The sequence below is a fragment of the Arthrobacter sp. LFS091 genome (assembly GCF_047977885.1).
In the GTDB taxonomy this organism is placed as follows: Bacteria; Actinomycetota; Actinomycetes; order Actinomycetales; family Micrococcaceae; genus Arthrobacter.
Genome location: NZ_JBFPFP010000010.1, coordinates 1 through 115,343, shown reverse-complemented (window position 1 = coordinate 115,343; position 115,343 = coordinate 1). Strand labels below are relative to the sequence as shown.

General features: G+C 63.0%; 101 protein-coding genes and 1 tRNA gene (1 of these 102 running past the window's edge). 35 read left to right on the top strand and 67 right to left on the bottom strand.

Annotation, left to right across the window (positions count from 1 at the left end):
- Positions 1–963: the 3' portion of an MFS transporter gene (locus ACNQOP_RS18515; RefSeq protein WP_416405392.1), read on the top strand. Its footprint begins 246 nt before the window's first position; the window shows 963 of its 1,209 coding nt (coding positions 247–1,209); the start codon falls outside the window, past its left edge; the stop codon is at positions 961–963.
- Here ACNQOP_RS18515 and ACNQOP_RS18510 read toward each other — a convergent pair.
- The gene (locus tag ACNQOP_RS18510) at positions 960–3,068 is read right to left on the bottom strand and encodes a DNA gyrase/topoisomerase IV subunit B (RefSeq protein ID WP_235520477.1); all 2,109 of its coding nucleotides are present in this window, start codon (positions 3,066–3,068) and stop codon (positions 960–962) included. The two genes, ACNQOP_RS18515 and ACNQOP_RS18510, sit on opposite strands and share 4 nt — an antisense overlap.
- 256 nt (positions 3,069–3,324) lie before the next feature.
- Between ACNQOP_RS18510 and ACNQOP_RS18505 the strand changes: the two genes are divergently transcribed.
- Positions 3,325–3,546: a DUF7455 domain-containing protein gene (locus tag ACNQOP_RS18505; RefSeq protein ID WP_018778705.1), complete on the top strand. Its 222-nt coding sequence runs from the start codon at positions 3,325–3,327 to the stop codon at positions 3,544–3,546.
- A gap of 173 nt (positions 3,547–3,719) precedes the next feature.
- On the opposite strand, the gene ACNQOP_RS18500 is transcribed toward ACNQOP_RS18505, so the two are convergent.
- From ACNQOP_RS18500 to ACNQOP_RS18485, 4 genes are all read right to left on the bottom strand, one after another.
- Positions 3,720–5,024 carry an RNA polymerase sigma factor gene (locus ACNQOP_RS18500; protein WP_235520476.1) on the bottom strand — a complete coding sequence of 435 codons (1,305 nt, stop codon included), beginning with the start codon at positions 5,022–5,024 and terminating at the stop codon, positions 3,720–3,722.
- Positions 5,025–5,268: 244 nt separating this feature from the next.
- Complete coding sequence (locus tag ACNQOP_RS18495) at positions 5,269–6,519, bottom strand: DUF4192 domain-containing protein (RefSeq protein ID WP_416405391.1); 1,251 nt, start codon at positions 6,517–6,519, stop codon at positions 5,269–5,271.
- A 78-nt stretch (positions 6,520–6,597) separates the two neighbouring features.
- A complete protein-coding gene (locus ACNQOP_RS18490) occupies positions 6,598–7,959 on the bottom strand; it encodes an MFS transporter (protein WP_257368408.1) in 1,362 nt (453 codons plus the stop codon).
- 35 nt (positions 7,960–7,994) lie between these two features.
- On the bottom strand, positions 7,995–8,933 hold the full coding sequence (locus tag ACNQOP_RS18485; protein WP_416405390.1) for a proteasome assembly chaperone family protein: 939 nt from the start codon (positions 8,931–8,933) through the stop codon (positions 7,995–7,997).
- 350 nt (positions 8,934–9,283) lie between these two features.
- On the opposite strand from ACNQOP_RS18485, the gene ACNQOP_RS18480 reads away from it, so the two are divergent.
- The 4 genes from ACNQOP_RS18480 to ACNQOP_RS18465 all read left to right on the top strand — a co-directional run bounded on the left by ACNQOP_RS18480 (position 9,284) and on the right by ACNQOP_RS18465 (position 14,831).
- Complete coding sequence (locus ACNQOP_RS18480; RefSeq protein ID WP_416405389.1) at positions 9,284–10,807, top strand: leucyl aminopeptidase; 1,524 nt, start codon at positions 9,284–9,286, stop codon at positions 10,805–10,807.
- Between the two features lie 294 nt (positions 10,808–11,101).
- Positions 11,102–12,484, top strand: a complete 1,383-nt coding sequence (gene lpdA, locus ACNQOP_RS18475; RefSeq protein WP_235520471.1) for a dihydrolipoyl dehydrogenase — start codon at positions 11,102–11,104, stop codon at positions 12,482–12,484.
- Between the two features lie 113 nt (positions 12,485–12,597).
- On the top strand, positions 12,598–14,346 hold the full coding sequence (sucB, locus tag ACNQOP_RS18470) for a 2-oxoglutarate dehydrogenase, E2 component, dihydrolipoamide succinyltransferase (RefSeq protein ID WP_416405388.1): 1,749 nt from the start codon (positions 12,598–12,600) through the stop codon (positions 14,344–14,346).
- 131 nt (positions 14,347–14,477) lie between these two features.
- Entirely contained in the window at positions 14,478–14,831 is a 354-nt protein-coding gene (locus ACNQOP_RS18465) for a hypothetical protein (protein WP_235520469.1), read from the top strand.
- Between the two features lie 130 nt (positions 14,832–14,961).
- On the opposite strand, the gene ACNQOP_RS18460 is transcribed toward ACNQOP_RS18465, so the two are convergent.
- Positions 14,962–15,345 carry a VOC family protein gene (locus ACNQOP_RS18460; RefSeq protein ID WP_416405387.1) on the bottom strand — a complete coding sequence of 128 codons (384 nt, stop codon included), beginning with the start codon at positions 15,343–15,345 and terminating at the stop codon, positions 14,962–14,964.
- Positions 15,346–15,477: 132 nt separating this feature from the next.
- On the opposite strand from ACNQOP_RS18460, the gene ACNQOP_RS18455 reads away from it, so the two are divergent.
- Complete coding sequence (locus ACNQOP_RS18455; protein WP_416405386.1) at positions 15,478–15,906, top strand: OsmC family protein; 429 nt, start codon at positions 15,478–15,480, stop codon at positions 15,904–15,906.
- Positions 15,907–15,990: 84 nt separating this feature from the next.
- On the opposite strand, the gene ACNQOP_RS18450 is transcribed toward ACNQOP_RS18455, so the two are convergent.
- Complete coding sequence (locus ACNQOP_RS18450; protein ID WP_416405385.1) at positions 15,991–19,503, bottom strand: S41 family peptidase; 3,513 nt, start codon at positions 19,501–19,503, stop codon at positions 15,991–15,993.
- 85 nt (positions 19,504–19,588) lie between these two features.
- Between ACNQOP_RS18450 and ACNQOP_RS18445 the strand changes: the two genes are divergently transcribed.
- Positions 19,589–20,488 (top strand): TIGR01777 family oxidoreductase, encoded by a 900-nt coding sequence (locus ACNQOP_RS18445; protein WP_416405384.1) that lies wholly within the window; start codon positions 19,589–19,591, stop codon positions 20,486–20,488.
- A gap of 14 nt (positions 20,489–20,502) precedes the next feature.
- On the opposite strand, the gene ACNQOP_RS18440 is transcribed toward ACNQOP_RS18445, so the two are convergent.
- Positions 20,503–22,071 carry a serine/threonine protein kinase gene (locus tag ACNQOP_RS18440; RefSeq protein WP_416405418.1) on the bottom strand — a complete coding sequence of 523 codons (1,569 nt, stop codon included), beginning with the start codon at positions 22,069–22,071 and terminating at the stop codon, positions 20,503–20,505.
- A 113-nt stretch (positions 22,072–22,184) separates the two neighbouring features.
- Between ACNQOP_RS18440 and lipB the strand changes: the two genes are divergently transcribed.
- The gene (gene lipB, locus ACNQOP_RS18435; protein ID WP_416405383.1) at positions 22,185–22,916 is read left to right on the top strand and encodes a lipoyl(octanoyl) transferase LipB; all 732 of its coding nucleotides are present in this window, start codon (positions 22,185–22,187) and stop codon (positions 22,914–22,916) included.
- Positions 22,913–23,920: a lipoyl synthase gene (gene lipA, locus ACNQOP_RS18430; RefSeq protein ID WP_178995563.1), complete on the top strand. Its 1,008-nt coding sequence runs from the start codon at positions 22,913–22,915 to the stop codon at positions 23,918–23,920. Before lipB ends, lipA begins: the two co-directional genes overlap by 4 nt.
- A gap of 44 nt (positions 23,921–23,964) precedes the next feature.
- On the opposite strand, the gene ACNQOP_RS18425 is transcribed toward lipA, so the two are convergent.
- The 3 genes from ACNQOP_RS18425 to ACNQOP_RS18415 are packed head-to-tail and all read right to left on the bottom strand — an operon-like array spanning position 23,965 to position 28,710.
- On the bottom strand, positions 23,965–24,822 hold the full coding sequence (locus ACNQOP_RS18425) for an acyltransferase (protein WP_284987268.1): 858 nt from the start codon (positions 24,820–24,822) through the stop codon (positions 23,965–23,967).
- On the bottom strand, positions 24,806–26,647 hold the full coding sequence (locus ACNQOP_RS18420; RefSeq protein ID WP_416405382.1) for a hypothetical protein: 1,842 nt from the start codon (positions 26,645–26,647) through the stop codon (positions 24,806–24,808). The genes ACNQOP_RS18425 and ACNQOP_RS18420 overlap by 17 nt, the downstream gene beginning before the upstream one ends.
- A 35-nt stretch (positions 26,648–26,682) precedes the next feature.
- The gene (locus ACNQOP_RS18415; protein WP_284987266.1) at positions 26,683–28,710 is read right to left on the bottom strand and encodes a CDP-glycerol glycerophosphotransferase family protein; all 2,028 of its coding nucleotides are present in this window, start codon (positions 28,708–28,710) and stop codon (positions 26,683–26,685) included.
- A gap of 219 nt (positions 28,711–28,929) precedes the next feature.
- Between ACNQOP_RS18415 and ACNQOP_RS18410 the strand changes: the two genes are divergently transcribed.
- Positions 28,930–29,691 (top strand): DUF4191 domain-containing protein, encoded by a 762-nt coding sequence (locus ACNQOP_RS18410; RefSeq protein WP_235520462.1) that lies wholly within the window; start codon positions 28,930–28,932, stop codon positions 29,689–29,691.
- A gap of 94 nt (positions 29,692–29,785) precedes the next feature.
- Here the strand turns inward: ACNQOP_RS18410 and ACNQOP_RS18405 are convergent, their stop codons facing one another.
- On the bottom strand, positions 29,786–30,223 hold the full coding sequence (locus ACNQOP_RS18405) for an RDD family protein (protein ID WP_416405381.1): 438 nt from the start codon (positions 30,221–30,223) through the stop codon (positions 29,786–29,788).
- 301 nt (positions 30,224–30,524) lie between these two features.
- Here ACNQOP_RS18405 and glnA (ACNQOP_RS18400) point away from each other — a divergent pair, with 301 nt between their 5' ends.
- A complete protein-coding gene (gene glnA, locus ACNQOP_RS18400; protein ID WP_211711292.1) occupies positions 30,525–31,949 on the top strand; it encodes a type I glutamate--ammonia ligase in 1,425 nt (474 codons plus the stop codon).
- A gap of 561 nt (positions 31,950–32,510) precedes the next feature.
- Here the strand turns inward: glnA (ACNQOP_RS18400) and ACNQOP_RS18395 are convergent.
- From ACNQOP_RS18395 to ACNQOP_RS18380, 4 genes are all read right to left on the bottom strand, one after another.
- Positions 32,511–32,792 (bottom strand): hypothetical protein, encoded by a 282-nt coding sequence (locus ACNQOP_RS18395; protein ID WP_026547649.1) that lies wholly within the window; start codon positions 32,790–32,792, stop codon positions 32,511–32,513.
- A gap of 191 nt (positions 32,793–32,983) precedes the next feature.
- Positions 32,984–33,334 (bottom strand): hypothetical protein, encoded by a 351-nt coding sequence (locus ACNQOP_RS18390; RefSeq protein ID WP_235520459.1) that lies wholly within the window; start codon positions 33,332–33,334, stop codon positions 32,984–32,986.
- Between the two features lie 563 nt (positions 33,335–33,897).
- Entirely contained in the window at positions 33,898–34,113 is a 216-nt protein-coding gene (locus tag ACNQOP_RS18385; protein WP_416405380.1) for an AsnC family protein, read from the bottom strand.
- A 55-nt stretch (positions 34,114–34,168) separates the two neighbouring features.
- Positions 34,169–34,738 (bottom strand): GNAT family N-acetyltransferase, encoded by a 570-nt coding sequence (locus ACNQOP_RS18380; RefSeq protein ID WP_235520457.1) that lies wholly within the window; start codon positions 34,736–34,738, stop codon positions 34,169–34,171.
- Positions 34,739–34,798: 60 nt separating this feature from the next.
- On the opposite strand from ACNQOP_RS18380, the gene ACNQOP_RS18375 reads away from it, so the two are divergent.
- Positions 34,799–36,277, top strand: coding sequence for an arylsulfatase (locus ACNQOP_RS18375; RefSeq protein WP_416405379.1), 1,479 nt, complete (start codon positions 34,799–34,801; stop codon positions 36,275–36,277).
- 14 nt (positions 36,278–36,291) lie between these two features.
- Here the strand turns inward: ACNQOP_RS18375 and ACNQOP_RS18370 are convergent, their stop codons facing one another.
- Positions 36,292–39,303, bottom strand: coding sequence for a bifunctional [glutamine synthetase] adenylyltransferase/[glutamine synthetase]-adenylyl-L-tyrosine phosphorylase (locus ACNQOP_RS18370; protein WP_257371335.1), 3,012 nt, complete (start codon positions 39,301–39,303; stop codon positions 36,292–36,294).
- 9 nt (positions 39,304–39,312) lie between these two features.
- Positions 39,313–40,653, bottom strand: a complete 1,341-nt coding sequence (glnA, locus tag ACNQOP_RS18365) for a type I glutamate--ammonia ligase (protein WP_090825698.1) — start codon at positions 40,651–40,653, stop codon at positions 39,313–39,315.
- A gap of 192 nt (positions 40,654–40,845) precedes the next feature.
- Between glnA (ACNQOP_RS18365) and panB the strand changes: the two genes are divergently transcribed.
- Entirely contained in the window at positions 40,846–41,751 is a 906-nt protein-coding gene (panB, locus tag ACNQOP_RS18360; RefSeq protein ID WP_284987259.1) for a 3-methyl-2-oxobutanoate hydroxymethyltransferase, read from the top strand.
- On the opposite strand, the gene ACNQOP_RS18355 is transcribed toward panB, so the two are convergent.
- Positions 41,748–41,912 (bottom strand): SPOR domain-containing protein, encoded by a 165-nt coding sequence (locus ACNQOP_RS18355; protein WP_235520453.1) that lies wholly within the window; start codon positions 41,910–41,912, stop codon positions 41,748–41,750. The genes panB and ACNQOP_RS18355 overlap by 4 nt on opposite strands.
- 108 nt (positions 41,913–42,020) lie before the next feature.
- Between ACNQOP_RS18355 and map the strand changes: the two genes are divergently transcribed.
- The 3 genes from map (at position 42,021) to ACNQOP_RS18340 (ending at position 44,544) form a co-directional block, all read left to right on the top strand.
- Entirely contained in the window at positions 42,021–42,899 is an 879-nt protein-coding gene (gene map, locus ACNQOP_RS18350) for a type I methionyl aminopeptidase (protein ID WP_235520452.1), read from the top strand.
- A gap of 73 nt (positions 42,900–42,972) precedes the next feature.
- The gene (gene ppgK / locus ACNQOP_RS18345) at positions 42,973–43,776 is read left to right on the top strand and encodes a polyphosphate--glucose phosphotransferase (RefSeq protein WP_416405378.1); all 804 of its coding nucleotides are present in this window, start codon (positions 42,973–42,975) and stop codon (positions 43,774–43,776) included.
- A gap of 6 nt (positions 43,777–43,782) precedes the next feature.
- A complete protein-coding gene (locus tag ACNQOP_RS18340) occupies positions 43,783–44,544 on the top strand; it encodes an SDR family oxidoreductase (protein WP_416405377.1) in 762 nt (253 codons plus the stop codon).
- A gap of 78 nt (positions 44,545–44,622) precedes the next feature.
- On the opposite strand, the gene nrdR is transcribed toward ACNQOP_RS18340, so the two are convergent.
- The 3 genes from nrdR to ACNQOP_RS18325 form a co-directional block, all read right to left on the bottom strand.
- Complete coding sequence (nrdR, locus tag ACNQOP_RS18335) at positions 44,623–45,126, bottom strand: transcriptional regulator NrdR (RefSeq protein ID WP_235520449.1); 504 nt, start codon at positions 45,124–45,126, stop codon at positions 44,623–44,625.
- Between the two features lie 169 nt (positions 45,127–45,295).
- Positions 45,296–46,657: a histidinol dehydrogenase gene (gene hisD / locus ACNQOP_RS18330; RefSeq protein ID WP_416405376.1), complete on the bottom strand. Its 1,362-nt coding sequence runs from the start codon at positions 46,655–46,657 to the stop codon at positions 45,296–45,298.
- A gap of 4 nt (positions 46,658–46,661) precedes the next feature.
- Entirely contained in the window at positions 46,662–47,198 is a 537-nt protein-coding gene (locus tag ACNQOP_RS18325; RefSeq protein WP_416405375.1) for a hypothetical protein, read from the bottom strand.
- 108 nt (positions 47,199–47,306) lie between these two features.
- On the opposite strand from ACNQOP_RS18325, the gene ACNQOP_RS18320 reads away from it, so the two are divergent.
- Positions 47,307–47,807 (top strand): flavin reductase family protein, encoded by a 501-nt coding sequence (locus tag ACNQOP_RS18320; RefSeq protein ID WP_257371329.1) that lies wholly within the window; start codon positions 47,307–47,309, stop codon positions 47,805–47,807.
- A 20-nt stretch (positions 47,808–47,827) separates the two neighbouring features.
- Here ACNQOP_RS18320 and dnaE read toward each other — a convergent pair whose 3' ends face one another.
- The 24 genes from dnaE to ACNQOP_RS18200 all read right to left on the bottom strand — a co-directional run bounded on the left by dnaE (position 47,828) and on the right by ACNQOP_RS18200 (position 75,215).
- Positions 47,828–51,385 carry a DNA polymerase III subunit alpha gene (dnaE, locus tag ACNQOP_RS18315; protein WP_284987256.1) on the bottom strand — a complete coding sequence of 1,186 codons (3,558 nt, stop codon included), beginning with the start codon at positions 51,383–51,385 and terminating at the stop codon, positions 47,828–47,830.
- Positions 51,386–51,444: 59 nt separating this feature from the next.
- A complete protein-coding gene (locus ACNQOP_RS18310; RefSeq protein ID WP_416405374.1) occupies positions 51,445–52,371 on the bottom strand; it encodes an RluA family pseudouridine synthase in 927 nt (308 codons plus the stop codon).
- Complete coding sequence (gene lspA / locus ACNQOP_RS18305; RefSeq protein WP_416405417.1) at positions 52,364–52,972, bottom strand: signal peptidase II; 609 nt, start codon at positions 52,970–52,972, stop codon at positions 52,364–52,366. The genes ACNQOP_RS18310 and lspA overlap by 8 nt, the downstream gene beginning before the upstream one ends.
- Before the next feature lie 98 nt (positions 52,973–53,070).
- On the bottom strand, positions 53,071–53,766 hold the full coding sequence (locus ACNQOP_RS18300) for a DivIVA domain-containing protein (protein WP_235520443.1): 696 nt from the start codon (positions 53,764–53,766) through the stop codon (positions 53,071–53,073).
- A 159-nt stretch (positions 53,767–53,925) separates the two neighbouring features.
- Entirely contained in the window at positions 53,926–54,213 is a 288-nt protein-coding gene (locus ACNQOP_RS18295) for a YggT family protein (RefSeq protein ID WP_235520442.1), read from the bottom strand.
- A gap of 130 nt (positions 54,214–54,343) precedes the next feature.
- Positions 54,344–54,880: a cell division protein SepF gene (locus tag ACNQOP_RS18290; RefSeq protein ID WP_235520441.1), complete on the bottom strand. Its 537-nt coding sequence runs from the start codon at positions 54,878–54,880 to the stop codon at positions 54,344–54,346.
- 85 nt (positions 54,881–54,965) lie between these two features.
- Positions 54,966–55,694: a YggS family pyridoxal phosphate-dependent enzyme gene (locus ACNQOP_RS18285; RefSeq protein WP_257371326.1), complete on the bottom strand. Its 729-nt coding sequence runs from the start codon at positions 55,692–55,694 to the stop codon at positions 54,966–54,968.
- Positions 55,687–56,400 (bottom strand): polyphenol oxidase family protein, encoded by a 714-nt coding sequence (locus ACNQOP_RS18280; RefSeq protein WP_284987254.1) that lies wholly within the window; start codon positions 56,398–56,400, stop codon positions 55,687–55,689. Before ACNQOP_RS18280 ends, ACNQOP_RS18285 begins: the two co-directional genes overlap by 8 nt.
- A 26-nt stretch (positions 56,401–56,426) precedes the next feature.
- On the bottom strand, positions 56,427–57,647 hold the full coding sequence (gene ftsZ, locus ACNQOP_RS18275; protein ID WP_235520438.1) for a cell division protein FtsZ: 1,221 nt from the start codon (positions 57,645–57,647) through the stop codon (positions 56,427–56,429).
- Between the two features lie 217 nt (positions 57,648–57,864).
- Positions 57,865–58,722, bottom strand: a complete 858-nt coding sequence (locus ACNQOP_RS18270) for an FtsQ-type POTRA domain-containing protein (RefSeq protein ID WP_416405373.1) — start codon at positions 58,720–58,722, stop codon at positions 57,865–57,867.
- Positions 58,715–60,085 carry a UDP-N-acetylmuramate--L-alanine ligase gene (murC, locus tag ACNQOP_RS18265; RefSeq protein WP_416405372.1) on the bottom strand — a complete coding sequence of 457 codons (1,371 nt, stop codon included), beginning with the start codon at positions 60,083–60,085 and terminating at the stop codon, positions 58,715–58,717. Before murC ends, ACNQOP_RS18270 begins: the two co-directional genes overlap by 8 nt.
- Positions 60,082–61,200, bottom strand: a complete 1,119-nt coding sequence (murG, locus tag ACNQOP_RS18260) for an undecaprenyldiphospho-muramoylpentapeptide beta-N-acetylglucosaminyltransferase (RefSeq protein ID WP_416405371.1) — start codon at positions 61,198–61,200, stop codon at positions 60,082–60,084. The genes murC and murG overlap by 4 nt, the downstream gene beginning before the upstream one ends.
- A 6-nt stretch (positions 61,201–61,206) precedes the next feature.
- Positions 61,207–62,508 (bottom strand): putative lipid II flippase FtsW, encoded by a 1,302-nt coding sequence (ftsW, locus tag ACNQOP_RS18255; protein WP_416405370.1) that lies wholly within the window; start codon positions 62,506–62,508, stop codon positions 61,207–61,209.
- Positions 62,509–62,510: 2 nt separating this feature from the next.
- A complete protein-coding gene (gene murD, locus ACNQOP_RS18250) occupies positions 62,511–64,112 on the bottom strand; it encodes a UDP-N-acetylmuramoyl-L-alanine--D-glutamate ligase (protein ID WP_416405369.1) in 1,602 nt (533 codons plus the stop codon).
- Positions 64,094–65,203, bottom strand: a complete 1,110-nt coding sequence (gene mraY, locus ACNQOP_RS18245) for a phospho-N-acetylmuramoyl-pentapeptide-transferase (protein ID WP_211711319.1) — start codon at positions 65,201–65,203, stop codon at positions 64,094–64,096. Before mraY ends, murD begins: the two co-directional genes overlap by 19 nt.
- Positions 65,200–66,690 (bottom strand): UDP-N-acetylmuramoyl-tripeptide--D-alanyl-D-alanine ligase, encoded by a 1,491-nt coding sequence (locus tag ACNQOP_RS18240; RefSeq protein ID WP_416405368.1) that lies wholly within the window; start codon positions 66,688–66,690, stop codon positions 65,200–65,202. Before ACNQOP_RS18240 ends, mraY begins: the two co-directional genes overlap by 4 nt.
- Before the next feature lie 6 nt (positions 66,691–66,696).
- Positions 66,697–68,328 carry a UDP-N-acetylmuramoyl-L-alanyl-D-glutamate--2,6-diaminopimelate ligase gene (locus tag ACNQOP_RS18235; RefSeq protein ID WP_416405367.1) on the bottom strand — a complete coding sequence of 544 codons (1,632 nt, stop codon included), beginning with the start codon at positions 68,326–68,328 and terminating at the stop codon, positions 66,697–66,699.
- A gap of 102 nt (positions 68,329–68,430) precedes the next feature.
- Positions 68,431–70,227: a peptidoglycan D,D-transpeptidase FtsI family protein gene (locus ACNQOP_RS18230; protein WP_235520429.1), complete on the bottom strand. Its 1,797-nt coding sequence runs from the start codon at positions 70,225–70,227 to the stop codon at positions 68,431–68,433.
- 42 nt (positions 70,228–70,269) lie between these two features.
- Complete coding sequence (locus ACNQOP_RS18225) at positions 70,270–70,926, bottom strand: hypothetical protein (RefSeq protein WP_235520428.1); 657 nt, start codon at positions 70,924–70,926, stop codon at positions 70,270–70,272.
- Positions 70,923–71,921 (bottom strand): 16S rRNA (cytosine(1402)-N(4))-methyltransferase RsmH, encoded by a 999-nt coding sequence (gene rsmH / locus ACNQOP_RS18220; RefSeq protein WP_349471780.1) that lies wholly within the window; start codon positions 71,919–71,921, stop codon positions 70,923–70,925. The genes ACNQOP_RS18225 and rsmH overlap by 4 nt, the downstream gene beginning before the upstream one ends.
- Positions 71,922–72,087: 166 nt before the next feature.
- On the bottom strand, positions 72,088–72,519 hold the full coding sequence (mraZ, locus tag ACNQOP_RS18215) for a division/cell wall cluster transcriptional repressor MraZ (RefSeq protein WP_211711325.1): 432 nt from the start codon (positions 72,517–72,519) through the stop codon (positions 72,088–72,090).
- Between the two features lie 467 nt (positions 72,520–72,986).
- The gene (locus tag ACNQOP_RS18210) at positions 72,987–73,355 is read right to left on the bottom strand and encodes a DUF3040 domain-containing protein (RefSeq protein WP_257371316.1); all 369 of its coding nucleotides are present in this window, start codon (positions 73,353–73,355) and stop codon (positions 72,987–72,989) included.
- A 238-nt stretch (positions 73,356–73,593) separates the two neighbouring features.
- Positions 73,594–74,856, bottom strand: a complete 1,263-nt coding sequence (gene dinB / locus ACNQOP_RS18205) for a DNA polymerase IV (RefSeq protein ID WP_416405366.1) — start codon at positions 74,854–74,856, stop codon at positions 73,594–73,596.
- A 92-nt stretch (positions 74,857–74,948) separates the two neighbouring features.
- The gene (locus ACNQOP_RS18200; protein WP_416405365.1) at positions 74,949–75,215 is read right to left on the bottom strand and encodes a hypothetical protein; all 267 of its coding nucleotides are present in this window, start codon (positions 75,213–75,215) and stop codon (positions 74,949–74,951) included.
- On the opposite strand from ACNQOP_RS18200, the gene ACNQOP_RS18195 reads away from it, so the two are divergent.
- Positions 75,214–75,504, top strand: a complete 291-nt coding sequence (locus ACNQOP_RS18195) for a hypothetical protein (RefSeq protein WP_257371313.1) — start codon at positions 75,214–75,216, stop codon at positions 75,502–75,504. The two genes, ACNQOP_RS18200 and ACNQOP_RS18195, sit on opposite strands and share 2 nt — an antisense overlap.
- The gene (locus tag ACNQOP_RS18190; protein ID WP_416405364.1) at positions 75,501–76,595 is read left to right on the top strand and encodes a polyprenyl synthetase family protein; all 1,095 of its coding nucleotides are present in this window, start codon (positions 75,501–75,503) and stop codon (positions 76,593–76,595) included. The genes ACNQOP_RS18195 and ACNQOP_RS18190 overlap by 4 nt, the downstream gene beginning before the upstream one ends.
- A gap of 117 nt (positions 76,596–76,712) precedes the next feature.
- Here the strand turns inward: ACNQOP_RS18190 and ACNQOP_RS18185 are convergent, their stop codons facing one another.
- A complete protein-coding gene (locus ACNQOP_RS18185) occupies positions 76,713–77,066 on the bottom strand; it encodes an Rv2175c family DNA-binding protein (protein ID WP_235520422.1) in 354 nt (117 codons plus the stop codon).
- Positions 77,067–77,321: 255 nt separating this feature from the next.
- On the opposite strand from ACNQOP_RS18185, the gene ACNQOP_RS18180 reads away from it, so the two are divergent.
- Both ACNQOP_RS18180 and pknB read left to right on the top strand, forming a co-directional pair.
- The gene (locus ACNQOP_RS18180; RefSeq protein ID WP_416405363.1) at positions 77,322–78,680 is read left to right on the top strand and encodes a LysM peptidoglycan-binding domain-containing protein; all 1,359 of its coding nucleotides are present in this window, start codon (positions 77,322–77,324) and stop codon (positions 78,678–78,680) included.
- 78 nt (positions 78,681–78,758) lie between these two features.
- Positions 78,759–80,810, top strand: coding sequence for a Stk1 family PASTA domain-containing Ser/Thr kinase (gene pknB / locus ACNQOP_RS18175; protein ID WP_416405362.1), 2,052 nt, complete (start codon positions 78,759–78,761; stop codon positions 80,808–80,810).
- A 71-nt stretch (positions 80,811–80,881) separates the two neighbouring features.
- Here the strand turns inward: pknB and ACNQOP_RS18170 are convergent, their stop codons facing one another.
- Both ACNQOP_RS18170 and ACNQOP_RS18165 read right to left on the bottom strand, forming a co-directional pair.
- Complete coding sequence (locus ACNQOP_RS18170) at positions 80,882–82,285, bottom strand: class II 3-deoxy-7-phosphoheptulonate synthase (protein ID WP_257371308.1); 1,404 nt, start codon at positions 82,283–82,285, stop codon at positions 80,882–80,884.
- Positions 82,286–82,351: 66 nt separating this feature from the next.
- Positions 82,352–83,143, bottom strand: a complete 792-nt coding sequence (locus ACNQOP_RS18165) for a lysophospholipid acyltransferase family protein (protein ID WP_257371307.1) — start codon at positions 83,141–83,143, stop codon at positions 82,352–82,354.
- Positions 83,144–83,252: 109 nt separating this feature from the next.
- On the opposite strand from ACNQOP_RS18165, the gene ACNQOP_RS18160 reads away from it, so the two are divergent.
- From ACNQOP_RS18160 to ACNQOP_RS18150, 3 genes are read left to right on the top strand one after another with little or no spacing between them, the layout of a single operon-like run.
- Positions 83,253–84,041: an alpha/beta hydrolase gene (locus tag ACNQOP_RS18160; RefSeq protein WP_284987304.1), complete on the top strand. Its 789-nt coding sequence runs from the start codon at positions 83,253–83,255 to the stop codon at positions 84,039–84,041.
- Positions 84,038–84,841 (top strand): alpha/beta hydrolase, encoded by an 804-nt coding sequence (locus tag ACNQOP_RS18155; protein WP_235520416.1) that lies wholly within the window; start codon positions 84,038–84,040, stop codon positions 84,839–84,841. Before ACNQOP_RS18160 ends, ACNQOP_RS18155 begins: the two co-directional genes overlap by 4 nt.
- Positions 84,828–85,382, top strand: a complete 555-nt coding sequence (locus tag ACNQOP_RS18150) for a hypothetical protein (protein WP_416405361.1) — start codon at positions 84,828–84,830, stop codon at positions 85,380–85,382. Before ACNQOP_RS18155 ends, ACNQOP_RS18150 begins: the two co-directional genes overlap by 14 nt.
- A 46-nt stretch (positions 85,383–85,428) precedes the next feature.
- On the opposite strand, the gene ACNQOP_RS18145 is transcribed toward ACNQOP_RS18150, so the two are convergent.
- The gene (locus ACNQOP_RS18145; RefSeq protein ID WP_284987244.1) at positions 85,429–86,487 is read right to left on the bottom strand and encodes an ROK family protein; all 1,059 of its coding nucleotides are present in this window, start codon (positions 86,485–86,487) and stop codon (positions 85,429–85,431) included.
- Positions 86,488–86,673: 186 nt separating this feature from the next.
- Between ACNQOP_RS18145 and ACNQOP_RS18140 the strand changes: the two genes are divergently transcribed.
- The gene (locus ACNQOP_RS18140) at positions 86,674–88,485 is read left to right on the top strand and encodes an AMP-dependent synthetase/ligase (RefSeq protein WP_416405360.1); all 1,812 of its coding nucleotides are present in this window, start codon (positions 86,674–86,676) and stop codon (positions 88,483–88,485) included.
- 84 nt (positions 88,486–88,569) lie between these two features.
- Here ACNQOP_RS18140 and ACNQOP_RS18135 read toward each other — a convergent pair whose 3' ends face one another.
- The gene (locus ACNQOP_RS18135) at positions 88,570–91,965 is read right to left on the bottom strand and encodes a pyruvate carboxylase (protein ID WP_284987242.1); all 3,396 of its coding nucleotides are present in this window, start codon (positions 91,963–91,965) and stop codon (positions 88,570–88,572) included.
- 302 nt (positions 91,966–92,267) lie between these two features.
- Between ACNQOP_RS18135 and ACNQOP_RS18130 the strand changes: the two genes are divergently transcribed.
- Positions 92,268–93,077, top strand: coding sequence for a ParA family protein (locus tag ACNQOP_RS18130; RefSeq protein ID WP_284987241.1), 810 nt, complete (start codon positions 92,268–92,270; stop codon positions 93,075–93,077).
- Positions 93,078–93,166: 89 nt separating this feature from the next.
- On the opposite strand, the gene ACNQOP_RS18125 is transcribed toward ACNQOP_RS18130, so the two are convergent.
- From ACNQOP_RS18125 to gcvH, 5 genes are all read right to left on the bottom strand, one after another.
- Positions 93,167–93,760: a MerR family transcriptional regulator gene (locus ACNQOP_RS18125; protein ID WP_011774391.1), complete on the bottom strand. Its 594-nt coding sequence runs from the start codon at positions 93,758–93,760 to the stop codon at positions 93,167–93,169.
- A gap of 236 nt (positions 93,761–93,996) precedes the next feature.
- Positions 93,997–94,500: a bifunctional nuclease family protein gene (locus ACNQOP_RS18120; protein WP_231339091.1), complete on the bottom strand. Its 504-nt coding sequence runs from the start codon at positions 94,498–94,500 to the stop codon at positions 93,997–93,999.
- Positions 94,500–95,216 carry a MerR family transcriptional regulator gene (locus tag ACNQOP_RS18115; protein ID WP_257371341.1) on the bottom strand — a complete coding sequence of 239 codons (717 nt, stop codon included), beginning with the start codon at positions 95,214–95,216 and terminating at the stop codon, positions 94,500–94,502. Before ACNQOP_RS18115 ends, ACNQOP_RS18120 begins: the two co-directional genes overlap by 1 nt.
- A gap of 20 nt (positions 95,217–95,236) precedes the next feature.
- Positions 95,237–95,713 (bottom strand): FHA domain-containing protein, encoded by a 477-nt coding sequence (locus ACNQOP_RS18110; RefSeq protein ID WP_235520410.1) that lies wholly within the window; start codon positions 95,711–95,713, stop codon positions 95,237–95,239.
- Between the two features lie 133 nt (positions 95,714–95,846).
- Positions 95,847–96,233: a glycine cleavage system protein GcvH gene (gcvH, locus tag ACNQOP_RS18105; RefSeq protein ID WP_211711344.1), complete on the bottom strand. Its 387-nt coding sequence runs from the start codon at positions 96,231–96,233 to the stop codon at positions 95,847–95,849.
- A 117-nt stretch (positions 96,234–96,350) separates the two neighbouring features.
- Here gcvH and ACNQOP_RS18100 point away from each other — a divergent pair, with 117 nt between their 5' ends.
- The gene (locus ACNQOP_RS18100) at positions 96,351–96,509 is read left to right on the top strand and encodes a hypothetical protein (RefSeq protein ID WP_284987240.1); all 159 of its coding nucleotides are present in this window, start codon (positions 96,351–96,353) and stop codon (positions 96,507–96,509) included.
- An 80-nt stretch (positions 96,510–96,589) separates the two neighbouring features.
- Here the strand turns inward: ACNQOP_RS18100 and ACNQOP_RS18095 are convergent, their stop codons facing one another.
- Positions 96,590–97,798 (bottom strand): MFS transporter, encoded by a 1,209-nt coding sequence (locus ACNQOP_RS18095; protein WP_416405359.1) that lies wholly within the window; start codon positions 97,796–97,798, stop codon positions 96,590–96,592.
- A 174-nt stretch (positions 97,799–97,972) separates the two neighbouring features.
- Here ACNQOP_RS18095 and ACNQOP_RS18090 point away from each other — a divergent pair, with 174 nt between their 5' ends.
- Complete coding sequence (locus ACNQOP_RS18090; protein ID WP_257371301.1) at positions 97,973–98,419, top strand: MarR family winged helix-turn-helix transcriptional regulator; 447 nt, start codon at positions 97,973–97,975, stop codon at positions 98,417–98,419.
- A gap of 127 nt (positions 98,420–98,546) precedes the next feature.
- On the opposite strand, the gene ACNQOP_RS18085 is transcribed toward ACNQOP_RS18090, so the two are convergent.
- The 10 genes from ACNQOP_RS18085 to ACNQOP_RS18040 form a co-directional block, all read right to left on the bottom strand.
- A tRNA-Pro gene (locus ACNQOP_RS18085) sits at positions 98,547–98,623 on the bottom strand.
- A gap of 141 nt (positions 98,624–98,764) precedes the next feature.
- On the bottom strand, positions 98,765–100,315 hold the full coding sequence (der, locus tag ACNQOP_RS18080; RefSeq protein ID WP_235520406.1) for a ribosome biogenesis GTPase Der: 1,551 nt from the start codon (positions 100,313–100,315) through the stop codon (positions 98,765–98,767).
- Positions 100,316–100,325: 10 nt separating this feature from the next.
- Positions 100,326–101,060: a lysophospholipid acyltransferase family protein gene (locus ACNQOP_RS18075; protein ID WP_416405358.1), complete on the bottom strand. Its 735-nt coding sequence runs from the start codon at positions 101,058–101,060 to the stop codon at positions 100,326–100,328.
- Complete coding sequence (gene cmk / locus ACNQOP_RS18070; RefSeq protein WP_257371299.1) at positions 101,050–101,763, bottom strand: (d)CMP kinase; 714 nt, start codon at positions 101,761–101,763, stop codon at positions 101,050–101,052. Before cmk ends, ACNQOP_RS18075 begins: the two co-directional genes overlap by 11 nt.
- Positions 101,763–102,869, bottom strand: a complete 1,107-nt coding sequence (locus ACNQOP_RS18065) for a prephenate dehydrogenase (RefSeq protein WP_416405357.1) — start codon at positions 102,867–102,869, stop codon at positions 101,763–101,765. Before ACNQOP_RS18065 ends, cmk begins: the two co-directional genes overlap by 1 nt.
- A gap of 3 nt (positions 102,870–102,872) precedes the next feature.
- Positions 102,873–104,084 carry a pseudouridine synthase gene (locus ACNQOP_RS18060; protein ID WP_416405356.1) on the bottom strand — a complete coding sequence of 404 codons (1,212 nt, stop codon included), beginning with the start codon at positions 104,082–104,084 and terminating at the stop codon, positions 102,873–102,875.
- A gap of 149 nt (positions 104,085–104,233) precedes the next feature.
- Entirely contained in the window at positions 104,234–104,890 is a 657-nt protein-coding gene (scpB, locus tag ACNQOP_RS18055) for an SMC-Scp complex subunit ScpB (protein ID WP_235520402.1), read from the bottom strand.
- Complete coding sequence (locus ACNQOP_RS18050) at positions 104,883–105,800, bottom strand: segregation and condensation protein A (RefSeq protein ID WP_416405355.1); 918 nt, start codon at positions 105,798–105,800, stop codon at positions 104,883–104,885. Before ACNQOP_RS18050 ends, scpB begins: the two co-directional genes overlap by 8 nt.
- Positions 105,801–105,827: 27 nt before the next feature.
- Positions 105,828–106,727 carry a ParA family protein gene (locus tag ACNQOP_RS18045; RefSeq protein WP_235520400.1) on the bottom strand — a complete coding sequence of 300 codons (900 nt, stop codon included), beginning with the start codon at positions 106,725–106,727 and terminating at the stop codon, positions 105,828–105,830.
- A gap of 252 nt (positions 106,728–106,979) precedes the next feature.
- Positions 106,980–108,326 (bottom strand): cation:dicarboxylate symporter family transporter, encoded by a 1,347-nt coding sequence (locus ACNQOP_RS18040; RefSeq protein ID WP_416405354.1) that lies wholly within the window; start codon positions 108,324–108,326, stop codon positions 106,980–106,982.
- 139 nt (positions 108,327–108,465) lie between these two features.
- Here ACNQOP_RS18040 and ACNQOP_RS18035 point away from each other — a divergent pair, with 139 nt between their 5' ends.
- From ACNQOP_RS18035 to ACNQOP_RS18010, 6 genes are all read left to right on the top strand, one after another.
- Complete coding sequence (locus tag ACNQOP_RS18035; protein ID WP_416405353.1) at positions 108,466–110,112, top strand: ATP-binding protein; 1,647 nt, start codon at positions 108,466–108,468, stop codon at positions 110,110–110,112.
- Positions 110,109–110,822 (top strand): response regulator, encoded by a 714-nt coding sequence (locus ACNQOP_RS18030; protein WP_235520397.1) that lies wholly within the window; start codon positions 110,109–110,111, stop codon positions 110,820–110,822. Before ACNQOP_RS18035 ends, ACNQOP_RS18030 begins: the two co-directional genes overlap by 4 nt.
- 72 nt (positions 110,823–110,894) lie before the next feature.
- Positions 110,895–111,536 (top strand): GntR family transcriptional regulator, encoded by a 642-nt coding sequence (locus tag ACNQOP_RS18025; protein WP_257371292.1) that lies wholly within the window; start codon positions 110,895–110,897, stop codon positions 111,534–111,536.
- Between the two features lie 26 nt (positions 111,537–111,562).
- Positions 111,563–113,083, top strand: coding sequence for an MmgE/PrpD family protein (locus tag ACNQOP_RS18020; RefSeq protein WP_416405352.1), 1,521 nt, complete (start codon positions 111,563–111,565; stop codon positions 113,081–113,083).
- Positions 113,084–113,989: a methylisocitrate lyase gene (gene prpB, locus ACNQOP_RS18015; RefSeq protein WP_416405351.1), complete on the top strand. Its 906-nt coding sequence runs from the start codon at positions 113,084–113,086 to the stop codon at positions 113,987–113,989.
- A gap of 70 nt (positions 113,990–114,059) precedes the next feature.
- A complete protein-coding gene (locus ACNQOP_RS18010) occupies positions 114,060–115,199 on the top strand; it encodes a bifunctional 2-methylcitrate synthase/citrate synthase (RefSeq protein ID WP_284987231.1) in 1,140 nt (379 codons plus the stop codon).
- Positions 115,200–115,343 lie beyond the last annotated feature (144 nt).

Here is a 115,343-nt window from a genome sequence, read left to right as displayed (position 1 = left end):
ATCGTGGGCGGTCTGGTTGCTTTCTCCGCCGCTTCCCTTATTGGCCTCTGGGCAGATCAACCGGCAATGCTTGCCGCAGCCCGCCTGGGACAGGGAATGGCAGCGTCGGCGTTCTCCCCCGCATCATCCGCTGGCGTTGCCCGGCTGGCCGGGGGAAAGACCGGTCGCTACTTTGGCCGCTACGGCTCGTGGAAAGGACAGGGCTATGCCATAGGGCCACTCCTGGGGGCCCTGGCCATCGTGGCCGGCGGCTTCGCCTTGCTGTTCCTTGTCCTGTCGGCCCTTGGCCTGGTGGTGGCAGCGTGGGCTGCATTCTCCGTTCCACCGCTGGCACCGCTTCCCCGGCCCAGGTACACCATCGTCGATGTGTGGCGCCAAAGCACGGAGCGCTCGTTCCTGGGACCAACGCTGGTCCTTGCCGCCGCGACGGGAGCCCTGGGTGCCGCCGTCGGATTCCTCCCGGCTCTTGCTGCCCGCGAAGGCCTAGGCACAACCGGCAGTGTTGCCGTGGTGACGGTGCTCGCCGTTGCTTCATCCCTGGTGCAGCCACGCATCGGCAGCCTGCGGGACCGGGGCCGGCTTGCCGATAGGCCCGGCATGATGGCCGGACTGGCTGCCATTGCCGTCGGCACGCTCGTAGCCGCGCTCCTTCCCGGCGCCGGCTGGACTTACGGCGCCGCTGTCCTGATCGGGCTCGGAATAGGCGTCGCGACGCCGCTGGCTTTCGCCCATCTCGCCGACTCGACCCCTCCGGAGCGCCTGGGCCGGACCATGGGGTCGGCGGAGCTCGGACGCGAGCTTGGCGACGCAGGCGGCCCGTTGCTGGTGGGCGGAGTTGCCGTCGCCGCCGGGCTGCCATGGGGACTGTGTGCGTTGGCCCTGGCCGTGGGAGCAACAGCACTGTCGGCCCCCGCGGGCCGCACCGCAAAGGACAACACCGCGCCGACTACGCCCAGCGCCTAAGCGTCGATACGTTCCCTGTCGAGTGTCGCTGCCCCGGCAATAATGAACTCCTTGCGCGGCGCAACGTCCGAACCCATCAAGAGGTCGAACACTTCTTCTGCCCGCTGCGCGCTGTCGATGCCTACCTTCCGGAGGGTCCTGTGCCGCGGATCCATGGTGGTCTCGGCCAGTTGTTGAGCATCCATTTCACCAAGGCCCTTGTACCGCTGGATGGGCTCTTTGTAGCGCTTGCCCTCCTTGGCGAGGTTGTTGAGGAGCACGTGAAGCTCGGCCTCGGAGTAGGTGTAGATCATCTCGTTGGCCTTCTGGCCCGGGTTGATGACCTCAACCCGGTGCAATGGCGGGACGGCGGCAAATACCCGGCCGGCTTCAACCATGGGACGCATGTAGCGGAAAAACAGCGTCAGCAGGAGGGTGCGGATGTGCGCGCCATCGACGTCGGCGTCGGTCATGAGTATGACCTTGCCATACCTGGCAGCGTCAATATCGAAACTGCGGCCCGAGCCTGCCCCCACCACCTGGATCAGTGCCGCGCACTCGGCATTGGAGAGCATGTCCCCCACCGAGGCCTTTTGCACGTTGAGGATTTTGCCTCGAATCGGAAGCAGCGCCTGGAAGTCGGATGAGCGCGCAAGCTTGGCTGTACCCAGCGCGGAGTCGCCCTCAACGATGAACAGTTCCGAGCGGGCAACGTCGTCGGTGCGGCAATCCGCGAGCTTCGTGGGCATTGACGAGGTTTCCAGGGCGTTCTTGCGACGCTGGGTTTCCTTATGGACACGGGCCGAGATGCGTGACTTCATCTCGCTGACCATCTTCTCCAGAAGGAGCGCCGACTGGGCCTTGTCGTTGCGGTTGGCCGAATTCAGCCGGGAAGTGATTTCCTTTTCAACGACCTTCGCCACAATCGCCCTGACCGCGGAGGTGCCGAGAATTTCCTTGGTCTGCCCCTCGAACTGGGGCTCCGCCAGGCGTACCGTCAACACGGCGGTCAGCCCGGCGAGGATGTCATCTTTCTCGATCTTGTCGTTGCCGGCTTTGAGCTTGCGGGCATTCGTCTCCACAGCCTTGCGGAAGGTCTTCAGCAGGGCAGCCTCAAACCCCGACTGGTGGGTTCCGCCTTTGGGGGTGGCGATGATGTTAACGAAGCTGCGCATGGTGGTCTCGTACCCGATACCCCAGCGCAGGGCAATATCCACCTCGCAGTCGCGCTCGACTTCCGCGATCTTGCTGTGGCCGTTTTCGTCCAGGACGGGCACGGTTTCCTTGAACTTTCCTGAACCATGAAGGCGCCAGACGTCAGTCACACCGGAATCGGCTGCAAGGAATTCGACAAACTCGGAGATCCCACCGTCGTGGTGGAATACCTCTTCGTGGGCACCGTTCTCGCCCGGCGTCCCGGCCAGCTTTCGTTCATCACGGACCGTAATTTTCAGGCCCGGAACCAGGAAAGACGTCTGGCGGGCACGCGCCGCCAGGTCGTCATAGGAGAACTTTGCGTCAGGAGTAAAAATCTGGCGGTCTGCCCAATACCGGATGCGGGTACCGGTCACGCCACGCTTGGCCTTGCCCACGACGTCCAGCACGGACTTCTCCACAAAGGGCTCAAACGGGGCGTCGGGCCCGGGCTTGGAACCTGGGTCCACGAACCGGCCGGGCTCGCCGCGGCGGAACGACATCTGGTAGGTCTTGCTCCCCCGGTCCACCTGGACGTCCAGCCGGCTCGACAAGGCGTTGACCACTGACGCACCCACGCCATGCAGGCCACCGGAAGCAGTGTACGAACCGCCGCCGAACTTGCCACCTGCGTGCAGTTTGGTAAAGACAACCTCGACGCCGGAGAGTCCGGTTTTTGGCTCGACGTCCACGGGGATGCCACGGCCGTCGTCGTGAATTTCGACAGAATTGTCGGCATGCAGGATCACCTTGATGTCGTGTCCGAAACCTGCCAACGCCTCGTCTACCGAGTTGTCAATGATCTCCCACAAACAGTGCATGAGGCCGCGGGAGTCGGTGGACCCGATGTACATGCCCGGACGCTTTCGAACGGCTTCCAGGCCTTCAAGGACAGACAGGTGCCGGGCGTTGTATTCAGAACTCGGTGCCACTCGCGGTGTGCTCCTTCAGAGGTATATCTCAGGGTGTTTCCCAGCCGTGATATCGCTGGTAATTCAAGGCAAACACTGCCAATACTAGGCTAGCTGCGGCCACCGACAGGTACGGGTTGCCACTCCCGGGCCAGGGCAACCCGGAAGGTTACGTTACGCACATGTGATACGCGGACAGCGAAAGTGACCCATCCTTGCCATGGATCTGCGTCGAATGCTGGTTATATGGATGTACAGAACTACTAAGGAGGCCGACATGACAACAGCAGTTGCAGACCGCACGCTGAACGCAGCTGACCGGTGCGATCGTTGCGGAGCCCAGGCGTATGTCCGCGTTGTACTCGAGTCCTCCGGTGGTGAGCTTCTTTTCTGCGGCCACCACGCACGTGCAGTTGAAGCTACGCTTCGGCCCATGACTTCGGACTGGCACGATGAGACCGAGCGCCTCAATGAGAAGGCTCCCGTCCCCGTCGACTAAGGCAGGGCACACCGGCAAAGTCCGGAAAACCGTTTGAGCGCACAGGGCTCCTCCCGATCGGGAGGAGCCCTTTTGCGTTGTCCCCGCCATGTTCAGACGCCAGGTGTGTTGCGGACAAGAAAGCGGCCCAGCCGGAGATCCGACTGGGCCGCCCACTGGGTGCCTCGAACTGTTTAGTCCAGGTAGTCCCGGAGGACCTGTGAACGGGAGGGGTGCCGCAACTTGGACATGGTCTTCGATTCGATCTGACGGATACGCTCGCGCGTCACTCCATAGACCTTGCCGATTTCGTCTAAAGTCTTCGGCTGGCCGTCGGTCAGGCCGAAGCGCATAGCCACGACGCCGGCTTCACGCTCGGACAGGGTGTCCAGGACGGAATGCAGCTGCTCCTGGAGGAGGGTAAAGCTGACCGCGTCCGCGGGAACAACAGCTTCCGAGTCCTCGATCAGGTCACCGAACTCCGAGTCGCCGTCCTCACCCAACGGGGTGTGCAGGGAAATAGGCTCACGGCCGTACTTCTGGACTTCGACGACCTTCTCGGGCGTCATGTCCAGCTCCAACGCCAATTCTTCCGGCGTAGGTTCGCGGCCGAGGTCCTGGAGCATCTGCCGCTGGACACGGGCCAGCTTGTTGATGACTTCCACCATGTGCACCGGGATACGGATGGTGCGGGCCTGGTCAGCCATCGCGCGGGTGATGGCCTGGCGGATCCACCAGGTGGCGTAGGTGGAGAACTTGAAGCCCTTGGTGTAGTCGAACTTCTCCACGGCGCGGATGAGGCCCAGGTTGCCTTCCTGGATCAGGTCGAGGAAGAGCATGCCACGCCCGGTGTAGCGCTTGGCCAGCGAAACAACGAGCCGCAGGTTGGCCTCAAGGAGGTGGTTCTTGGCGCGCTTGCCGTCGTGGATCACGAATTCCAGTTCGCGCTTGAGCTTCGGGTCCATGGATCCGTCGTCAGCGTTGATCTTTTCTTCGGCGAAGAGTCCGGCTTCAATGCGGAGGGCGAGGTCGACTTCCTGCTCGGCATTCAGCAGGGCGACCTTACCGATCTGCTTCAGGTAGTCCTTGACGGGGTCGGCCGTAGCGCCGGCCGACATGACCTGCTGCACGGGAGCATCGTCATCATCGGCATCAGAGTAAACGAACCCGGAACCGGACGGAGCTGCCTTTTCCTTGGGGGCAGCGGCATCCTCTGCGTCGTCATCTCCGACTTCAACCTCTTCCGCTGCAGCGGGATCGAAGTCTTCGTCTTCGGCGTTGGCGTCCTCGGCGTCTGAGGACTGGTTCGCGGCTTCAGCGGCGGCCTTCGCGCCGGGCTTGGGTCCGCGCTTCTTGGGTGCAGGCTTGTCAGAGCCAACCTCTGAGGCTTTGTTGGCAGCACGCGTAGCGGCGCGCTTTGCCGATGTGGCCGCCTTCTTTTCCTCAGCGGACAGTTCGGCCAGGTCGGCGGGTTCCTTCTCGACGGAAGACGGGGTCACAGAAAACCTTTCTAGCGGCGGTCTGTGGAATCACCATACGGGCAACACCACTATGACCCTGTCAAGTCCGCGATCAATTTCAAATGTGATCGCCGCCTGCAGAGTCCTTATGTAGAACTCCCGACGACGCTGTTATGTTCCCGATCTCCGGGACACTTCAGGCATTCGAACGCGGACCCAACCGGGTCTCGGCATCCATTGTCTCACGATTTTGGAAAACCCACGCCTGATAAATGGTCAAGCACTACACAGAAAGGTCACGCCGCCCCCGCCAGGCCGATTCAGGGCGTCGCGCCCACTCGCAAATGGCACCCTGCGCCAGAACGTCACTGAGCAGTTCTGCCAACCGGTAGCCGGGACACGCTGACTCTGCGAGCTCCAGGCTGGCATGGGCTATTGAGCCCCTGCCTTTGCACCAGGAAATCCAGCCTTGGATGGTCAAGGCTGCCGCAGCCACGGCACCGTTTTCCTCTTCGACGCACAGAGTCGACATAACCTGTTGCAGGGCGTGGAGCTGAGGCCAAAGGGGCACCTCTGGCCGCATTCCCAGAAGCACGTCGCCGTAGGTGTACACGTCCACCGCGCTCCACGACCCGGCCGACGACGCTTCGGACGCAACGGCTGGCACCCCCACCTCGCACGGATCGAAGACGGGGTCTTCCCCGCCTTCATCATCAAAGAACCCGTATGCCGCGGCTCCGGACTTTGCCGACTCCATTCCGGCGGCTGCCATGACGATGACAGCGTCCCGCCATGCCGGGACCTTCAGTGTCATCCGCAGGAATCCTACGAGCGCGGCATCCTGTCCCGGGTGTAACGGAGCGCGTTCCCCCCTGGTCGTGATGACGTGCTGCCAAACGGCCAGGACCGCGTCCAAGCACCGCTCGCTGCGCCACAGGCTGAGCATCCGCTCACCGTAGTGCGTTTCCGCCTCGAGAACTCCCGCATCAAGGCTCCCGGGCCGGGCGAGGGACGACGTGCCTGGGCCCGCTCCCGGTGGTGGACCGACCATACTCCCCTGGTACACCAACTCTGCGCTCAGCCTGCTGTCCCTAATGCTGTCGACGGAGCGGCCGGGCACCGGGCAACAACCTATATCAGTGCAGTAAGCACTGCGCCAATAGTCCTTTCCCACCAACCACGCGTCCCGAACAGATAAATCCACCTCGTCCAGGCATTGACGCAGCTCCTCGAGTAGCGGAACCATGGTGCGGACCACGGCACCGTCTGCCCAACCGGAATCGGAGTAGAGGGCCAGGAGAACGCCATCCGCTTCTTCGTCAGCGATCAGGTAGCTGCGGACCCGGTCGGCGAAACCGGCAAGCACCTGCGGCGCATGTCGGGCGGGAAGATCGACGCGCAGTGTCGCGCCGAGAACCTTCCCCTGCATGGTGATCGCTACGAGGCTGTCTTCAGGCCAGTAGCCCAACATATGCGGAATGTAGCCGAGGACGTCTTCGGGTTGGCGGATGCTCAGGATCTTGTTTGTTGTCATGGCTCCAGCCTGCGCAGGCCGCGTCGGCACCACCAGAAACCATTCGCCGTATGTGGAAAAGCTGCGGTCGTTCTTCCCCTAGGCGCCGTTCGGCCCGTTGCCCACGGCCCGCTGGTTGCGACGACGCTCTATCCGTTCCCGGCGCTGCTTGGCGAGCGTAGCCACCAAGGGAGGCACGTGGATTCCCTGGGCAGCCATCTGCCGGCGGACCTTGCGCCGTGTCATCAGGATCAGGACCGTTCCAAGCCCAAGGAGCACGAACTGAACGCTGAGGGCAATGCGGAAGGACGCCAGGCCGTACAACTCACCACCGGAGAAGCCACTTGCATTGAGCAGGTCCAGGACAAGGCCAATGAGGTAGATCGCGACGAGCGCCGCGATGAAGCCCCCGACGTTGACGATCCCTGTAGCCGTGCCGATCCGATGGGAAGGGTTGAAGGTGCGGGCGAAGTCGAATCCAATCATGGATCCAGGGCCACCAATGGCCAGCACAACCACGAGGATCACCAGGAGCCATAGGGGGGCCCGTTCAGGCAGGGCCAGGACCGCAGCCCAGGCCAGGGCCGTCGCGAGCGTGATCAGCAGGACCAGCGCAGATCGTCGCATGGGATGCTTGGCGACGAAGCGTCCGAAGCCTGGACCTGCCACGATGGCCGTACCCACGAAGAGCGCCATCAACGCCGAAACCGTGCCAGCGTCCAGGCCTTGGGCGGAGAGCAGGAATGGGTAGCCCCAGGTCATCGCAAAGAGGTTTCCACTGAATTGCACGGTGAAGTGGCTCCAGAGCCCGAGCCGGGTGCCGGGCTGCTTCCAGGCACGCGACAGCGAGACACCGGTAGCCCGGAGCCCTTGACCTTCCGCCCGCGGCGGGTGCCCTGGAGGCGCGTCCCGCAGTAGTGCAAGCACCAGGACGACGGCGAGCACCGACATTGCGGCCAGCGTCAGGAACGCCGGCGTCCAACCGGCGGAATGCAGGAGCAGCGCGAAGGGAACGACGCTGAAGAGTTGTCCCAGTTGGCCGCACATCCCAGTGAGCTGGGTAACCAGCGGCACCTTGGCCGGGGCGAACCATAAGGGGACCAGGCGGATCACGGAGATGAAGGTCATGGCATCGCCTGCCCCTACCAGGACCCGACCCAGGACCCCGCCGGGAACACTCTCAGCGAAAGCCAACTGCAACTGTCCCAAGCCCATGAGGACGGCACCACCGGCCACCATGGCACGGGAACCGAAGCGGTCCACCAGGACACCCACCGGGATCTGCAGGCCGGCGTAAACCAGCAACTGCAGCACGGTGAAGAATGAGATCGCAGCAGCACTGGCGTCAAAACGTTCGGTGGCTTCCAGGCCTGCGACACCAAAGGATGTACGCTGCGCGACGGCCACCAGGTAGGCGAACACGCCGATTGTCCAGATGAGCCAGGCGCGGGGAGCATTCACCCCCCAATTATGCCTCCCGCGACTTCAAAGCTGATTTATTGCGGCGAGTCTTTACGGGCCAGGTATGCCTCCACGGCCGCACCGATGTCCTCGGCGTTGGGCAGCTCGTCATTCTCGTCGGCCAGCAACGAACGGCGCACAATGCCTTCGGATTTCTCGTCGTACCGGGTCTCCAGGTTGGCGACCACGGCTTGAACCTCTTCGGAGGCCTGGATCTGCTCGGCGATCTGGCGGCCCACTTCGCGTCCCGCTTCACGAAGCCGGTCGGTGGGCAGCATCAAGGATGTTGCGGCACCCAGGTACTCCAACCCTGCCACGGCGGCTGGCGGGTACTCGGCTTCGGCAAGGTAATGCGGGACGTGGATGACGTAGCCTGCCACGTTTCGCTCCGCTTCAGTGAGCCGAAGCTCAAGGATGTGGCCAATGGCGGCGGGCACCTCGACGGTGGGCTTCCAGCTGGAGATGCCATCGATCAGTTCGGGCCGGTTTCCGTGCACCGTGACACCAACCGGCCGCGTGTGCGGTACCGGCATGGGGATGGAATGAATCCACGTCACCAGGTTCACGTCCAGCTTCTCGACGATTCCGACGACGGCCCGGGAGAATCGCTCCCACTGGAGGTCCGGTTCAAAACCGGCCAGCAGGAGGAAGGGCTGGCCGAGGCCGTCGTTCAGCTTGTACAAGCCCAGCTTCGGGGCCTGGTAGTCCTCGAGGTGGTCTTCGACGAAGCTGATGTGCGGCCGCCGCGAACGGTAGTCGATGAGCTGGTCGGCGTCGAACATGGCAACGACCTGGACGTCGTCTCCGTCCAATAGCTCGGCGTTGATCTGCCGGACCACGTGACCGGCATCGGCGAAGCCCGTGAAGCCCATGACCATGTCCAGGCCCCGGAGTTCAGGACTGTGGAACGTCTCGATGTTGCTCGCATAGAGCGACTCGGGGTCCAGGAGGGAGCCGGATATCCGTTCAAACACGGCATGTTCCTTTCACGAAGACAAACTTCACGACAACGACAAATTTCAGGGTGGCCAGCGGTTGCCGGAGGTTGGAACCAGGGACTCCACCCGCCCGGCAGCGGCACTCTTCTCTAGTTGTACAACGCACTGCTTCGACCGGGCATTCCTGCCCCCGTTGTGCTGCAGCTCTCATTTAATTGCTGCCCAAAGCACCCGAGAGACTACGATCGAAACGGACCGGCGCCTTTGCGGCGCCGGTCCTGAACTCCAAGGCCGCCGTCGCAAGATGACGTGGGGCGACAACCGGGGCAGGCCGCCAAACATGCGGCCCCGCCATGCAATGCAGAGAGAAGTGAGGACAGATCCTCGTGGTCAAGACTACTGACATCATCCTGGGCATCATCGCCAAAGACCTGAAAAAGTCCCCCAGCGACGCCCTTGTGCTTGGCGTTGCGCAGGGAACGGACGGGCCCGTCCTGCTGTCGAACCCGTTGAGCGCGAAGGCGGCCGAATCGGTAGCCGGCTCCCTTAAGCTGCTGGGGATCACGGGCGCGGCGGATCAGGTTCACCGGCTCCCGGGGCTGACGGAAACGGGTTCAGAGATTCTGGTCCTGGCGGGCGTGGGCAAACTGCTCGACGGCGGCAGCCTCACCGAAGAGGCTCTGCGCCGCGCAGCAGGATCTGCCGTCCGACAGCTCGCAGGCGTCTCATCGGTAACCCTCGCATTCCCGACGACCACCGTCGCCGACGTCGCAGCAGTCGCCGAAGGTGCGGCCCTGGGCGCCTACTCCTACACGGAGCACCGCTCCAGCAAGGACGGCCTGAAGGCTCCGGTCGCCAAAGCCCTGATTTTCTCGGATGTAGACGCCAAGGACGCACAGCCCGCATTGGACAGGGCAATCGTCCTGGCACGCGCAGTCAATGCCACCCGGACGCTGGTCAACCAGCCGCCCAGCCACTTGTACCCCGAGTCGTTTGCCGAGTCCGCCAAGGACCTCGCCAAGGGCCTCCCTGTGAAGGTAACGGTCTGGGACGAGAAACGACTCGAAAAGGAAGGTTTCGGGGGCATCATGGGCGTCGGCAAGGGTTCAACCCGCCAGCCCCGCCTGGTCAAGGTCGAATATGCCCCTGCCAAGGCCACCAAGAAGATCGCCCTCGTCGGCAAGGGCATCACGTTCGATACCGGCGGCATCTCGATTAAGCCGGCCCTCGGAATGGGTGACATGAAGAGCGACATGGCCGGTGCCGCCGTCGTACTTAACGCAGTCCTGGCCATCGCCTCGCTTGGCCTTCCCATCAAGGCGACCGCGTGGCTCTGCATTGCCGAGAACATGCCGTCCGGTGCCGCGCAGCGGCCCGCCGACGTGCTGACGGTCTACGGCGGCAAGACGGTCGAAGTCCTAAACACTGACGCCGAGGGCCGCCTCGTTATGGCAGACGGCATCGTCGCGGCCAGCTTGGAGAAGCCGGACGCCATCATTGACGTTGCCACCCTCACGGGCGCCCAACTGATTGCTTTGGGCCTGCGTACAGCCGGGGTCATGGGCTCCGACTCCGTCACTGCTGCCCTGAAGTCAGCCGCGGACAGGGCCGGCGAGCTGGTGTGGCCGATGCCCCTGCCCGAAGAACTGCGCCCGAGCCTCGACTCGCAGGTTGCGGACCTGGCCAACATCGGTGAGCGCAACGGTGGCATGATGACCGCTGCGGTCTTCCTGCGCGAGTTCGTGGGCAAGAACGGCGACGGCCAGCAGATCCCGTGGGCCCACGTGGACATTGCCGGGCCGTCGTTCAACAACGGCAGCCCGTACGGCTACACCCCCAAGCAGGGCACCGGCTGCACCGTGCGGACCTTGGTTGCCTACGCCGAGGACCTCCTGGCGGTATCCGCCTAGCATCATTCCCTGCCCTCCAAGGGCGTGCGGGCCCCTGCGCATCCATGCAACGGGGCCCGCACAACCCCGGAATTATGCGGCGTGTAGGGCTGTGTCACAAGTGAACGTGAGTCTCGACACAAGCGCACCACAAACGCCCGCGGAGGGTGGAGCATGGGTAGGTGGTTCGCTAAGGTGAACTCGGTAGTCACAAATGCAAGAGAACTTAGGTGCTGGCATAATCACGGCAGAACAAGTTCCAAAGACCAGATGGCACGCAGTCCCGTGTCATCACTCACGCGAGGGAGCGTTTTAGTGGCCGATCAGGCAACTGCGCAAGAATTCGACATCCTGGTACTCGGTGGCGGCAGCGGCGGCTACGCCACTGCCCTGCGGGCCGTGCAGCTTGGGTTCACCGTTGGCCTTGTGGAAAAGGCAAAGCTCGGCGGGACCTGCCTGCACAACGGCTGTATTCCCACCAAGGCCCTCCTGCACTCGGCCGAACTGGCCGACCATGCACGCGATTCCGCCAAGTACGGCGTTAACGTCACGCTGGACAGCATCGACATGCCGGCCGTAAACGCCTACAAGGACGGCATCATTGCCGGAAAGTACAAGGGCCTCCAAGGACTCATCAAGTCCAAGGGCATCACCGTCATCGAAGGTGAAGGCAAGCTCCAGGGCAACAACACCGTCGTCGTGAACGGCACGTCCTACACGGGCAAGAACATCGTCCTTGCCACGGGTTCCTACTCCCGTTCGCTGCCTGGCCTCGAAATCGGCGGCAAGGTCATCACCTCGGACCAGGCCCTCACCATGGATTACATCCCCAAGAGCGCCATCGTCCTGGGCGGCGGTGTCATCGGCGTCGAGTTCGCTTCCGTATGGAAGTCCTTCGGCGTTGACGTCACCATCATCGAAGGCCTTCCCTCCTTGGTTCCCAACGAGGACGCCTCGATCGTGAAGAACCTCGAGCGCGCCTTCAAGAAGCGTGGCATCAAGTTCACCACCGGGATCTTCTTCCAGGGCGTCGAGCAGAACGACGACGGCGTCAAGGTCACCTTGGTCGACGGCCAGACGTTCGAAGCCGATCTCCTGCTCGTAGCAGTCGGCCGCGGTCCTGTGACCGCAAATCTGGGCTACGAAGAAGCCGGCATCACGATCGACCGTGGTTTCGTCATCACCAACGAGCGTCTCCACACCGGCGTTGGCAACATCTACGCCGTGGGCGACATCGTCCCGGGCGTCCAGCTTGCACACCGCGGCTACCAGCAGGGCATCTTTGTCGCCGAGGAAATCGCCGGCCTCAACCCGGCCATCGTCGAGGACATCAACATCCCCAAGGTCACCTACTGCGAGCCTGAAATCGCCACCGTCGGTTACACCGAAAAGGCCGCCAAGGCCAAGTTCGGCGACGACCAGGTGCAGACCCAGGAATACAACCTTGCCGGCAACGGCAAGAGCTCCATCCTTGGTACCGGTGGCATCGTCAAGCTCGTCCGCCAGAAGGACGGCCCCGTAGTTGGCATCCACATGATCGGTTCGCGCATCGGTGAGCAGATCGGTGAGGCCCAGCTGATCGTGAACTGGGAAGCCTACCCGGAGGATGTGGCCCAGTTGGTCCATGCCCACCCCACCCAGAACGAAGCACTGGGCGAAGCCCACCTCGCCCTCGCGGGCAAGCCGCTCCACGGCTAAGTCTTTACCCAAGACAAACGGGTCGGGTGCATGCGGCGGAATCAGCCGGATGCACCCGACCCGGACCAGCAGAATTCATCCGCACAAAGATCAATAAGGAGAACGGGGACGACATGTCTGAATCCGTTAACTTGCCCGCCCTCGGTGAGAGTGTCACCGAAGGAACCGTCACCCGCTGGCTCAAGCAGGTTGGTGACCGGGTGGAGATCGACGAGCCGTTGCTCGAGGTTTCAACCGACAAAGTAGACACCGAAATCCCTTCTCCGATCTCAGGCGTCATCGAAGAAATCCTCGTCGCTGAAGACGAGACGGCCGAAGTTGGCGCCCCCTTGGTCCGCATCGGCGACGGCTCAGGCTCTGCTGCCGACGCCGCGCCGGCCCAGGAGGCTCCGGCTGCGCCCGCAGAGGAAGCACCCGCTGCACCTGCACCCGCGGAAGAGGCTCCCGCAGCACCTGCTGCCGACGCTCCCGCAGCCTCCGGCGGCGAAGGCCACGAAGTAACCCTCCCAGCACTCGGCGAGAGTGTCACCGAAGGAACTGTGACGCGCTGGCTCAAGGCCGTGGGCGACACCGTTGAGGTTGACGAACCGCTCCTCGAGGTTTCCACCGACAAGGTCGACACCGAGATCCCCTCCCCCGTTGCCGGTACCCTTCAGGAGATCCGCGTCAACGAAGACGAGACTGCTGAAGTTGGCTCTGTCCTGGCCGTCATCGGCTCGGGCGCGGCACCTGCGGCGGCTCCGGCCGCGGCACCTGCGCCTGCTGCCGAGAAGCCCGCTGAGGCACCGGCTGCGCCTGCCGCTGCGCCTGCACCTGCTGCCCCCGCGGCTGCACCGGCTCCCGCGGCCCCCGCCGCTGCGCCTGCACCTGCTGCCCCGGCTCCCGCTGCCCCGGCCGCCGCACCCGCCAGTGACGCGTCTGCCTCGGAGTCCGGCTACGTCACTCCCCTGGTCCGCAAGCTTGCCAACCAGCACGGCGTAGACATCACCTCCGTTGCCGGCACCGGCGTCGGTGGCCGCATCCGCAAGCAGGACGTCCTTGCTGCCGCTGAAGCCAAGCAGGCTGCAGCTGCACCGGCAGCCCCGGCGCCCGCTGCAGCGCCTGCTGCCAAGTCGGCTGCGCCGGTCGTGGCTTCGTCCCTGCGTGGCACCACGGAGAAGGCCCCGCGTATCCGCCAGGTCATCGCCCGCCGCATGCGCGAGTCCCTTGAGGTCTCCACCCAGCTGACCCAGGTGCACGAGGTCGACATGACCAAGATCGCCAAGCTCCGCCTCAAGGCAAAGAACTCGTTCCAGGCCCAGAACGGTGTCAAGCTGACCTTCCTGCCGTTCATCGCCAAGGCAGTTGCCGAGGCCCTGAAGCAGCACCCCAAGCTGAACGCTGCGTACGATGAGTCCAAGCAGGAAATCACGTACCACAACGCCGAGCACCTGGCGATCGCCGTCGACACTGACAAGGGCCTCCTGGTCCCCGTCATTTCCGACGCAGGCAACCTCAACCTTGCTGGCCTGGCCGGCAAGATTGCCGACGTCGCGGGCCGTACCCGTGATGGCAAGATCGGTCCGGACGAACTGTCCGGCGGTACGTTCAGCATCACCAACATCGGTTCCGTTGGTGCACTGTTCGACACCCCGATCATCAACCAGCCACAGGTTGGCATCCTGGGCACCGGCGCCATCGTCAAGCGCGCCGTTGTGGTTGCCGATGAGAACGGCGACGACTCGATTGCCATCCGCTCCATGATGTACCTGTCGCTGACGTACGACCACCGTCTGGTGGACGGTGCCGACGCCGGCCGCTTCCTGCAGACCCTCAAGGCCCGCCTTGAGGAAGGTGCTTTCGAAGCGGACCTGGGTCTCTAGGATCACGAACCCGTAAGCACTGCGGAACTGAAAGGGCAGGTTGCCGGATATCCGGCAACCTGCCCTTTTGCTATAACCACCTGCGCGTGGCTTTGCTACGCGACGTAGAACCCTCTGGATAAGCTGGAGCCATGAGTATTCTGTTCAGCATTCTGGTGTTCTTCCACATTGTCGGCGCAGCCATGATCGTGGGTTACTGGATCGCAACCCTCCGGGAGCCCACGGTCCACCCCCGCCAGCGCGACGGCGCGTTCCTCCAGCTCCTGACGGGCATTGCCATGATGGGCGTCCTGCCGATGCTTCCCAACGCCGATCCCAACTACTTCAAGCTGGGCGTCAAGTTCGCCATCGCAGTGGCTGTAGCGGTCCTCGCCGTCATTGGCTCCCGCAAGGTCAAGAACGGCGAACCGGTGTCCACCGGCCTGGCACACAGCGTGGGTGGCCTCGCCCTGGTGAACATCGCCATCGCCACTCTCTGGAACTGAACCGGATTCGATCCGCGGTAGCTTTCCCGTAGAAAGCACTGCCGTCCCGTCCTGCAAGCCTGCAGGGCGGGACGGCTTCTGCGTTAAGAGGTAGGGACGCTGACGGAGCCACGCTGGTTACCCGCGCTGGCTACTCCTGGGCAATGCAGAACTCGTTACCCTCGGGGTCACGCATCACGTCCCAATGGAAATCTGCAATATCGTGGCTCTCGACAAAAGTAGCCCCCAGCGACTCGGCCTTCACCCGCAAAGCCGCGGCGTCGGCGTCGTGCAGGTCCAGGTGGAGGCGACGTCGGCCTTCCGTTGGTGCTGCGACTTGTTGAAAAGCCAACTGCGGCAGGCCAGGCTCCGCGGAGCGCAACCAAATGAATCCCTCATGCTCCGCGGCTATGGGCATCTCCAACAGGTCCGACCAAAAAGCGGCAAGGCGGGAAGGGTCCACCGCGTTAACCATGATCGAAGCTATTCTCGGGGCACGGCGTTGGGCGCCGGATGATTTTTCCTGTGTGTCCATTCGGCCAGTCTAGGGGTCACAATCCACTGTCAGCAGAATGGCCGTGCAGTCCTGCCGCCAAATCCCTAGGATTGATCCCGGTGGCACCGGCCCATGCTGGTTGCCGACTCACAACGACCCCAAGGAGTGGACATGGCAGCAACACGTACCGCACACACGGTTTGGAACGGCACCCTCATCGAAGGCGCCGGCAACACCACGCTGGACAGCTCAGGCCTGGGCACCTTCGATGTCACCTGGAAGGCACGCACCGAGCAGTCCGGCGGCAAGACCAGCCCTGAAGAACTCATCGCCGCAGCCCACTCCGCTTGCTTCTCCATGGCTTTCAGCCACGCCTTGGCCGGAGAGGGATTCACCGCGGAAGAGGTCAACACCAGGGCTGATGTAACTTTCGTCCCGGGTACCGGTATCACCGGAAGCCACCTCACCATGACGGCAAAGGTTCCCGGCCTCTCGGAAGAGGACTTCCGCCGCATCTCCGAAGACGCAAAGACCGGCTGCCCCGTATCCGGCGCTCTGGCAAGCATCGAGATCACCTTGGATGCCACCCTCGCCGCTTAGGCTTCCCCTCAGCATCAGATACATCAAAGAGCCCCGCCGCTTCCTTGCGAAGCGGCGGGGCTCTTCCATGCTCGGGGATGCGCGCTAGCTTTGCGGACGCGACGGCAACGGCGCCGGACGCACCTTCCGGTAACCTTCACGCAGCGGAGGCCGATCGGTGGGCAATTCCTGGATCATTTCCTTGAGCGCCCCGATGCCGTATTCCAGCTGCGGATCCGTACCGGCCGCGTAGGCGTGCGGCGGGAAGAGGACCTCAATGTCAGGCTCCACTCCGCGGTTCTCCACGTCCCACCCGATGCCCCCGTTGAACCACGTGGCGTACCGCGGCTGCGTGACGCCCGTTCCGTCTGCCAAGGCGAACCGGTTGTCAATGCCCACGACGCCGCCCCAGGTCCGGGTGCCGATAACAGGGCCAATGCCGCGCAGCTTCGAGACCTGCGTGATGATGTCGCCATCGGACCCGGCAAATTCGTCGGCAAGGATGATGACCGGTCCCCGCGGGGCGTGGTCCGGGTAGGTCCGGGGCTTTTCACCTCGTGGCATGCTCCATCCCGTCACCTTGCGGCCAACGAGTTCGGCCACCAGCTGAGAGGTGTGGCCGCCACGGTTGCGCCTCACGTCCACGATCAGGCCGTCCAACGCGGTTTCGGTATCAAGGTCCCGGTGGAGTTGCGCCCAGCCATTGGCCATCATGTCCGGGACGTGAAGATAGCCGAACTTACCGTCGGATGCCTCCCGGACGGTCCGCCGGTTGGCTCGGACCCAGTCCTGGTAGCGCAGCCTTTCCTCGTCGCGCACAGGAACCACCGCTACCCGACGCTGGTGTCCGGCTGCTTCGCCGTGGCCAGTGCCGTTCAACAGCGTCAGTTCCACGGTTCGGCCTGCTGCACCTACCAACTGCATTGCTGGAGTCAGCGCAGCGGAAAGTTCGACGCCGTCGATCGCCAAGAGCACGTCGCCCACCTTCGCGTCCGCACCGGGGCGCGTCAGCGGCGAAGTTGCCAGGGGATCGGAGGACTCCCCTGCAAGGATCCTGGTAATCTCCCAGCCCTTCTTGCCGAGCTGCAATTCGGCACCCAGCCTGCCCTGTCCATTCCGTCCGGCCTCCGTGACCGCTGCCGGCTTCACGTAGGCGTGGGACGTGCCGAGCTCACCATGGATCTCCCACAACAGATCGACAAGGTCGTCGTGGGTACCGAGCCGGTCCACGATCGGGCGGTAAAGCTTGTACACCGAATCCCAATCCTGCCCGGCCATGTCTGCGGTCCAGAAGAAATCGCGCTGCAACCGCCAGGCCTCCTCAAATGCCTGGCCCCAGGCAGCAACGGGGTCCAGGATGACGCGGATCCTGTTGAGCTCCACCTTGACCAGCTCGGCGGAATCGTCGTCCACTTTGCTGTCCGCAGGCACTGATGTGACCTGCTTGTCCAGGACATAGACGATGCGGCTCAAGTCCCCCGACAAGCGGTAGCTGTCCACTGCCTTGACGAGGGTGGCCTGCTTACGCTTGCCGAGGTCGTAACGCACCAGGGACGGCGCCGTCTTCTTGTCCTGCAGTGTTCCCTTGCCCTCACCGGTGACACCCGTGAGCTCAGTGTCCAACCACAACAGTGCACCGTCCGCGGCGGAAAGGTCCGAATAGTTGCCCTGCGGAACCGGGACGGTGATAACGCGGTGCGCCAGCCCGTCGGCGTCGACGCGAACGGTGGCGACAGCGCCGTCGTCGGACTTCTCCTGGGTGGGGACCTCATCCTCAAGCGTGTCAATCGAGGGCCCAAACGGCGACGGCGTGTCTGCCGCCAGCGCCACCAGGTACGGCTTGATGGGGCTCGGGAAGGACAAATCAAAGGAGTGGCCGTCGTATACGGGGTCAAAACTCCGGTTGGACAGGAACGCGAGGAACTTTCCGTCCGGCGTAAACCGCGGCGAGGTATCGCAGAAGCGGCCATCCGTGACGTCCACGATTGCGGACTCCTTCCCGCCGGGGCGGGTCATCCTGAGCTTGCTCCGCGACCCGAACGAAGTCACCGGTTCGGACCACGCAAGCCATTCCGAATCGGCAGACCACGACAACTCATCAATGCTCCCCTCTCCGACGCTCACGAGACGTGTCAGCGCCCCGGTGGAGGTATCGGCAACGAAGACGTCACCAAACGATGTGCCTACAGCAAGCCAGCGGCCGTCCGGGCTGGCCTCCAGCGCACTTGTCCGGGTCAGGGCCGGAAATTCGATCCGGAGCTGCGCGGTGTTTTCCGCAGCTGGGGCTGCCGGCGATTCCGTACCGCCCACGGTGTCCGCGGACTGGCCCGCACTGGTGTCATCGCCGGCGTTGCCCGTCGCTCCAACCGTGGCCACCCCGTGGGCGCCCTGTTCGACTCCCGCAGCAACTTTGTCCTGCCCCAGGACGTTAGACGCCGATACGGGCTTCGGCAACGGGTCGGCGTCGTTTGTAGGTTTGGGCTGCTCAACGGCCGCCTTGGGCACTTCGACTGCTGCCGGGAGAGGTGTGGCAATGCGCCTGATGTACAGCGCCTCCACCCCACCGTGGTCTGCGACGTAGGCGATCCGTCCCTCTGTCAGCGGGCGAGGTAAACGGGCACGGACACCGGGAGTAGCCTCAACCACACGCGAGGGACCGTCCTTGTGCCGAAGCCAATGTACGGTGCCGTGCGATTCCACGGCGCTGGCAGTTCCGGTCAGGTTCGGCACAACGTCGCCAAGGTGGGCGGACACTTTCAGGGGCGCCGCGCGGCGTGCCGGGGACGCCGAACCCAGGCTGATGTCCAGCTTTGTGGCCTGGACATCGGCGTCGAGCGACGGAAGAATCCACAACTCTCCGGCGGATTCGAAGACGACCCGCTGGCCATCGGTGCTGGCATGCCGGACATAGAAATCCTCGTGATCGGTGTGCCGCCGCAGTCCTGAACCATCAGGCAAAACCGAGTACAGGTTTCCGTACCCCTCATGGTCTGAGAGGAAGGCAATGCGGCCCTGGATCCACAGAGGGTCCGTCAGGTTGCCTTCAATCTCCGGGAGCAGCCGTTCGAATTCTCCGTTGCCGTCGGCGTCGATCCATAGCTTGCCCGCCGTACCGCCGCGGTACCGCTTCCACCAAGCCGGTTCGCGGGACAGCACGCTGGCCAGTACCACTGGCTTCTCGTCGCCGACCTCGGGCCCAAAAGCAACGGCCTCGACCGGTCCGAAAGGAAGTTCGACGGCGGAGCCGCCGTCCAGCGGAAGGCTGTAGGCGTACGTGTGGCGGCTTTCGGATTGCTGGAACGCACTGGTGACGATGACGTGGCCCGAGGGGGTGAAACCCTTGACCTTGGTGGTGCTGTGCCCGAAGTAGCTGAGCTGCCTGTACCCGCCGCCGTCGACATCCGCCGTCACCACTTCGGGTGACGTTCCGACAACAACCGTCCACACCAGCCGCTGGCCGTCCGGGGTAAACCGCGGGTTCCGTGCAGGCAATTGTTGGGAGGACACCCGCCAGGCGCGGCCGCCGGAAAGGGGCGCGACCCAGATGTCGTCTTCGGCCACGAAGGTGACCAGATCGCCGTGCACATGCGGGAAACGGAGGTAGCTGGAGGAGGTCATTGTTCGATCATAGTCAAGACCCACCCGACGTCCCGGGCATCGGCGGGCGTTTCCCCCGCGTGCCTTCGTCATGGTGAGATGGGTCATGCGAATCGTGATGTCCGGAGCGTCGGGAATGATCGGGACGGCCCTGTCGGAGCAACTGGCCAGCCAGGGCCACGACGTCGTCCGGCTGGTCCGCCGGCCTGCCAGGAATGCAGCGGAGTGGGCCTGGAACCCCGCCGCTGGAGAGCTGGACGAAAAAGTGTTCCAGGGCGTCGATGCCGTGGTGAACCTCTCCGGGGCCGGCATAGGTGACCGCCCGTGGACGAAGAAGCGAATCCAGGTGCTTCGGGATTCACGCCTCCAGCCCACCCGCACCCTGACTGAGGCCATGGGGCGGCTAAGCGAACCGCCATCGGTGTTCATCAGCCAATCCGCGTCCGGCTACTACGGCGCAACGACAGATGGCCCACTCCGGGAGGACTCGGGCCCCGGCGGCGGCGTCCTAGGCCCCCTCTGCGTGGAGTGGGAGCGGACTGCGAGGACCGCGCCGCCGGGCGTGCGCGTAGTAACGCCGAGGACCGGCGTGGTTCTCAGCCTGTCAGGTGGAGCCCTGGGGCCACTGCTCCCCCTCCTGAAGCTCGGACTGGGAGGCCCCTTTGGCAACGGACGCCAATACTGGCCGTGGATCACGCTGGCCGATGAAGCTGCCGCGTTGGCGTACCTTTTGACGGCCGACATCGACGGACCGGTGAATGTCTGCGCTCCCGAAAGCGCTGATGTGAACACCATTGTGTCCCACCTGGCAAAAGCGTTCCACAGGCCGGCGTTCTGCCGGGTACCCCGGCCGGCACTTCGGCTGGTCCTCGGAAAGCTGGCGGACGAACTCGTGCTGGCGAACCAAAGGATGGAGGCCGGACGCCTGGCGGACGCGGGCTTCATCTGGCAGCACCCCTCGCTACCTGAAGCGATGGAATGGCTGACATCGGCAAAGGACTACTAGGGACTTCACCAAGCTCAGCCCGTGGTGCCGGCCAGGATCTCTACGATCTGCCATCGCCCGTCACTACGCTCCAGATGCAGCCGGAGATGCTGTGGCGTCCCCGCCGGTTCTGAACGGACCACCGAACCTGAGGAGCGTCGCTCCTCATAGGCGGATGTAGCGGCTACGAGCCCCACCATTGCGTGGTCGGGCTGAGGGGGTTCCTCGATGGTCACCGCCGTCACGGTTGTGGCGAGTCCGGCAAACACCGTGCCGGCTGTTCGAAGGTGGTCCCCCACTTGGTGGTCGGCGGCTTCGGCCGGTGAACCCGGTGCGTTGATCACAGCCAGCAGCTCCACAGGGCCTTCACGCAACGCCACATCCCGCACGGCCGCCAACGCCGGCACAACGACCGCCAGGTCATCGGACCGAAGCTCCTGTTTGAGGCCCTCCGGGAGCGAAGAGGACTCCGGGATGTCCGTGGGCAGGCCCTCACTGGATACGCGAGCACCATTCCCCACTCCGGACGGCGTCGTCGATGGCTTCCCCTGCGCCCACAAGCCCCACGCAGCGGCGCCGACGAGGACTCCGATCCCGAGAACCACAGCTGCCCGTACATACGCCATATTTTTGCGTGGCTTGGGCGTCCGCCGTGTCCGGGGTGTCCTGCGGGTCGCAGCCTTTGCCGTCGGCCGGAGCGAGGGCAGCTTCCCAAACTTCACGGCACGTTGGTGTGGTTTTCGATCCAGTGCTTGCCGCCGGGTCAGCAATTCCGGAATGACGGACGCGTGCACCGCCCCTGCCAGGTCCACTGCTTCCGGAGCTGCACTGCGGAAAATCGCCGTCGAAAATTCCCTTGCGGATGGACGCATTCGGGGGTCCGGATCCAAAGCGGCCTCCAACGCGCCAGCGATGGACAGGGGAACATCGTCGGCTACAAATGACAAGGGCGGACGGTCAGGTGCCAGGCCGGGGACCGAGCCCGTCAGGCAGAACCATCCGAGAGCCGCAAGAGAATACAAGTCGCGTTCCGGCCGCAATGCCCCTTGGTCGTGGCCGCCGGAAACGACGCCCACAGGGTCGATGAACCCAGGCGTACCCACGTCCAGGCCGTGTTGGGCGTCCCCCACCCTGGACGTGATCCCGAAATCCGCCAGCAGCGGCATTCCTTCGGCCGTGAACAAGACGTTTCCCGGCGCGACGTCCCCGTGCACCAATCCCTGGGAGTGAAGGTAGTCCAAGGCTTGGGCAAGGGGCCCCAGAACAGTCACAACCTCCCCCACCCGGAGCCGGCCCCGTCCGGACAGCAGGTTCGCCAACGAGCCCCCCGCGGCATAGTCCATGACAATTCCTTGGGCTCCATGTCCATCGACCTCGAACTGGACGACGTCGTGGATGCCAACCAAGTGCTTGTGTTTCACCCCAAACAAGATGCCGGCCTCACGGGAAACGCCGCCGTCAATCCCCTGCGCCTCCATGGGACCATGGTCGGCCGCCTTGACGCATTTAATTGCGAACCGCTCTCCGTCTCCGTTTCTCCTCGCCAGCCACACTGTGGAGCTCGCGCCCGTGCCCAGTTGACGGCTGACCCGATACCCCGGCATGTTGGGAGGCTTGTCAGCAGAATTGAGAGTTTCCATGGATAAGGTCTACCGGAGACTCGGAATCGGTGCAGAAGTTATCCACAGGCCCACCTCGTCACTGTCCAATAGCGGCGATGCGACTGAGAGGTTCACCACAAAACCATGGCCAGTCTGCTGCGGGGTCTAAGCTTGAACGCATGACTCTTGAGTTTTCACAACTGGGTCTTGCCCCTGATTTCGTTGACTACATGCAGGGCTGGGACCTGCAGCGCGAAATCCACAACAAGGTTGTTGCGGGCGAGAAGAACAGCACCGTACTGCTTCTGGAGCATGCCGCCGTTTACACGGCCGGCAAGCTCACGGAGGACCACGAGCGTCCCTTTGATGGCACTCCTGTCGTTCCCGTGGACCGGGGTGGCAAATTGACCTGGCACGGGCCGGGACAATTGATCGCCTATCCCATCCTGAAGCTCAAGAACCGTGCCGGAATCCGCGACTACGTTGAGCGCCTTGAGGCCATCATGATCGCCGTGATGAAGGACTACGGCATCAACGCTGTGACCGTCAAAGGCCGGGCCGGGGTGTGGATCCTCGCCGACGAAAAGGGTCCGGACCGCAAGATTGCGGCCATCGGAATCCGAGTACTCGACGGCGTCACCATGCACGGCGTGGCCATCAACTGCAGCAATGACCTGGCACCCTATGCACAGATCATTGCGTGCGGCATCACCGACGCCAGCGTCACCACCATGTCGCTGGAAACAGGCCAGACCATCAATCCGGCCGATATCGTTGACCGCTTCGTTGAAGAATTCAGCAAGCACGAAGAAGCACTCATTTCCACCCCCGAAGGAGCACTCCAGTGACCTTGGCACCTGAAGGCCGTAAGTTGCTGCGCGTTGAGCAGCGTAACTCGGCGGTACCGGTTGAACGTAAGCCTGAGTGGATCAAGGCCAAGGTCCAGATGGGTCCTGAGTTCGTCCAGCTCAAGAACCTGGTGAAGAAGGAAGGCCTGCACACGGTCTGTGAAGAGGCCGGCTGCCCAAACATTTTCGAGTGCTGGGAAGACAAGGAAGCGACGTTCCTGATCGGCGGGTCCGAGTGCACCCGCCGCTGTGATTTCTGCCAGATCGATACCGGCAAACCCTCCCCGGTGGACATGTTCGAACCCACGAAGGTGGCCCGCTCGGTGCAGGCCATGCAGTTGCGGTACGCCACGGTGACCGGTGTGGCCCGTGACGACCTGGCCGATGAGGGTGTGTGGTTGTACGCCGAAACGGTGCGGAAGATCCACGAACTGAACCCGGGCACCGGGGTGGAGTTGCTGATCCCGGACTTCTCCGGCAAGCCCGAGCACATCGCGGCGATCTGTGATTCCAAGCCCGAGGTGTTCGCGCACAACGTCGAGACGGTGCCGAGGATTTTCAAGCGGATCCGGCCGGCGTTCCGGTATGAGCGGTCCCTGGATGTCATCACCCAGGGCCGGGATCTGGGCATGGTGACCAAGTCCAACCTGATCCTGGGCATGGGCGAGACCCGAGAGGAGATTTCCGAGGCCCTGCGTGACCTGCACGCGGCCGGGTGCGACCTGATCACGATCACCCAGTACCTGCGCCCTTCCGAACGGCACCTTCCGGTGGACCGGTGGGTCAAGCCGCAGGAGTTCGTGGACCTGCAGCACGAGGCCGAGGAGATCGGATTCCTCGGCGTCATGTCCGGCCCGCTGGTCCGCTCCTCCTACCGTGCCGGGCGTCTGTGGGCCACCGCGATGCGCAAGAAAGGCTGGGAAATCCCCGCCGCCCTGGCACACATCGAGTCCTCCGGCACCACCCGCCAGGAAGCCTCCACCATCCTCGCAGCCCACAGCTAACCCCCTGCCGCACTGCACGGATAGTGCGGTGCGGCAGTATCGGGCTAACCGAGGTAGAAGCGGTTCTTGCCTTCCAACTGGTCCAGTTGGAAGCACCATGCGGCCCTCCCGATCCCGGACGTGGCTGCGCCCAGTTCATGCTCCAGTTGTTTCGTGTCCATGACGTTTCCATCAGCCGAGTAGATGAACTCGTCCCCGTCGTGGACGTGGCTCTTTGCCGTCCGGGCTTCGTTGAAGGCGTGAACGGACGGTCGGGTCCAGAAAATCCCACCGTTGACAATCTTCCCCGGGACGCCTGCCGCGGTTGAGTTGGAGGGGACGTTCTTGGTGATCAATGCCCGAGCGGCGAGGATACTCCCCGAGCCGACCCGTGCGCCCTTCAGCAAAAGGATGTCTTCGCCCAACCACACGTGGTCTCCGACCCAAATGGATCGACTCGGATTTACGCGTTCGCCGTCCTGCACCGAGTAAATGAGATGGGGATCAGCCGTCCGGAAGGCGACCCGGGATGAGAACATTGCGTCGCTGCCCACAATCACATGTTTGCGTTCAGTGGGTAGCACCCGGGCTTCCGAGGTGAAGGTCGCACCCGGGCCAAGGTAGAACACCGACTCCTCGAAGACAGTGACTATCAGTCTCAGGAATCCGTGCGACCTTCGGAGGTGGATGACTGCGCCGTTGCCCATAAAGCGCAGCCGGCAATTGCGTAGCCGCGTACCATCCTCGACGAAGAGGACATTTCCCGTGCCCGCGAACTCAATGCTTGAACCGATGAACTCCGACCCAGGCGTGTCCTGGAGGTGCACCACGTTGTTCCGGATCGCGGAAACGTCTCCGTACTCCCGGATGATCTGTGTCTTGGGCGCCGGCCCCGCACCGTCGCTCCTACTGTTCTCCTGCACGGGCCAACACCGCCCCGGAATCCTGCAGTTCGACGGTGACGTCCTCCCAGGCCATCGCGGCCAGGGTCTCAAGAACCGCTTTGAGGGAGTCGCCGTGCACCACGACGTGCAGCCGCCGAGCCCCAGTGGCAACCAAGAGCCTTAAGGCGAACAGGTCCGCCAAGTTGCAACCCTCGATCGGTTGGACCTCTACTGAATAGACGGAGCGCTCCCGATGGCCACCATCCAACGGGCTGGCCAGGTCCCCGAGCTCGGTGACGACATGCATTTCCAGGGTGTCGGCACCACGTGCCCGGGAATGCCACCTGTATTTGTAGCGGCCGAAGGATTCCCCTTCCAGCACCACATATTCCTGCACCGTTGAGGCGTCCAAGGACAGCGCGCTGTTGGTGAGTTGCTGTCTGGTAATCCTGCTTCCGGGGTTGACCCGGGCGGGCAACGGTCCCGTCCAGGTTGTGCCGTTGGGTTCGATAGCCAGGACATGTTCCAGCTCCACGATCGGATCGTATGCCGGGAACAAGCTCTGCTCCGACGTCGTGTACTTTACGAAGTCGTATGAGTGCTCTGTCATCAGCTGCAGGAAACGTGTGCGCCCCGCCTGCCCTTGGATGAACCAGTTCGCTCCGGAAACCTTGGACGCCGCCGGGTCCACCCGCACCTGCACCTGCACGTTCCCCGTGTGACGGAACGTCCGAAGCTCTTCGCAGGTGAACTCCTTGTCCGCTCGGCCATGCAGGAATTGTCGAATAAGCCCCAGCATGGCCGGCAATGCAGCACGGGCCACATCCGAATGTTGCCCGTCGATGCGGTACTTCACAAGATGCGGAACGTCGCTCGTCAGTTCGATCAGCGAGTGGTTGCTGGATTCGTCCGAATTTGTATAGAAGTAATGGATTCTGCGCCCTTCGTCGAAGTATTGACGGAGCCGGACTTCCGGCTGCTCCAATTCGCGCAGCACGTCGTGACGGAAAAGGTTGTCCTTGAATGCGGGTTTTGTGAAGTAGTAGGGCAGGTTCATCTGCGGGACTGCCAGGAGCAAAACGGCCTCCGGATATTCCAGGGCGTACTGTATGGCTATGGCACCGCCCTTGGAGGCACCAAAAAACAGCATCCGGTCCCGGTCAATGGCGAAGCTGCTCCTCAAACCTTCAATGGCATCCCGGACCCGTTCGTAGAGCGGCCTGCCCGCGTTGTCGACCATCATGTAAGAGCCTGCCGCCAAGTACCGGTCCTGAAAGCAGACCATCAGGGTGTCGTTCAGGTCATCGTCGGTCAGGTCCTTGAGGTAGCTGACGGCATAGGAGATACGGGTCGTGGAGGGGCCGAAGCCAGGGAAGGTAACGAGCATCTTCGTCGGGTTGGTGGTGTTGCCCCGGAGGGAGTAAAAGACGTCTCCGCGCTGCTCCACGCCGTACTGCTCGTCGTATCTGAGCTGCTGGGGTGTCGTGAAGGCACCTCGCCCGATTTTCAGTTCAAAAGGCACGTCGATATCCAACGTGAAGCGGGAGACATCGTTACAGGTGACCATGATGTTGCGGTATTCGAGGGGAAAGCCGCGGGCCGGAGGTTCGATCGAGTTTCCGTAAACCACGGCACCGTCCTGGCACAGTCGGAATGGTTTTCCGTTCCAACTTTTCCAGTCCGCCAGGGTCAATTTGGCGAAATAGATGCCTTGCGGAAGATTTTCTGAGGCGATCCTGCGGATCCGACCTTCCAGTCCCTTCGCCTTGATGATTCTCCGTACCGGTGAATCCGGCTTTGACGCCAGGAGTGCCCGGGCAAATTCCAGGCCAGCGGGCGAATACGCCGCAGCTTTTCCGGCCATGGTGATGCTCCGTTTGAAACCATGAATCCTCGACATCAGAGACCAAGCATCCTCTCCACGATTTTCCCGTTGATGCGTTTGGCGTCCACGCCTTCGAAAAAACGATCGCGCCGCCGCGTGTACGTTGCGTCCTCAGCTGCGAAGCGCTCATGGATGATGTGGTCGACGATTCCGGCTTGTTCAGTGAACACCGGTCCCAGTCCATCGTCGAGGTAATCCAGGCGGCTTTCATAGGGCTGATCGCGGAAGAAATCCGCTGCATCCCAGTGGTAGTACGCGATGGGGATTCCTATGAAGGCCGCGTCCAGGGCGGCCGAACTGTAGTCGGTGATGACTAATTCCGCGGAGCGGATTGCTTCCCTGTAACTCAGTTCCGAACGCACAATGCGCTCAGAGAACCTGAACTGGCCAGCGCGCTTTTCCACGTTCGGATGTAGTTTGACGTGCAGGATCCTGTCCGTGTCCGCAAGGAAGGACGAAAGTGCGGAATCGGAAAGAAAGGAGTCGATGGTCCGAAAGTAGTCCGACTGGGCGAAGCGTTCGGTAGATGACTGGTGGAGGTTAAAACGCCAGGTCGGCATGAACAGGAGGTGCCGCTGCCCAGCGCTTGCCCTCGCAAGGGACTCGTACCGCGGCAATCCCGAATTCAGCGTCTCCACTGGGGCAAGTTTGCTCATGTAGTCCGCTTCCATGCGGCCCGTGGTCACAAAAACGTCGAAGTACTTGGAGAGCACCCAGTCGGACATGTCATTGAGTTGGATTCCGTGCTGCAGATACACGAACCGTGAGTTGGCAAAGGACTTTCCCCGATACCTGATGCTGTAGATCTGCGATGAAACCACTAGATCGGATACCAGGAACATGTCGTAAAACTCCTTGGTAAAGATTGGGACCAGCTTGAAGCCCTTTGCTTCCAGCCGGGTCCAATCGGGCGACTTGGGACTGATCGCGAAGTAGGCGTTGCGGAATTCCGGATGCTCCCGCTTGAAGTACTCGTACAGGTGCTCGGCGTTGTCGTCCGCTTGTTGGGGGCGATCGAAGAACAAGATGGTTGAGGATGGTCCTATCGGTCGGTTGTAGAAGTTGTAGCTTCCCGGCCGGGCATTCCCGGGACGGAGCCTGCGTTCCAGGTATTGCTTCTCAATGGTCAGGATGTCGTCCTGGAACAGCAGCTCGTAGAGGCGCAGGGAAGGCTCGGCCCTTTCCTCGGGCTTCGCGTTGAAAACCAGATAGGCGTCTTTATGGCTCAGTTGCTTGTAGAACTGCCGGCTTTCCAGGACGTCATCCAGCCAACGAATCCAGGCGGCTTCGAACGGTTGAAGCTGCTCCACCATGCCGACGAGCTCGATGAGCTGGAAATCGCGGATCACGTCCCGGAGATGGCTGAGACTGATCGAGGTGGCCTTTTGGCCACGGATTCCCCTCAGGAACAAGGCAACGTAGCGCAAAAGCTGCAACCGCATTTCCTTGGAGTGAAACGGAATAAGCGGAATCAGGCGCTGGGATTCACTTGGTATCTGTAGCCCGGTGGCTGCCTTCGTATCCGAGGCAACCGAGAAGCCAGTCATAAGTGGCCTGACCTTGGCGATGGACCAATACAGGCGGTAGCTGATGTACAGGGCTGAACGATCGATGTCCTTGAGCGCTTCAAGGGCATCCCCAAGCCTCTTGGTGTTGAACGCAATGCCGAAAACATCGGTTTCGCGGCTGTACTGGTAGGTGTCGTCAATCTTGGTTCCGGCCACATTCTTCGCAATGGCCCCGGTGTACACCACCGGTTCCGCGAGATAGACAGTCCGCGTCCTGAGGTACTCGAACAAAGTCGCCACGTAATTGGCGGAGATGAGATGCGAGGTACGCATGAAGATGACGTACTTGCTCTGTATCTCTGCGCAGAGTCCCGCGATGCTGGCGGTCGTCAAGGGCTCCTGGACATGCCGCACTGCGAAGTCGGATTCAAGCCGAAGCCGGGCAGCCATGAGGCGCCTGTACATAACGGATTCTCGGTCAAGCAGTCCTGTCTCTTCCAGGACAATAGTGAGCAGCGGGGGTGATTCGGGCATCTGATTCCTATGGGGGGTGCTTTCAGCGGCAACGGCTCGCGAAGTTCAAGTGCAGGACGCCGCAGAATCATGACGTGGAATTCGAAAATCGGTGGGCCCGAACGGCGTGGGTACACCCCCGCTCACCAGTACAGGGGTTGATTGATCACCTGAGCCTGGCTGCTAAGTTTCGGTGTAACGTCCTGGGCCTTACCGGATATCACGTAGAATTGAGGCACTATGGCGAACTCCCCTGATTCCAGCAAATCGACCCCATCGGCCGACGCACCCAAGCGTGGGCTGTTCCAGCGCAAGCCCAAGGAAACCAAGGCCAAGAAGCCGAGCCAGCTGAAGCAGATCGCTGAAGTCTTCAAAATGACCCGGCGGAATGATCCCCAGGTTGTTTGGATCATGCTGCTGGCTTTCCTTGCAGTCGTCGCGGTTGCCTTCCTCATCGGCTACCTGCTGGAAAACTGGGTTACCGGCCTTATCATCGGCATTCCTCTGGGGCTGCTCGCCGCCGTCTTCATCCTTTCGCGCCGAGCCGAGAAGGCAGCATTTGCGCAGATCGAGAACCAGCCTGGTGCCTCCGGCGCTGCTTTGGGGACGCTCCGGCGAGGCTGGATCACGCAGGATCAGCCGGTTGCAGTGAACCCGCGCACCCAGGATGCTGTCTTCATGGCCATCGGCCGGCCCGGTATCGTCCTGGTCAGTGAAGGACCGAGCCACCGTGTCAAGCCGCTGGTGGACGCCGAACGCAAGCGCCTTGCACGTATTCTCCCCAACGTCACCATCCGTGTCCTGGAGTCGGGTCGCGGCGAGGGCCAGGTGCCGCTGAACCAGCTGGCCAAGACCATGGGGAAGATGAAGAACGAGCTCACCAAGGTTGAAGTCAACGCCGTCAGCAAGCGGATCAACTCCCTTGGCAACCGTCTGCCCATCCCCAAGGGCATCGACCCCTACAAGGCCCGCCCGGATCGCAAAGCCGCCCGCGGCCGCTGACCCGGCAGGACCCAGCAGAACGAAAAAGCGCGCTTTCCCATTGCGGGGAAGCGCGCTTTTCTTTATGTGTTGTCAAGGTCGGCGGCCGACTCGTCTACCTTCTGATGAGGATAGTGTTCATGGCCTTATCGTGGAGTCCACGCTGGTCCGGGTCGAAGACGACAGCTGGGATAACCAGACAAAGCAGCAGGGTCCTCACCACAGCGGCCAGTGGACCTGCAGGCCCTCCCCCAAGGCGTACGACGTGGATACCCATGATCCTGTGACCGATGCTGTATCCCAGCGTGCCGATCAGAAGGATCTGTTCGATGGCGAAGATGGCGAGAGTCGCCCACTGGTTACCGCCGAACGCGAAATTGCTGATCACCAACGCTATGGTCCAGTCGATGACGATGCCGAAGATGCGGCGCCCGGCACGGGCAATGGAGCCAGGGCCGGACTTGGGCAGGCCGAGCCTTTCGCCTGGATATTTGGAGATGCCGGATGTGTCCGGGCCTGTCAACCACGAACCAATGTCTTTTCGATCTACCACCTATCAAGCCTAACGTCTGGTGTAGGTTGTGCCCGACCGGGACGGGCAGCAAGAACACCTTCCATGTTCGCCCAATGGACCCGCTTGGACCGAACACCCGCAAGCCGACTACCGTTTACACAACAGACGATTCTGTAACCTGCCGGAAACAATACTGACACCCCCGGGAAATCCCATCTCCCTAAGGTGGTATGAGTTGCCAGCCACCATGGCAAGGGGACACTTTTGTGCCGCCTGCCGTCGGTTTGGCTGCACCACGCGGCCTTCCGGGCCTGTTACTTGATATGCATAAGGAGCATAGATGTTCAAGACTGCGGACGAAGTCCTCAAGTTCATCAAAGAAGAAGATGTCAAGTTCGTCGATATCCGCTTCACAGACCTTCCTGGCGTCCAGCAGCACTTCAATGTGCCGGCCAAGAGCGTTGACCTCGACTTCTTCGTCAACGGTCAGCTCTTCGACGGATCTTCCATCCGCGGCTTCCAGGGCATCGCTGAGTCCGACATGCAGCTCATCCCGGATGTAACGTCTGCCTTCGTCGACACCTTCCGCATCGAGAAGACCCTCGCGTTGAACTTCTCCATCGTGAACCCCCGCACCGGCGACCCATACCACCGCGACCCTCGTGGCGTTGCTGAGAAGGCCGAAGCCTACTTGGCATCCACCGGCATCGCCGACACCGCATTCTTCGCTCCCGAAGCCGAGTTCTTCGTCTTCGACAACATCCAGTACGAGTCCTCCCCCCAGGGCAGCTTCTACAAGATCGACTCCGAGGAAGCACACTGGAACACCGGCCGTAAAGAAGAGGGCGGAAACCTCGGCTACAAGACCCCCGTCAAGGGCGGCTACTTCCCCGTTTCCCCCACTGACAAGCAGGCGGACCTCCGCGACGCCATGTGCGTTGAGCTGGACAAGGCCGGCCTTGAGGTTGAGCGCTCCCACCACGAAGTCGGTTCTGCCGGCCAGGCTGAGATCAACTACAAGTTCACCACGCTGACCGCCGCTGCCGATGACCTGCAGAAGTTCAAGTACGTCATCAAGAACACCGCTGACGCTTGGGGCAAGTCCGTCACGTTCATGCCGAAGCCTGTTTTCGGTGACAACGGCTCGGGCATGCACTGCCACCAGTCGCTGTGGAGCAACGGCGATCCGCTGTTCTACGACGAGAAGGGCTACGCAGGCCTCTCCGACACCGCGCGTTGGTACATCGGCGGCCTGCTGAAGCACTCTTCCGCCGTCCTCGCCTTCACCAACCCGACGGTTAACTCCTACCGCCGCCTGGTCAAGGGCTTCGAGGCTCCCGTGAACATGGTTTACTCGCAGGGCAACCGCTCCGCAGGTATCCGTATCCCGATCACGGGCACCAACCCCAAGGCCAAGCGCATCGAGTTCCGCGCTCCGGATCCCTCGTCCAACCCGTACCTGGCATTCGCTGCCCAGCTGATGGCCGGCATCGACGGCATCCGCAACCGCATTGAACCCCCGGCTCCCATCGACAAGGACCTCTACGAGCTCCCCGCCGAGGAAGCCAAGGACATCCCCAAGGCTCCGGGCTCCCTGGAAGAGGCTCTCGAAGCTCTTCGCGAGGACAACGAGTTCCTGCAGGCCGGCGGTGTCTTCACCCAGGACCTCATCGACACGTGGATCGACTACAAGTACGAGAATGAGATTCGCCCGCTGTCGCTGCGCCCGAATCCGTACGAGTTCGAGCTCTACTACGGCGTCTAGCTGGATCATGCGGCTGAAACGGGTATAGTCCGCAGACAGCCCGCAAGAATCAAGACACAGGAAAGGCCGGCCCCAAGTTTCACTACTTGAGGCCGGCCTTTTTGGCGCGATCCTTCTACAGACGGGCGTTCCAAGCTTTAGCTCGGATGGGCGGCTCTTTCGAACGATTAAGCCTTCGTCCCCGGGGAGTACCTTCCCCTGATCCCGCTCGGTTTGATCCTCAACGTTGAGCTCCCAGGCGTCGCCCGGCGAGCAGTGAGCAGTAGCACCAACGCCGTACGACTTGTCAGATGCATCAAGTATCGAACTCAGCCCGAAGTCCAGGGCCTCCCTCTGCGAAGACGGTCGAGTGTGTCGTTGGATTCACGTTGCGTACGGTCATGCCTTGTCCGACATTGTCGTGCTTGGCTCATTCTCAGCGCATGCGGTTATTGACATTCCCATCAAAAGCACAGCTGCCGCGGCCGTGAAGAATTGGCCGCAACGGCCACTACCTGCTCCCCCAATAAAAACTCTACGAACTGGACAAGAAGGACTGCGGAGCCTTCCCACCTTAGACAGCTACGCGCCGCCGCCAGCCGAGAAAATATCCTGCGAAATCTTCTGCAACTGACCCCGCAACTGCTCCAACTCCTCCTTGGCCTTATCCAACGCAGCCTTCGTCTCCGGCCACGTCGAACCACGAAACTCAGCAGCCAACGGACCATCCCACACATTCGGATCCGACAACACACGACCCTGCGCATCCAACGCCGAAATCTGATCCGTAAAACCACCAGTAATAATCGACTGCACCTGACCAATAGCAGCCTTGGCCTGCTCAGTAGACAACACACGCGACATAGAAACCCCCAAAGTGAAAAGTAAACCGGCAGCGGCAACACCACCGGGCTGGACATGCCCGACACTACCAATACCGAACCATTAAATCCAACAACTGGGGAAATTGCTCGCCCCTGGTGCACGCATGCCGCAGAAGAAGGCCGGGACCAGTCTGAAAGGACTGGCCCTGGCCTTCTCCGTATATGCAAGTACTACTCGGACTTTTCGTGCTCACGTTCGCGGATGTTCCGGGTGATTTCGTCGAGTTTGTCCTTGACGAAACTGGCGGCGTCCGTCAAACCTTTTTCAGCGCTGCCGAGCGGGTCCAGCTGCAGGTAGACCTGCTTGTCGATGGGCAGGTCGTATTCGTCCTTCAGATGGGTGCCGCCACCAACGCCATTGAGGGACAGGTAGACCAGCGCCTCGGTCCGGGCGATGCCTGCGATCGTCCCGAAGACAACAGTGAAGTCGTTGGGCTGAAAGCTCACGGACTGACCGACGTGGCGCCGGTCCAGCTCCCCGGCGGTGATCGCCTTTTCGGTAGGACTTCCGTTGTATTCCATGTACTTCCCCTATGCGTCGAGATCAGTGACAGAAGAAGTCTATAAGGTTACTTAGCGTCAGGCATCCCACATCAGTGCTTTGTGGTAGGGGCTTGTCCTGGCTGCTCTGGGGCTGCGCAGTCTGCACAGAACACCCGGTCTGTTTCTTCACCGCAGCACTGGCAGCGATGGAGCAGGGCCGCTGATTCGATCACATAGGCTGTCATAGGGACCATGCTGCCCGCCTGCGCCCCTTCGGGACACGAGTAGTGTGTACTCGTTTTTTCGTTACGGCTGGCCGCGACTACTTGGATTCGAACAACCGGAGCCCCTGGCCTCCCGGCACACTGCCGGCGCCGGCCCCCTCGCCACCAGTGCTTGCCTCGGCGTCGGCAAAGGTTGCGAAACACCGCCGGCAAGCAAATGTCCCGCCCGGACTGTGGCGCGACGCCCAGTGCGGCCCCGCCTGCTTGCAGCGAAAGCAGCACGAGTCGGAGAAGGCAGCCCCCTCAGCATCCAGCATCACTGTCACGGAAGAAGTCTAGGTGACACGGCGGGTCCAGGGACAGGCCACTGAAGCCCGCCTACTGCTTTCCGTACTTCTTGTGCACAGCCTGCTTGCTGACGCCCAGGCAGAGGGCTATCGCTTCCCACGACAACCCCGCTTGCCGGGCAGAACGAACCACCGAGGCCTCGGTACGGCCCACTTCCTTCTGCAACTCCGCCACGGCGTAGAGTGCCTCCGCCGGCCCCATTCCGTCCATCGATCCCACAAGCGTCTTCATTCGATCCACCTCCATGCCGTCAACCATAGTTGACGGAGGCGGAAGTCGTCAATCAACGTTGACGCCCCCGTTAGCCCAATTCCCTGTACATGGTCCGCTGCGGACCGGCGGTGCCCCCGAGGTATTGCCCGGTGTCCACGAAGCCCGCCTTGCCATACGCGGCAAGCCCCGCCGGGTTGCGCTCGTTGACGGAAAGTACGACGCCGGCCTGGCCGCCACCCAGCCTTGCCGTCAGCTTTCGCGCCTCCTCCACCGCGGCGCGCGCGGCCAGGGAGCCCAGGCCGCGCCCTTGGCTCCGCGAGTCGATAAGGAAGCCCCTCAATAGCCACGCAGACTCATCGCCTGCCCAGCCAGCGAGGCTCGCCGCCCCGGATTGAAGCGTCAGCACGCCCACTGCCGCTCCCCCGGATTCGATCACGTAAGGAAACCGGGAATCTTCTTCCAGGCCAATCAGCATCATGCGCAGCGGATCGCCCACGAAGCTGCGCTGTGAGTCGTCGACCGACATCGCAGCCACCGCGCCCAACTGAATGGCGCGGGAGTCGTCGTCGAGCATTTTGAGGGGAATCAACCACACATCACCCAGCCAGTCCTGATCGCTGCCGATTGAAATCTGTTCCTTGGAGTCATCTTCGAGCATTTTCGTCTTTTCTCCCCGTAGGGTTATCCCAACAGTGTCCAGCAACGGAGGCATCGCGTCGTGAACCAGCCCAACGTCATCCTGATCTGCGTCGACGAGTGGCGGGGCGACTGCCTGTCCGCGGATGGGCACCCCTACGTGGAAACTCCGCACCTGGACGAATTGGCCAGGCACGGCGTTCGCTTCACCAAAGGCTATTCTGCTACCCCGTCGTGCGTTCCCGCTCGCGCAGCCCTGTTCACGGGACAGTCACAGGAACGGCATGGCCGGGTTGGCTACAACGACGGCGTACCTTTCCACGCCGTCCACCCGGTGACCGTACAGGATGAGTTCCGGAAAGGCGGTTATCACACGCAGGCCATAGGCAAGATGCACGTGTGGCCCGAACGTTCCAGACTCGGTTTCGACGACGTCATCCTGCATGACGGATACCTTCACCACGCCCGTCAGGAACACCGACAACAGTTCGGCATGTTCGACGACTACGTCCCCTGGCTCCGAAGGCAACCCGGCATGGGCCCCGACGCCGAGTACTTCGACCACGGCGTCAACTGCAATTCGATTGTCGCCCGGCCGTGGGACAAGGCAGAGAATCTGCATCCCACCCACTGGATCGGCACGCAGGCCATCGAATGGCTGCACCGGCGGGACCCCGTCAAGCCCTTCTTCCTCTACCTTTCGTTCCATCGGCCGCATCCGCCGTACGACCCGCCGTCGTGGGCCTTTGAGCAGTACCTCAACCTTCCCCCCTATGAAGCCGTCACGGGTAACTGGGAACATCATTGGGACGAGCACCGCCAGGACGGGGACTATCAGGCCAGCTACGGCAAGATTCCCGACCACGTGGTGCACCGGGCACGAGCGGGATATTACGGGCTGATGGCCCAGATCGACCTGCAGATCAACCGGATCAAGGAGTCGCTGGCTGACTTCGGGTTGCTGGAGAACACTGTCATTGCATTCACCAGCGACCACGGCGAAATGATGGGTGACCACCACATGTTCCGTAAGGCAGTTCCGTACGAGGGTTCCGCCCGGGTGCCTTTCATCATCGCCGAATCCCCTGCTGCGGAAACCGCTGCGCGTGGGATAGTCGTGGAGCACGTGGTGGAACTCCGGGACATCATGCCCACGCTGCTGGACCTCGCCGGACTGCCGATCCCGGACTCCGTCGACGGCAAGTCACTGGCGTCGATCGTCCGCGGCGAAAGCAGCCACGCTGTCCGCGACATCCTGCACGGCGAGCACGTGTATTGGGGACAGAACCTGCACTGGCTGACGGACGGCCACCATAAATACATCTGGGGTTCCGGCCAGGGAACGGAAGAACTATTCAACCTCGACGCCGATCCCCAGGAGCGCTTCAACCTCGCCGATGACACCGCCAACCAGGGAGAACTGCAGCTGTGGCGCGAACGCATGGTGGAGACGCTGCGTGACCGCGAAGAGGGCTACGTCGTTAATGGCAAGCTGACGCCTGGAGCCCCAGTGGTGGCCATGTTGCGGCATGCAAGGGAGAAGGCAGCGGCGTGCCGGTGAAAAGGCCGGCAGAGCTAGTTGCCGTAGAACCGTCTTTCGAACACTCCCCTGGCACGACGACTGAGCCGTAGGTAATCCTCCTCGAACTGCCCCGCGTTACCGGGTGCGTACCCACACCAGCGTGCTGCCGCTTCCAAGTCCTTACGCGAGGACGGAAGGAGGTCCGAAGCCCGGCCTGTCACGATGACGTTCGCGGAACGGATTCGGCTGGCAAGCTGCCATGCCTCCCGCAACAGCGCGGCGTCGTCCCCGTCGATGAGATCAAGTTTTTCGGCGGCCGCCAGTGCCTCCACGGTTGAACTGGTCCGGAGCTCCGGGTGTTTTCCGGCATGCTGGAGCTGAATCAGCTGCACCAACCACTCAACGTCGCTCAGCCCACCACGGCCCAGCTTCACATGCCGCGCCGGATCAGCACCGCGAGGCAACCGTTCGGACTCCACACGTGCCTTGACACGGCGAATCTCCCGAACATCTTGCTCGGCAAGTTCCTCCGGGTAACGGATGGGATCGATGAGCTTGACGAAATCTGCGGCGAGCTCATCCGAGCCTGCCATGGGGCGGGCGCGCAACAGCGCCTGGGCCTCCCAGATCAGCGACCACCGGCGATAATACTCTGCATACGAGTCCAGCGAACGCACCATGGCACCGTTCTTGCCCTCGGGCCGGAGATCGGCGTCCACCATCAGGACCCGCTCCGCCATGATGGCCGGCTTGAGCGGCTGGGTGAGGAAACTGGAGATCTTGGCGACAATCGTCGTCGCCTGTTCCTGGGCCTCCGCATCACTGAAACCGGGGCGGGCACGGTGGACGTACATAACATCCGCGTCTGAGCCGTAACCGATCTCGCGTCCGCCTTGCCGACCCATCGCGACCACCAGGACATCAGTCTTCAACGGACCCTCCGCCGCCACCACCGATTCCGCAACATGCAAAGCACCAAGGACGGCTGCCCGGTCCGTCTCGGCCAGAGCGAGCCCGACGGCGTCCTGATCCAGCAACCCGGCACTGTCCGCAATGGCGGTCCGCAGGATTTCCCGACGCCGGATCAACCGGATGAGCCGCATGGCGCTTTCAGGGTCGGGGTGGCGGGAGAGCTTGGACTGGATTTCCTGCCATTGCGCCTCAAACCGGATTGGCGCAAGTTCCTTGTCGCTGCCGAGCCACGCCACGGACTCCGGTGACACCTCCAACAGGTCCGAAATCAGCCGGGAGTTAGCCAGGACCTGGCACAGCCGCTCGGCGGCCGCCTGGGAATCGCGAAGCAACCCCAAATACCAGTGCGTGGTTCCAAGGGCCTCGCTGACACGACGAAAGGCGAGTAGTCCGGCGTCGGGATCCACTCCTTCGGCCAGCCATCCGAGAAGGATGGGAAGCAGCTGGCGCTGCAGCGCCGCGCGCCTGCTGACTCCTGCGGTAAGCGCCTCGATGTGCCGCATCGCCCCTTGGGGATCCAGGTAACCGAGTGCGGCGAGGCGGCCCTGGGCTGCCTCAGGACTGAGCCTGGCGTCCTCGCTGCTCAGCTTCGCCGCGGTATTGAGCAGCGGCCGGTAGAAGATCCTTTCGTGCAACTCGCGGACCGATTTCTTGGTCTTCTGCCACGTCCCCATCAACTGGTCGGGATGCGGGCGCTCAAGCGAGAATGGCCCCAGGACAGCCTTGGCAAGGAAACGCTGGGCGTCTTCAGTGGCCGGCATCAGGTGGGTCCTGCGCAACTGGAACAACTGGATGCGGTGTTCGAGCAGGCGGAGGTACCGGTAGGCGTTGTCGAAGGCAGCGGCGTCGGCGCGGCCGATGTAGCCTCCGGCGGACAGTGCGGCGATGGCGGAGGTGGTGTCCCTGCAGCGCAGGGATTCATCGGACTTTCCGTGGACCAGCTGCAACAATTGCACGGTGAATTCGACATCCCGGAGTCCGCCGCGTCCCAGTTTGATCTGGCGTTGTTCCTCTGCCGCTGGAATGTAGTCGGTCACCCGGCGGCGCATAGCCTGCACGGATTCAACAAAGCCGTCACGCCCCGCGGAGGACCACACCAGTGGCTCTACGGCTTTCTCGTAACGCTGGCCAAGTTCACGGTCCCCGGCGATGGTACGGGCCTTGAGGAGTGCTTGGAATTCCCAGCTTTCGGCCCACCGCGCGTAGTAGCTCAAGTGCGATGGCAGCGTGCGGACCAGGGGCCCTGATTTGCCTTCCGGCCGCAGGTTGGCATCGACTTCCCACAGCCCGGGCTCGGGAGCGGACGATGAGATGGCCCGGGAGATCCCTGACGCCAGGGCCGTACCGATGGTTGAGGCCCGCGCGTCGTCGAGCTCTCCTGATTCAACGACGTAAATGACGTCGACGTCGGAAATATAGTTCAGCTCGCGGGCACCGCATTTGCCCATCCCAATGACCGCAAGTCCGACGTCGGCAATCTCCGCCGGGTCATACTGGCCTGCCGCTTCGGCCCGGGATACAGCCAGCGCCGCCTCGATCGCGGCACCAGCGAGATCCGCCAGCTCGGCACCGGCCGATGGCATGAAATCCTGTGGCGAGGCAGCACAGAGGTCCTTGATGGCAAGCTCTGTCAGCCCCCGCCGATACGCTGTGCGCAAAGCTGCGTAAGCCGGCATCCCGGTGATTCCAGCAATCGGACGCTGGGCACCGGGTTCGGCTTTGACCGAGCGCAGAAGCATTGTCCGGAGATTTTCGCTGGAGGCCTGAAGGGGCTCCGGGCTGATGCGGACATCAAACACATCCAAGTGCTCAGGGTGCCGGATGAGGAACTCCCCCAGAGCTTCCGAGGCGCCCAGAAGCCGGTACATGGGCTCACTGGCATCCTGGTGTGCTGCGGCCAGCTTTTTCAGTCCGGGATTCTTCTCAATGAGCCTGACCAGCGATTGGAGTGCCGTGTCCGGGCTGGCCGCCATGGCAAGCCCGACAAACAGCGCGTCCTCGTCAATCCCTTCAAGTTCCGGGGCAGCGAGGAAGCGTTCGCCCTTTTCGAGATCACTGAATCCGGCTGAGATGAGCCGACGTGCGAGGCTCATTGGCCCCGCCTACAGAATGCCGAGGTTGCGCTGCAACTCGTACGGCGTCACCTGGAGGCGGTAGTCCTGCCATTCCGCACGCTTGTTGCGCAGGAAGTGCTCAAACACCTGCTCGCCAAGGATCTCGGCCACCAGCTCGGACTCTTCCATGGCGCGGATGGCATCGTGGAGGCTGGCCGGCAGCGGTGCGTGGCCCATGGCTTTGCGCTCGGCCGTGGTCAGCGACCAGATGTCATCTTCGGCCGCGGCGGGAAGCTCATAGCCTTCCTCGATCCCCTTCAGGCCGGCGCCCAACAGGACGGCGTAGGCCAGGTAAGGGTTGGTGGCTGAATCGATGCCGCGGTACTCGATGCGTGCAGACTGGCCCTTGCCGGGCTTGTAGAGCGGCACGCGCACCAGGGCAGAACGGTTGTTGTGGCCCCAGCTCAGGTAGCTTGGTGCCTCGCCGCCGCCCCAAAGGCGCTTGTAGGAGTTCACGAACTGGTTGGTCACAGCCGTGAATTCGGGTGCGTGCTTGAGGATGCCGGCAATGAACTGGCGCGCCGTCTTGGACAGCTGGAACTCCGCCCCGGCCTCGAAGAAGGCGTTGGTGTCGCCTTCGAACAAGGAGAAGTGCGTGTGCATGCCGGAGCCCGGGTGGTCGGTAAACGGCTTGGGCATGAAGGTGGCGTATGTCCCCTGCTGCAGGGCGACCTCTTTGATCACGGTGCGGAACGTCATGATGTTATCCGCGGTTTGAAGCGCATCCGCATAGCGGAGGTCGATTTCATTCTGTCCCGGTCCGCCTTCGTGGTGGCTGAACTCCACTGAGATGCCAACCGACTCGAGCATGGTGACCGCAGTGCGTCGGAAGTCCTGCGCTACGCCGCCGGGAACGTGGTCGAAGTACCCGCCTTCGTCCACGGGGACCGGCGATCCGTCAGGACCGAGGTCCTTGGACTTCAGCAGGTAAAACTCAATTTCCGGATGGGTGTAGCAGGTGAAACCCATGTCCGCGGCTTTGGCCAGGGTCCTCTTGAGGACGTTGCGGGGATCGGCAGCCGAGGGCTCGCCGTCCGGCGTCAGGATGTCGCAGAACATCCTGGACGTCTGCTCGGTTTCACCGCGCCACGGAAGAATCTGGAAGGTCGACGGGTCAGGCTGCGCGAGCATGTCGGACTCGAACACGCGGGCCAGGCCCTCGATGGCTGAACCATCAAAGCCAAGGCCCTCCTCGAAGGCACCTTCCACTTCAGCCGGCGCCAGCGCAACAGACTTAAGCGAACCTACGACGTCGGTGAACCACAAGCGTACGAAGCGCACGTCACGCTCTTCGATTGTCCGCAGAACGAACTCTTGCTGGCGGTCCATAGGGCCTCTTTTCCGATTCGGTGTCCATGCCGCTGGTTTCACTTGGAGTGAAGCCACGGCAGCTCAGCCTTCACTCTACTAAGAGTTCCGTGCTAATGCCGCAGCAGTAGCTGCGCGTAACACAGCGTTTACACAAGGTGACGCCGGGGCACAGTGGTGGCAGGCGTCGTCGGCACGGCTTAGGCTCTATCCATGGCCCCGAGCAACCTTCCTGAGTCCAACACGCCCGCCGAAGTTCCCGCCCCCTACGGCAACGGCCCCTCGGCAGCGGCACAGCAGCCGTCGGCATCCGGGAGGAAGCCCGCGGGCAGGGTCCGGATCCACCACCTTCAGCAGGCCAAGGACAACGGCGAGCACTTCGCCATGCTCACCGCCTATGAGCAGTACACCGCCGAGATTTTTGACCAGGCCGGCATCGAGGTCCTCCTGGTGGGTGACTCTGCATCCAACAACGTCTTCGGCAACGAGACCAGCCTTCCTGTCACCGTCGATGAACTCCTGCCGTTGTGCCGTGCCGTTGCCAGGTCGGCCAAGCGCGCTCTCGTCGTCGCCGACCTTCCGTTCGGAAGCTACGAGGTTTCAGCTGAGCAGGCGGTCGCCACAGGCGTCAGGTTCCTCAAGGAAGGCCTCGCGCACGCCGTCAAGATCGAGGGCACTGCCTACTACGCGGACACCGTGAAGGCAATGGTCCAGGCGGGCATCCCCGTCATGGCCCACATCGGGTTCACACCCCAAAGCGAGCACTCCCTGGGTGGTTACCGGGTCCAGGGCCGCGGGGACGACGCCAAGCGCCTGGTCGATGACGCCGTGGCCCTCCAGGACGCGGGCGCCTTCAGCGTCCTCATGGAGATGGTCCCGGCGGACACCGCGGCAACCGTGGACGCTGCCCTTCGGGTTCCCACTGTCGGCATCGGAGCGGGCAAGAGCACAACAGGCCAAGTACTCGTCTGGCAGGACATGGCAGGCCTGCGGGGCGGAAAGATGGCCAAGTTCGTCAAGCAGTACGCGGACCTTCGCACCACATTGAGCGATGCCGCAGCAGCGTACGCGGAGGACGTCCGGTCCGGGCAGTTCCCCGGACCGGAACACTCCTTCTAGTCCTCGTCCTGGGCGTCCCAGGCGTCATTGCGCGCTTTGACCTTCTCCAGGGCGTGCTCGGCTTCTTCCCTGGTCTTATAGGGGCCAATCAGCTGGGTCCAGTCGGACATTGCGTCCTCTTCGATCTCGTGCGTCTTGACGTTGTACCAGTACTCGGTCACGTCTCCTCCTCGGTCCTCGGGCTATTGGACGCGTAACGTTGGCGGGGTCACAGGAACCCAATCACATTTTGTTACTTGCGTCTCTTGCGTGCCTTATATGATCAATCTATGCCTTCTCTAGCTTCGACTGCACCCATTGGCGCCCTCACCCCGGGAACCATCAGCCCCGAACGACCCGTCCCGGCGTCGATCCCCCGGCCCGAGTATGTCGGCAAGAAGGCACCTGCCAAGTTCACGGGCTCCGAAGTGAAGTCTGCCGAGACCATCGAGAAGATCCGGATTGCCGGCAAGATCGCGGCACAGGCGATTGTGGAAGTTGGCAAGCACATCCAACCCGGAGTGACCACCGACCACTTGGACAAGGTCGGGCATGAGTTCCTGCTGGACCACAATGCCTACCCCTCAACCCTCGGCTACCGGGGCTTCCCCAAGTCGCTGTGTTCCTCACTCAATGAGGTCATCTGCCACGGCATCCCGGATTCCACGGTGGTGCAGGACGGCGACATCCTGAACATCGACATCACGGCCTTCATAGGCGGAGTCCATGGTGACACCAATTACACATTCCTGGTTGGCGACGTGGACGAAGAATCCCGCCTGCTGGTTGAGCGCACGCAGGAGTCGCTCAACCGGGCCATCAAAGCTGTGGCCCCGGGCCGCGAGATCAACGTCATCGGCAGGGCCATCCAGTCCTACGCAAAACGCTTCGGCTATGGCGTTGTACGCGACTTCACTGGCCACGGCGTGGGTGAGGCGTTCCATACCGGCCTCATCATCCCCCACTACGACGCAGCCCCGGCGTACAACACCGTGATCGAGGCAGGCATGGTCTTCACCATCGAACCCATGCTGACCCTTGGCACCATCGAATGGGATATGTGGGCCGACGACTGGACGGTCGTCACCAAGGACCACAAGCGCACGGCCCAATTCGAACACACCCTGCTGGTCACAGAGACCGGCGCGGAAATCCTGACCCTTCCCTGAGCCCCTCCGGAAGGTCCCAGCAGCCCGGGAGGCTGCGCCATGCCCATCCCCTCCTGCCACGATCGGAAATGCATTGTCCAAGAAGGATGAGAAGACCCACAAGAACGCCCCGCTGATCGGAATCGACATCGGCGGCACCGGCATCAAGGGCGGCATCGTCGACCTGAAGAAGGGCAAGCTGATAGGTGACAGATTCCGGGTCCCCACTCCGCAGCCCGCAACGCCCGAGGCCGTCGCCGACGTCGTCGCCCAGATCGTTGAAGAACTGTCCAGCCGTCCCGACGCACCTGCAGCCGATTCCCCGGTGGGCGTGACATTCCCGGGCATCATCCAGCATGGCGTGGTCCACTCAGCGGCCAACGTCGACAAGACCTGGCTCAATACCGACATCGATGCCGCTTTCACCAAGCGCCTGGGACGCCCCGTTGAGGTGATCAACGACGCCGACGCCGCCGGCCTTGCCGAGGCCCGTTACGGCGCAGGCGAAGGCGTGGATGGAACAGTCCTGGTGATCACCCTGGGCACCGGGATTGGATCTGCTTTCATCTTCAACGGCCAGCTGGTCCCCAACGCCGAACTGGGTCACCTCGAGGTGGACGGGTTCGACGCCGAAACCAAGGCATCGGCTGTTGCACGCGAACGCGACGGCCTGAGCTGGGACGAATACGGTGTCCTGCTGAACCGCTACCTGCAGCACGTGGAGTTCCTGTTCTCCCCTGAGCTCTTCATCGTGGGTGGCGGCATCTCCAAGCGCTCCGACGAATACTTCCCGCACCTGCAGTTGCGCACCAGGATCGTGACTGCCAAATTGAAAAACGACGCCGGCATTGTTGGCGCTGCGCTTGAGGTGGCTTTGCACCACAAACTCGCCAAGTAGGGTCGAATGCCCGAAAAGTCAGGGAACGGCGTCGCGATTGTCAGCGGTGCCAGCCGTGGCATCGGCGCAGCAGTCGCCCATGCCGCGGCAACGGCCGGTTATGGCGTTGTGGTCAATTACTCAGCTGATGCCGACGGCGCCCACGCTGTTGTCCGTCGCATCATTTCCCAAGGCGGCCGCGCACTGGCCGTACAAGCCGACGTCAGCCAACCGGCCGACGTCGTTCGCTTGTTTGACCAAGCCGTGACCTGGGGCACGGTGACCGCGGTCATCAACAACGCTGCCATCACCGGCGACCAGATCGGCACCCTGGTGGAGGTGCCTGCCGAGAAGGTACAGCGGGTTGTCGACGTCAACGTCACGGGCATGATTTTCATGTGCCAGGAGGCTGTGCGGAGGCTGTCCACGGATCATGGCGGCAGCGGTGGGAACATCGTCAACATCTCCTCAACAGCCACTAAAGCCGGCTCGCCCGGCACCTGGGTGCACTACGCCGCAACCAAAGGGGCGGTGGATGTCCTGACGGTGGGTTTGGCATCCGAAGTGGCCAAGGAGGGAATCCGGGTCAACGCAGTGGCTCCCGGCAGCACCAACACTGGGCTCCATGCGGCAGCAGGTATGCCGGACCGTGTGGAGAGGCTGAATCCAACCATTCCCATGGGTCGCGGTGCCGAACCCGAGGAAGTCGCTGCCGCAGTGATGTGGCTGATGTCCAGCGAAGCCGGCTACATCACGGGGGCCGTTCTTCCGGTTTCGGGCGGGCGATAGACCGGCCCTTTGCCACGCGACGATCGCTGCTTGGTGCCGGTGGCGGCTGCGGCTTCCCCTCCGCTGCCGCCACCGGAGCTAGAGTTGGCTCTTCTCGGAGCCTTTGGCTTGCTTGGTGCCCGCCTTGGCGTGGGCCTCGGCCTCGTGGCGGAGCAAGGAAATGGCAGATTCGAAGTCCTCCAAGGACTCGAATGCCTGGTAAACGCTGGCAAAGCGCAGGTACGCTACTTCGTCCAGATTCCGCAGCGGTCCGAGAATCGCCAGGCCAACCTCGTGGGCATCGATCTCGGCTGCGCCCGACGAACGGATGTTCTCTTCGACTTCCTGTGCCAGCATGGCGAGATCATCCTCAGTGACCGGACGCCCTTGGCATGCCTTGCGGACGCCACTGATGACCTTGATGCGGCTGAAGGGCTCGCCCACGCCGGATCGCTTGATGACGGAGAGGCTGGTAGTTTCCACGGTCGTGAAACGGCGGCCGCATTCCGGGCACTGGCGCCGCCTGCGAATGGAAGAGCCGTCGTCAGCCATTCGACTGTCAACAACACGGGAGTCAGGATTCCGGCAGAACGGACAATACACGCTGGGCCTCCCCTGACAGCTCCGGCACGGGACTTGCCGGCAGGCCGCCGGATACGCAAAGGTGCCGGAAGATAACTTCCGGCACCAGTTTACGGTCCATCACACGGTAATGACAAGCGTGTAACTACTACATGTAGTGGTAGGGACCCTTATATGTAGTGGTTTAGGGTCAGGCGAACCGGATTCGTACGGCGTCGCCGTGGCCCGGCAGGTCCTCCGCGCCCGACAAGCTGACGATGTGGGTGCTGACCTGCTGCAGGGCGTCGCGGTCATAGTTGATGACCTGGACTGCGCGCAGGAAGGTGGTGACGTTCAATCCGGACGAGAAAGCGGCGGTGCCGCTGGTGGGCAGAACATGGTTGGAGCCGGCACAGTAGTCACCCAGGCTGACTGGGCTGTACTCACCGACGAAAATGGCCCCGGCGTTCCGTATCCGGGACGCGACCGAAGCTGCGTCCGCAGTCATGATTTCCAGGTGCTCGGCCGCGTAGGCGTTGCATACGGCGATCCCCTGGTCCAGGTCATCGACCAAGACCACCCCGGACTGCGGTCCGGACAGCGCCTCAAGAACCCGGGCACTGTGCTTAGTGGCAGCAGCCTGCCGTGCAAGCTCACGCACGACGGCGTCGGCCAGGTCCGCGGAGTCCGTCACCAATACAGAAGCTGCTTTGGGATCGTGCTCGGCCTGGCTGATCAGATCGGCAGCTACAAGGGGTGCCTGTGCCGTGGCATCGGCAAGGACCGCAATCTCAGTGGTCCCGGCTTCAGAGTCGATGCCCACAACGCCCTTAACCAGCCGCTTGGCGGTGGCCACGAAAATATTGCCGGGGCCGGTCACAACATCGACAGGTTCGATCGGCTGTTCTTCACCGGTTCCCGGAATGCCATAGGCAAACGACACAATTGCCTGCGCGCCACCAATGGCATAGACCTCATCAATGCCCAGGAGCTTGGCTGCCGCCAGGATGGTGGGGTGCGGCAGGCCACCAAAGTCCTTCTGCGGAGGCGAAGCCAAAGCGATGGACCCGACGCCGGCAGCCACAGCCGGTACCACATTCATGATCACGGATGACGCCAAAGGAGCCAGGCCGCCAGGGACATACAGCCCAACACGGCCCACGGGAATCCAGTTCTGGCTGACCACTGCACCGTCGCCCAACGAAACGTCCACATTGGCGGGCCGCTGCCGGTCGGCAAACTGGCGCGCCCGACTGATCGATTCTTCCAAGGCCGCACGGACCTCGGGGTCGAGCTCTTCCAGCGCCCGCGTCAGTGCTTCGGCCGGCACCCGGGGGTGGGACTGTTCCACGCCGTCGAACGTCCTGGCCAGCTCGCCCAGGGCAGCGAAGCCCTTGCTGCGTACGGCAGAGATGATGTCCTGGACCTTTTGCTCGGCGTCGGCCATCGTCTGATGGCGTGCCCTGGGAACGGCTTCACGCAGTTCGGCAAGCGAAAGGTGGCGGCCCCGGAAGTCGATCGTGCGGAAATCGAGGGCAGCTGCTGGGGCGGAAGTATCCGGGGAAGTGGTCACCCGGCTATTTTACGGGCTTCTTCGAAAGAACCCCGAACAGCGCCAGGACAAACGTCATGAAGGCCAAAGCTGCTGGCCACAAGACCAGTACTGCATAGGAGCGCAGCGTGAAACCGTACCCTGCACCGAGGGCCGGGTCCGGGGCCTGGCTCCACAAATGACCGGCCAGCAGGCCAACCAGCCAGGCGATCACTGCGCCCACCGCCCCGCCGAGCAGCGCGAAAGCCAGCCGACGCGGCGCATCGGTGCCCTGCAGCTTTCCGTCCAGGGCAAGCCCGGTTGCACACCCTGCGAGGAGCACCAGGGCGGCGAGCACCAAGTCCCGCGGAAGCCACGACTCCGGGTCCGCGGGATTGGACAGGTCCGGGTTGCCCGAAAGGAGGTTGAGCCCACCCGGGGCCAAGAGCCACCAGAGCACGCCCAGGACCACGCCCAAAGCTGCGGGAAAGGCCACCCAAAAAAGTACGTCCTTCAACTGCCGCGGACTACGGGCCGGAGCCGGTTCGGAAACGGAAGGAAGGCTCACACTGGGCTCGGTCATGCAACCCACATTAACAAAGGTTCACGCTGGCCCCGCAAAAGACGGGGGTGGCGCACCCGGGGAATACCCTGAGAGAAAGAAACACAACCAGTCCAGGAGAACAACAACGTGGCAAGCGAAGAACCCGGCTTCGAGCAGACCTTCAGGGAGATGTTCCGCCGGCATGCAGCAGGGGTGGCCATTATTACCGCCAACCTCAACGGCAATCCGTTCGGTTTCACCGCCACCTCAGTGGCATCCCTGTCCGCCGAACCGCCGCGCTTCACTTTCAACATGGCCCGGAGTTCCAGTTCCTGGCCAGCAGTGGCCAACGCCGAATACATCGGCGTGCACATGCTCGGGCTTGAAAACCAAGCTTTGGCCAATCGCTTCGCCCGGACCCGCGACCGTTTCGAAGGCGACCACTGGGAGCCCGGCCCACACGACGTGCCGATCCTCAAGGACGTCAGCGGCTGGCTCGTGGGAAAGATCCAAATGCGCTTGTCGTTCGAAAACAACGCGGTGGTGGTGGTTGAGGTCGTCGACGGCCAGGTAGGCGACGACGGCACTCCCCTGCTGTATCACAGCGGCACGTACAGCAAGCCGGCGCCGCTCGATTACGAGATCTGAGCCCTCCCGGGCCCGCCCTTCTAGTTATCCAGGCAGGCAGGGCCCAGGAGGACCTTGAGATCTCCGAACAGTGACGGGCTGGGGTTCACCCGCATGTGGACCGGCAGCCCCATGACCTCCACCTTGGTGTCGCCCATCAACTTCAGCCGGACTTCCGAGTTTCCCCGATGTGTCCGCAGCACATCACGGAGGTCAGTCACTACCGCTTCCGTCGCCTTAAACGTGGGGATGGTGATCACCACGGGCCCGTTCACGCTTTCGCTGAGGTCCGGCACGGAGAGTTCCATGCAGTTCAGCGTCACAGCTCCGTCATCACGCCGTTGCAAGCGTCCCTTGACCACCACGATCAGGTCTTCCGCCAGCACGGAGGCAATCGGGCCATAGACCTGCCCGAAGAACATGACCTCCATCGAGGCGCCCAGGTCCTCGATTTCCGCCCGGGCATAGGCATTGCCGCTGGCCTTCGCGATTCTTCGGCTCAACGAGGTGATCATCCCCGCAATGGTGACAATCGCGCCGTCGTGCGGTCCGTCCTCGGCGATGATCGATGTGATGGATTGTTCGGCGTGCTGGCTGAGGACGCCCTCCAGCCCCTGGAGCGGATGGTCTGAGACGTAGAGGCCCAGCATGTCGCGCTCGAAGGAGAGCTTGTCCTTCTTCTCCCACTCCGGAAGATCCGGAATCTCGGTGGTCAGCGATGCTTCGGGTTCCTGATCCTCGAAGCCCGCGAAGAGGTCGAACTGGCCAATCGCTTCATTCCTCTTCAGGGTGATGACCGAGTCGATGGCTTCTTCGTGGATCATTGCCAGCGCGCGCCGGTGGTGGCCCAGGGAGTCGAACGCGCCGGCCTTGATCAGGGATTCAATGGTCCTCTTGTTGCACACGACGGCGGGAACCTTGAGCAGGAAATCCTTGAACGAGGTGTATTTGCCTTCGGATGTCCTGGCCGCAACCATGGCATCCACCACGTTCACGCCGACGTTGCGGATGGCACCCATGCCGAAGCGGATGTCCGTTCCCACAGGCGTGAAGTTCAACGAGGACTCATTGACATCCGGCGGCAGCACCGTAATGCCCATGCGGCGGCACTCATTGAGGTAGATGGCGGACTTGTCCTTGTCATCGCCCACCGACGTCAGCAGCGCCGCCATGTACTCGGGCGCGTAGTGCGCCTTCAGGTAGGCAGTCCAGTAGGAAATCACGCCATACGCAGCGGAGTGGGCCTTGTTGAAGGCATAGTCGGAGAACGGGAGCAGGATGTCCCAGAGCGTTTTCACGGCAGCCATGGAATAGCCGTTGTCCTGCATACCTTGCGAGAAGCCGGCGAACTGTTTGTCCAGCTCGGACTTCTTTTTCTTGCCCATCGCGCGGCGGAGGATATCGGCTTGGCCGAGTGAGTAGCCGGCCAGCTTCTGCGCCACGGCCATAACCTGCTCCTGATACACGATCAGGCCGAAGGTGCCGCCGAGAATCTCCTTCAAGGGTTCTTCCAGCTCCGGGTGGATAGGAATGACCTCTTGGATCCCGTTCTTGCGCAGGGCATAGTCGGTGTGGGCGTTGGCGCCCATGGGACCCGGGCGGTACAGCGCCAGGACTGCGGAGATGTCTTCGAAGTTGTCAGGCTTCATCAGCTTGAGCAGGGACCGCATGGGTCCGCCGTCAAGCTGGAACACGCCCAGGGTGTCGCCGCGGGCCAGGAGTTCGTAGGATGCGGCGTCGTCTAGTTCCAGGTTTTCCAGGTCCAGTTCGACGCCACGGTTCATCTTAATGTTTTCCAGCGCATCCGAAATGATCGTCAGGTTTCGGAGGCCCAGGAAGTCCATCTTGATCAGCCCGAGGCCTTCAGATGTCGGATAGTCGAACTGCGTGATGACCTGGCCGTCCTGGAAACGGCGCATGATGGGAATGACGTCAATGATGGGGTCCGAGGACATGATCACGCCTGCAGCGTGCACGCCCCACTGGCGCTTCAGCCCCTCAATACCCAACGCCGTCTCGAAGACCTTCGCGGCTTCGGGATCGGTGGCGATGAGCTGCCTGAAGTCCCCTGCTTCGCTGTAGCGCTTAGACTCGGGGTTTTGGATATCGGCGAGCGGGATGTCCTTGGCCATGACTGCCGGCGGCAGGGCCTTGGTGAGTGTCTCGCCCATGCTGAACGGGTAGCCAAGCACACGCGAGGAGTCCTTGAGCGCCTGCTTGGTCTTGATGGTTCCGTAGGTGACGATCATGGCCACTCGCTCGTCGCCGTATTTCTTGGTGACGTAATCGATCACTTCGGAGCGGCGGCGATCATCGAAGTCGACATCGAAGTCAGGCATGGAAACGCGGTCCGGGTTGAGGAAGCGTTCGAAGATCAATCCGTGCTGCAGCGGGTCGAGGTCGGTGATGCGCATGGCGTAAGCCACCATGGAACCTGCACCCGAGCCACGGCCCGGACCCACCCTGATGCCATTGTTCTTGGCCCAGTTGATGAAGTCGGCAACCACCAGGAAGTAACCGGGGAAACCCATGGAGGTGATGACGCCAAGCTCGTAGTCGGCCTGAGCGCGTACCTTGTCCGGAATGCCCTGGGGGTAACGGTATTTGAGTCCGGCATCGACTTCCTTGACCAGCCAGGACGTCTCGTCCTCCCCGGGCGGGCAGGGGAATCGCGGCATGTAGTTGGCACCGGTGTTGAACGATACTTCGCACCGCTCGGCGATGAGCAGGGTGTTGTCGCAGGCCTCGGGGTGGTCGCGGAACAGTTCACGCATTTCCTGCGGCGACTTCAGGTAGTACCCGCTGCCGGAGAACGCGAACCTCGAACCGCCGTTGTCGTACGTCGGTTCCAGGAGGGTTGAACCCGATTGGATGGCCAGGAGGGCCTCGTGCGCCTTGGCGTCGTGCTCGTGCGTGTAGTGGAGATCGTTGGTGGCTACAAGCGGAAGGTTCAGCTCCTTGGCCAGGCGCAGCAGGTCGCCAGTGACGCGTCGCTCGATGTCCAGGCCGTGGTCCATCAACTCGCAGAAGTAGTTCTCCGCGCCGAAGATGTCCCGGAACTCCGCGGCGGCCTCCACCGCCTCGCGGTAGAGCCCCAGCCGCAGCTTGGTCTGGACTTCCCCGGATGGGCAGCCGGTGGTGGCAATCAGGCCCTCGGAGTAGGTGTTGAGCAGTTCACGGTCCAGCCTCGGCCATTTGCCGAACACGGAGTCCAGCGAGGCAATCGAGGAGGCCCTGAAGAGGTTCCGCATGCCCACGTTGTTGTAGCTCAGCAGCGTCATGTGGGTGTAGGAGCCACCACCGGAGACGTCGTCTTTGCGCTGGCTTTCGTCGCCCCAGCGGACGCGTTCCTTATCGCCGCGGGCCGTACCCGGGGTTACATAGGCCTCAACGCCAATGATGGGCTTGATGCCTTTGTCCGTGGCCTTGCGCCAGAAGTCGAACGCACCGAACAGGTAGCCGTGGTCCGTGGTGGCCAGGGCGGGCATGCCCAGCCGTTCGGTTTCGTCAAACAACTCACCCAGCCTGGCGGCTCCATCCAGCATGGAGTATTCGGTGTGGGTGTGCAGGTGGACGAACGAATCATTGCTGGAAGTCACCACGACAGTCTACCGTCCCCGGTCCGACAGAACGTGGACCCGGGGACGGTGAGGGCAATCTACGCGGATCCGCTGGCAAGCAGGTCCAGCGCGTATTGGAGGTCCGCGGGATAGTCGCTGCTGACCTCCACCCACTCCCCCGTGCGGGGGTGGTTGAATCCCAGCTGGCGGGCATGCAGCCATTGCCGGGTGAGGCCCAAGGTGGCGGCCAGGCGGGGGTCCGCGCCGTAGGTGAGATCACCGGCACAGGGATGCCGGAGCGCCGAGAAGTGGACGCGGATCTGGTGGGTACGTCCCGTTTCCAGGTGCACCTCAACCAACGTCGCCTTGCCGAAGGCTTCCAGTACCTCGTAATGGGTGACCGACGGACGACCATCCTCAATGACAGCGAACCGCCAGTCGTGGCCGGGGTGACGTCCAATGGGGGCATCGATGGTCCCCTCAAGTGGATCAGGGAGGCCCTGGACCACTGCATGGTAGACCTTGTCCACGGTGCGTTCCTTGAACGCCCGCTTCAATACCGTGTAGGCATGCTCTGTTTTTGCCACGACCATGACACCGGACGTGCCGACGTCGAGCCGGTGCACGATCCCTGCACGCTCAGGTGCCCCGGACGTTGAGATCCTGTATCCCGCCCCGGCGAGGCCGCCCACCACAGTGGGGCCCACCCATCCGGGAGACGGGTGGGCGGCGACTCCCACCGGCTTGTCGATGACAACGAATTCATCGTCGTCCAGCAGGATTTTCAGGCCTTCCACAACTTCCTCCACGACTTCCAAAGGGTCAGGCCGTTCCGGAACGGTGACGTCCAGAACTGTGCCGGCTGCAAGCTTCGCCGATTTGCCGAGGGGCACGCCCCCGACAGTGACGTTGCCTTCGGCGATCAGCAGTGCCGCGGCAGACCGTGAGATGTCCAGCAATTTCGCCAACCCGGCGTCCGCACGTGCTCCAGCCAGGTCCTCGGGTACCACCACGGAGTCACTCACTGGTGGAATCCCCCGTGGAACCGCCGGCCGGCTTGGCCTCACCGGTTGGCTTCGGCGTTTGGACATGGCGGGACCCGTCCATGCCAACGCCGCGGAGAGTCAGCAGGCAGAGGATGGCCACCCCGGACACTACAGCCGAGTCGGCGATGTTGAAAATGGCAAAATTCGGCAACTGAATGAAGTCCACAACATGTCCCATGGCAAAAGACGGCTCACGGAACAAGCGGTCTGTCAGGTTGCCCAATGCGCCGCCGAGCAGCAGGCCCAGCGACAATGCCCACCAGGCCGAGCCCAGCCGGCGCAGCTGGAAAAGGATCGCAATGGAAACAGCCGCCATGACGATCGTGAAAATCCATGTGACGTTCTCACCGATGGAGAACGCCGCCCCGGAGTTCCGGATGTAATACCAATGAAGCAACGGTGGGAGCACGGGTATCCGCTCGCCCTCGGTCATGGTGCTGGTTACCCAGAGCTTGGTGAGTTGGTCGAAGGCGTAGGCGAACACGGCGAAGCCGGCAAAAAGCCAGAGTACGGCCGGACGCCGCTTTCGGCGTGAGCCGGGCTCCGGCTGTGAAGCGTCATCGGTGAAGTCGTCGGTCATTATGGCTTTCATTCGGTAAGCGTGGTGGCCGCTGCGGTGGGTTAACAGCAAAAGCCGGTGGCCGAGGAGTCCTCAGCCACCGGCTTTTAGAATACTTGCTATACGTCTGCGGTTGCTTCGCCGACCTCAGGGGCAGCGACGGAACCACGGGCGTCGAGGTCACGCAGCTGGCCTTCGATGTAGGCCTTCAGGCGTGAGCGGTAATCGCGCTCGAAGCCACGGAGCTGCTCAACCTTGCGTTCAAGGACGGAGCGCTGCTGCTCGAGGGCACCGAGGATCTTGCGGGACTTCTCCTGGGCGTCGTTGACGAGGCTGGAGGCCTCGATCTGCGCCTCGGCGATGATCTTTTCTTTCTGCTGCGCACCGTCGGAGACGTGCTTGTCGTGCATCTGCTGTGCCATGGCAAGCAGTCCTGCAGCCGACTCGGCAGAGGGGGTGAGGCTGTTGTTCGCAGCAGGAGCCTTGGCGGCGGCAGCGGCGGCCTGGTCAGCTTCCTTCTTCTTGGCAGCCTCAGCGGCAGCCTTGGCTTCAGCTTCTGCCTTGGCCTCGGCTTCCTTGTCGACCTTGACCGGAGCCGGCACCTTCTCGACGACCGGAGCCGCAGTGGTTGCAGCAGGCACAGCCGAACCGGCCTCGGCGAGCTTCTTGCGAAGCTCGTCATTCTCCTGGTTCAAGCGGCGAAGTTCCACCACGATCTCGTCGAGGAAGTCATCGACCTCGTCCTGGTCGTAGCCTTCGCGGAACTTGGTCGGCTGAAAGCGCTTGTTGACAACGTCTTCTGGCGTCAAAGCCATCTGGTCACCTCGTTGGTCTAGTTAGTCAGTAGGCCTTCCGGCCGTTCAAAACTACGGTACCTAAATATCATCTGGTTCCTCCAATTCAACACCATCGTGTTGAATTGGAGAGAATTTGCGGCCTGTGGACCATCGGTGGTCCGGGGTTCCGCGGTGCAGCTAGGCCAGGCTGCTGGTCACGGCCATCGCAATGCTGACCGCAATGATCAGGATCAAAAAGCCCAAATCCAGCGAAATTCCGCCCATTTGCAGGGGCGGGATCAGCCGCCGAAGCCTCCTCAGGGGCGGGTCGGTTACGGAGTACACCACATGGGCTGTAACCAACGCCACACCCCGGGGCCGCCATTGTCGGGCGAACATCTGCACCCACTCGAAGATGAGCCGGATGATCAGGGCAATGAAGAACAGCAACAACACTATGTAGATAAGGCCGAAAACAATGCCCACGAGTTAGCTCAGATCTCCCACTTGTTCCGGAATGCCGATCGGTCCATAGTATGCAACGCCGATCGGTCCTTACTATTGCAACACAGATGCCAGGCAGGTAGACCCGCCTGGCATCCTTGAAAGACTCTTGTCAGCTTTGGTTGAAGAAGCTGGCCTGCGTTTCGCTGGCCTTCTTGTCATCTCCTATGACTTCGACATACGACGGCGACAGCAGGAAGACCTTGTTGGTCACCCGCTCAATGCTGCCATGCAGGCCAAAGACCAGTCCTGCGGAGAAGTCCACAAGGCGCTTCGCGTCCGCTTCGCCCATGTCGGTCACGTTCATGATGACGGGGATGCCATCCCTGAAACTTTCACCGATGACTTTGGCGTCGTTGTACGAGCGGGGATGGACGGTGGTGATCTGCCTCAGGCCCGAGGCATCTTCGCGGCTGGACGCCGCACGCTTAATGGGTGTCACAGGTGCGCGGTATTCCTCTTCGGCGTCAACAGTGGGCATTTCACGGACAACTTCCCGGACGGGAGCAGGCGCGCGGCGCTCTTCCCGTTCCTGTGCCTGGGGGCGTTCTTCGTCGGGGTGCGAGGCGGCTGCCTGCTCAGATTCGTAGTGTTCATCGCCGTCGGCGAGCCCAAGATAGATCATTGTCTTGCGCAGAGCGCCAGCCATGGTGCACTCCTATCGTTTCTGCAGTAGGCGGGCCGCCATGACTTGACACATCGGAACCCCGGCCCGTCATTCCAATACTTTGACGCTACCCCACGGCCGGACGGGAACCGAGAATATCGGAGCCAATTCTCAGGTGTGTCGCCCCGAACTTAATTGCAGCTTCCAGGTCCTGGCTCATGCCCGCGGACATGGCCGTCGCTTCGGGGTGGATTAAGGTGAGGGCGGCCGAAATCCCTGCGAGCTTTTCGAAGGCCGCCTCGGGATCGGCACCCAAGGGTGCTACGGCCATCAGGCCGGAGAGCTGCAGGCCGCCGGCTGATTGGATCTTTTCGGCGAGAACCTCGACGTCGGCCGGGCCGGCACCGCCACGGTGAGCACCGGCGTCGTCCTCCAGACTGACCTGGATGAAACAGTCGAGGTCCGCGCGGCCCGTACCATCCTGTTCGCGCGCCATGGCTTTGGCCAGCGCATCAACGAGTTGGACGCGGTCGATTGATTGGACGGACGACGCGTACTTGACAACCGACTTGGCCTTGTTGCTTTGGAGCTGCCCGATAAAGTGCCATCGGACATCAACGCCAGCCAGCTCACTTGATTTGGCAGCGGCTTCCTGGTCACGGTTTTCGCCGACATCCGCGACTCCCAGGGATGCCAGGCGCCGGACGTCCGCGGCGGGATGGAACTTGGTGACCACGATCAACCGCGGCGGATCGGTCCGATGGGCGGCCGCGGTTGCCGTTTCGATCCTGCCCGCCACGGCGGCCAGCCGTTCGGCCAGTTCCGCGGTACGAGGATCGTTATCAGAGCTAGTCATGCGTCCACACCAAACCTGCGAATCGACCGGTACGGTTGTCCCTCCGGTACGAGAAAAGATTGTCGTTTTCCAACGTGCACTCCCCCGAATACTCGACACTCACGTTCGCCGCGGCCAATTGGGAGCGCACTCCTGCTGGAAGATCCAGGGCCGGGGTTCCCCATGACGTGGATGCCCATGCCGCTGGCACGTCAGCAGCCACGGTGGCCCGCAATTCTGCCGGCACCTCATAGCAGGAACCGCAGATGGACGGGCCCAGCCAGGCCCTGATGCTCGCAGCTCCCCGCCGGCGCATCTCCGCGACGGTCGCGGGGATAACGCCCGAGGCGACACCTGGACGCCCCGCGTGGGCTGCGGCAATGATGGGCTGGTTCCTGGAATCCACACCCACCAGGACCACAGGCACGCAGTCTGCAACCATCACCGCCAAAGGTTGCGGTGCCGGGTGGGCGTAAGTCCCTCGGGAGACCATGGCATCCGCGGTGGGGCCCTGGCCATGGACCTCGATGAACTCCACGGTGTTTCCGTGGACCTGATCCATGTACTGGAAGCGCCCGGCGCCCAAGCCAACGGCTTGGTCGAGGCGGGCCCGCCGGTCCAGGACCTCACCGGGGTCATCCCCGACGTGGAGGGCCAGGTTCCCGGCGTCCCTGTCCGTAAAGGCTACGGAGACGCCGGGCAGTACTTCATTACGCCACCAAAACACCAGGTACTGACTCTCCGGACGCGGCTTTACTTCAGGAAGTCGGGAACGTCGAGGTCATCCGAGCGGCTGCCGGTGAGATCCGGTTCCACCACGGCAGGAAGGTCGACGTCGAAACCTGAGTCTGCGGGCAGGGCGGCGGGACGCTGCTGGCCCCAGTTGCCCAATCCTGCGGCACCGATGCCGGCCGTCGCGTGCTGCGGTGCAGCTGCGCTGGAGGGAGCGCTGTTCGGAGCAGCGGGACGCTCGGCGGGGACGGGGTTCTGGGCCGGGCGCGACTGGTCCATCGAAGGAGACGTTGCCTTGACGTCGTCGAAGCCTGCAGCAATGACAGTGACGCGGGCTTCGTCGCCCAGGGCGTCGTCAATGACGGCGCCGAAGATGATGTTGGCCTCGGGGTGGGCCACTTCCTGGACCAGGCGGGCGGCCTCGTTGATTTCGAACAGGCCGAGGTCCGAGCCGCCCTGGATGGAGAGCAGGACGCCGTGGGCGCCGTCGATGGAAGCCTCCAGCAGCGGGGAAGCAATGGCCAGTTCCGCGGCCTTGACAGCACGGTCTTCGCCACGGGCGGAGCCGATACCCATGAGGGCTGAACCTGCGCCCTGCATCACGGACTTCACGTCGGCGAAGTCAAGGTTGATCAGGCCGGGCGTGGTGATGAGGTCGGTGATGCCCTGGACACCGGACAGCAGCACCTGGTCCGCGGAACGGAAAGCGTCCAGGACGGAGACGTTGCGATCGCTGATGGACAGGAGGCGATCGTTGGGGATCACGATCAGGGTGTCGACTTCATCGCGGAGGGCGTCGATGCCGGCCTCCGCAGAGCCCGCGCGACGACGGCCTTCGAAGGTGAACGGCCTGGTCACCACGCCAATGGTCAGCGCACCCAGGGAGCGGGCGATGCGCGCGACGACAGGGGCGCCACCGGTTCCGGTACCGCCGCCTTCGCCAGCGGTGACGAAGACCATGTCTGCACCCCGGAGAACTTCTTCGATCTCGTCGGCGTGGTCTTCTGCGGCCTGCTTGCCGACCTCAGGGTTTGCTCCGGCGCCGAGGCCACGGGTGAGTTCGCGTCCGACGTCAAGCTTGACGTCGGCGTCGCTCATGAGCAGCGCCTGCGCGTCGGTGTTGATGGCGATGAACTCGACGCCCCGAAGGCCCACCTCGATCATGCGGTTGACTGCGTTCACGCCACCGCCGCCGATGCCGACGACCTTGATGACGGCCAAGTAATTCTGCGGTGCTGCCACGTTTCGTGCCCCTTGCTTGTGTCCTATAGCGAAACTGATCGAGTCCAACTTGAATACTTGGACCTTAACCCTCTAGTTGAAGGTTATAGTTATGTCAAGTAACTCTACAGCGACGGTATTTCCTCTGGTTCCCACATGCAATGACCGCTTGCGCGTGTCGTGTCATTGCCGTGAAATAAGGCTGCCGCCGGCGCGAGTCTACTTTCCCTGTGCTGCTCTATTTGGTGAACGGATGCCGCGGGACACTGACGTCGTAAACGCTCACGGGTACCTTCGGGTCCGCAGGCATCTTCAACAGCGCTTCAAGTGCCTTCGCCTTCAGTTCCCTGTCCTCGGCATTGCCCCACACTACCGTCTTTCCGTCCACGAGTTTCAGTTCAACCGCATCCGGGGACGCGGCTGATGCTGTGGACATCCGGGCCAGGACGTCGGGAGGCAGTGTGTCCAAGACGGCGGCTATCGCCTTGAACAACTCCGTGTTGGTTGCGCCGGCGCCAGCGTCGATCAAGGGCAAAGCCACAGCGGCCTGGTCCTTGGTGGAACCCAGCTGCACGCCATCGACGTCGACCATCACATAGCTGTCACCCTGTTTCAACAAGGCTACGGGTACCCGTTCGTTGACGTGCACCAACAACTCCGACGGCGGCCGCGCCTCGATGGTGGCCGACCGGACCTGGATCAACGGCTTCAGGAGCTCGTTGACTTCCTGCTCGCTGACTTGCGGAAGCGGTTTGCCGTCCAGGCCTGACAGTGCTTTCCGGACGGCATCAGGTGTCAGGAGCGTGGTGCCGTCCACGGTGATGGTCCGAACGGCAAGGGCCGGGGAAAAGACCGCCGCCGCCATGAGCACGGCAACGAAGGCCACGACAAGCGAGACCGTCCACAGCACGAGTCTTCGCTTGCGTTTCCCCTTTGGTTCCGGAAACGCGATGACGTTATCCGACGTCTTTTGTTCAGGCTCGACGGACCGTTGGGCACTGATGACCCCGCCCGGGCCCTCGCTGCGCGGACCGCCGGCCTTGCCCACGGGCGAGTCCGCCCCGGGCTTGAACGTCGGTTTGCGGGTGCTAGCCACCCAGGGCTCCAACGATCGCTGGCCCGTAAGCCGTGACGTCGCCCGCCCCTACCGTCAGGACCACGTCGCCCTCAGCTGCCGCAGCAACCACTGCTTCCACGGCCTCGTTGGCCCCCACAAGGCGGCCGTTGGTCAAATGATCGGCGATCAATGCGCTGGTGACGCCCGGAACAGGGTCTTCGCGGGCTGGATAGATATCCAGGACCAGGGCTGTGTCAGCTGCGGCCAGTGCCTCTGCGAACTCGTTGGCGAATTCACGCGTCCGGGAAAACAGGTGCGGCTGGAAGAGGACGTGGACTTTGCTGCCTCCGGCTACGGAACGCGCGGCCGACAGGGCAGCGCGGACTTCCGTGGGGTGGTGCGCATAGTCGTCATAGACCCGCACTCCCCTGCCTTCTCCTTTGAGCTCGAACCTTCGCGAGGCTCCTGTGAAATGCCCCAGCGCCGCTGCGGCAGTCTCGGGGCCGACGCCAAGTTCGACGGCGACCGCGAACGCGGCTGCCGCGTTCAGCGCGTTGTGCCGCCCCGGTACCTGAAGGTCCAGCGAGTGGGTATCGGCGCCGACCGCTACCGTCACGGCGCCCGGACCGTCGTCGTGAAGCCTGATGTCGGCGTCGTCCGCTGTTCCATATGTCAGCACGCGGGTCGCCCCCTTCGCGGCCGTGCGTTCCGCCAGGGCACGCGCACCGGCGTCATCGGCGCAAGCCAGCAGCACTCCATCGGCCGGCAGGAGCGCGGCAAAATTATCGAAGGAAGCGAACACGGCCTCGGGCGTGCCGTAATGGTCCAGATGGTCGGCTTCGACGTTGGTGACGACAGCAATGAGCGGGCGGTAATTCAGGAAGGAGCCATCCGACTCGTCGGCCTCCGCCACGAAGATATCCGAGGCTCCATGGGCGGCATTGACGCCCAGGGCCGGGACATTGGCGCCGATGGCGAAAGAGGGGTCCATCCCCGCTTCCTTGAGAAGGACCGCGATCATGGAGGTGGTGGTGGACTTGCCATGCGTGCCAGCCACCGTGACCACGCGGTGCCCGGCCATTGTGGCTGCCAACGCCTCGGACCGGTGCAGGACAGGCAGTCCCGCTGCCCTCGCGGCGGCCAGTTCAGGGTTATCCGCGCGGATTGCCGAACCGGCCACGATGGTTTGGGCATCGCCCAGGTTCCCGGCGTCATAGCCCACTGCAATGCGGGCACCCCCAGCGGAGAGGTCATGCATGACGGGCAGGTCCTTGGCGTCCGTGCCGCTGACGGGCACACCCCGCGCCACCATGATCCGGGCCACGGCGGACATACCCACGCCGCCGATGCCAATGAAGTGGACACGGCCAAGGGACTCGAGGGGGGCGATGCTGGTGGTCATGCGGATACCGCTTCCAAGACAAGATCAGCCATGCGCTGATCGGCGTTTCTGATACCAAGGGCCTCGGACTTGCGGGCCATGACGCTGAGCCGTGCTGGGTCCGACAGAAGCGGAATAAGTTCCGCTTCCAGCCACGCCGGACTCAGGTCCTTGTCGTCAACCAAGAGGGCTCCCCCGGCGTCCACCAAGGGAGCAGCATTCAAGGCCTGCTCTCCGTTCCCGATGGGCAATGGCACAAACACCGCGGGAACGCCCACGGCAGCCACTTCGCTCACCGTCCCGGCGCCCGCGCGGGCCAACAGGACATCGGCAGCGGCATAGACGTTCTCCATCCCGTCGACGTACTCCACTTGCCGGTAGCCGGGAGCGGCGAGGAGACCGCCGTCGTCGTCCAATACCGACTTGCCGTTGCCGGTGATGTGCAATGTCTGGATCCCGGCCGCAGCCAGTGCCGGCAAGGAGGCGGCGATGGAACGGTTGATGCTTTGGGCGCCGGATGATCCACCGGTAACAATCAACGTCGGTTGCACCGGGTCCAGACCCAACGACGCCTTGGCCGCAGGAGCTGCCTCGGCCCGGTTGAGTCCGGAGATGGCACGGCGCATGGGCATGCCTACGTGCCGTGCGCCACGGAGGCGGGTCCCGGCGAAAGCGACAGCCACATATTTGGTGAACCTCGCGCCCACCTTGTTGGCCAAGCCGGCCTTCATGTTGGCCTCGTGGATGACTATGGGGATCCCGAGTTTCCGGGCTGCCAGGTACATGGGTGTGCAAACGTAGCCGCCCACTCCCACCAGGACATCCGCGTCCGCATCAGTCAGGATGCGCCGGGCCTGCTTGATCGCGGCACCCATGCGCCCTGGAAGCCTCAGCAGGTCGGCGGAAGGACGCCGCGGAAACGGAACCCGGTCGATCGTTGACAGCTCGTAGCCGGCGGCCGGCACGAGCCGGGTTTCCATGCCCGACGGCGTACCGACAGTCATGATGGCGGCGTCGGGTCGCCTGTCCCTCAAGGCATCAGCGATAGCCAGCAGGGGGCTGATGTGCCCTGCCGTTCCGCCGCCGGCCAGGACGACGGACAGGGGCTTGCGGGCAGTAAGGGATTCAGGAGTCATGAAGTGCTAAGTATGCTTTCGTGCGGTTTTCGGAGAACGGCGCGGGAGGAAACGGGGCCGCTGCTGCGGCGGCAACTGGCTTCGGGCCAAGGACAAGACTACGCCCACGCCACATAGGGACATCACCAGCGCAGAACCACCGTACGAGATGAACGGCAATGGAACCCCGACGACGGGAAGCAGCTGGGTGACGACCGCCATGTTCATGCTTGCCTGGCCCAGGAGCCACACCATGATGCCGCCGGCCAGCGTGCGCTGGAACGGATCCGTCTGCCGGACCACGACGCGGAAGATGGCGATGCCAAGGATCGCGAAAAGGACCAGGACCACAATGGTGCCCACCAGGCCCAGTTCCTCGCCGATGATGGCGAAGATGAAGTCATTGTGTGCTTCGGGGAGCCAGTTGTACTTCTGCCGGCTTTGGCCGAGGCCCAGGCCGGTCCAACTTCCCTGTGCCAGGCCGTACATGCCGTTGGTGGATTGGAAGTCGAAATCGAAATCGGCCTTGCATGAGGCGGAGGCAGTACCAAGCCAGGAGGTGATACGACAGATCCGGTTCGCGCTGCTGACGGTCCCCAGGATGGCGCCCGCGACCCCGACTGCGCCGGCAATGGCAAGCATCTTGCCAGGGACGCCGGCGAAAAAGAGCCCCGCCGCGGTGATGGCAGCAATGACGATGACCGTACCAAGGTCGTTTCCGAGCATCACCAGGGCGATCACCAGCCCTGCGCCTGGAACGACTGGAATGATGACGTGCCACCAGCGGTGGAGGAGCTTCTGCTTGCGGGCCAGTACGGCAGCGATCCAGACGCAGAGCACCAGCTTGGCCGTCTCGGAGGGCTGGAGCGTCACGCCGCCGATGTCGATCCAGTTCTTATTGCCGTTGACGCTGTTGCCCATGACCTGGACGAGCGCAAGGAGAACCACCACAGCGCCAAGTGCCCACCATGACAACCGTTTCATCCAGTTCACGTTTGTTCGCGAGATGACGTACATGGCCAAAGCACCCAGGACTCCGAACATGGCCTGCTTCAGGGCGTCCGCGTAGGGTGACTTGCCTTCGGAAATCGCCTCGACACTGGAAGCGGACAGGACCATCATGACGCCGATGGCCGTCAGTGCCAGGGCGCAACCAAGGATCAGGTAATAGGTGGAGCTGTTCGGGGCCCTGTCCTTGCCCTCGAGGCTGTCCCAAAAGTTGCGCAGGAGCCGGCGGAGCCCGGAAGGCTTCTTCGCCGACGCGGGCGACGCCTCGGGTTTCCCGTCCCGTGGCGCTCTGCCGCGGGTGCGGGTGGGCGTGCTGACCATTGTTACTCCTCGGTGGTCGGTGCCTGCCCTTCCACAAGCTCGCGAACTGCTTGGACGAAAGCGTCGCCACGGTGAGCGTAGGAAGAGAACTGATCCATGGATGCTGCCGCCGGTGCCATGAGCACAGTGTCGCCTGGCGCTGCAACAGTGGCAGCAGCAGCGACGGCTTGGGCCATGACAGCCTCGCCGTAGATAGGCGACGCGGCATTACCGGCTGCGGTCTCCACCCTTTCAGTGTCGCCCTTGGGCTGCACGATCACGGGGACATCCGCTGCGTGTCGCTGCAGGGAGCCTTCCAGTGCTTCAGTATCGGTACCTATCAGCACCACTGCCTTCAGGCGGCGTGCATGCTCTTTGACCAGGTCGTCATAGTTGACGCCCTTGGAGAGGCCGCCGGCAATCCACACGACGTTCTGGAAGGCCGAAAGTGCCGCAGAGGCAGCGTGCGGATTGGTGGCCTTTGAATCGTTGATCCAGAGGATGTCGTTGTGTTTGGCCACCAGCTGGATGCGGTGGGCGCCGGGCAGGTAGTTGGCCAGGCCCTGCTTCACGGCTGCCGGCTCAACCCCGTACGCGCGGACCAGCGCGGCGGCGGCCAAGGCGTTGGCCACCATGTGGCGCGGAGCCACCGGACCGAGATCGGACATGGCGGCGAGCTCGGCGGCGGAGTCCTTGCGTTCGGCAATGAAGGCACGGTCCACCAAGAGGCCATCCACCACGCCCAGCATGCTGATCGACGGGGTGTTGGTGGTGAACCCGATGGCACGGCAGCCTTCTACGACATCCGCGTTCTCCACCATCCGCTCGGTTTCAATCTGGTCCGCGTTGTAGACGGCAGCTTTCTGGGTGTTCTCGTACACCTTCGCCTTATCAGCGAGGTACGAGGCATACGAACCATGCCAGTCCACGTGGTCTTCGGCCACGTTGAGGCAAACGCTCGCCACCGGTGACAGTGAGTGGCTCCAGTGCAGCTGGAAACTGGAGAGCTCGACTGCGAAGGCATCGTAGTCCACGGGATCCCTGAGGGCATCGAGGATCGGGGTGCCTACATTGCCGACGGCGATGGCCTTCAGCCCGGCTGCTTGAAGCATGGATTCCGTCATGCCAACAGTGGTCGTCTTGCCGTTGGTGCCGGTGATGGCGAGCCAATCGGCTGTTTTGTGACCCGCCCGGACCCGCAGGCGCCAGGCAAGCTCAACATCGCCCCACACGGCGATGTGCTTGCGCTTGGCCGCGGCCAGGAGGGCCTGGTCCGGCCGCCAGCCGGGCGACGTCACAACAAGCTCGGGAAGTGCTCCGTCGATCAGGGGAAGGGTGTTGACCGCTTCCTCGCCCAACAGCACGTCAACGGCACCCACGATTTTCAGGGTGTCGGCCTGGGCTTTTGCACGGCTTGTCGTGGCAGCATCAACCACCACCACTTTCGCGCCCAGCTCGATCAGGGTGTCGGCGGCTGAGAAGCCTGACACGCCAATCCCCGTGACCACTACGCGCAGGCCGCTCCAGTCGGCGTCCCAGCTGGTGAGTTCGGCCAGCCTGTCAGCGATTGAACCTTCGGCTGACGCGATTGATTCCGGGCTTTCATTCACAGCAGTACCACCCATTCAGCGTAAAAAACTCCCAGGCCTGCGGCCACGAAGAGCCCGGCAAGGATCCAGAACCGGACCACTACGGTGACTTCAGCCCAGCCCTTCAATTCAAAGTGGTGTTGCAAGGGCGCCATCTTGAAGACACGCTTGCCGCCGCTGAGCTTGAAGAAGCCCACCTGGATGATCACGGACAAGGTGATCAGCACGAAGAGGCCGCCGATGAAGGCGAGCAGGAGCTCGGTACGGGAGAGAATGGCGAAGGCTGCAACGGCTCCGCCAATGGCCAGGGAGCCGGTGTCTCCCATGAAGATCTTTGCCGGTGACGTGTTCCACCAGAGGAAACCCACCAGCGCCGCGCTGAGGATGGCAGCCAGCAGGGCCAGGTCCATGGGGTCGCGGACCTGGTAACAGCCGCTTCCTGCCTCGCGCGGGGATCCACAAGCCTGGTTGCTTTGCCAGATTCCCATGATGGTGTAGGCGCCAAAGACCATGATGGATGCGCCCGCCGCCAGCCCGTCGAGGCCGTCGGTGAGGTTCACGCCGTTGGTGGCAGCGGTGATGATCAGGTTGGACCAGAGCACGAACAGGATGGCGCCCACCACGGTGCCGCCGAAGGCAAGGTCCAGCCAGGGAATGTCACGCACCAGGGAGATCTGGGTCGAGGCAGGGCGGAGCCCGTTTTCGTTGGGGAACTGCAGGACCAGGATAGCGAAGATGATGCCGACGGCTGCCTGCAGGATCAGCTTGGCCCGGGCATTGAGTCCCAGGCTCCGCTTGTTGGAAATCTTTATGTAGTCATCGAGGAAGCCAACAAAGCCCATGCCGACCATCAGGAACAGCAGAAGCAGCCCGGAGGCGGACGGTCCGGGAGAGCGGGGATTCATCATCCACATGACCAGGTGGGTAGCAAAGTAACTGATGAGGACAGCAGCCACCACCACGGTCCCGCCCATGGTGGGTGTGCCGCGCTTGGTGTGGTGCGATGTCGGTCCGTCGTCGCGGATGAACTGGCCGTAGCTCTTGGCCACAAGGAACTTGATGAACAAGGGCGTCCCGATGAGGGCGACCAGGAGGGCGACGCCGGCGCCGATCAAAAGTGCAATCACAGCAGCTCGTTCCCTTCGCTTGCGGAAGCTTCGTCCGCGGTGTCTCCGGTGGGCTCGGCCCGTGGAGGTAATGCTATCCGATCACCCAAATGCCGCAGGCCCACCCCATTGGAGGACTTGAAGAGGACCAGGTCACCGGGTTTCAACTCGTTGCGCAGGAACTCGTAGGCCTCCTCCACGGTTTCGGTGAATGAGCACTCGTCCCCCCAGGACCCTTCCTGGATCGCGGAGACGTAGAGGGCCCGGGCTTCCCGACCCACTACGACAAGCCTGGAAATGTTCAGGCGCACCACCTGGGTGCCCACGGCCGTATGCTCACGGATGGAGTCCTCCCCCAGCTCGAGCATGGCTCCCAGGACAGCCCAGGTTCTCCTGCCCTGTCCAAGGTCGGCGAGCGTCCGCAGGGCCGCGCGCATGGATTCGGGGTTGGCGTTATACGCGTCGTTGATGATGGTGACGCCGTCTTCGCGCTCTGTCCGTTCCATGCGCCAGCGGCTGGCCGCGGACTGCGAGCTGAGCGAGGAAGCGATGTCAGCGGCCGAAATTCCGGCCGCGAAAGCTGCGGCGGCTGCCGCCAACAGGTTGGTCACGTGATGGCCACCGATCAGCCGGCTGCGCACCTGAACGGCTGGGCCGCCGTCGGGAAGTATGAGGTCGAAGTCCGGGTAGCCCTGGTCATTGACAACCACGTTCCTGGCCTCCACCTCTTCGGTGGTGGCCGGTGAGGCAGTGAAACCCAGGACCTTGGCTTTCGTCCGTGAGCGCATGGCGGCGACGCGGCCGTCGTCGAGATTGATCACCGCGGTGCCATTCTCGCTGAGGGCCTCCACCATCTCGCCCTTGGCTTTGGCAATGTTTTCCACGCCGCCGAATTCACCAGCGTGAGCAGTGCCGACCACCAGGACAACGCCAATGTCAGGCTTGACCATGTCTGCCAAATACTTGATGTGGCCAATACCGGTGGCGCCCATTTCGATGACCAGGAATCGGGTGTTCTCATCAGCGGAGAAGACAGTCAGCGGTACCCCGACCTCGCCGTTGTAGGAACCCTGCGGCGCAACCGTGGGTCCCGCGGTGGACAGCACGCCCGCCAAGAGGTCCTTGGTGGTGGTCTTGCCCGCGGACCCGGTGATGCCGATGACCGTGGTTTCCTCTCCGCGCTGCTGCCTCGCTGCGCGAATCCGGCGGACGGCTTCAGCCGCCAAAGCGCCCATCGCAAGGACTGCGTCCTCGACCACGACGGCGGGAATCGGGTTCCCGTCCGGGCCGGCGACTTCGCGTTCGGCAAGGACAAGGACGGCGCCACGTTCGAAGGCAGCATCGACGAAGTCGTGGCCATCGGCGTGCTCGCCGGGCTTGGCAACGTACAGCGAACCCGGGGTTGCTTCCCGTGAATCAGTGACGACGGAGGTGGGCACGATGTCCGGAGCTCCGGTCAAGCGGCCATGGGTGATGTCGGCGATTTCCGCCGCAGTAAGTGCAATCATCTCGGTTTAGGACTCTATCCGCTGGTCTGTTGAAACGCTGAATCCCTTGGATGTCAAGGCGGCGCGCAACTCCACCCTGTCGTCCAGCGCCAGGTTCACTCCCTTGACTTCCTGCCAGACCTCGTGGCCGCGGCCGGCGATGAGGATCGTGTCTTCCGCTGTTGCCTTGTCGACGGCCAACCGGATGGCAGCATCCCTTGGGTAGGACTCGATGATTTCGCACGCCAGGCCCTCAGCGTCACGCGCCGCTACGGCGCCCTGCATGACGTCGGCGCGGATTCTCGCCGCATCTTCGTCGTGGGGATCGTCATCGCTGACAATCACTACATCGGCCAGGCGCGCCGCAATGGCGCCCATGGTGGGCCGCTTGCCTTGGTCCCGCTGGCCTGTGGCACCGAATACCACGATCACGCGCGATCCCTCCTTGGGCGAGCGAACCGCTTCCAAGGCCCGGGCAAGGGCATCAGGATTGTGGGCAAAATCAACAACGGAGGCCGGTGCGGTGGAGACGAGCTGCATGCGGCCGGGAACGTCCACGGTGAAAGGATCGTGGGAGTCCAGGGCAGACTGAAGCTCCTTCACGTCGACGCCAGACTCCAGGACCATGATGGTGGCCAGTGCGGCGTTGGCCACATTGAAGGCGCCGGGCAGGCCGGTGTGGACGCGCAGGGCACGTCCGTCGGTGTGCCTGAGTTCGAATTCCGAGCCGAGTCCGCGTGCGGTGCTGGACGCTACGCTCCAGTCGGCGTCGGCGCCCTTGGCCGAGAGAGTAGTCACCGGAATATCGGCGGTGTCGGCCAGCTTGCGTCCCCAGGCGTCGTCAACCGTGACCACGGCGCGTCGGGCCCTGCCGCTGGTGAACAACTCAGCCTTGGTGCGGAAGTACTCTTCCATGCTTCCGTGCAGGTCCAAATGGTCCTGGGTGAGGTTGGTGAAGCCAGCTACTTCGAACATCACTCCGTCTACCCGGTGGTAGGCGATGGCATGCGATGAAACTTCCATTGAGGCGGCATCGAGCCCGCGTTCGCGCATCAGTGCAAGCAGCGCATGGACGTCCGTGGATTCGGGCGTGGTCAGGAGACTGGGGATGGGCTCTGCGCCGGCGACGATCTCGATGGTGCCAATAAGCCCGGGCTTCTTCCCGAGGGCACGCAACAGCGAATTAATGAAGTAGGTGGTGGTGGTTTTCCCGTTGGTTCCGGTGACACCGTACAGGGAGGGGAAACCACCCTCGGCGGGCTGGCTACGGTAGATCAGTGCGGCCAAGCGTCCGACGACGGTACGCGGCTGGTCGACGACCAGTACGGGCACTGGCTGCTCGCCGGCCAGGGCAAGCTGGCGCGCCCCGGCGTCGTCCGTCACCACAGCGACGGCGCCGCCGTCGATCGCCTGCGCCACGAAGTCGGCGCCGTGCCGCGAGGCACCCGGCAAGGCAACGTAGAGGTCCCCGGCCTCGACGGTCTTCGAATTGAGGGAAATACCGGTCACGCCGGCCTCACGGCTGGCGTCCGGGGCCGCAAGCCCGAGCGACTCAGCAATGGTGGCCAAGGATACCGCAGCAACGGACCCGGGCCGGAAGCCCGATCTGCCGGAATCCGGAGTGCTGGCTTGGACATCTGCCTGATTGTGCTCTGACACGTGGTTCTCCGTTGGTGCTCGTGGAACGACCGGCCGGGGGCCAGCGGCGCCCGGGCCGTTAGTGGTGGATCGATATTTGGCCGAAACAGACGCCCAAAAAGCTTACTTGACGAACTGGGGCAGCCGCGCGGGGGTGCCCGTTGACGGCGGCACGTTGTACGTCCGGAGGACCTGTGCCATGACGGAACGGAACACCGGCCCGTTGGTGATGCCGTAGATGCTTCCCTTAGGGCGCTGGAGCACCACTTCCACGATGAAACGGGGATCCTCCATGGGAGCCATACCCACCATGGAGGCCGTGTAACCATCGAAGCCGGGCAAACCGTCCTCACGGGGCGCCTGGGACGTTCCGGTCTTGGCACCGACGCGGTAACCGTCGATGGCCGCATCTTTGATCTGGCCCTCAGTCACGGCACTTTCCAGGATGTCCTGAACCTGTTTCGCCGTCTCTTTGGAAACGACCTGGCGGGGGTCCTTGGCGGGAACCTTGTGCTCTTCCCCACCGGGGGCAATGTAGCTGTCAATGAGCCTGGGCTGGAGCATGACGCCGTTGTTGGCGATGCTCTGGTATGCACGGACGGTCTGCAGCGTCGATTGCGACACGCCCTGCCCAAAGAGCACTGTGTACTGCTGGCGGTCATCCCACTGCTCCGGCTTGGCGAGGATGCCGGTCGCCTCGGCAGGGAGGCCAATGTCGGTCTGCTCCCCTACCCCGAACTTTTTGAGCCAGTCATAACGCTGCTCTTTGGTCAGGCGGCTGCCTGCCATCACGGTTCCGGTATTCATGGACCAGCCCAGGATGCCGGCCAATGTCCGCTCTTCGGTGCCGTGCTCGAACGCGTCAGTGAAGGTCTGGCCATCTATGGTGTACGACGGCGGAATAGTGAAATGGTCCAGCGGGTTGGACTTGCCCTCTTCGATCACAGCCGCGGCGGTGATCATTTTCTCCACAGAACCCGGCTCGTATGCGGCTGTCACAGAGCGCACGCCGCGGTCCTTGGCATCGACCTTGCCCGGATCATTCGGGTCGGGTGCGTTGGTGTCGGCCAATGCGATGAGGTTGCCGGTCTTGGTGTCCATGACGATGATCACGCCCCACTCGGCGCTGAGCTTGTCGACCTGGTTCTGGATAGCTTGCTGGGCAAAGTACTGGATGTCGGTGTTGAGGGTCAGTTTGACGTCACTGCCATCCACGGCAGGGGTCAGCTCGTCAGTTGCCACCGGAATCCGGAGGCCATCTGCACCAATTTCAAAGACGCGCTTTCCCTCGGTGCCTCGCAGCACATCATCCTGTGTCTGTTCGATGCCGGCCTGACCGCTGGTGCCATCCTGCAGGAACCCTATGACTCCGCCGGCCACGCTGCCATTGGGATAAACCCGCTTGCTGACACCTTCTGCCACGATTCCAGGAATCAGGAGTTTGGAGATCCGGTCCTCGAGCTCCGGTTTGACGTCCTTGGCCACCACCGCATACTTTTTGTCGCCGGTCAGGGCATCACGGACTTTGCCCTCGTCGGCTCCCAGCAGGGCAGCCAGTTCGGAGATTCCCTGGTCCCGGGTGACGACGTCGAGTTCTTCGGTCTTCTCGTTATAGCGCTTGAACGAAGCCGTGTTGGTGTTCTGGACCTGGTCCACCACGATGTTGTAGCGAATCACGCTGCTGGCCAGGACCGTGCCTTTGGAGTCGACAATCTTGCCCCGTTCGGCGGGCAATACCTGGGGTGTCAGTCGGCTCGCAAGGGCGGCTTCGGCCATTCCGCCCACGTCAAGTCCCTGCACCATGAACAGCTTGCCGCCCACTACAAGCAACAGCGTCAGCATGATGCCAAGGCCAACACGCAGCCGCTTCCTTGCCGCCGGCGTCTTCGGTTTTTTCGATGTGCCGGGGTTCTGCGCCACGTGGATTCCTTGCTGCTGGCCTTAATTCAATGGACTGATGGGCTACTGCCCTGGTGCCTTCTGCTGCGGAGCAGGTACCGATCCCCCGTGCAGTTCCACCGGCGGGGTTGCTGCCGTCCCAGCCGCCGGAGCGGCAGGCGTGGGGGCCGGAGCGGCCGGTGTTACTGGCTTGAGGTTCTCCAGCGGGTCCTTGGTAGTCACCGACGGAACAACATCAAGCATTCCTGCCACCGCGGGAGGAGCGAGCTGCGCACCGGGCTTGTCCCCCTTAACCGCAGGAGTCGCCTTTCCCGTAACTGTCATGGTGTCCACATCGATCTGGCCTTTCGCCGTGGACGGTACCATTCCCAATTCTGCAGCCTTCGCGGCCAGATTCTGCGGAGCTTCGTAGTTCTGCTTCTTCTGTGTCAGATCCTGGTTTTCCTTATTGAGGGACGCGGCTTCCGCTTTGAGCTGCACCAGTTGGTACTGCGCTGTAGACACTGAAATGTTGAGTACCAGGACGGTCAGCAGCGCAGCTGCCATGGCCACGAAGCACAGGACGACGAAGGGCGTCCTCCGCTTCCCGGGCGCACTGCGGACCAAGGAAAGCGGTGTGCGTGCCTTCCTCGGCGCATCCGGCTTTCCCGCGGGAACCGGCAATGCGCGTGCCGTGTTGCCCACTACGGAGGGCGATGTCTTCGCTGCGGCGCTGCTCATGCGTCTCTCCTTGGTTTGATACGCTCCACTGCCCTGAGACGGGCAGATGCCGCACGGGGGTTTTCAGCGATTTCTGCTGCTGTAGGCACTTCCGTACCTTTGGTGATGGTCTTGAGTTCGGGCTTATGCTCTTCGAGCTCAACCGGGAAGCCGAGTGGTGCGGAGGACTTCGATCCGGACTGGAAGACAGATTTGACGATCTTGTCCTCCAGGGAGTGGTAGGACATCACCACGATCCGTCCGCCCATGGCCGTGGAAGCCACGGCAGCCGGTACCGCTCTCTCCAGGACGTCGAGTTCTTCGTTGACTTCGATCCTCAGGGCTTGGAACGTTCGCTTCGCGGGGTGTCCCCCGCTTTTGGCAGCGGCGGCGGGTACTACGCTGCGTATTTGCTCCACCAGCTCCCCGGTCGTCGCAAAGGGCTTTTCGGCCCGGGCGTTGACGATCCTGTTGGCGATCCGGCCGGCAAACTTTTCCTCACCCCATTTGCGGATAATGCGCACCAGCTCGTCTTCGCTGTAGTTGTTCACCACATCCGCTGCTGTCTGGCCACGGCTGGTGTCCATCCGCATGTCCAGCGGAGCGTCGTAGGAGTAGGCGAAACCGCGTTCACGCTCGTCCAGCTGCAGGGAGGAAACCCCCAGGTCCATGAGGATCCCGTGCACCTCCGGAATGCCGAGATCGGCGAGAACGTCCTCGATCTCGTCGTAGACGGCGTGGACAAGGTCTGTCCTGTTCGAGAACGGTTCCAAGCGGGCCCCGGCGAGGGAGAGGGCCTCTTCGTCGCGATCGATGCCAACAAGGTGAAGATCGGGAAAGCGCTGGAGCATCGCCTCGGAGTGGCCACCCATGCCGAGCGTGGCGTCGATGGCAACCGGCGTCCTGCCCAGCTTCCTCGCGGCTTCGAAACCAGGGGCCAGCAGGTTGATGCAGCGGTCTTTCAGGACGGGCACGTGGCGCTCCGATGTGGGCTTTGCCGCGTCCTGCTCTTCCACGCTGCCTCCTCTTTCCTTAGTGCTTGCACGCTGATTCTTGAATCGGATCCCCATCCGCGCCTATTGTCCTGCCGGCCTGGCTCAGGGGAAGTTGAGCCAGGAAGACTGTCCAATGGGCGGCTGGAGATCCCATCCAAGAAGCGGGATCCCTGCTCACTCAGCCCGGTTAGAAGAACCCGGGCAGATTGTCGTCATCCGTTTCCGAGAAGGCAGCTTCCTTCTCGTTGAGGTACTCATTCCAAGCTTCTGCATCCCAGATCTCCGCACGGGTACCGGCACCAATCACTGCCAGTTCCCGACCGAGGCCGGCATACGTCCGGAGCGCCGGCGGAATCGTCACGCGCCCCTGCTTGTCTGGTACTTCGTCCGAGGCCCCAGACAGAAAAACCCTGATGTAGTCGCGAGCCTGCTTGGAGGACAGTGGCGCCTCCCGCATCGACTCGTGAATGCGCTCGAATTCCTTCTGGCTGAAGACGTAGATGCAGCGCTCCTGGCCCCTGGTGAGGACCAGTCCCTCGGCAAGCTCCTCACGGAACTTGGCGGGAAGAATGATTCGGCCCTTTTCGTCGAGACGTGGTGAGTGAGTGCCCAAGAACACTGGCCCCACCGCCCCTCAGTCAAGGTGCCCGCACATGCCCAACACTGCCACTACCCTCTTATGTTCTCCACTTTACTCCACAACGCCCCACAGTCAACGCACGTTTGGACGTTTCTCCACCACTTTGAAATTCGAGCGGCCAATAAACCCGCGGATTTTGGGGAAGGGAGCACAGTGGAGGGCTGCGGGAGACCTGTCCCGGGCCGCGGCAGCCCGGGGGCACGCACAGGCGCCCCAACAGAGGGAATGGCGCGGAATGATGGGCCGGGTGGTGGGAAGTGGAGTGCCGCAGCTGGAGCCAGGGAATGCCCTGACCGGCATAAGCCGCGGGCAAGCGGGCGAAGACGCAAAGGGCCGGTTAAACGCGGAAAGACCCGCAGGGCGGGTCTTTCGTTATCCCCTGGCAGTAGTCAGGAGATGCATAAATCACTTGCTGAGGGCCTTCGCCGGCCGAAGGGAGCCGGAGTTCAGTTGTCGTCGCGGCGGCGTTCGTCCCAGCGTTCTTCGAGGCTGCTCATGAACGTGCTCTTGGGCTTGGCCTTTCCTGACCTTGCCTTGCCGCCTTTACCGAAGGCCGAACCGCGCAACGTGGCGAAGTACACCCCGGCGCCCATGACGACGAACCCCAGGACGCCTATGGGAATGGCTTGGATGGACACCCCAACCAGCAGGAGGAGGATACCTGCGATAGCGCCGAGCACACCGATGATCACATGCCGGGTTGACCAGCTGCGTATGGGATCCGAGCCCATCGTGTTGGCAAACTTCGGATCGTCCTCATGAAGTTGCTTCTCCAGTTGCTCAAGCAGCTTCTGTTCGTGCTCCGAGAGGGGCATCGCGACCTCCTTTAGTCAGCCAGCGTCTGGACATAACGCGTCCTGTGCGTCTGTTTCCAAAACGATCGGACCAGGGGAATCGTTCCCAAAATACTCTCTGGGTTCAGCGGGCATTCGGGGACCGACTGTTGAGGAAACAGTTTGTCCAGACGATCTAAATCTCTGTAATAAATAGGATAGTTTGTCGGACGCCGATCTGAAAGACACGCACCAGGTGAGCAAGGCGCCCTCCCGGGGATCAGGTCCCTACTGGGGGCTTACCGGGTTCCAAAAGCCGGGCAGGCAGCAAAGTCCTGGAACCAAAGCGTTCAGACACACGGTCCAGGGCCTGCTCCGCAGCACGCCAATTATCGTCCCTGCGGTCAAGGCTCAACTGCATGGACGTCTGCCCGGCCGGCTCCAGTTGCTCAGCCCGTACCCCTACCAGGCGGACGCTCATGGATCGCGACCCCAAGGACTCCAGCAGCTGCACCGCGACCTGGTAGATCAACTGGGCGCTGTCCACGGGAGTCTGCACAGTCCTGCTCCGCGAAACAGTGGAGAAATCGGAGTAACGAAGTTTGAGGGCAATGGTCCTCGCGAGCATGCCGGAGCTGCGAAGCCGCGAAGCCGTCCTATGGGACAGCCGCAGCAACTCCCGGTGCAGCAACGCGTTATCTCCCGTGTCCACTGCAAACGTTTCCTCGGCGCCGATGCTCTTTTCGAGCCTTGTCGGGGTTACCGGACGGGGGTCTATTCCCATGGAGAGCCGGTGGACATGCTCACCACTGGCCCCAAGCACCTTCTTTAAGGATGCGGGCGGCGTCGCGGCGACATCAGCAACGGTCCGGATACCCAGCCGGGCCAGTACCTCTCCGGTCTTCCCACCCACACCCCACAAGGCATTGACGGGCAGGCTGTGCAGGTAGGGAACCGTGTCGTCGGCATCGATTTGCAGGATCCCGTCCGGCTTGCAGCGCGTTGAGGCGATCTTGGCCACGAACTTGGAGGCAGCAATGCCCACTGAGGCGGTAATCCCCAGCTCCGATTCGACCCTGCGGCGGATCAGGTGCCCGATCTCAAGCGGCGTTCCCAGCCGCCTGATGGCACCACCCACGTCAAGGAATGCCTCGTCGACGCTCAGGGGCTCCACCAGCTCAGTGATCGAGGCGAAGATCTCCATCAATTGTGCCGAGACCTCGTAGTAGACCTTGTGCCGGGGATTGATAATGACTGCCGAAGGGCACCGCCTCATGGCGATGGACATGGGCATCGCGGATTTTACGCCAGTCGCCCGGGCCTCATACGAGGCGGACAGGACCACCGAACGTTCAGCCGGGAAACCAACGATCACCGGCTTGCCCCGAAGCTCCGGGCGGCTGCGAAGTTCCACCGAGACAAAAAAGGCATCCATGTCCACATGAAGTATGCTGGTTCGCCTCAGTTCCCGCAGGGCATCTCCAGCGCTGCGGGCGGATCCGTCGCCGGCACCTTGGGCGCTACCGAATGCTTCCTGCCTCACAACGGCAATACTATGCCCGCCCACTGACTAAACTGGAGGCACAATCCGGCTCAGCCCCAGGAAGGATACCCTGTGAAGCTCTTTGGAACTCCTCAAACGCGAGGGTTTGCCCTGCTCGCAGTAAGTGTCGCAGTGGCGGCCTCAGCCTGCACACCGTCGACCGGGGGTTCAGCAGCTCCATCCCCAAGCGACGCGGCTTCGGCGTCGCCCTCGTCCTCATCGAGCGCCGCGCCGACTCCGTCCGGCTCCGCCACCTCCTCAGCCACAGCATCCCCGGGCACAACCGCTCCGGCTCCCGATGCGACCGCCACGGTGAATGCCTTGGTCCCCGGCTTCCCGCAGCAACTGATTCCAGTCATGCCCAACACGTCGGTCCGCTCAAGCAGCGTGGACAAAAAGGACGCCCTGACCAACGTGGCCCTCGTCGGCACTGTTAAAGCGCCTCCTGAAGGGGTGGTGGACTACTATAAGTCCTCACTTGAAGCCCAGGGATTCAAGCTGGTTCCCGGCCCCGAAGCCGTGGGCAATGTCACCTCCCTTGACTTCATCCGGGGCGACGGGGAGACCGTCAACGTCTCAATCCGGCAGAAGGAGGGTGTTTCCACCTTCACCATCGGAGCCAATGTGGCAGCAGGATCCGTCAAGTGACGGTTTCCGCCCAGGTGTCCTCCGAACAAACAGAGTTCGTCAGTGCCGTTGCCGGGAAACTCAACGGCTTCCTTTCGGGCCAGCAGGACCTCATGGCCGGTGTCTCGGCCGACGTCGCACCACTCATCGGTTCCATTTCCCAGCTGGTCACCGGAGGAAAGCGCCTGAGGGCGCTGATGTGCTACTGGGGTTGGCGGGGCGCGGGCGGCGGCGTCGGCGATCCTGACATCGTCATGGCCGGGTGCGCCCTTGAACTGTTCCAGGCCGCAGCGCTGATCCACGACGACATCATCGACCGTTCCGACACGCGGCGGGGCGGGCCAAGCGTCCATAAGAGATTCAGCCAACTCCATGAGGCCCAGGGGTGGGCCCTGGACAGCGGGCGATTCGGCGACGCCGCGGCCATCCTGACCGGGGATCTCTGCCTGTCCTTCAGTGAGGAGTCGTTCACCGGTATCGGGACACGTGCGGCGTCCGGCACCCCGGCCCGCGGGATCTTCAACGTCATGCGCGCAGAGGTGATGGCCGGCCAGTACCTGGACATCCTTGAAGAAGTGGCCGGACCCGTCCGCGACCGCGCGGGATCCGTGGACCGGGCCAAGTCGATCATCCGGTACAAGTCTGCGAAGTACTCCACCGAACATCCCCTTGCCCTGGGCGGGGCATTGGCGGGAGCCCCGGCGGAGCTCCTGCGGGCCTACTCGGAGTTCTCCTTGCCGCTTGGCGAGGCCTTCCAGATGCGGGACGACGTCCTGGGAGTTTTCGGCGATCCTGAAACCACCGGCAAACCAGCAGGGGACGACCTCCGCGAAGGAAAAAGGACCGTCCTTGTAGGTTTCGCCATCAACCAGGCTGGGACAGCCGAAGCCGATTACCTTGACCGCACCTTAGGCAATCCCGGGCTCGGAGCGGAAGAAGTGGAAGCGATCAGGCGAATAATTATCGAAAGTGGCGCGCTCGAGGCTACGGAGGCGCTCATTGCCGAACTCAGCTCGCAGGCCTTTGCAGCCCTGGAGCGATTGCCCCTTCAGGAAGTTCCGCTGATGGCGCTCAGCCAGCTTGCCGAAGCAGCTGTGAGCCGCGCGGCCTGACCGCCGGCGCACGTTGCCGCCGCAGGGTCGGCCGGCCCCAACAAAACATGACGCGTACGACGACGGTGGAGACCGTCGTCGTACGCGTTCAAGTGTGTTTTACCCCAGGGCGCGGCTTTACCAGGCCAGTGACTGGGCGCGGCGCCTGATCTCGGTCTTGCGCCCTTCACGCAAGGCGTCGATGGGCCGTCCCCGCAGCGACTCGTCAGGGGTGAACAGCCAGACAATCAGCTCTTCGTCGGTATATCCGGCGTCGCTGAGAACCGCGACCGTCCCCTTCAGGCTGTCAACGACGTGACCGTCCTGAATAAACAGGGCCGGGATCGAACGGACATTCCGTTCTCCCCGCCTGATGGCAACAATGGCCCGCTCGTCCAGAAGTCCGTGGACCTTGGTGATGGAAACTTCCAGCAGTTCGGCGACATCCGGCAAGGGCAGCCAGTCGGAAACAAGGCTTTCTACATTACTCACGGAACAAGGTTGCCACGCCGCCCCGCCCCTCGCCTAGCCGGAGGACGACGGCGATACCGGCCGATGCGGTGAACGCCCCAAATTCTGTCGGATAAATCGGGAAGCATAATCCATTACGTCCCGAATTGTTGTGCCGATGAAATAAGTGTGAGAGATTCACACTGATCACTCTTGCACCATTGATAACATCAGTAACATTGGTAACACTGACAACAGCGCAAACAATCGACCCGCTGTTGAGATGAGGACACTTTCATGACGACGCCCCGCTCGCCGAAACGAACCATGAGCATGCCGGTCATTGCGGCAACCACGGCTGCGCTTCCCGCCGTGGTCTTGTCCTCCTTGGCCTTGGCGCAACCTTCCATTGCGGCGCCTGCCCCGCAGCAGCCCCGGAAGATTCCGGCCACCCTTGCGGCAGCCATGAAGGCCCAGGCAGCCACCACCGGCACCGTGATACCGGCCCAGGCCGTCGCGGCTACGCTTCCCGCGACCCTCCGCCCGATGGCGCCGTCGGTACCGGACACCTACACCATCGTCCGCGGCGACACCATCAGCGCAATTGCCCGCCGGTTCAACCTGGACACAAACGCGGTGCTTGAACTGAACAAGCTCACGGCAACCACGCTGATCTTCCCCGGGCAGACCATCAAGCTCACCGGGACAGCTTCGGCCGCCCCGGCGCAGCCTTCGGCGCCGGCAGCCCCCAGCACGCCCAGCACCCCGGGGAACGGCGCCGTTTACACGGTGGTCTCCGGCGACACCCTGAGTGCGATCGCCGCCAAGCACGGCGTGCCCTTGTCCAGCATCTTCAGCTGGAACAACCTCAGCGGCAGCTCCATCATTTACCCGGGACAGAAGATCAAGGTCAGTGGCGGGTCCGCTCCCGCTGCGCCCACAGCGCCTTCGGCCCCCGCAACGCCGGCGCCGGCACCCACCACCAGCGCAGGTTCGTACATCATCAAGGCCGGCGACACGCTCAGCTCCATCGCCTCACGGAATGGCGTTTCCCTGGCTGCGTTGATGAGTGCCAACAACGTCACGGCCACCACCGTGATCTATCCCGGCCAGAAACTCACCATTCCCGGCGCGGGCACCAGCCTCCAGCCCGCGGGTGAGACCAAGCCGCTGGTTCCCAGCACCTTCCTTGGTTTCACCTACCCTCCGGCGGTCGTCAGTTCCGCCAACGAGAACAAGGCGCTCCTGAACGCCTCCCCGGTGCCCACCCGCGCCGAAATGAAGGGCATTGTGGCCGACACCGCGCGGCGTATGGGTGTGAGCCCGTCCTTGGCCCTGGCCTTCGCCGAGCAGGAGTCAGGCTTTGACCAGCGGGCCGTATCACCGGCCAACGCGATCGGCACCATGCAGGTCATCCCCTCCTCAGGGCAGTGGGCCTCCGACCTGGTGGGCCGGAAACTTAACCTCCTCGATCCGTATGACAACGCCACGGCCGGCGTTGCCATCATTCGGGCGCTCATTGCGACGAGCAAGGATCTGGACAACGCAATCGCGGGTTACTACCAAGGCCAATACTCGGTCAGCAAGTACGGAATGTACGACGACACCAAGCGCTACGTCGAGTCGATCAAGGCCCGCCAGCGCACCTTCGGCTAGGTCTTTCCCAGCACCTCGGAAGGGGCCCGCATCCTGCGTGGATTCGGGCCCCTTCCCCGTCTCGTTTAGGATCGTAAGGTGCAAGAACCAACGCAGGACCACCTCATCGGGACTACCGTCGACGGCCGATATACGGTCCGTTCACGCCTCGCAAGGGGCGGAATGTCCACCGTGTACCTGGCTACGGACCTACGCCTCGAGCGCGACGTAGCCGTCAAAGTCCTGCACCCGAACCTGGCCAACGATCCCACCTTCCTGCAACGCCTGAGCCGCGAAGCCAAGGCTGCAGCCAGTCTCTCCCACCCGCACATCGTGGGGGTCCTGGATCAGGGCGAGGACGGCCATATCGCCTACCTCGTCATGGAATACGTCAAGGGACACACCCTTCGCGACGTCATGACTGAGCAAGGGGCCCTCCCGCCGCGACTCGCGTTGGCGCTGATCGATCCTGTCATTGAAGGACTCGCCGCCGCGCACGGCTCCGGGCTGATCCATCGCGACATCAAGCCCGAGAACGTCCTCATAGCCGACGACGGGCGCATCAAGGTGGCCGACTTCGGATTGGCCAGGGCAGTCTCAGCCAACACCAGTACGGGCGCCCTGATCGGTACCGTCGCCTACCTGGCCCCTGAACTTGTGCTGGGCCAGGCCGCTGACGCCCGCAGCGACATCTACTCCGCCGGCATCATGCTGTACGAAATGCTGACCGGGAAACAACCCTACGCAGGCGACTCACCCATCCAGGTGGCGTACCAGCACGTCAATTCCGTTGTCGGGCGGCCGTCGGACGTGGCTGCTGGACTGGCAGACGACCTGGACGAACTGGTTCAGTGGTGCACCGCCACAGATGCCGAAAACCGTCCCGTCGACGGCACTGCCCTGCTGACGGAGCTGCGCCACATCCGAACCACCCTCACCGATGAGCAGCTGGACCACAGGCAGTCCCCCGCCCCGACGCCGCACTCCCCTGCATACGCACCTGAATCGGCACCGGTAGGCAGTCCGGCCGGGAATCCCACCGAGGCCTTGGCGACCACGGCGTCGCCCACTGAGTTCATCTCACAGCAGCGCAATCCCACCACCATCATGGCGGCAGCGGGCTCGGGGCTCCAACGTTCCACACAGGATCCCACCGACCACGACCTGAACCAGCCCGGCAAGCGTGAGCTGAAAAGGATTGAACGGCAACAGGCAAAAGACCGCGCCAGGGCTGCGGCGACTCCGGTCCGCCAACTCCGTGAAGGCAACCCACGCCGCCGCGGCATCATCTGGGCCGTCGTGATCGTCATCCTGGCATTGTTGGCAGCCACTGCCGGGTGGTTCTTCGGCATGGGTCCCGGGTCTCCCGGAACCATACCCGACGTCAAGAACAAGACCGTGGCGGAGGCCCAGCAGTTGCTCCGCACAGCCGGCTTCCAGTCTGAGCCGCGGGACGTGTTCGACGACGACATCCTGCCCGGTTACGCTGTGGGAACGGAGCCCAAATCCGGCGCGGAAGTCCGGAAATTCCAATCCGTCACAGTCTTCGTTTCCAAGGGTGCACAGCTCTTTCCGCTGCCGACGCTCACGGGAGGCACACTGGCGGAGGCCAAGACCGCCCTGAACGCGGCGCAAATGGCGCTTGGCAACGTAACCGAAGCCTTCGATGACAAGGTGCTGGCCGGCGTCGTGATCTCACAGGACCCCGCAACCGGCAAGGAAGTGCGGCATGGCACACCTGTGGCTTTGGTGGTGTCCAAGGGGCCGCAGCCGATTCCCGTCCCCGATGTCCGCGGTTTGGCGAAGGACGCCGCCATCAAGGCCCTCCAGGACGTGGGATTGAAGGCTGTGGTCGCCCCGGATAAGGTTTTCGACAAGTTACCCGACAATAGCGTCGTGTCGCAGTCCCCAGCGAACGGCACCCTGGTCAAGGGTGACACCGTGACGCTTACACTTTCCAAGGGCCCCAAGATGGTGAAAGTACCCAACTTTGTGGGAAAGAACGCCGATGCCGCAGAGAAAGAGCTCAAGAGCCTTGGTTTTGAAGTGCTCAGAAAACAAGATGTGGTGATCTTGAACCTCGTCCTGGTGCAGAACCCCGTCAACATCGAAGTGGCAGAGGGTTCCCTCATTACACTGACCGTAGTCTGATACCCAGGAAACAACAGAAGGCGCGGTCCCCTATCAGGGGACCGCGCCTTCTGCTTTGTCAGTTCATGGTGTCAGCGCTTGGAGAGGGCGCCCGCGACCAGGAACGCCATTTCCAACGACTGCATGTGGTTCAGGCGCGGGTCGCAGACCGACTCGTAGCGGTCCAGGAACGCGTCCTGGTCGATCGGATCGGCACCGCCCAGGCACTCCGCGACGTCGTCGCCCGTCATTTCGACGTGAAGGCCGCCCGGGACCGTACCTAGCGAGTGGTGGACCTCGAAGAAGCCACGGACCTCGTCAATGACGTCGTCGAAGTTGCGGGTCTTGTAGCCGTTGGGCGATGTGACCGTGTTGCCGTGCATCGGGTCCGTGACCCACAGGACCTGGGCACCGGAGGCAGTAACGCGTTCGACGACGGCGGGCAGCTTCTCGCGGATGTTCTTGGCACCCATGCGGGTTATGAAAGTGAGACGGCCCGGTTCGCGGTTGGGGTCCAACTTATCGATCAGGCGCAGGGCGTCATCACCGCTTGTGGTCGGACCAAGCTTGACGCCGATCGGGTTCCGGACGCGGGACAGGAAGTCAACGTGGGCGTGATCGAGTTCGCGGGTCCGCTCACCGATCCATAGGAAGTGCGACGACGTGTCGTACGGCAGGCCCGTGCGTGAGTCGATGCGTGTCAGCGCGCGCTCGTAGTCCAGCAGCAGTGCTTCGTGGCTTGCGAAGAATTCGACGCGCTTGAGTGCCTCAAAGTCGGCGCCACAAGAATCCATGAAGCTGATGGCCCTGTCGATGTCCCGCGCCAGGGACTCGTAGCGTGCGTGCGCAGGGTTCTCTGTGAACCCCTTGTTCCACTGGTGCACCAGGCGAAGGTCAGCAAAGCCCCCCTGTGTGAACGCCCGGATGAGGTTCAGGGTGGAAGCGGAGGTGTGGTACGCCTTGAGCATGCGGCTTGCGTCGTGTGCACGTGACTCTGGCGTGAAGTCGTAACCGTTCACAATGTCGCCGCGGTACGCGGGGAGGGTCACGCCGTCGCGCGTTTCATCGTTGGAGGAGCGTGGCTTGGCGAACTGGCCGGCCATGCGGCCCATCTTGATGACGGGCATGGCGGCGCCGTACGTGAGAACGACAGCCATCTGGAGGATGGTCTTCACCCGTGCACTGATCTTGTCCGCCGTTGCTGCCTCGAACGTCTCGGCGCAGTCTCCGCCCTGGAGGAGGAAGGCCTTGCCCTGGGCAGCGGCGGCGAGCCGTTCCCGGAGGACGTCCACTTCACCGGCGAAAACCAACGGCGGCACCGCTGACAGCTCTTTGACGGAAGCCTTGAAGACCTCGGCGTCCGACCATGTTGGCTGCTGGGAGATCGGCAGGTCCCGCCAGGCGTCAAGCCCGGGATAGTTCGCAGCTCCGCTCTGGGCGGTGCTTGCGAGGGGGTCTGCAATGGCGGGTGCGGTGTTCGCGGTTAGCTCAGTCACCCTTAAAGAGTAGTAGCCTCCGGCGGCGTTGCGGGACTGAAGCCGTAACTGACGATGGCCGGTGCGTCACAGTCTCTCCGCTGATCCATTCGCCCCGCTCCGCGGTTCATCCCTGTCATCGGAGATGTCGGGGGTCGCGTCCTCGGCAACCTCGACTTTCCGGACCGGCTCAGGGCCTTTTCCGGCGAGCTGGGCCTTGACCACTGCTGCGTACTCATCCACGTATTCCTGACCTGAGAGGCGCATCAGGCTGGACATGATTTCATCTGTAACGGCCCGCTGGACCTGGCGGTCGTCCTCCATGCCGTAGTAGCGGCTGAAGTCCATCGGTTGCCCAAAGATGATGCCGATCCGGCGGATATTTGGCAGTCTCTTGCCGATGGGCTGGACCTTTTCGGTCCCGATCATGGCTACCGGCACTACCGGCACCCGCGTCTGAAGGGCCAGCTTGGCGACGCCCACCTTGCCGCGGTAGAGCCTGGCATCGGGGCTGCGGGTTCCCTCAGGGTAGATTCCCAACAATCCTCCGGACGCCAGCACATCCTTTCCTGCCTGAAGCGACATCTCCGACGCAGCGCCGCCCGAACGGTCCATGGGGAGTTGGTTGCTCAACCGGAAAAACATCGCCGTGAGCCGTCCTTTAATTCCCTTTCCAGTGAAGTACTCGGATTTGGCCAGGAAGATCACCGGGCGGCGAACCATCAAGGGAAGGAAGATGGAGTCGGAAAAGGACAAGTGGTTGGAGGCAAGGATGGCTGCGCCGTTGTCGGGAACGTTGTCCAGGCCCTTGACCCAGGGACGGAACAGAAGCTTGAGGATCGGACCAAGGAAGATCCTCTTCATGACCCAATAGAACACGTTAGTCCCCTCACGGCCGACGGTTGGCATGCTTCCGGCAACCCGGCCGGCACTCAACAGCAACCCTACTCCAGTGAGAAATCTCCGGAACAGTGACACGATGGGACGCATGACGGAACGCCCTTCACCTGCTGCGCCGCTCGCCTTCCACTATGCCGGGCATGGACCAAACGCCTCCACTGGCGTGGCCATCTGCCACGGTTTCACGGGCAGCCCCCTGAGCATGCTCCCGTGGGCTGAGTATCTGGCCTCCCAGGGATTTGCCGTCTCCGTGCCGCTGCTCCCCGGCCACGGCACCAGTTGGCATGACCTCGCAACCACCCGCTGGCAGGACTGGTACCGGACCTTCGAGCAGAGCTACCTTGAACTTGCTGGACAGACCAGGACCTGTTTTGTTGCCGGGCTGTCCATGGGAGGTGCCGTGGCACTTCGGGTTGCCGCCCTCCATGATGTTCCTGGCCTGGTGCTGGTCAATCCCGGCCTCAGCTTTTATGACAGGCGCGTGAAGTACGTGGGCGCCCTGAAGTATGTCATGCGGACCACCACCCCCATTGTGGAGGACTCACCGGCGCCGGCCACCGATGAGACGGGCGACTACTCCAAGACTCCCTTGAAGTCAGTGCACGAACTGAAGAAGCTTTTCCGCGCCGCGACCCGTGGCCTGCCGGAAGTGCAGGCACCTGCATTGGTATTCAAATCGGCGGTGGATGGCGTCATCCCTCCGAGTTCCGTGGCCACCATCGAACGGCACATCGCTTCCTCGCGCCTGAAGGTCGTGACCCTTCCCCATAGCGGGCACGTAGCCACCCTGGATGTGGACGCGCCCACCATTTTCGAAGAATCCGCCAGGTTTTTCCGTCAGCACGCCGACGACAGAGTAGCCTCAGAGTCATCATGAACATGCTTCCGGATTTCTCGCCGTTCTCCAGCCAGTGGAACGGGATCGGGCCACGCGTTGGCGTTGTGATGTCCCATGGCTTCACTGGCAGCCCGCACAGCGTCAGGCCGTGGGCTGAACACCTGGCCGCTGCAGGCTACGCTGTCCGCCTGCCCCTGCTTCCGGGCCACGGCACCACCTGGCAGGACATGGCCACCCGTTCCTGGCGGGAATGGCACCGGGCAGTTGACGATGCATACCTCGAACTGGCGGCCGAGTGCGACTACGTCTTCGCTGCAGGCTTGTCCATGGGCGGTACCCTGGCCCTGCGGATCGCGGCCACCCGACCCGTAGCCGGCACTATCGTGGTCAACCCGGGACTGGTCCTCGATGACCCGCGTGCAGTGGTCGTAGCCGCGTTGAAGTATGTGGTGAAGTCGACTCCGGCCATCGCCAACGACATCCTCAAGCCGGACCAGGATGAAGGTGCCTACACCCGAACGCCGGTGGCTGCAGCCCATCAACTCAAGAAGATGTACAAGGACACTGCTGCCCTTCTCCCCCGCATCAATGCTCCTGTTCGTGTCTACAAATCAACAGTGGACAACGTCATCTCGAAGGCCAGCCTGGAACTCCTTCGTTCCCGCTCCAGCGCGCCTGTCGACATCCACTACCTGGCCAACAGCTACCACGTGGCCACGCTCGATAACGATGCCCCCGAGATCTTCCAGGGCACGGTGGACTTCATCCAAAAAACCGTTGCGAACCTGGCCGGACACGGAGCTTCCCCTGAAAAGGACACCGCCCATGAACAGGCCTGATCCCAACTCCGCCGATCAAAGCGCGAACAAGGATGACGACGCCGTATGGCTGGACCTCGTGGCCAGGCTGGAGGCCACGCCCTCGCCGTCCACGGAACACTCGGACCCACCACGTGAGGAGCCCGAGCCAGTCGACGGCGGACGGCCACAGCGGGGTACCGGCAAGGCGTTCAAGGACTTTGATCCGCTGGGACTAACGACGCCCGCTACTGAACCTTCGACAGACGCGTCCGCGGTCCCGGACACGGTTGAGGGTGCAGGCCGGCCTTTGGGCCCCCGCGATTTTGAAGTCGAGGACCTGGACGATGCCTTTGTCCCCGAAGAGCCACCCAGTTTGGCGGGCACCGAGCCTTTGATCATGCTGGCTTGGGTCGGTGCCGTGGGAGGTCCCATCGCACTGCTGTTCACGGCCATGTTCTGGCGGTCCGCGCCACTGACCGCGGTGATGGGGATCGTCGCGGCCTTCGTGGTCTCGGTTGTCTACCTCATCATGCGGCTTCCGCAGGAAAAGAATGAGGACGACGACGGCGCCCGCATCTAGGTGGCTACGCCCCCTTTTGTCTTACGTCCCCTTTGGTCCTGCGGACTTAGCTGTGCGCGCGGCCGCTGACCCGCGATAGGTCTGCAGCACCGATCATCCCGGCCCGCGGACCGAGGGCGGCCAGGTCAATCCTGGCCATGGGGCGGAATCCGCGCCCGGTAAGGTTTTTGGCGAACGATTCCCGCGCCGGGCCAGCGAGCAACTCCCCTGCATCGCACAGCCCCCCGCCGATCACGAACGTTCCGGGGTCGAGGGCAGCTGCGAGGTTGGCCAGGCCCAGTCCCAACCATTCTCCCTGGTCGGCCAAAAGCTCCCGGGAGGTGGCGTCCCCGGCCAGGGCCAGGGATGTGACGGTGGCCCCGGTCATGTTCTCGGCCGTGCCACCTGCCCTTTCCAGGAGCGCCCGCCCCTCGGGAGAGTTCGTCCGGACCAGTTGCCGGGCTTCCCTTCCCAAGGCGTTGCCTGAGGCATACTGCTCCCAGCACCCTCGGTTACCGCATTCGCATCGGTGCCCTCCGGGGAAAATGATCTGGTGGCCGAATTCGCCGGCCACGCCGTATCGGCCGCGCTCCACCTTGCCATCCATCACCATGGCACCACCAATACCTGTACCCAAGGTGATGCACACCAAGCGGCTCTCACCGCGTCCTGCACCGAAGCGCCACTCTGCCCAGGCCGCCGCGTCGGCGTCGTTGGTCAGCAGGACCGGCCGCCGGAGCAGTTTTTGCAGGCTGTCCCGCAGCGGCTCATTGCGCCAGGCCAGATGGGGGCTGAAGAGGACCGTGCCGCCGTCGAGGTCCATCCACCCTGCAGCACCGATTCCCACCGAAGCGACACGGTGTCCGGCGCTGAGCTCGTCAACGAGCTCCACAATGGTCTGTTCCACAGCGCGGGGGTCGGCCCCTGGAGTCGAGCGGCGGGCTTCAGCGAGGACGCGCCCCTCCGCGTCCACCACGCCGGCCGCCACCTTGGTGCCGCCTATGTCGATCCCGATCGCCAGCCCGCGCCGGCCCATGTGGCTGCGGCGCGCACCCCAGGGAACATCCTTGAAGACCGGCGCTGGAGGCCTGAGTCGGGCACGGGAGCTGGACCTAATTGCGGGCATCCCATCATCCTATTCGCCAGCCCCCGCACAACGGGAACCGGGTGCTCCAGAAGGGGTCAAGTTGCTTGGATTGACGGGTGATCCGTAAAGTTACTCGCCAGTAGGTGAAATAGAACACACCTCCATGAGCGGGCATACTAGAGTGAAAGCAGCCCCTCGTGGCCCGTGCATATCAAAGGAGCTAGCGTGCGTGAAATCAGTGTTCCTCCCCTCGTGAGCATCGCTCCGGAAACCAACATCACGGACTTCGTGATTCGGGCAGCGGAGAAGGCATCCAACCCTGCACTGTTTTCCAAGCTGGACAGCAACGCCCAGTGGCAGGACATTCGCGCCAAGGATTTCCTCGCGGACGTCCAGGCCCTGGCCAAGGGCCTGATTGCCAGTGGAGTAGGGCAGGGCGACCGCGTCGGAATCATGTCCAGGACCCGGTACGAATGGTCCCTCGTTGATTTCGCCATCTGGTTTGCCGGCGCAGTCTCGGTGCCCATCTATGAAACGTCCTCCCCCTCGCAGGTGGCGTGGAACCTGGGCGATTCCGGTGCAGTGGCGGCCTTTGGCGAAGCAGCCCACCACGAGGACATCATCCGCCAGGCGGTTGCCGCGGAAGATATCAGCTCGGTAGCCAACGTGTGGCAGCTTGAGGGTACGGGACTGGATGCACTCCGCGCTGCCGGCGCGGGAGTATCCGATGACGAACTCGAATCACGACGTTCCGCCGCGGGGCTGGCTGACCTTGCCACCATTATCTACACGTCAGGCACCACGGGCCGGCCGAAGGGGTGCGAACTGACCCATGGCAACTTCGTGGAGCTTTCAGAGAACGCCCGTGCGTCCCTCCCGGGAATCATCAACGAAAACGGCAAGACCATCATGTTCCTGCCCCTGGCCCACGTCTTTGCCCGCTTCATCTCGGTCCTGGCCGTGGCAGGTGGAGTCAAGGTGGCCCACACCCCCGATATCAAGAACCTGCTGGCCGATCTGCAGAGCTTCCAGCCCACCTTCATCCTTGCTGTCCCCCGCGTCTTTGAGAAGGTTTACAACTCAGCGCTGACCAAGGCGGAGGACGGCGGTAAGGGTGCGATCTTCCACCGGGCCGTGGACACGGCGATCGCCTACTCCAAAGCCCGCCAGTCCGGGTCACTGGGGCTCGGGCTGAAGATCAAGCATGCCGTGTTCGACAAACTCGTCTACGGAAAGCTCCGGGATGCCATGGGCGGCCACGTCGCCCATGCCGTGTCCGGTGGCGGTCCCTTAGGGGAACGCCTGGGCCACTTCTTCCAGGGCATTGGACTCCAGATCCTGGAAGGGTACGGGCTCACGGAGACCACGGCCCCGATTTCGGTCAACACACCCTCCATGATCAAGATCGGCACAGTGGGCGCTCCCCTGCCCGGTAACTCCGTGAAGATCGCTGACGACGGCGAAATCCTTGCCAAGGGTGTATGTGTGATGCGCGGCTACTTCAACCGGCCGGACCTGACTGAAGAGACCTTCACTGATGGATGGTTCCGCACGGGCGACATTGGCGAACTGGACAGCAACGGGTTCCTGAAGATCACAGGCCGGAAGAAGGAAATCATCGTCACCGCCGGCGGCAAGAACGTGGTTCCGGCCCTCCTTGAGGACCAGATCCGCGCCGATGCGCTGGTCTCACAGGTCCTGGTGGTTGGCGACAACCGCCCCTTCATCGGCGCTCTGGTCACCTTGGACGAAGAGGCCCTGCCGGGGTGGCTGGAACGTCACGGACTCCCCGCCAAAACCTCACTCGACGAGGCTGCCGGGCACGCGGTGGTCAGGGCCGCCGTGCAGGAACTGGTCAGCAAGGCCAACCAGTCTGTTTCCCAGGCCGAGGCGATCAAGTCCTTCCGGATCGTCACCGCCGACTTTACGGAAGCCTCAGGCCACCTAACCCCCTCCCTGAAGGTCAAGCGCGCCCAGGTCATGAAGGACTTTGACGCGATCATCGAGGAGATGTATTCGGCGCCCCGCGCCTCCTAGCGAACGCAGCCCACGGCGAACAAAAAAGTACCCCGTCCCACATTGATCAAGTCAATGCGGACGGGGTACTTTTTTTGCCGATTGCTAGCCGATCACCAGCAGCAGATCGCCACCTTGGACCTGCTCCACCGAAGAAATGGCGAGCCGCGAAACCGTGCCTGCCACCGGCGTCGTAATCGACGCTTCCATCTTCATGGCCTCAATGGTGGCAACGGTGTCGCCTGCGTTCACGACGTCCCCTGCCTTGACCGTGACGGTGACGGCACCGGCGAACGGAGCCGCTACCTGGCCCGGCTGCGCGGGGTCGGCCTTCTCCGCAGCCTTGACGTTGCTGACCACGGATCGGTCCCGGACAACCACGGGGCGGGACTGGCCGTTGAGGGTACACATGACGGTACGCATGCCCTTCTCATCGGCCTCGGACACAGCCTCCAGCTGCGCGATGAGGCGTACACCCTTCTCCAGCTCGATCACGTGCTCTTCACCGTGCTGGAAACCGTAGAGGTAGTCACGGGTATCGAGCACCGAGATGTTTCCGTAGCTTTCAACACTCTTCAGGTAGTCCTTGGTGGGCCCTGCGAAGAGGAGCCGGTTCAGTGTGTGCTGTCGGGTCTTGGAGTCACCCTTGAGGGCTGCACTGTCCTCGGCGCTGATCTGCACGTCGCGGACCTTGACGCTGCGTCCCTGGAGGGCCTTGGTGCGGAACGGCTCAGGCCAACCTCCCGGAGGATTACCGAGTTCGCCCGACAGGAAGCCGATGACGGAGTCCGGGATGTCGTAGTTCTGCGGATTCTCGTTGAAGTCCGCGGGGTCTGCGTTCAGTCCCACCAGGTGCAGTGCGAGGTCGCCCACCACCTTGGAGGACGGCGTCACCTTGACCAGCCGGCCGAGGATCCGGTCAGCTGCGGTGTACATATCCTCGATGGCTTCGAACTGCTCCCCGAGACCAAGGGCAATCGCCTGCTGGCGGAGGTTGGACAGCTGGCCACCAGGGATCTCGTGCTGGTAGACGCGGCCTGTGGGACCCGGCAATCCTGACTCAAAGGGAGCGTAGACCCTGCGGACCGCTTCCCAGTAGGGCTCCAGGGCGCCCACATTGTCCAGGCTCAATCCGGTGTCACGGGGAGTGTTGGCCAAGGCCGCAACCAGTGCGGACGCTGCGGGCTGGCTGGTGGTTCCCGCCAGGGAAGCTGCAGCTACGTCAACGGCGTCCACGCCTGCGTCCACGGCCGCCAGCAGGGTTGCCAGCTGGCCGCCCGCGGTGTCGTGCGTGTGCAGGTGGACCGGAAGGTCGAACCGCTCACGCAGCGCCGAGACCAGCTTCGCGGCGGCTGCGGGACGCAACAAGCCGGCCATATCCTTGATCGCAAGGATGTGCGCGCCGGCGTCGACGATCTTTTGCGCGAGGTCCAGGTAGTAGTCAAGTGTGTACAGGTCCTCGTTGGGGTCAAGGAGGTTACCTGTGTAACACAAGGCCACTTCGGCCACAGCCGTGCCGGTCGCACGCACGGCGCGGATGGCCGGCGCCATCTGGTTCACGTCATTGAGGGCGTCGAAGATACGGAAGATGTCGATACCCGTGGCGGCGGCCTCGTTAACGAATGCCTCCGTCACCTCTTCCGGGTACGGGGTGTAACCCACGGTGTTGCGTCCGCGGAGGAGCATCTGGATACAGGTATTCGGCAACGCCTGGCGCAAAGCAGCCAAGCGGTCCCAGGGGTCCTCGCCAAGGAAGCGGAGCGCGACGTCGTAGGTCGCCCCACCCCAGGCTTCGACGGAGAGGAGTTCCGGCATCAGGGCCGTCACTGCGGGGCCGGCGGCCACCAGGTCACGCGTACGGACGCGGGTGGCCAGCAAGGACTGGTGGGCGTCACGGAAGGTCGTGTCCGTAACCGCCACGGCCTGCTGTTCGCGAAGAGCCTTCGCGAAGCCGTCCGGACCCAGCTCCAACAACTTCTGGCGGGACCCTGAGGTGGGGACCGGGCCCTCGACGGCGGGTAGCTTGCTGGCAGGGTCGGAGTGGACCTTGAGCTCGCCGTTCGGCTTGTTCACTGTCACCTCCGCCAACCAAGTGAGCAGCTTGGTGCCGCGGTCAGCGGAGATGTGCGACTTGAGCAGTTCAGGGCGCTTGTCGATGAAGTCGGTGGCCACGTTGCCCGCGTTGAAGTCGGGGTCCGCGAGAACAGCCTGAAGGAAGGGAATGTTCGTGGAAACGCCGCGGATGCGGAACTCCGCCAGCGCCCGTCGTGCGCGGGCTACCGCAGCGCCATAGTCCCGGCCACGGCAGGTGAGTTTGACCAGCATGGAGTCGAAGTGCGGGCTGATCTCGGCACCCGAGTAGACGGTACCGCCGTCGAGCCTGACTCCAGCGCCGCCAGCGGAGCGGTACCCGGTAATCTTTCCGACATCCGGGCGGAAGCCGTTGGCCGGGTCCTCCGTGGTAATGCGGCACTGAATAGCCGCTCCCTTGATGGAGACCGAGTCCTGGCTCAGTCCGAGATCCGCCAGGGTCTCCCCCGAAGCAATCCGCATCTGGGCCTGCACGAGGTCGACGTCCGTGATCTCTTCGGTCACCGTATGTTCCACCTGGATACGGGGGTTCATTTCGATGAAGACGTGCTGGCCGGCACGTTCACCCTCGGTGTCCACCAGGAACTCGACCGTTCCGGCATTGACGTAGTTGAGGGCCTTCGCGAAAGCGACAGCATCGCGGTACAGCGCCTGGCGGATGTTCTCGTCCAGGTTTGGCGCAGGAGCGATCTCCACTACCTTCTGGTGGCGTCGCTGGAGTGAACAGTCACGCTCAAAGAGGTGCATGACGTTGCCCTCGGCATCAGCCAGGATCTGCACCTCGATGTGGCGCGGGCGCAGCACTGCCTGCTCGAGGAACATCGTGGGATCGCCAAAGGCGGCGTCAGCCTCGCGCATCGCGGACTGCAACGCCTCCGGCAAGGCCTCGCGTGTTTCCACGCGCCGCATGCCACGGCCACCACCACCGGCGACGGCCTTGGCGAAGATGGGGAACCCGATCTCGTCTGCGGCGGCAATGAGCTCATCAAGGTCCTTGGAAGGCTTGCTCGACTTCAGGACCGGGACGCCGGCTTTGCGTGCCGCTTCCAGGGCTGCGACCTTGTTGCCTGCCAACTCCAGCACCTCGGCCGGAGGACCGACGAAGGTGATTCCGGCGGCTTTGGCAGCACGTGCCAGATCCGGGTTTTCCGAAAGGAACCCATAGCCGGGGTAGATGGCGTCAGCGCCGGCTTCCTTGGCGACGCGGACAACCTCCTCCACGTCCAGGTACGCGCGGACGGGATGGCCCACCTCGCCGATCAAATAAGCTTCGTCGGCCTTTTGCCGGTGGATCGAGTTGCGATCCTCATGCGGAAAGACGGCTACGGTCTTGGCGCCCAGTTCATAACCAGCGCGAAACGCCCTGATCGCGATTTCGCCGCGATTGGCCACCAGAATTTTCGAAAACATACTTCTCCTGCATCATTGCGGGTGGATCGGTCGGTGGTCACAGTGTGTAGTGCCGCCAGCATCAAACACAAATCTTTGTGGCAACCATCACAAAGGAATCGTCATGTGGGCTGTATATGCGTGCGCGCGACCCGACGCCGTGCTATCGGGAGAGGTTCCGTTGGCCGCCCGGGCGCGTAGAAAGCGGGAATCCGTGGCGATGCACCATATGATGTTGAGGGGGTTCGGCAAACCCCGGCTCCGGTGCGTCCGGAGCCGAATCAGCGCGATACGGCAACCGGCGTTAGGTTTTGGTTTTTCAAGTGCAAGTAGTCAGCATCAGCAGCCTCAAAGGTGGCGTCGGAAAGACGTCCGTGACCACTGGCCTGGCGTCCGCGGCCCTCGCAGCCGGCATCCCCACCCTGGTGGTGGACCTCGACCCGCACGCCGACGCCACGACGGCCCTTGGCGTGCAGCCGGGCTCGCAACTGGACATCGGCAGGATGCTGAAGAGCCCCCGCAAAGCCAAAATCCAGGAGAACGTTGCCGGCAGCAGCTGGGTTTCCAACGGCTCCAGCAACGGCACGTTGGATGTCGCCGTCGGCTCGGCCTTCACTGGAATCTATGACCGACCGGACCTGGGGCGCCGCGATCTTCGCAGACTGTCCGCGGTGCTGGCGGGTACTGCCGCCTACGAACTTGTCCTGGTGGATTGCCCTCCGTCCCTCAATGGCCTGACGCGCATGGCCTGGAGCGCCAGCGACCGCGTGGTCCTGGTCGCTGAGCCGGGGTTGTTCTCCGTGGCCGGCACCGAGCGCACCATGCGCGCCATTCAGTTGTTCCGCCAGGAGTTCGCGCCCAACCTGGCCCCCGCCGGCATCGTTGCCAACCGGGTACGCACAGGATCGGCTGAGCACACGTTCCGCTTGGCCGAGATGGAATCCATGTTCGGGGAGCTGCTTTTGACGCCCCACATCCCCGAACAGGCCAACTGGCAGCAGATCCAGGGTGCTGCGCATTCGGTCCACCACTGGCCCGGTGACTCGGCCAAGAATTCCGCCAAGCTCTTCGACGCCCTCCTCCAGAATCTGCTGGAAGGCCAATCCGCCGTGCGGGACCGCCGTCAGCGGTAGCCTCCCCGCTACTACGCAACACAGAAAGGGCCTCTCCCCCGTGGGGAAGAGGCCCTTTCTGTGTCCTGCGAATTCTTTGTGGTTGGTTCCTAGCCGATGCGGCGCGCTACCCGCCGCTTGCTCAATTCGTCGTCCGGAAAGGACTGCTCGGCGGCATGCTCGCTCGGAAGGGCGGCCAGGCTTCCCTCAACTTCCCGCCATACGCGCCCAACGGCGATACCAAATACACCCTGCCCGCCCTGCACCAGGTCAATGACCTCATCGGCTGACGTACATTCATACACGCTGGCGCCATCGCTCATCAGGGTGATTTGGGCGAGGTCCTCGACGCCGCGCTCCCGCAGGTGCTCCACCGCGGTCCGGATCTGCTGGAGGGAGACTCCAGTGTCGAGCAGGCGCTTCACCACTTTGAGGACCAGGATGTCCCTGAAGCCATACAGACGCTGCGAACCGGAGCCGGCCGCCCCGCGGACTGCAGGCTCAACCAGGCCCGTACGCGCCCAGTAGTCGAGTTGCCGGTACGTGATGCCTGCGGCTTTGCAAGCGGTGGGGCCGCGGTAGCCCGCGTCCTCGTCCAGCACAGGAAGGTCCTCTGTAAAGAGCAAACCTTGGGCGCCGGATGCGGGCGCAGCAATGCCGGCAGAGGACTGCTTCAGCTCGCCTGCTTCGCCTTTCGGACTCACGTGACCTCCTTGTTCTCAGTTCCCTTGGGGACGGTGCACACACCCATACAACACCGAAATGCAGCATTGTAATTCCCGCAAGACGGCACCTTCCAGTGTGACTTGCGTGGGCATCGGATGCAACGGGAACTTGATACCTTCGACGTTAGGCCCGCGGAGGTCCGAAATCAAAGACCTTGGGCCCGAATTCACATCGTGTCGAAAGTTTCACCCTCAACTTTAGGCTTAGGGTGCCGTCAGCCCTCGAAATCCTCAGGCTCGACGTCATCGAGGAACTCACGGAAGCGGCGCATCTCACGCTCTTCGTCCACCGTTGGATCCGGTTCCGAGTCTTCGCCTTCGTCGTGTTCGGTAATGCGGACGCCGGCTTCTTCCATCACGGCATCGGCACACCAGATACGGCATTTGGCCCGCAAGGCAAGTGCCAACGCATCCGACGCGCGCGAACTGACTACCGTGCCGTCGTCGAACTGCAGTTGTCCGTAGAAGATGTTGTCCTCCACGGCGACAATGTTGACGCTGATGATCGAATGCCCCAAGGACTCCACCACGTCCACCAGGAGATCATGGGTCATGGGCCGTGGAGGGACGACGCCCTGCTGGGCAAGGGCAATGGCGCTGGCCTCAGGGGTACCTATCCAAATGGGAACATGACGCTCGCCATTGAGTTCCCGCAGGAGGACCAGCGGCTGGTTGGACGGCAGTTCGATCCGGACGCCGACGATTTCGACCTCGATCATCAGCCGTCCATCCGGGAAATGTGTCCGTGGACCAGGGCCCTGTGAAGAGTCAGGCAGAGGTCACTGATCTCGCGGGCGGCCTCGGCTGCCCGCGCTTGGGAAGCGGCGTCGCGGCGGGATGTCAACGGAGCGACAGCCCGTTCGACCAACCCAAATTCGCGTTCCGCAGCAGCCTGGAAAGGACGGAGGTGACGCGGTTCCAGCCCATGGCCCTCCAGTTGGACACATGCCCTGGCGACCTGAAGAGCATGTTCATCGAACTTCCCGCCGCTGTGGCTGATCAGTCCGAAACTCAGGAGCGACTCCAACAACGGCACGCTGGCGCCGGACTCGGCACGCAGTTGCTCTTCCGTCAGGGCGCGGGCACGCCCCTGCACGTCTGCCGCCATCTCGGCGGAGACCACCCGGGGAGAAACCGTGACGCCCGGCGGGAGGTTTTCGGGGCGCTCTCCACGGTCAATGGCGTCGAGGTAGTCCTTGATGACTTTGAGCGGCAAGTACTGGTCCCGCTGCAGGGCCAGCACAAAACGGAGCCGCTCCACGTCGTGATCGGCGTACTGCCTGTAGCCGGCAGGAGTCCTCTTGGGGTTAATGAGGCCCTTTTCCTCGAGGAAACGGATCTTGGACGCAGACATCCCCGGAAAGTCGTCGCTCAGCTGAGCAAGGACTTCCCCGATGTTAAGGACCTGCGGTCCGCGGCGGTCCGGCTGGGCAATAGCCACAGGCAGATACCCCGTCAGACTTGGCCTGCAGCGCGGACAGGGCTCAGGTAGTAGGTCAACCGGAACTTGCCGATCTGGACCTCGTTGCCGCTCTTGAGCTGCACGCGGTCCACGCGGTCGTGGTTGACGTACGTTCCGTTAAGGCTGCCCATGTCCACCAGCTCAAAACCGGTAGCCGTCCGGAGGAACTGGACATGCTTCCGGGACACGGTGACATCGTCAAGGAAGATGTCCGCATCGGGGTGGCGTCCAGCCGTGGTGGTGTCTGCATCGAGCAGGAACCTGGCACCGGCGTTAGGGCCGCTGTGCGCGATCAGCAACGCCGAGTTCGGCGGCAGGGCGTCCACCGACGCCCGCTCCTCGGCACCCAGCTGGGGTGCGATGCTGGGCTCATCCCACGTTGGCGTGATGCTGATCGAGGTGGTCTCCGACGTAGGCTGCTCCTCCGCGCCGTTCCCGACATTGGCTTGATTCTGTTCGCCGCCAACCATGGAATTTCCTCCTCATCCGCTGGCATTTCCAAACCTGCCAGCACTTCCGCATCCCGGTACCGCCGGGCAAATCGGTTCCCGGCCCGCCGTACCCCCTCCCACAAGGGGAAACGGCCTGACGGGCCAGATAACTTTAGCCTACCTGTTGTTCGTACTCCGATGCACTGAGCAGGGAATCCACGGCATCTGCCTCGGCCAGTTTTACTTCGATCAGCCAACCTTCGCCGTAAGGGTCGGAGTTGATAAGGGCAGGGTCAGTATCAAGGGCGTCATTGCGGTTGATGACTTCTCCCGTCACCGGAGCGTAAATATCACTGACACTCTTAGTCGACTCAACCTCCCCCACCACTTGGTTTCCGGTGACTTTGGTGCCCGGTTCGGGCATCTGGGCGTACACGACATCGCCCAGCGCGTCCTGGGCGAAGTCCGTGATGCCAATCCGCACCACCCCTTCGGAGTCCGGGGCGGATACCCATTCGTGTTCCGCGGTGTAGGACAGGTCTGCTGGAATATTGCTCACGGGCGGCCTTTCATCGGGATATTGACGAATCTCGACGGCGGCCCGCAATGCTGGCCACCGCTGAAAGTATAGGCACATTTCCCCTGCACCCAAGGGGTCTCTGCCATGATTGACCCCATGACTGAACAAGCACAAGTACCAGCTCGGAAAAAGGGCAATGCGGGGGTCAAAGCCATTCTGGTACTGGTGGCATTGTTTGTCGCCACGGGCGCCTGCTTTATCCTCGGCGCAGTACGGCAGAGTCTTGGAGCGAGCGTCCCGGCCGGGATGTTTTAGAGCTTCGTCTTCACCCTCTGTCAAAACCCGCCACGGAATAGTCCGTGGCGGGTTTACTTTTTTGCCGGTAGGGCTGACGCTCAGGCGACAGTCGCCCCGCGTGGTTCGCGCTCGACGTCGGACGCTGCAGCAGGTGCCGGGACTCCCCCGCGCTTGGCTGCGTCTGCCGCAATGACCATGACCACAAGAGCTGCGACCGTGATGCCCGCGCCGGCCCAGATGGGCGAGGTGTAGCCGAGGCCGGCTGTGATGGTGACCCCACCAAGCCAGGCCCCCAGCGCATTGCCCAGGTTGAAGGCACCAATGTTCGCACCGGACGCCAACGTGGGCGCCGTGGAGGCGAAGTGCATGACCCGCATCTGCAGGCCCGGAACTGTCGCGAACCCAAACCCGCCCATCAACGCCAGGGATACCAGGGTGGCTATGCTGTTGGACGCAGTGAGGGCGAAGAACACCAGCACGAGGACCAAGCCCGCGAGAATTACGATGAGCGTCTTGTCCAAGGCTTTGTCAGCTGCCTTCCCGCCGAGGAAGTTCCCCACAAAGAGTCCGCCTCCGAACAGCACCAGGAGCCACGGCACCGCATTGGACTCGAAACCGGAGACTTCGGTCAGGGTGAAAGCAATGTAGGTGAAAGCGCCGAACATTCCGCCGAAGCCCAGGATGGTGACCAGGATCGAGAGCCAGACCTGGCCGGACTTGAAGGCACCCAGTTCGCTGCGAAGGCCCTTGGTGGGTTCCGTGCTGGCCTTGGGGACCATGAGCGCGATGCCGAGGAGGGCGATGACGCCAATCGCAGTGATCGCCCAAAACGTGGAGCGCCAGCCGAAGTTCTGGCCCAGGAGGGTTCCAAAGGGCACGCCCAGCACATTGGCGGCGGTGAGGCCGGTGAACATGATGGCGATGGCTCCGGCCTTTTTGTGGGGCGCGACCAGGCTCGCGGCCACTACCGACCCGATACCGAAGAAGGCTCCATGGCATAGCGCGGCGATGATGCGTCCGATCAGCATGGCTGTGTAGCTGTCGGCGATCGCGGACAGGAAGTTGCCGGCAATGAACAGGACCAGCAAACCCATGAGGACAGGTTTGCGCGGCAGGCGGGTTACCGCAGCCGTCACCAGCAGGGCACCGACAGTGACGCTGAGGGCGTAGCCGGAAATGAACCATCCGGCAGAAGCCTCGCTGACCTGGAAGTCGGCAGCAACCTCCGGCAGGAGGCCCATGATCACGAATTCGGTCAGTCCGATGCCGAATCCGCCTAGGGCAAGGGCAATCAACCCTGCGGGCATGTGGAGCTCCTTATCTGGGTGGTTCCCACGGGAGTGGAAGTGCGCCCCCGGGAACCGTAGAATAATAGTTGCAGACGCTCTATATATAGTTGCACACGCTAGATACTTGCGCAAGCAACTACATTTGAGTGCGTCTGTCGGAGGCCAGCTAAACAACTGAGGAGCACAGCAAACATGGGCATCAAGGATGACGCCGTCGAGGTTCGGGCACAGGGCTGGCGAACCCTTGCGGCCCTGCATGGAAGCATCGAAGCGGAACTGGAGAAGGCACTCCAGGCTGCAAGCGAGCTGTCCGTCGTCGAATACACGGTCCTGGACGCCCTGAGCCGCCAGGACGGCTGGCACATGCGGATGCAGCAACTGGCCCGCGCCACGGCCCTGTCCAGCAGCGCCACTACCCGCTTGGTCAACCGACTGGAAGACCGCGGGCTCCTCACCCGCATTCTGTGCGCAGATGACCGTCGGGGCATTTACACCGAGCTGACGGCATCCGGTCAGAAATTGCTCGAGGCAGCCAAGCCGGTCCATGACGACACCCTGGCGGCGGCACTGGATGCGGCAGAGGCCGTGCCGGAGCTTGAACCCCTCGTCCGGGCGCTCGGCGCGCTGCAGAAGGCCTAGCCAGATCCCGGTCTTGTTCGCTTCCCCAGGCGTTGAACGCAGGGACCAACGGACAAGGCCGGGTGAAGTTGGCATCTTAACGACCAAAGGCCGGAATCGCCGCGTTTCCGCGTGATTCCGGCCTTCATGGTCGGGCTGACAGGATTTGAACCTGCGACCCCTTGACCCCCAGTCAAGTGCGCTACCAAGCTGCGCTACAGCCCGCTGGTTCCACCGTTCTCCGCCTAAGTTTTCCTCCGAAGAGTCCCACCTAAGCAGTCCGGCCGAACCACCTCCAAAAGCTTACACGAAGTTGGAGGGTGCCAACGCCATCTCAGCCAAACTCGGCTGTGATGCCCGTCTCACTCAGCGCTTCTTGCCACGCTTCTCGCGGACACGCATGTTGACTTCGATGGGCGTGCCCTCGAAACCGAACGTTTCGCGGAGGCGGCGGGTGATGAAACGGCGGTATCCCGGGTCCAGGAAGCCTGTGGTGAACAGGACGAACTTCGGCGGGCGGCTGGATGCCTGGGTGCCGAAGAGGATGCGCGGCTGCTTGCCACCACGGACGGGGTGCGGGTGCGCAGCGACCAGTTCGCCCAGGAACGCGTTCAGGCGTCCGGTGGGAATGCGGCGGTCCCAGCTCTCCAAGGCCGTGTCCAGGGCAGGGACCAAGCGGTCCTTGTGCCAGCCGGTCTTGGCTGAGATGTTGACGCGCGGCGCCCACTCGACGTGTGCCAGGTCCTGCTCGATTTCGCGTTCAAGGTAGCGCCGGCGTTCGTCGTCCAGCAGGTCCCACTTGTTGAACGCGAGAACCAGCGCACGGCCGGACTCGATAGCCAACTGGAGGATGCGGACATCCTGTTCACTGAGGACTTCGTCGACGGCAAGAAGCACGACGGCGACCTCCGCCTTTTCAAGCGCAGCCTGGGTACGCAAGGAGGCATAGAAGTCAGCACCCTGCGCCATGTGCTGGCGACGACGGATACCGGCAGTATCCACGAAGCGCCAGGTGCGGTCGCCGAGTTCGATGAACTCGTCAACCGGGTCACGCGTAGTACCGGCCAAGGTGTCAACCACTACACGCTCGGAGCCCGCAAGCTTGTTCAGGAGCGAGGACTTGCCCACGTTCGGGCGGCCGATCAGGGCGATACGGCGAGGTCCGCCGGTGCGGTCCACGCCTTCAACCAGGGAGTATTCGGGCAGCGTGTCCATGACGTGGTCAAGGAGGTCGGCGACACCGCGGCCGTGGAGCGCGGAAACGGGGTACGGCTCGCCAAAGCCAAGGCCCCACAAGGTAGCCGTATCGGCTTCCTGGGCGAAGTCGTCAACCTTGTTGGCCACCATGATGACCGGCTTCTTGCTCTTGCGGAGCATCTTCATGACGCCCTCGTCCGTGGCGGTCGCGCCCACGGCGGAGTCCACCACGAAGAGCACGGCGTCGGCGAGTTCCACAGCCATCTCTGCCTGCTCGGCGACCCGGGCGTGGATGCCCTTGGCGTCGTGCTCCCATCCACCGGTGTCCACGAGGGTGAAGTTGCGGCCGTTCCAGTGGGCCGAGTACATCACGCGGTCGCGGGTCACACCGGGGGTGTCTTCCACGACGGCTTCACGGCGGCCCAGGATGCGGTTGACCAGGGTGGATTTGCCCACGTTCGGTCGACCGATGATCGCAAGGACGGGGTCCAGCTTCAGGGGGCCTTCGTCGCCCTCGTCGCCGTACTCGCCACTGAGCAGCGCCGCATCTTCTTCATCGAGCTCGTAATCGTCCAGGCCCGCCCGGAGCGACGCGGCGCGAAGTTCGGCCTCCTCGTCATCCAGGGCAGCCAGGTTCTCCGCCACCTGGTCGGTGCCGGTGGGCGTGTATTCGTCGTCGCCGGCTCCGTGGAGTCCGGATTTTTGAGTCGTATCGCTCATTGCACTTTCCTTAGGGGTGGTCTGCCGGCGTCCCGGCTACTGCTGTTTGGCGGTGCTGCGAAGCGGGCGCTTCGGGCGCAGGCTCGCTGGGGAGGTCCTGGCCCGTGGCCCGGATGGCGTCCTGGACGTGTTCAGCCAGGGCCTCGCGGATGTCCGCAGCCGCCCTGTCCATTGAAACACGCCCGGGTTCGCCCTTCCGGCACTTCACCGTGACTGGTTCGCCGAAGCTGACATAGAGCTTCCGGCGTGGTTTGGGGATATGGTCCCGATGCTCGTCGCCCTGGCGGGTTCCAAGAATGGCGACCGGAATGACTGTCGCGGCGGAGTTCAGTACCAGCCAGGCAACTCCGCTGCTGATGCTTTCCGCCGAACCGCTCCCCCGGCTTCCTTCCGGGAGAATACCGACGCAATGACCGGCGTCGAGCAGTTTCTTACCCGTATGCAGGGCCGCGCGGCCGCCGGAACGGTCCACGGGGATCTGCCCGGAGCCCCTGAGGACCTTGCCGAGGATACCTGTGAACATCTCCTTCTTGACCAGGATGTGCATGGGACGGGGCGAAGCACCGAACATGACCGGGCCATCGAGGAAGCTGATGTGGTTGGCGGCGAAAACCACCGGGCCTGCCGCGGGCACGTTGCTTTTGCCCGTGACCTCTGTCCGGTAGACAACATGGTCAATGATCCATCCGATGGGTCGGCTCCAGAGCCGGCTCCATTGCGCGGGGAGCTGGTTCTTAGTCGCCATAAATGACCTTGCTGACAATAGCCAAGGCGGTATCCACTGTCTCCTCGAAGTCCAGGTCCGAAGAATCAAGTGTCACTACACCGTCGGCTGCCTGGGTGAAATTCACTACCGTGGAGTCCTTGGCATCCCGCTGGATGACCTGGGCGGCAAGTTGTTCCTTGCTCTGCGTACCGCCCAACTGGATCCCACGACGCCGGAGCCTGGCTTCCTCGCTGGCGGTCAGCAGCATGCGGACCTCGGCATTGGGTACGACGACGGTGGTGATGTCGCGCCCCTCCACCACCATGCGGTGGTGGTGCTGTCCGATGAGGTCCCGCTGCCGGCGAATGAGTTCCGTGCGCGCACCAAGGGTGGTGGCGACCGCACTGACGGAAGAAGAAATCAGGGGGTCCCGGATCTCTTCCGTGATGTCCGTCCCGTCCACGGCTACATACTCCGTGGCTGTGGACGTGCTGATTTCCAACGGAATCTTCTTGGAGGCGTCCTCCACCGCTGCGCCGTCGTGAAGGTCCACCCCGGTCTTGAGGCAGTACCACGTCAGGGCGCGGTACATGGCGCCGGTGTCGAGGTACGCCAGCTTCAAACGCCGGGCCACCTCTTTGCTGACGCTGGACTTCCCCGAACCTGACGGGCCATCGATGGCTATCACCAAAGGCTTACCGGGGCGGGCCACCGTTTCCGGGCCAAAGAATTCTCGTGTCATTACTGGAGTACCCGCCATCCACGGTCAGTCAGAGCTTCAACAAGGAGATCGTGTTTGCTGGGAAGCACGGAGAGCTCCACCATGCCCACGTTTTGGCCCGACGAATGGTCCAGCCGGAGGTCTTCGACGTTGACACCGATTTCCCCAATCTCCGTGAGGAGGTGCGCGATCTGGCCCGGCTTGTCGTCAACCAGGATGGTGAGCCAGGAGTATGCCTGCGGGGGCCCGCCGTGCTTGCCCGGAATCCGGGCCTGCCCCGCGTTGCCCTCGCTGATGAGTTGCGCCAGGTCGAGGCGGGCACCAGGTGCCAGTGGCTCTTCCAGGGTTCCGATCAGGCGGTTCAGGTCCTCGCGGACACCATGCAGGATCGATACCACTTTCTCCGCGTTGCCACCCAGGATCTGCACCCACAATGTGGGATCGCTGGCTGCAATGCGGGTGGTGTCCCTGAGCCCGTTGCCGGCCAGGGACAACGCATGGAGCGGGGTCCCCTGAAGACGGCTGGCGAGCAGGGATGACATGATCTGCGGCAAATGCGACACCAGGGCAACAGCTTCATCGTGCTCGTCCGCGGTGAACTGCGAAACAGTCGCACCGAGGTCTCCCGCCAGCGAACGGGCTACCTGCAGGGCCGCGCTTCGGGTCTCCTCCGTGGGGCAAACAACCCACGGCATGGACGTAAAAAGCTCACCGCGCGCCGCAACCGGACCGGACTTTTCACGGCCGGCCATGGGATGGGTGCCCACATACCGGGTGAGATCGACGCCCCGCTCCCGGAGTTCGCCCTGGATGCCGGCTTTCACGCTGGCGATGTCGACGACGACGGCGGACGGGTAGTCCACCAGCGCCTTCTCCACCACATCGGCCGTGACGTCAGGCGGTGCGGCAACCACGACAAGCTGAGGCTGCTCGTCAAGCTCGGCCAACGGGCGGCCCGCGCCGATATCCACGGCAACCGCCTGGTTGGTCGGTGATGGGTCAAAAAGGAACACGGGAACCCCGCGTCCGCGCAGGCCCAGGCCTATGCTGGCCCCAAGCAGGCCTGTACCGAGAACGACGACCGGGCCATCGAGATGGCCCCGGCCGTGCGTACCGAATGCCGACATGCCCTAGAGCCCTACGGATGCCAGGAGGTGCCCGACTTCCTGCCTGCCGAGGTTGCGGATGCTGCCCTGTCGCTGGTCGCCCAAACCGATGGGACCGACCTTGACACGGACCAGCCGCTCCACCGGGAAACCGACGGCGTCGAACATGCGACGCACAATACGGTTCTTGCCGGAGTGGAGTACAACCTCGATCAGGACGTGGCCGGGAGTGGAGTCAACCAGCTTGAACGAGTCCACAGCTGCTACGCCATCTTCGAGCTCGACGCCGTTCTTAAGCTTGGCGCCGACGCCCTGCGGGAACGGGCCACGCACCTGCACCAGGTATGTCTTGGGTACCTCATAGGAAGGGTGCGTCAGGCGGTTGGCGAGTTCGCCGTCGTTCGTCAGCAGCAGCAGTCCCTCGGTGGCGACGTCCAAGCGACCCACATGGAACAGGCGTTCGCCCTTGTTCTTGTTGTTCTTGAGGAAGTCGCTGATGCAGGGACGACCCTCCGGGTCTTCCATAGTGGAAACGACGCCCTTGGGCTTGTTGAACACCATGTAGACGAGTGTTTCGTCCAGCTGGATCCGGATGCCGTCAACGTGGATCACGGCAGCCGTGGGGTCCACGCGCATGCCAAGCTCGGTGGTCACCACGCCGTCAACCTCGACGCGACCTTCGAGGATCATTTCCTCACACACGCGGCGGGAAGCCACGCCGGCCTGCGCCATGACCTTCTGCAGGCGTACGCCGTCTGCGTCGTGGAGGTCAGACTGCGGGACTTCCTGCCGCGGGCCGCGGTTGCGTCCCGGTTTGCGGATGGGACCCAGGTTCTGGCCGAATCGTTCGCTGCCGAACGCTTTGGAGCCGAACTGCTTGGCCTGCTTCGGTTTGGGCTTCAGCGCACCCGGGGTACCGGGCGCCTTGCCAAAGCCGGGCTTGTTGGAGCCGGGCTTACGGAAAGGCTTGGCAGGCCGGGCAGCCTGGCCACGGTCGTAGTCGCCGGCCGATGTGGGGTTGTCGGGATCGAAGGGTGCCGCTTCGCGCGGCTTCGAAGCCTTGAAAGGGCGACCCTCGCCCTGGGTGAAGTTGCGCTTTCCAGCGCCGGCGCTGCCGCCGCGGCCCGAAAAGCCGCCGGCGTTGGAGCGGCCTGCGCCGCCCTTGGCCTCATTGCGTCCGGAGCTGTTGCGTCCCGAACCGTTACGTGGTGAACTCTGGCGTCCCGCCTGTGTCATGACCCGTCCTTGTGTAGTAATGGCCGGCATTTGGTGTTGAAATCAACACTAGCCAGCCGGACAGACATCGTCTGCCCCTTGTTGCTGTGCACCTTCTTGCGGTGCTTGTATCGGTATTAAGTTCTGGTGCCGCCGTCTGTGGCCGTTGGCTACATCCGGGTGGCGTCGTAGTACTCGTCGATCCCTTCCAAACCAGGAAGGTGGGGCGAGAGCTGGGGCAGTTCCGCCACCGAGCCGATACCCATGCGTTCGAGGAAGTACGAGGTTGTCCTGTACAGGACCGCCCCGGATTCGGGATCGTTTCCGGAGTCCTCGATCAAACCACGCTGGGTAAGAGTCCGGACAACGGAATCAACGTTGACGCCGCGAATCGCGGACACCCGGGCCCTGGAGACCGGTTGCCGGTAAGCAATAACCGCCAGGGTCTCAAGCGCAGCCTGAGTCAGCCTGGTGGTCTGCCCTTCAAGGACGAACCTGCCCACGATGTCGGCAAAATCCGACCGTGAATAGATCCGCCACCCTCCGGCGACGTTCCGCAATTCAAAACCCCGGGGTGCAGTGCTGGCATCGGCAAAGCCGACAGCATCCACGTCCGGGGCTTTAACAGTATAGCCGCTATACTCCCGCTGCAGGTCATGCAGCAAATCCTCGACGACGGCGACCGTCACGTTCAGTCCTGCTGCCAGCTCTTCGGTGGTGGCCGGTTCGTCGATGACCATAAGGACAGCTTCCAACGCTGCACGGGCTCCACCTGGCAGTCTTTCGAGCGCAGCCAGCCCGTCCGGCTCCATTTCCTGCTCACTCATTGTTACTGTCTCCATCGTTCCCGGATTCGTCGGCGCCTGGCATTGGCCCGTATTCCTCACTCAGGCTGGAACTGTCCCACGCGGCATCATCACCGGTCCAGCGCACCGTCAGCACGGCAAGGGGCTCGGGTTGCTCGAAGGCAACCACCCGGTCCCGGAACATTTCCAGCAATGCCAGGAAGCGCGCCACCACCGTCAGGGTGCTCTCGGCATCAGCTATCAGCGCGTTGAAGGTCAGGGGTGCGCCCAGCTTCAAGCGATATCCCATGATCTCCGCCTGCTCCTTCACGCTTACCGGCGGGGCATGAAGGTGGTCCAAGCCTACTTCCGGGGCCACCGTGTCCTTGGGCTTGAGTGCCTTGGCCGCCAGTTCCGCGAACTGTCCGGGCGTGTGCCGCCACACGAGCTCCGGGAGCAATGCCGCGAAATGGCTTTCCAGGGCCACCTGCCGCGGGTAGCGGAGTGCCTCCTCTTCCAGGGTCCCGCCCAGTATCCCGGCGATTTCCTTGAAGGCCTTGTATTGCAGGAGCCGGGCGAACAAAAGGTCCCGGGCCTCGAGGAGTGCAATGTCTTCCGCGTCTTCCACCTCGCCGGCGGGAAGGAGGCGCGCCGCCTTCAGGTCCAGCAACGTTGCGGCGATGACCAGGAACTCGCTGGCTTCGTCCAACGCCCAGTCCGCCCCCAGTTCCTGCAGGCGGCGGATGTACTTGATGAACTCATCGGTGACGGTGGCCAACGCGACTTCGGTGATATCCAGCTTGTGCTTGGATATCAGGCCCAGAAGGAGGTCGAAGGGCCCGGTGAAGTTGGCCAGCCGAACCTCGAAGCCCGGCTTCCGGGCCTCGGAGGTGCCGGCGTCGGACGCGGCCACCCCTACGGCCGGTGGCGCGGCCGTGGGAGTGTCAGTCATCGGGGCGAGCGACGGTACCACCGTCGGCTACGGCGCGCCGCCGCGCGAAATCAGTTCCTTGGCGAGGCGGCGGTATGCGTCTGCGCCAATGTGGTTACCGGCGTAGCTGGTGATCGGCTCGGCCGCTACGGTGGCATCGGCGAACTTGATGGAGCGTTTGATGACGGTTTCGAAGACTTTGTCGCCGAAGGCTTCAACCAGGCGGGAGATCACTTCGCGGCTGTGCAGCGTGCGGGCGTCGTACATGGTTGCCAGGACACCGTCCACCTGCAGGCGCGGGTTGAGGCGGTCCTGCACCTTTTCGATGGTCTCCACCAGGAGTGCTACCGCGCGCAGGGCGAAGAACTCGCAGATCAGCGGGATGATGACGCCGTGTGCTGCCGTCAGCGCATTGACGGTCAGGAGGCCCAGCGAAGGCTGGCAGTCGATCAGGACGACGTCGTACTCGTCTTCGACGCTCTTCAGTGCGCGGTCCAGGACCTGCTCGCGCGCTACTTCGTTCACCAACTGGACTTCGGCCGCGGAGAGGTCGATGTTGGCAGGCAGGAGGTCCACGCCTTCCACTCCGGTCTGCTGGATGGCGTCACGGATACTGACCTTGCGGTCCATGAGGACGTTATAGACGGTGAGGTCGAGCTCGTGCGGATTCGCACCCAGCCCAGCGGACAGGGCTCCCTGGGGGTCGAAGTCCACCAAAAGGACACGCCGGCCGTACTCTGCGAGCGCAGCCGCGAGATTGATGGTGGACGTGGTTTTGCCGACGCCACCCTTTTGGTTGACCATGGCGATGACTCTCGCCGGGCCGTGGGAGGCCAACGGAGCGGGTTCCGGAAATTCCCGATAAGGGCGCCCGGTGGGCCCCATGACGGCGTCTTCCAGATCGAGCCCGGTACCTTCCAGCGTTGCGGAACCCCGTTCGATGCTCACGTATCCAACCACTCTTTCGACGACGATCTTCCCTGCTGCTGCGCCCCCGGCTACAGCGCTACTACCCACCTAGGCTACAGGCCCCGACACGGTATTCCGGGGAACTTGACATTGGCCGCGTATTGAGCCTTGACCCTCTAGTTGAAGTCGAAGGTTCCGGTTCACGACGCCGGGCCGGGCCTTGGGAGCACCGAAGGCCGGCACCCCAACAGGTGCCGGCCTTCGTTTCATTACGTGCTTCGCGGTGTGGTGCTAGACCGTTGCTTTTTCCCGGGACTCACCTTCGGGGGCAGTTTCCTCGTCGCTGCCATGGGCGATCATGGTCTGCTCGTCGAAGGGTTCGTTGCCGGAGAGGACGCGCTCCACCTGGCTGTTGTCGATTTCCTTGACCCAGGTGCCGATCAGGACCGTGGCCACGGCGTTGCCCGTGAAGTTGGTCAAGGCGCGGGCTTCGGACATGAAGCGGTCGATTCCGACGATCATTCCCACGCCGCCCAGGAGCTCCGGCTTGTGTGCCTGAAGGCCGGCGGCCAGTGTTGCCAGGCCTGCACCGGTGACACCGGCAGCGCCCTTGGAGGCGATGATCATGAAGATGAGCAGGGAGATCTGGGCGCCGAGGTCCAGCGGCGTGCCCATGGCGTTGGCGACGAACAGGGACGCCATGGTCAGGTAGATGGCCGTACCGTCCAGGTTGAAGGAGTAACCCGTGGGGACCGTGACGCCAACAACCGGCTTGGAGACACCCAAGTGCTCCATCTTGGCGATGAGGCGGGGCAGGGCAGCTTCGGAGGAGGACGTGGAGAAGATGAGCAGGTATTCGCGGGCCAGGTACTTCATGAGCCGGAAGATGTTGACGCCAGCGACAACCCGGAGCAGCGTTCCCAGGATGACCACGATGAACAGTGCGCAAGTGATGTAGAAGGCCAGCATCAGGGTGAACATGCTGAAGATGGCTTGTGCACCAGTTGCACCGACGACGGCGGCGATGGCACCGAAGGCGCCGACGGGAGCCAGCCACATGATCATGATCAGGATGCGGAAGACCAGCCGTTGACCGTGGCCGATGGCCTTCAGGATGGGAGTGCCTTCCTTGCCCATCTTTTGCAGGGCGAAACCAACCAGGATGGCAGCCAGCAGGGTGGGCAGGACGGGGATGTCACCGGGGATAATTCCGAGGAGGAAGTCCGCGGTGCTGTCCGTTGCGGCCTTCTTGTTCGGGTCATAGGGGGTCAGCTTGAGTCCCTCGCCCGGGTGGATGAGGTTTCCGACGACCAGGCCGATGGCCAGGGCGAAGGTGGACATGGCCACGAAGTAGGCCAAGGCAAGTCCGCCGACCTTACCGACGGTTGCGGCCTTGGCGATCGAACCGATGCCCAGGACGATCGTGCAGAAAATGACGGGGGCGATCATCATCTTGATGAGCTTGATGAAACCGTCACCCAGGGGCTTGAGGGATTTTCCGACCTCGGGGAACAGCAGGCCGACTACGGCGCCCAGCACCACGGCCAGGATGACGGCGATATACAGGTAGTGGGACTTGTCGAGCCCCTTACGTCCACCTTTGGCAGCGACTGCCGACTCTCCTCGTTGAGAGGTCATGGGATTCTCCTTCTGGATACTGTGTAAGGCGCTGCGGTCCTGCACTGATGTCCAATCCGCTGCCCTTGTGTGATATCCATCATTGAGCCGTTGGTGACACACATCACCGTTGCGGTCATATTGGTCATGGGAGGTCCACGTGTTTCACAGCTGGAGCATCGCCCGCCGTCTGTTTGTGGCGAACCTGCTGTTCGTCCTGGCGCTGACGGCGGCTTTCGGTGCATTTTCCTTGCTGGAGGCCAGGGACCGTGCATACGGAGACGCCGGCAGCCGAATGCGTGCCATATCGACATCCATCGCCAACAATCCGCTTGTCCTTCAGGCCGCGTCCTCGGGGGATCCCTCGGCCGTTCTTCAGCCGTATGCCCTAAAGGTCATGAGTGAGGCCGATGCGGACTTCATCACGATCATGGCTCCGGACCGGACGCGCTGGACCCATCCCCGGGCCGAGGAGCTGGGCAAGCCGTACATCGGAACCATTGAACCGGCCCTGAACGGCAACACGTTCACTGAGGTCACTGCAGGGACCCTGGGGCCCTCGGTCCGGACCATCTCACCTGTCAAAGACCAGGACGGCACGGTCAAGGCGCTCGTGGCCGCCGGGGTGACCGTGCGGACCGTGGACACCGACGTCGCCGATCGTTTGGGGGTGATCGGCGGCATAGCACTTGTGGTGCTTACCTTCGGCTCCATCGCGTCCTGGCTGCTGGGACGGTACCTGCGTTCGGTGACACGCGGCTGGGGTCCGGAACAGCTGGCCCAACTCTTCGCCTACTACGAATCCGTCCTGCACTCCGTGCGCGAGGGACTCATCCTCGTGGATACCCGTGGCAAGGCGGTGATGTACAACGACCAGGCGGCGGAACTGCTGGGCCTTGAACCGTCCGACGCCGATCGGTCCCCTGCTGCTGCCCCACGGCTGGCCGACCTGCCGTTCGATGGAAGCCTGCGGGCGCTGTTCGAGTCCGGGCGGCCGGCCCATGATGAAATCCACCTCACGGGCTCCCGGATTTTGGTGGTCAACCAGGCCCCGGCGGTGGCGCCTGTGCCTGGGCGCAGCAGGCAGAAGCCGGCCGTTTACGGCACGGTAGCCACCATCCGCGACCGCACCGAGATTGAGTCCTTGGGTACTGAGCTGCAGACCATGAAGACGTTGTCCGACGCCTTGCGGGCCCAGACCCACGAACACGCAAACCGGCTGCACATGATCGTCTCGCTGCTGGAGTTGGGCCGCACTCCGCAGGCCTTGGATTTCGCCACGAAGGACCTCGAGTTGAGCCAGCAGCTCACCGATGACATGGTGGCGTCCGTTGACGAACCGGTCATGAGTGCCCTGGTCATGGGTAAGGCTGCAGAAGCCCATGAGCGCGGGGTGGAACTGCTGGTCCGCACCTCCGGAAGCTCCGGTGTCCGCGGGCTTGAGATCCAGGACCTGGTAACCATCCTCGGCAACCTGCTGGACAACGCGATCGACGCCGCTGCCGCCGGTGAGTCCCCGCGTTCGGTGGAGCTGGACGTGGAAGCGGGCGCTGCCGCCGTCGAATTTACGGTGCGGGATACCGGCAGTGGCATCAATCCCGATTCCATTGACGACGTGCTCCAGTACGGCTTCAGCACCAAATCGCCGGCAGCAGGAACGGGAGGAACCCATGGCCGCGGCGTCGGGCTGGCCTTGGTCAGGCAGGCCGTGCAGCGACTGAACGGTACGATGACCATCAGCAATCCCGGCGGTGCACAGTTCCATGTTGTGCTTCCTGTACCGGATCCCGAGGAAGAGCAGGCATGACAGACATCCGCGTCCTGGTGGTTGAGGACGAGCCGATAGCGTCCGATGCCCATTCCGTCTATATCGGCCGCCTCGACGGTTTCACCTTGGTAGGCACCGCACCGGATGGACAGTCGGCCCTGCGGATCCTGGGCGAATTCGCGGCATCCGGCGAACCGGTGGACTTGGTGCTGCTGGACATGAACCTGCCTGACCTGCACGGCCTGGACGTGGCCCGCCGCATGCGGTCGGCCGGCGTCTTTGCCGACATCATCGCGATTACGGCTGTCCGGGAATTGAACATCGTGCGCAGTGCCGTGTCGATCGGCGTCGTGCAGTACCTCATCAAGCCCTTTACCTACGCAACGTTCGCGGACAAGCTGGGCAGCTACCGGACGTTCCGTGACCAGCTGGCAGGTTCCCTGTCCGGGATTTCCAAGGCCGGGGCGTCCCAGAGCGACGTGGACCAGGCGTTCGCGAGCCTTCGCGCCCCCACGGAATTGCCCTTGCCCAAGGGGCTCTCCGGCTCGACACTGGAGTCCGTGAAGGACCTGGTGAGGTCGCGGCAACAGCCGGTCTCGGCCAGCGAAGTCATGGAGGCGCTAGGAATGTCCCGCGTCACCGCCCGCCGGTACCTGGAGTACTTGGCCGACGCCGGGACGGTTACCCGGGCAGCACGGTATGGCACCCCGGGGCGCCCCGAAAACGAATACGGTTGGAACCGAAGCTAGTTTCTGTATACACAGAGGGCTAAAAATCATCCGACTGTCGCTTTGACACCAAGCTGTGTATACACTGATGCTATGCGCGCCAGTGACCGGGCCTACACTGCCCTCAGGGAAGACATCATCGAATGGCGCCTTCGTCCGGGCACGGTCCTGGCGGAGGTGGAGCAGTCCGAGCGCCTCGGCGTTTCCCGCACCCCGGTCCGCGAGGCGCTGGGCCGGCTCACCGCTGAAGGATTGACGACGGCGGCAGGAGGCCGCGGCGTCGTCGTTACCGATATCTCACTGGAGAACATCGACGAACTTTTCGAACTGCGCGAGACCCTCGAAGTGCGGGCTGCGGGGCTGGCCGCCGAACGCGGCGAGCCCGGGATCTTCGCCGAACTCCACGCCCAACTGCTGTTGGCCCCCGAACTGCTCACCGAAACCGATCCCACACGCCACGACTACTACGCGCTGGTTGGCCGGCTGGACGATGCCATAGACGCCGCCATTTCGAACACGTATATGGCCCACGCCATGCGCAGCCTCCGCGTCCATCTGGTCAGGGTCCGCCGCTTGGCAGCTGACGACTCCGCCCGGCTTCACGCGGCCGCAGGAGAACACGCCGCCATCGCAGAAGCCATCGCCGCCGGCAACCCCCGGCTGGCCGAAGCCGCAACCACACTTCACCTGCACCGCAGCCTTACCCACGTCAAAGCTACCCACACGCCTGCCTAGAAACACCACTGCCTAGAAGGAGCACCATGGTTAAGAACAATCACGTCCGTGTCTACAAGAGCGAAGAGAACCTCCCCCGCGAGGAACAACTGGCCCACAAGATCGCCGTGGTCGCCGCCGACCCCGTCGACGTTACGCCCGAGGTCACCGACATGGTGATCAACCGAATCATCGACAATGCCTCCGTGGCCATCGCCTCGCTGAACCGCGCACCGATCGTCGCTGCCCGCGCCCAGGCCCTGACCCACGGCCCGTCCGCCAACGGCAAGGGCGCCCACATTTTCGGTATCAGCGAGCAGGTCTCCCCCGAGTGGGCGGCCTGGGCCAACGGCGTGGCTGTGCGCGAACTGGACTACCACGACACCTTCCTGGCTGCTGATTACTCCCACCCGGGCGACAACATCCCGCCGATCCTGGCAGTCGCACAGCACGTGGGCTCCAACGGCGCCGACCTGGTCCGTGCCATCGCCACTGGTTACGAGATCCAAGTGAACCTGGTCAAGGCGATCTGCCTGCACAAGCACAAGATCGACCACGTTGCCCACCTCGGCCCGTCCGCCGCCGCCGGTATCGGCACGTTGTTGGGTTTGGATGTTGAAACGATCTTCCAGTCGGTGGGACAGGCCCTGCACACCACCACCGCCACCCGGCAGTCCCGCAAGGGCGAAATCTCCACCTGGAAGGCCCACGCCCCCGCGTTCGCAGGGAAGATGGCCGTAGAAGCCGTGGACCGCTCCATGCGCGGGCAGACTTCCCCCGTGCCGATCTACGAAGGCGAAGACGGCGTGATCGCCTGGATGCTGGACGGCCCGGACGCCTCCTACGAGGTTCCGCTGCCGCTGCCCGGCGAAGCCAAGCGCGCCATCCTGGACACCTACACCAAGGAACACTCCGCCGAGTACCAAGCCCAGGCGTGGATCGACCTCGCCCGCAAGCTGAACCGCGAGCACCCCGAAGCCACCGATCCCGCTAACGTGAGGTCCGTGCTGATCAAGACCAGCCACCACACCCACTACGTGATCGGTTCCGGAGCTAACGATCCCCAGAAGTACTCCCCCACCGCATCCCGCGAAACCCTGGACCACTCCATCCCGTACATCTTCACCGTCGCACTCCAGGACGGCGCATGGCACCACGTTGACTCTTACGCCCCCGAACGGGCCGCCCGCCCGGACACCGTGGAACTCTGGCACAAAGTCACCACCGTGGAAGACCCGGAGTGGACCCGGCGTTACCACTCCCTGGACATCGCTGAGAAGGCCTTCGGCGGTTCAGTGGAAATCACGCTGACGGACGGCACGGTCATCACCGATGAGATCGCCGTGGCGGACGCCCACCCCCTTGGTGCCCGGCCTTTCGCCCGAGAGCAATACATCAACAAGTTCCGCACCCTCGCTGCGGGACTGGTCGAAGAAGCCGAAATCGAAAGGTTCCTCACCGCCGTCGAACGCGTCACCGAACTGGGCGAAGGCGAACTGGACCAGCTGAACATCACCGCAGCCCCCGGCGTGATCGACCTCAACAACGCACCCAAGGGACTGTTTTAAATGCTGTACTCCAAAGTCACCCCCGAACAGAAGCGGCTGAAACTCCGGGAACTGCTGGCCTCCGGGACCGTGCAGCAGTTCCCGGGAGCCTTCAACCCGCTCTCGGCCCGGCTCATCGAGGAAAAGGGCTTCGCCGGCGTCTACATCTCCGGCGCCGTCCTCGCCAATGACCTCGGCCTGCCGGACATCGGCCTGACTACCCTCACCGAGGTAGCAACGCGCGCCGGGCAGATCGCCCGTATGACCGATTTGCCGTCGTTGGTGGATGCCGACACCGGATTTGGCGAACCGATGAACGTGGCCCGATCCATCCAGGAACTCGAAAACGCCGGCCTGGCCGGTTGCCACATCGAGGATCAGTTCAACCCGAAACGCTGCGGACACCTGGACGGCAAGAACGTCGTTGACATCGACACCGCTGCCAAGCGCATCCGCGCCGCCGCAGACGCCCGCCGGGACCCGAACTTCCTCATCATGGCGCGCACCGACATCCGCGCAGTCGAAGGAATCGAGGCTGCTCAGGACCGCGCCCGCGCTCTTGTGGACGCAGGCGCCGACGCCATCTTCCCCGAAGCCATGCAGGACCTGGGCGAGTTCCAGGCCATCCGTGACGCCGTGGATGTGCCCATCCTGGCCAACATGACGGAGTTCGGAAAAAGCGACCTTTTCACCGTCGACCAACTCCAAAGCGTTGGCGTGAACATGGTCATCTACCCCGTGACGCTCCTCCGCATTGCGATGGGCGCTGCAGAGCGTACTCTGGAATCGATCAAGGCTGCGGGGACCCAAGAGGCTGAAGTGGAGAACATGCTCACGCGTGCCCGCCTCTACGAACTCGTGGACTATGAGGCATACAACCAGTTCGATACCGGCGTATTCAACTTCAAGGTTCCTGGCATCCGCTAGGTTCCAGTTTCATCAAGGGGAACGCAGGGTCCCATCACCGGGCCCTGCATCATGAACGAAGGAGTTCAGCATGGCAGCTGAAGACATCAAAAAGGGCCTTGCCGGCGTCGTGGTGGACTACACCGCCGTCTCGAAGGTCAACCCGGACACGAACTCGCTGCTGTACCGCGGGTATCCCGTCCAGGAACTCGCCGCCAAGTGCAGCTTCGAAGAAGTTGCCTACCTGCTGTGGAACGGCGAACTGCCCAACGAATCGCAGCTCGCCGAGTTCACGGCCCGCGAACGCGCAGGACGTGCCCTCGATCCCGTCGTCAAGACGGTCATTGATACCCTGCCCACCACGGCACATCCCATGGACGTCTGCCGCACGGCAGCGTCCGTGCTTGGCGCCAGGCACGAACTGGCCGAGGATTCCTCACCCGAAGCCAACATGAAGAAGGCCATCGACCTCTGGGCTGCCATGCCTGCTGTCGTGGCGTACGACCAGCGTCGCCGGCGCGGCGAGGACGTCGTGGAACCACGCGAAGACCTCGACTACTCGGCGAACTTCCTGTGGATGACGTTCGGCGAAGAACAGGTTCCCGAAGTGGTTGAGGCGTTCAACGTCTCGATGATCCTTTACGCAGAACACTCCTTCAACGCCTCCACCTTCACCGCCCGGGTGGTCACATCCACCCTCGCGGACCTGCACTCGGCCGTGACCGCCGCGATCGGCGCCCTCAAGGGCCCCCTGCACGGAGGCGCCAACGAAGCCGTCATGCATACCTTCGATGAGATCGGCATCCGCAGCGAAGAATCGCTGGACGAAGCCGCATCCCGGGCGAAGACCTGGATGGAAAACGCCTTGGCACAGAAAAAGAAGGTGATGGGCTTCGGGCACCGCGTGTACAAGCATGGCGACTCCCGGGTACCCACCATGAAGGCCGCGCTGGACAAGATGATCGCGCACTACGGCCGGCCCGAACTCCTGGGCCTCTACAACGGCCTTGAACAGGCCATGGATGAGGCGAAGGCGATCAAGCCCAACCTTGACTACCCGGCCGGCCCCACGTACCACCTCATGGGCTTCGACACGCAGACCTTCACGCCCTTGTTCGTGGCCAGCCGCATCACGGGATGGACCGCGCACATCATGGAGCAGGTTGCTTCGAACTCCCTGATCCGTCCGTTGAGCGAATACAACGGCCCGGAAGAGCGGCACGTGCCCTAAGTTTTGCGACCTTAAAGCAGAAAAGTACGACGGCGGTGCCGGCCCACACACGGGAGCCCCCCCCCCCCCGCCCACGTTAACAAAACCCCACACCCCACCCACCCCTGCGGCCCCCCCCCCCCAGAAAAATAGACAGCCGCCACC

What these genes read in the sequence shown, in the direction of transcription:
- ACNQOP_RS18300 (WP_235520443.1), bottom strand. Translation starts at nt 53,766, where the DNA reads ATGGCTTTGACGCCAGAAGACGTTGTCAACAAGCGCTTTCAGCCGACC.
- murG (WP_416405371.1), bottom strand. Translation starts at nt 61,200, where the DNA reads ATGACTCCTGAATCCCTTACTGCCCGCAAGCCCCTGTCCGTCGTCCTG.
- ACNQOP_RS18075 (WP_416405358.1), bottom strand. Translation starts at nt 101,060, where the DNA reads ATGGCGACTAAGAACCAGCTCCCCGCGCAATGGAGCCGGCTCTGGAGC.
- ACNQOP_RS18380 (WP_235520457.1), bottom strand. Translation starts at nt 34,738, where the DNA reads ATGCTCGAAGATGACTCCAAGGAACAGATTTCAATCGGCAGCGATCAG.
- ACNQOP_RS18465 (WP_235520469.1), top strand. Translation starts at nt 14,478, where the DNA reads ATGAGTATTCTGTTCAGCATTCTGGTGTTCTTCCACATTGTCGGCGCA.
- ACNQOP_RS18095 (WP_416405359.1), bottom strand. Translation starts at nt 97,798, where the DNA reads ATGCCCGCAGGGTTGATTGCCCTTGCCCTAGGCGGATTCGGCATCGGA.
- ACNQOP_RS18200 (WP_416405365.1), bottom strand. Translation starts at nt 75,215, where the DNA reads ATGACTGGAATCAGTTGCTGCGGGAAGCCGGGGACCAAGGCATTCACC.
- ACNQOP_RS18285 (WP_257371326.1), bottom strand. Translation starts at nt 55,694, where the DNA reads ATGACTAGCTCTGATAACGATCCTCGTACCGCGGAACTGGCCGAACGG.
- ACNQOP_RS18030 (WP_235520397.1), top strand. Translation starts at nt 110,109, where the DNA reads ATGACAGACATCCGCGTCCTGGTGGTTGAGGACGAGCCGATAGCGTCC.
- ACNQOP_RS18020 (WP_416405352.1), top strand. Translation starts at nt 111,563, where the DNA reads ATGGTTAAGAACAATCACGTCCGTGTCTACAAGAGCGAAGAGAACCTC.
- ACNQOP_RS18160 (WP_284987304.1), top strand. Translation starts at nt 83,253, where the DNA reads ATGACGGAACGCCCTTCACCTGCTGCGCCGCTCGCCTTCCACTATGCC.
- ACNQOP_RS18090 (WP_257371301.1), top strand. Translation starts at nt 97,973, where the DNA reads ATGGGCATCAAGGATGACGCCGTCGAGGTTCGGGCACAGGGCTGGCGA.
- ACNQOP_RS18195 (WP_257371313.1), top strand. Translation starts at nt 75,214, where the DNA reads ATGCCCAACACGTCGGTCCGCTCAAGCAGCGTGGACAAAAAGGACGCC.
- ACNQOP_RS18010 (WP_284987231.1), top strand. Translation starts at nt 114,060, where the DNA reads ATGGCAGCTGAAGACATCAAAAAGGGCCTTGCCGGCGTCGTGGTGGAC.
- ACNQOP_RS18110 (WP_235520410.1), bottom strand. Translation starts at nt 95,713, where the DNA reads ATGGTTGGCGGCGAACAGAATCAAGCCAATGTCGGGAACGGCGCGGAG.
- ACNQOP_RS18155 (WP_235520416.1), top strand. Translation starts at nt 84,038, where the DNA reads ATGAACATGCTTCCGGATTTCTCGCCGTTCTCCAGCCAGTGGAACGGG.
- ACNQOP_RS18340 (WP_416405377.1), top strand. Translation starts at nt 43,783, where the DNA reads ATGCCCGAAAAGTCAGGGAACGGCGTCGCGATTGTCAGCGGTGCCAGC.
- ACNQOP_RS18025 (WP_257371292.1), top strand. Translation starts at nt 110,895, where the DNA reads ATGCGCGCCAGTGACCGGGCCTACACTGCCCTCAGGGAAGACATCATC.
- glnA (WP_090825698.1), bottom strand. Translation starts at nt 40,653, where the DNA reads ATGGACCGCCAGCAAGAGTTCGTTCTGCGGACAATCGAAGAGCGTGAC.
- ACNQOP_RS18505 (WP_018778705.1), top strand. Translation starts at nt 3,325, where the DNA reads ATGACAACAGCAGTTGCAGACCGCACGCTGAACGCAGCTGACCGGTGC.
- ACNQOP_RS18060 (WP_416405356.1), bottom strand. Translation starts at nt 104,084, where the DNA reads ATGACACAGGCGGGACGCCAGAGTTCACCACGTAACGGTTCGGGACGC.
- sucB (WP_416405388.1), top strand. Translation starts at nt 12,598, where the DNA reads ATGTCTGAATCCGTTAACTTGCCCGCCCTCGGTGAGAGTGTCACCGAA.
- ACNQOP_RS18455 (WP_416405386.1), top strand. Translation starts at nt 15,478, where the DNA reads ATGGCAGCAACACGTACCGCACACACGGTTTGGAACGGCACCCTCATC.
- cmk (WP_257371299.1), bottom strand. Translation starts at nt 101,763, where the DNA reads ATGACACGAGAATTCTTTGGCCCGGAAACGGTGGCCCGCCCCGGTAAG.
- ACNQOP_RS18410 (WP_235520462.1), top strand. Translation starts at nt 28,930, where the DNA reads ATGGCGAACTCCCCTGATTCCAGCAAATCGACCCCATCGGCCGACGCA.
- ACNQOP_RS18210 (WP_257371316.1), bottom strand. Translation starts at nt 73,355, where the DNA reads ATGCCCCTCTCGGAGCACGAACAGAAGCTGCTTGAGCAACTGGAGAAG.
- ACNQOP_RS18390 (WP_235520459.1), bottom strand. Translation starts at nt 33,334, where the DNA reads ATGGAATACAACGGAAGTCCTACCGAAAAGGCGATCACCGCCGGGGAG.
- ACNQOP_RS18290 (WP_235520441.1), bottom strand. Translation starts at nt 54,880, where the DNA reads ATGGCTGGCGCTCTGCGCAAGACAATGATCTATCTTGGGCTCGCCGAC.
- ACNQOP_RS18395 (WP_026547649.1), bottom strand. Translation starts at nt 32,792, where the DNA reads ATGTCGCGTGTGTTGTCTACTGAGCAGGCCAAGGCTGCTATTGGTCAG.
- ACNQOP_RS18370 (WP_257371335.1), bottom strand. Translation starts at nt 39,303, where the DNA reads ATGAGCCTCGCACGTCGGCTCATCTCAGCCGGATTCAGTGATCTCGAA.
- ACNQOP_RS18180 (WP_416405363.1), top strand. Translation starts at nt 77,322, where the DNA reads ATGACGACGCCCCGCTCGCCGAAACGAACCATGAGCATGCCGGTCATT.
- glnA (WP_211711292.1), top strand. Translation starts at nt 30,525, where the DNA reads ATGTTCAAGACTGCGGACGAAGTCCTCAAGTTCATCAAAGAAGAAGAT.
- ACNQOP_RS18445 (WP_416405384.1), top strand. Translation starts at nt 19,589, where the DNA reads ATGCGAATCGTGATGTCCGGAGCGTCGGGAATGATCGGGACGGCCCTG.
- ACNQOP_RS18225 (WP_235520428.1), bottom strand. Translation starts at nt 70,926, where the DNA reads ATGAGCAGCGCCGCAGCGAAGACATCGCCCTCCGTAGTGGGCAACACG.
- ACNQOP_RS18065 (WP_416405357.1), bottom strand. Translation starts at nt 102,869, where the DNA reads ATGTCGGCATTCGGTACGCACGGCCGGGGCCATCTCGATGGCCCGGTC.
- prpB (WP_416405351.1), top strand. Translation starts at nt 113,084, where the DNA reads ATGCTGTACTCCAAAGTCACCCCCGAACAGAAGCGGCTGAAACTCCGG.
- panB (WP_284987259.1), top strand. Translation starts at nt 40,846, where the DNA reads ATGGCCCCGAGCAACCTTCCTGAGTCCAACACGCCCGCCGAAGTTCCC.
- ACNQOP_RS18495 (WP_416405391.1), bottom strand. Translation starts at nt 6,519, where the DNA reads ATGACAACAAACAAGATCCTGAGCATCCGCCAACCCGAAGACGTCCTC.
- murC (WP_416405372.1), bottom strand. Translation starts at nt 60,085, where the DNA reads ATGACCACCAGCATCGCCCCCCTCGAGTCCCTTGGCCGTGTCCACTTC.
- lspA (WP_416405417.1), bottom strand. Translation starts at nt 52,972, where the DNA reads ATGACCGACGACTTCACCGATGACGCTTCACAGCCGGAGCCCGGCTCA.
- ACNQOP_RS18440 (WP_416405418.1), bottom strand. Translation starts at nt 22,071, where the DNA reads ATGCCGGGGTATCGGGTCAGCCGTCAACTGGGCACGGGCGCGAGCTCC.
- ACNQOP_RS18420 (WP_416405382.1), bottom strand. Translation starts at nt 26,647, where the DNA reads ATGGCCGGAAAAGCTGCGGCGTATTCGCCCGCTGGCCTGGAATTTGCC.
- scpB (WP_235520402.1), bottom strand. Translation starts at nt 104,890, where the DNA reads ATGAGTGAGCAGGAAATGGAGCCGGACGGGCTGGCTGCGCTCGAAAGA.
- ACNQOP_RS18120 (WP_231339091.1), bottom strand. Translation starts at nt 94,500, where the DNA reads ATGATCGAGGTCGAAATCGTCGGCGTCCGGATCGAACTGCCGTCCAAC.
- ACNQOP_RS18145 (WP_284987244.1), bottom strand. Translation starts at nt 86,487, where the DNA reads ATGCCCGCAATTAGGTCCAGCTCCCGTGCCCGACTCAGGCCTCCAGCG.
- ACNQOP_RS18135 (WP_284987242.1), bottom strand. Translation starts at nt 91,965, where the DNA reads ATGTTTTCGAAAATTCTGGTGGCCAATCGCGGCGAAATCGCGATCAGG.
- ACNQOP_RS18325 (WP_416405375.1), bottom strand. Translation starts at nt 47,198, where the DNA reads ATGACCGAGCCCAGTGTGAGCCTTCCTTCCGTTTCCGAACCGGCTCCG.
- ACNQOP_RS18415 (WP_284987266.1), bottom strand. Translation starts at nt 28,710, where the DNA reads ATGCCCGAATCACCCCCGCTGCTCACTATTGTCCTGGAAGAGACAGGA.
- ftsW (WP_416405370.1), bottom strand. Translation starts at nt 62,508, where the DNA reads ATGGTCAGCACGCCCACCCGCACCCGCGGCAGAGCGCCACGGGACGGG.
- ACNQOP_RS18450 (WP_416405385.1), bottom strand. Translation starts at nt 19,503, where the DNA reads ATGACCTCCTCCAGCTACCTCCGTTTCCCGCATGTGCACGGCGATCTG.
- ACNQOP_RS18040 (WP_416405354.1), bottom strand. Translation starts at nt 108,326, where the DNA reads ATGACCTCTCAACGAGGAGAGTCGGCAGTCGCTGCCAAAGGTGGACGT.
- map (WP_235520452.1), top strand. Translation starts at nt 42,021, where the DNA reads ATGCCTTCTCTAGCTTCGACTGCACCCATTGGCGCCCTCACCCCGGGA.
- ACNQOP_RS18240 (WP_416405368.1), bottom strand. Translation starts at nt 66,690, where the DNA reads ATGATTGCACTTACTGCGGCGGAAATCGCCGACATCACCCATGGCCGC.
- ACNQOP_RS18460 (WP_416405387.1), bottom strand. Translation starts at nt 15,345, where the DNA reads ATGGACACACAGGAAAAATCATCCGGCGCCCAACGCCGTGCCCCGAGA.
- lipB (WP_416405383.1), top strand. Translation starts at nt 22,185, where the DNA reads ATGCGACTGAGAGGTTCACCACAAAACCATGGCCAGTCTGCTGCGGGG.
- ACNQOP_RS18050 (WP_416405355.1), bottom strand. Translation starts at nt 105,800, where the DNA reads ATGACTGACACTCCCACGGCCGCGCCACCGGCCGTAGGGGTGGCCGCG.
- ACNQOP_RS18150 (WP_416405361.1), top strand. Translation starts at nt 84,828, where the DNA reads ATGAACAGGCCTGATCCCAACTCCGCCGATCAAAGCGCGAACAAGGAT.
- murD (WP_416405369.1), bottom strand. Translation starts at nt 64,112, where the DNA reads ATGGGTGGTACTGCTGTGAATGAAAGCCCGGAATCAATCGCGTCAGCC.
- ACNQOP_RS18385 (WP_416405380.1), bottom strand. Translation starts at nt 34,113, where the DNA reads ATGGAGGTGGATCGAATGAAGACGCTTGTGGGATCGATGGACGGAATG.
- der (WP_235520406.1), bottom strand. Translation starts at nt 100,315, where the DNA reads ATGAGCGATACGACTCAAAAATCCGGACTCCACGGAGCCGGCGACGAC.
- ACNQOP_RS18100 (WP_284987240.1), top strand. Translation starts at nt 96,351, where the DNA reads ATGACTGAACAAGCACAAGTACCAGCTCGGAAAAAGGGCAATGCGGGG.